General features: G+C 68.1%; 113 protein-coding genes and 3 pseudogenes (2 of these 116 running past the window's edge). 61 read left to right on the plus strand and 55 right to left on the minus strand.

The window, feature by feature from the left end; translation table 11 throughout:
• The 4 genes in view from ACGFI6_RS37495 to ACGFI6_RS37510 are tightly spaced (at most 46 nt apart) and all read left to right on the plus strand, a layout consistent with a single transcriptional unit that may run on beyond the window.
• Nucleotides 1-649, plus strand: partial view of an ABC transporter ATP-binding protein gene (locus ACGFI6_RS37495; protein WP_393127305.1) — the 3' portion only. The gene continues 143 nt to the left of window position 1, outside the view; only the last 649 of its 792 coding nucleotides appear in the window; its start codon lies beyond the left edge, outside the window; its stop codon occupies nucleotides 647-649.
• A complete protein-coding gene (locus ACGFI6_RS37500; protein ID WP_393127307.1) occupies nucleotides 649-1,503 on the plus strand; it encodes an ABC transporter permease in 855 nt (284 codons plus the stop codon). Before ACGFI6_RS37495 ends, ACGFI6_RS37500 begins: the two co-directional genes overlap by 1 nt.
• 46 nt (nucleotides 1,504-1,549) lie before the next feature.
• A complete protein-coding gene (locus ACGFI6_RS37505) occupies nucleotides 1,550-2,599 on the plus strand; it encodes an ABC transporter substrate-binding protein (protein ID WP_393127309.1) in 1,050 nt (349 codons plus the stop codon).
• On the plus strand, nucleotides 2,596-3,987 hold the full coding sequence (locus ACGFI6_RS37510; RefSeq protein WP_393127311.1) for a dihydroorotase family protein: 1,392 nt from the start codon (nucleotides 2,596-2,598) through the stop codon (nucleotides 3,985-3,987). Before ACGFI6_RS37505 ends, ACGFI6_RS37510 begins: the two co-directional genes overlap by 4 nt.
• 43 nt (nucleotides 3,988-4,030) lie before the next feature.
• Here ACGFI6_RS37510 and ACGFI6_RS37515 read toward each other — a convergent pair whose 3' ends face one another.
• The 3 genes from ACGFI6_RS37515 to ACGFI6_RS37525 all read right to left on the minus strand — a co-directional run bounded on the left by ACGFI6_RS37515 (nucleotide 4,031) and on the right by ACGFI6_RS37525 (nucleotide 7,547).
• On the minus strand, nucleotides 4,031-4,720 hold the full coding sequence (locus ACGFI6_RS37515) for a GntR family transcriptional regulator (protein WP_393127313.1): 690 nt from the start codon (nucleotides 4,718-4,720) through the stop codon (nucleotides 4,031-4,033).
• A gap of 224 nt (nucleotides 4,721-4,944) precedes the next feature.
• The gene (locus ACGFI6_RS37520) at nucleotides 4,945-6,723 is read right to left on the minus strand and encodes a glycerophosphodiester phosphodiesterase family protein (protein WP_393127314.1); all 1,779 of its coding nucleotides are present in this window, start codon (nucleotides 6,721-6,723) and stop codon (nucleotides 4,945-4,947) included.
• 101 nt (nucleotides 6,724-6,824) lie between these two features.
• Entirely contained in the window at nucleotides 6,825-7,547 is a 723-nt protein-coding gene (locus tag ACGFI6_RS37525) for a hypothetical protein (protein ID WP_393127316.1), read from the minus strand.
• Between the two features lie 71 nt (nucleotides 7,548-7,618).
• Between ACGFI6_RS37525 and ACGFI6_RS37530 the strand changes: the two genes are divergently transcribed.
• A complete protein-coding gene (locus tag ACGFI6_RS37530; protein WP_393127318.1) occupies nucleotides 7,619-8,056 on the plus strand; it encodes a VOC family protein in 438 nt (145 codons plus the stop codon).
• A gap of 491 nt (nucleotides 8,057-8,547) precedes the next feature.
• Here the strand turns inward: ACGFI6_RS37530 and ACGFI6_RS37535 are convergent, their stop codons facing one another.
• Nucleotides 8,548-9,153: a hypothetical protein gene (locus ACGFI6_RS37535; protein ID WP_393127320.1), complete on the minus strand. Its 606-nt coding sequence runs from the start codon at nucleotides 9,151-9,153 to the stop codon at nucleotides 8,548-8,550.
• Nucleotides 9,154-9,232: 79 nt separating this feature from the next.
• On the opposite strand from ACGFI6_RS37535, the gene ACGFI6_RS37540 reads away from it, so the two are divergent.
• The 9 genes from ACGFI6_RS37540 to ACGFI6_RS37580 all read left to right on the plus strand — a co-directional run bounded on the left by ACGFI6_RS37540 (nucleotide 9,233) and on the right by ACGFI6_RS37580 (nucleotide 17,879).
• Entirely contained in the window at nucleotides 9,233-10,036 is an 804-nt protein-coding gene (locus ACGFI6_RS37540) for a GNAT family N-acetyltransferase (RefSeq protein ID WP_393127322.1), read from the plus strand.
• Nucleotides 10,037-10,049: 13 nt separating this feature from the next.
• Nucleotides 10,050-10,439 (plus strand): hypothetical protein, encoded by a 390-nt coding sequence (locus tag ACGFI6_RS37545; protein WP_393127323.1) that lies wholly within the window; start codon nucleotides 10,050-10,052, stop codon nucleotides 10,437-10,439.
• An 81-nt stretch (nucleotides 10,440-10,520) separates the two neighbouring features.
• Nucleotides 10,521-11,630, plus strand: coding sequence for a GNAT family N-acetyltransferase (locus tag ACGFI6_RS37550; protein ID WP_393127325.1), 1,110 nt, complete (start codon nucleotides 10,521-10,523; stop codon nucleotides 11,628-11,630).
• Complete coding sequence (locus tag ACGFI6_RS37555) at nucleotides 11,602-12,552, plus strand: potassium channel family protein (protein ID WP_393127327.1); 951 nt, start codon at nucleotides 11,602-11,604, stop codon at nucleotides 12,550-12,552. Before ACGFI6_RS37550 ends, ACGFI6_RS37555 begins: the two co-directional genes overlap by 29 nt.
• A 105-nt stretch (nucleotides 12,553-12,657) precedes the next feature.
• A complete protein-coding gene (locus ACGFI6_RS37560; protein WP_393127329.1) occupies nucleotides 12,658-13,695 on the plus strand; it encodes a LacI family DNA-binding transcriptional regulator in 1,038 nt (345 codons plus the stop codon).
• The gene (locus ACGFI6_RS37565) at nucleotides 13,692-14,612 is read left to right on the plus strand and encodes a carbohydrate ABC transporter permease (protein WP_393127331.1); all 921 of its coding nucleotides are present in this window, start codon (nucleotides 13,692-13,694) and stop codon (nucleotides 14,610-14,612) included. The genes ACGFI6_RS37560 and ACGFI6_RS37565 overlap by 4 nt, the downstream gene beginning before the upstream one ends.
• Nucleotides 14,609-15,442, plus strand: a complete 834-nt coding sequence (locus ACGFI6_RS37570; protein WP_393127333.1) for a carbohydrate ABC transporter permease — start codon at nucleotides 14,609-14,611, stop codon at nucleotides 15,440-15,442. The genes ACGFI6_RS37565 and ACGFI6_RS37570 overlap by 4 nt, the downstream gene beginning before the upstream one ends.
• Before the next feature lie 11 nt (nucleotides 15,443-15,453).
• Nucleotides 15,454-16,731: an ABC transporter substrate-binding protein gene (locus ACGFI6_RS37575; protein WP_393127335.1), complete on the plus strand. Its 1,278-nt coding sequence runs from the start codon at nucleotides 15,454-15,456 to the stop codon at nucleotides 16,729-16,731.
• The gene (locus ACGFI6_RS37580) at nucleotides 16,731-17,879 is read left to right on the plus strand and encodes an ADP-ribosylglycohydrolase family protein (protein WP_393127337.1); all 1,149 of its coding nucleotides are present in this window, start codon (nucleotides 16,731-16,733) and stop codon (nucleotides 17,877-17,879) included. The genes ACGFI6_RS37575 and ACGFI6_RS37580 overlap by 1 nt, the downstream gene beginning before the upstream one ends.
• 3 nt (nucleotides 17,880-17,882) lie before the next feature.
• Here ACGFI6_RS37580 and ACGFI6_RS37585 read toward each other — a convergent pair whose 3' ends face one another.
• Together ACGFI6_RS37585 and ACGFI6_RS37590 are read right to left on the minus strand one after the other, a co-directional pair.
• Nucleotides 17,883-18,743, minus strand: a complete 861-nt coding sequence (locus tag ACGFI6_RS37585; RefSeq protein ID WP_393127339.1) for a hypothetical protein — start codon at nucleotides 18,741-18,743, stop codon at nucleotides 17,883-17,885.
• Between the two features lie 12 nt (nucleotides 18,744-18,755).
• Nucleotides 18,756-20,315 (minus strand): alkaline phosphatase D family protein, encoded by a 1,560-nt coding sequence (locus tag ACGFI6_RS37590; RefSeq protein WP_393127341.1) that lies wholly within the window; start codon nucleotides 20,313-20,315, stop codon nucleotides 18,756-18,758.
• Nucleotides 20,316-20,395: 80 nt separating this feature from the next.
• Between ACGFI6_RS37590 and ACGFI6_RS37595 the strand changes: the two genes are divergently transcribed.
• The 8 genes from ACGFI6_RS37595 (at nucleotide 20,396) to ACGFI6_RS37630 (ending at nucleotide 30,044) form a co-directional block, all read left to right on the plus strand.
• Nucleotides 20,396-21,694, plus strand: coding sequence for an ADP-ribosylglycohydrolase family protein (locus ACGFI6_RS37595; RefSeq protein ID WP_393127343.1), 1,299 nt, complete (start codon nucleotides 20,396-20,398; stop codon nucleotides 21,692-21,694).
• Entirely contained in the window at nucleotides 21,684-22,592 is a 909-nt protein-coding gene (locus ACGFI6_RS37600) for a ribokinase (RefSeq protein WP_393127345.1), read from the plus strand. The genes ACGFI6_RS37595 and ACGFI6_RS37600 overlap by 11 nt, the downstream gene beginning before the upstream one ends.
• Complete coding sequence (locus ACGFI6_RS37605) at nucleotides 22,589-24,577, plus strand: SUMF1/EgtB/PvdO family nonheme iron enzyme (protein WP_393127347.1); 1,989 nt, start codon at nucleotides 22,589-22,591, stop codon at nucleotides 24,575-24,577. Before ACGFI6_RS37600 ends, ACGFI6_RS37605 begins: the two co-directional genes overlap by 4 nt.
• Nucleotides 24,574-25,761, plus strand: coding sequence for a CaiB/BaiF CoA transferase family protein (locus ACGFI6_RS37610; protein ID WP_393127349.1), 1,188 nt, complete (start codon nucleotides 24,574-24,576; stop codon nucleotides 25,759-25,761). Before ACGFI6_RS37605 ends, ACGFI6_RS37610 begins: the two co-directional genes overlap by 4 nt.
• A 1-nt stretch (nucleotide 25,762) precedes the next feature.
• Nucleotides 25,763-26,587 (plus strand): HpcH/HpaI aldolase/citrate lyase family protein, encoded by an 825-nt coding sequence (locus ACGFI6_RS37615; protein WP_393127351.1) that lies wholly within the window; start codon nucleotides 25,763-25,765, stop codon nucleotides 26,585-26,587.
• A 132-nt stretch (nucleotides 26,588-26,719) separates the two neighbouring features.
• Nucleotides 26,720-28,312 carry a phytoene desaturase family protein gene (locus ACGFI6_RS37620; RefSeq protein ID WP_393127353.1) on the plus strand — a complete coding sequence of 531 codons (1,593 nt, stop codon included), beginning with the start codon at nucleotides 26,720-26,722 and terminating at the stop codon, nucleotides 28,310-28,312.
• Nucleotides 28,313-28,351: 39 nt separating this feature from the next.
• Nucleotides 28,352-28,741 carry a TIGR03668 family PPOX class F420-dependent oxidoreductase gene (locus ACGFI6_RS37625; RefSeq protein WP_393127553.1) on the plus strand — a complete coding sequence of 130 codons (390 nt, stop codon included), beginning with the start codon at nucleotides 28,352-28,354 and terminating at the stop codon, nucleotides 28,739-28,741.
• Between the two features lie 49 nt (nucleotides 28,742-28,790).
• Nucleotides 28,791-30,044 (plus strand): RNA polymerase sigma factor, encoded by a 1,254-nt coding sequence (locus ACGFI6_RS37630; protein ID WP_393127355.1) that lies wholly within the window; start codon nucleotides 28,791-28,793, stop codon nucleotides 30,042-30,044.
• 64 nt (nucleotides 30,045-30,108) lie between these two features.
• On the opposite strand, the gene ACGFI6_RS37635 is transcribed toward ACGFI6_RS37630, so the two are convergent.
• The 3 genes from ACGFI6_RS37635 to ACGFI6_RS37645 all read right to left on the minus strand — a co-directional run bounded on the left by ACGFI6_RS37635 (nucleotide 30,109) and on the right by ACGFI6_RS37645 (nucleotide 33,135).
• Nucleotides 30,109-31,086, minus strand: a complete 978-nt coding sequence (locus tag ACGFI6_RS37635; RefSeq protein WP_393127357.1) for a Gfo/Idh/MocA family protein — start codon at nucleotides 31,084-31,086, stop codon at nucleotides 30,109-30,111.
• Nucleotides 31,083-32,090, minus strand: coding sequence for an alcohol dehydrogenase catalytic domain-containing protein (locus ACGFI6_RS37640; RefSeq protein WP_393127359.1), 1,008 nt, complete (start codon nucleotides 32,088-32,090; stop codon nucleotides 31,083-31,085). Before ACGFI6_RS37640 ends, ACGFI6_RS37635 begins: the two co-directional genes overlap by 4 nt.
• A gap of 61 nt (nucleotides 32,091-32,151) precedes the next feature.
• Nucleotides 32,152-33,135 (minus strand): LacI family DNA-binding transcriptional regulator, encoded by a 984-nt coding sequence (locus tag ACGFI6_RS37645; protein WP_393127361.1) that lies wholly within the window; start codon nucleotides 33,133-33,135, stop codon nucleotides 32,152-32,154.
• A gap of 85 nt (nucleotides 33,136-33,220) precedes the next feature.
• Between ACGFI6_RS37645 and ACGFI6_RS37650 the strand changes: the two genes are divergently transcribed.
• The 4 genes from ACGFI6_RS37650 to ACGFI6_RS37665 all read left to right on the plus strand — a co-directional run bounded on the left by ACGFI6_RS37650 (nucleotide 33,221) and on the right by ACGFI6_RS37665 (nucleotide 37,431).
• On the plus strand, nucleotides 33,221-34,525 hold the full coding sequence (locus ACGFI6_RS37650; protein ID WP_393127363.1) for an acyl-CoA dehydrogenase family protein: 1,305 nt from the start codon (nucleotides 33,221-33,223) through the stop codon (nucleotides 34,523-34,525).
• Entirely contained in the window at nucleotides 34,525-35,727 is a 1,203-nt protein-coding gene (locus ACGFI6_RS37655) for an acyl-CoA dehydrogenase family protein (RefSeq protein ID WP_393127365.1), read from the plus strand. Before ACGFI6_RS37650 ends, ACGFI6_RS37655 begins: the two co-directional genes overlap by 1 nt.
• Nucleotides 35,728-35,852: 125 nt before the next feature.
• Entirely contained in the window at nucleotides 35,853-36,029 is a 177-nt protein-coding gene (locus tag ACGFI6_RS37660; protein ID WP_393127367.1) for a hypothetical protein, read from the plus strand.
• Between the two features lie 409 nt (nucleotides 36,030-36,438).
• Entirely contained in the window at nucleotides 36,439-37,431 is a 993-nt protein-coding gene (locus tag ACGFI6_RS37665) for an ATP-binding protein (RefSeq protein WP_393127369.1), read from the plus strand.
• Nucleotides 37,432-37,860: 429 nt separating this feature from the next.
• Here ACGFI6_RS37665 and ACGFI6_RS37670 read toward each other — a convergent pair whose 3' ends face one another.
• Nucleotides 37,861-38,088, minus strand: coding sequence for a hypothetical protein (locus tag ACGFI6_RS37670; protein ID WP_393127557.1), 228 nt, complete (start codon nucleotides 38,086-38,088; stop codon nucleotides 37,861-37,863).
• Between ACGFI6_RS37670 and ACGFI6_RS37675 the strand changes: the two are divergent.
• A pseudogene (locus ACGFI6_RS37675) lies at nucleotides 38,009-39,052 on the plus strand (type IV secretory system conjugative DNA transfer family protein); the annotation flags it as partial. The gene ACGFI6_RS37670 and the pseudogene ACGFI6_RS37675 sit on opposite strands and share 80 nt — an antisense overlap.
• 111 nt (nucleotides 39,053-39,163) lie before the next feature.
• On the opposite strand, the gene ACGFI6_RS37680 reads toward ACGFI6_RS37675, so the two are convergent.
• The 4 genes and pseudogenes from ACGFI6_RS37680 to ACGFI6_RS37695 all read right to left on the minus strand — a co-directional run bounded on the left by ACGFI6_RS37680 (nucleotide 39,164) and on the right by ACGFI6_RS37695 (nucleotide 40,393).
• Nucleotides 39,164-39,481 (minus strand): IS3 family transposase, encoded by a 318-nt coding sequence (locus ACGFI6_RS37680; protein ID WP_393127554.1) that lies wholly within the window; start codon nucleotides 39,479-39,481, stop codon nucleotides 39,164-39,166.
• Nucleotides 39,462-39,632: pseudogene (locus ACGFI6_RS37685) on the minus strand (IS30 family transposase); the annotation flags it as partial. The gene ACGFI6_RS37680 and the pseudogene ACGFI6_RS37685, both read right to left, overlap by 20 nt.
• A gap of 162 nt (nucleotides 39,633-39,794) precedes the next feature.
• Nucleotides 39,795-40,085 (minus strand): annotated as a pseudogene (locus ACGFI6_RS37690) (IS3 family transposase); the annotation flags it as partial.
• Nucleotides 40,082-40,393 (minus strand): transposase, encoded by a 312-nt coding sequence (locus ACGFI6_RS37695; RefSeq protein WP_393127371.1) that lies wholly within the window; start codon nucleotides 40,391-40,393, stop codon nucleotides 40,082-40,084. The gene ACGFI6_RS37695 and the pseudogene ACGFI6_RS37690, both read right to left, overlap by 4 nt.
• A gap of 774 nt (nucleotides 40,394-41,167) precedes the next feature.
• On the opposite strand from ACGFI6_RS37695, the gene ACGFI6_RS37700 reads away from it, so the two are divergent.
• Nucleotides 41,168-42,964, plus strand: coding sequence for a chloride channel protein (locus tag ACGFI6_RS37700; RefSeq protein WP_393127373.1), 1,797 nt, complete (start codon nucleotides 41,168-41,170; stop codon nucleotides 42,962-42,964).
• A gap of 74 nt (nucleotides 42,965-43,038) precedes the next feature.
• Here ACGFI6_RS37700 and ACGFI6_RS37705 read toward each other — a convergent pair whose 3' ends face one another.
• The 3 genes from ACGFI6_RS37705 to ACGFI6_RS37715 form a co-directional block, all read right to left on the minus strand.
• The gene (locus ACGFI6_RS37705) at nucleotides 43,039-44,019 is read right to left on the minus strand and encodes a calcium/sodium antiporter (protein WP_393127375.1); all 981 of its coding nucleotides are present in this window, start codon (nucleotides 44,017-44,019) and stop codon (nucleotides 43,039-43,041) included.
• Between the two features lie 242 nt (nucleotides 44,020-44,261).
• On the minus strand, nucleotides 44,262-44,756 hold the full coding sequence (locus tag ACGFI6_RS37710) for a hypothetical protein (RefSeq protein WP_393127377.1): 495 nt from the start codon (nucleotides 44,754-44,756) through the stop codon (nucleotides 44,262-44,264).
• 193 nt (nucleotides 44,757-44,949) lie between these two features.
• Nucleotides 44,950-45,420: a hypothetical protein gene (locus ACGFI6_RS37715; RefSeq protein WP_393127379.1), complete on the minus strand. Its 471-nt coding sequence runs from the start codon at nucleotides 45,418-45,420 to the stop codon at nucleotides 44,950-44,952.
• A gap of 229 nt (nucleotides 45,421-45,649) precedes the next feature.
• Between ACGFI6_RS37715 and ACGFI6_RS37720 the strand changes: the two genes are divergently transcribed.
• The 4 genes from ACGFI6_RS37720 to ACGFI6_RS37735 all read left to right on the plus strand — a co-directional run bounded on the left by ACGFI6_RS37720 (nucleotide 45,650) and on the right by ACGFI6_RS37735 (nucleotide 47,430).
• Nucleotides 45,650-46,204 carry a hypothetical protein gene (locus ACGFI6_RS37720; RefSeq protein ID WP_393127381.1) on the plus strand — a complete coding sequence of 185 codons (555 nt, stop codon included), beginning with the start codon at nucleotides 45,650-45,652 and terminating at the stop codon, nucleotides 46,202-46,204.
• Nucleotides 46,205-46,307: 103 nt separating this feature from the next.
• A complete protein-coding gene (locus tag ACGFI6_RS37725; protein ID WP_393127383.1) occupies nucleotides 46,308-46,667 on the plus strand; it encodes a CBS domain-containing protein in 360 nt (119 codons plus the stop codon).
• Nucleotides 46,664-47,134, plus strand: coding sequence for a nitroreductase family deazaflavin-dependent oxidoreductase (locus ACGFI6_RS37730; protein WP_393127385.1), 471 nt, complete (start codon nucleotides 46,664-46,666; stop codon nucleotides 47,132-47,134). Before ACGFI6_RS37725 ends, ACGFI6_RS37730 begins: the two co-directional genes overlap by 4 nt.
• 134 nt (nucleotides 47,135-47,268) lie before the next feature.
• Nucleotides 47,269-47,430, plus strand: a complete 162-nt coding sequence (locus tag ACGFI6_RS37735; protein ID WP_393127558.1) for a hypothetical protein — start codon at nucleotides 47,269-47,271, stop codon at nucleotides 47,428-47,430.
• An 81-nt stretch (nucleotides 47,431-47,511) separates the two neighbouring features.
• Here ACGFI6_RS37735 and ACGFI6_RS37740 read toward each other — a convergent pair whose 3' ends face one another.
• From ACGFI6_RS37740 to ACGFI6_RS37755, 4 genes are all read right to left on the minus strand, one after another.
• Nucleotides 47,512-47,976, minus strand: coding sequence for a GNAT family N-acetyltransferase (locus ACGFI6_RS37740; protein WP_393127387.1), 465 nt, complete (start codon nucleotides 47,974-47,976; stop codon nucleotides 47,512-47,514).
• Nucleotides 47,977-48,080: 104 nt separating this feature from the next.
• Nucleotides 48,081-48,434 carry a VOC family protein gene (locus ACGFI6_RS37745; protein ID WP_393127389.1) on the minus strand — a complete coding sequence of 118 codons (354 nt, stop codon included), beginning with the start codon at nucleotides 48,432-48,434 and terminating at the stop codon, nucleotides 48,081-48,083.
• Between the two features lie 200 nt (nucleotides 48,435-48,634).
• On the minus strand, nucleotides 48,635-49,096 hold the full coding sequence (locus ACGFI6_RS37750) for a hypothetical protein (protein ID WP_393127391.1): 462 nt from the start codon (nucleotides 49,094-49,096) through the stop codon (nucleotides 48,635-48,637).
• 210 nt (nucleotides 49,097-49,306) lie between these two features.
• A complete protein-coding gene (locus tag ACGFI6_RS37755; RefSeq protein ID WP_393127393.1) occupies nucleotides 49,307-49,684 on the minus strand; it encodes a VOC family protein in 378 nt (125 codons plus the stop codon).
• A 76-nt stretch (nucleotides 49,685-49,760) separates the two neighbouring features.
• Here ACGFI6_RS37755 and ACGFI6_RS37760 point away from each other — a divergent pair, with 76 nt between their 5' ends.
• The gene (locus ACGFI6_RS37760) at nucleotides 49,761-50,423 is read left to right on the plus strand and encodes a Pr6Pr family membrane protein (protein ID WP_393127395.1); all 663 of its coding nucleotides are present in this window, start codon (nucleotides 49,761-49,763) and stop codon (nucleotides 50,421-50,423) included.
• 22 nt (nucleotides 50,424-50,445) lie between these two features.
• Here the strand turns inward: ACGFI6_RS37760 and ACGFI6_RS37765 are convergent, their stop codons facing one another.
• The 3 genes from ACGFI6_RS37765 to ACGFI6_RS37775 are packed head-to-tail and all read right to left on the minus strand — an operon-like array spanning nucleotide 50,446 to nucleotide 53,371.
• Nucleotides 50,446-51,621 carry an FAD-dependent monooxygenase gene (locus tag ACGFI6_RS37765; protein ID WP_393127397.1) on the minus strand — a complete coding sequence of 392 codons (1,176 nt, stop codon included), beginning with the start codon at nucleotides 51,619-51,621 and terminating at the stop codon, nucleotides 50,446-50,448.
• 42 nt (nucleotides 51,622-51,663) lie between these two features.
• On the minus strand, nucleotides 51,664-52,092 hold the full coding sequence (locus ACGFI6_RS37770) for a hypothetical protein (RefSeq protein WP_393127399.1): 429 nt from the start codon (nucleotides 52,090-52,092) through the stop codon (nucleotides 51,664-51,666).
• Nucleotides 52,093-52,105: 13 nt separating this feature from the next.
• Nucleotides 52,106-53,371, minus strand: a complete 1,266-nt coding sequence (locus tag ACGFI6_RS37775; RefSeq protein WP_393127401.1) for an MFS transporter — start codon at nucleotides 53,369-53,371, stop codon at nucleotides 52,106-52,108.
• Between the two features lie 381 nt (nucleotides 53,372-53,752).
• Here ACGFI6_RS37775 and ACGFI6_RS37780 point away from each other — a divergent pair, with 381 nt between their 5' ends.
• The gene (locus ACGFI6_RS37780; protein WP_393127403.1) at nucleotides 53,753-54,379 is read left to right on the plus strand and encodes a UbiX family flavin prenyltransferase; all 627 of its coding nucleotides are present in this window, start codon (nucleotides 53,753-53,755) and stop codon (nucleotides 54,377-54,379) included.
• Nucleotides 54,376-55,869 carry a UbiD family decarboxylase gene (locus ACGFI6_RS37785; RefSeq protein ID WP_393127405.1) on the plus strand — a complete coding sequence of 498 codons (1,494 nt, stop codon included), beginning with the start codon at nucleotides 54,376-54,378 and terminating at the stop codon, nucleotides 55,867-55,869. Before ACGFI6_RS37780 ends, ACGFI6_RS37785 begins: the two co-directional genes overlap by 4 nt.
• A gap of 191 nt (nucleotides 55,870-56,060) precedes the next feature.
• On the opposite strand, the gene ACGFI6_RS37790 is transcribed toward ACGFI6_RS37785, so the two are convergent.
• Nucleotides 56,061-56,246 (minus strand): hypothetical protein, encoded by a 186-nt coding sequence (locus tag ACGFI6_RS37790; protein ID WP_393127407.1) that lies wholly within the window; start codon nucleotides 56,244-56,246, stop codon nucleotides 56,061-56,063.
• Nucleotides 56,247-56,335: 89 nt separating this feature from the next.
• Between ACGFI6_RS37790 and ACGFI6_RS37795 the strand changes: the two genes are divergently transcribed.
• From ACGFI6_RS37795 to ACGFI6_RS37825, 7 genes are read left to right on the plus strand one after another with little or no spacing between them, the layout of a single operon-like run.
• On the plus strand, nucleotides 56,336-56,704 hold the full coding sequence (locus ACGFI6_RS37795) for an ArsR/SmtB family transcription factor (RefSeq protein ID WP_393127409.1): 369 nt from the start codon (nucleotides 56,336-56,338) through the stop codon (nucleotides 56,702-56,704).
• Nucleotides 56,701-57,174 (plus strand): NADH-quinone oxidoreductase subunit B family protein, encoded by a 474-nt coding sequence (locus tag ACGFI6_RS37800; protein WP_393127411.1) that lies wholly within the window; start codon nucleotides 56,701-56,703, stop codon nucleotides 57,172-57,174. Before ACGFI6_RS37795 ends, ACGFI6_RS37800 begins: the two co-directional genes overlap by 4 nt.
• A complete protein-coding gene (locus ACGFI6_RS37805; RefSeq protein WP_393127413.1) occupies nucleotides 57,171-59,189 on the plus strand; it encodes a proton-conducting transporter membrane subunit in 2,019 nt (672 codons plus the stop codon). The genes ACGFI6_RS37800 and ACGFI6_RS37805 overlap by 4 nt, the downstream gene beginning before the upstream one ends.
• Nucleotides 59,186-60,124: a respiratory chain complex I subunit 1 family protein gene (locus ACGFI6_RS37810; protein ID WP_393127415.1), complete on the plus strand. Its 939-nt coding sequence runs from the start codon at nucleotides 59,186-59,188 to the stop codon at nucleotides 60,122-60,124. The genes ACGFI6_RS37805 and ACGFI6_RS37810 overlap by 4 nt, the downstream gene beginning before the upstream one ends.
• 2 nt (nucleotides 60,125-60,126) lie before the next feature.
• A complete protein-coding gene (locus ACGFI6_RS37815; protein WP_393127417.1) occupies nucleotides 60,127-60,774 on the plus strand; it encodes a hypothetical protein in 648 nt (215 codons plus the stop codon).
• A complete protein-coding gene (locus ACGFI6_RS37820) occupies nucleotides 60,774-62,288 on the plus strand; it encodes a proton-conducting transporter membrane subunit (RefSeq protein ID WP_393127419.1) in 1,515 nt (504 codons plus the stop codon). Before ACGFI6_RS37815 ends, ACGFI6_RS37820 begins: the two co-directional genes overlap by 1 nt.
• Nucleotides 62,285-63,793, plus strand: a complete 1,509-nt coding sequence (locus tag ACGFI6_RS37825) for an NADH-quinone oxidoreductase subunit C (RefSeq protein ID WP_393127421.1) — start codon at nucleotides 62,285-62,287, stop codon at nucleotides 63,791-63,793. The genes ACGFI6_RS37820 and ACGFI6_RS37825 overlap by 4 nt, the downstream gene beginning before the upstream one ends.
• A gap of 130 nt (nucleotides 63,794-63,923) precedes the next feature.
• Here the strand turns inward: ACGFI6_RS37825 and ACGFI6_RS37830 are convergent, their stop codons facing one another.
• From ACGFI6_RS37830 to ACGFI6_RS37840, 3 genes are all read right to left on the minus strand, one after another.
• Nucleotides 63,924-64,193, minus strand: a complete 270-nt coding sequence (locus ACGFI6_RS37830; RefSeq protein ID WP_393127423.1) for a hypothetical protein — start codon at nucleotides 64,191-64,193, stop codon at nucleotides 63,924-63,926.
• Nucleotides 64,194-64,954: 761 nt separating this feature from the next.
• Nucleotides 64,955-65,389, minus strand: coding sequence for an SRPBCC family protein (locus tag ACGFI6_RS37835; RefSeq protein ID WP_393127425.1), 435 nt, complete (start codon nucleotides 65,387-65,389; stop codon nucleotides 64,955-64,957).
• 44 nt (nucleotides 65,390-65,433) lie between these two features.
• The gene (locus ACGFI6_RS37840) at nucleotides 65,434-65,577 is read right to left on the minus strand and encodes a GPGG-motif small membrane protein (RefSeq protein WP_393127427.1); all 144 of its coding nucleotides are present in this window, start codon (nucleotides 65,575-65,577) and stop codon (nucleotides 65,434-65,436) included.
• A 202-nt stretch (nucleotides 65,578-65,779) separates the two neighbouring features.
• On the opposite strand from ACGFI6_RS37840, the gene ACGFI6_RS37845 reads away from it, so the two are divergent.
• Complete coding sequence (locus ACGFI6_RS37845) at nucleotides 65,780-66,337, plus strand: hemerythrin domain-containing protein (RefSeq protein ID WP_393127429.1); 558 nt, start codon at nucleotides 65,780-65,782, stop codon at nucleotides 66,335-66,337.
• Between the two features lie 81 nt (nucleotides 66,338-66,418).
• Nucleotides 66,419-66,592, plus strand: a complete 174-nt coding sequence (locus tag ACGFI6_RS37850) for a CsbD family protein (RefSeq protein ID WP_393127431.1) — start codon at nucleotides 66,419-66,421, stop codon at nucleotides 66,590-66,592.
• 288 nt (nucleotides 66,593-66,880) lie between these two features.
• Here the strand turns inward: ACGFI6_RS37850 and ACGFI6_RS37855 are convergent, their stop codons facing one another.
• Nucleotides 66,881-67,594 (minus strand): TetR/AcrR family transcriptional regulator, encoded by a 714-nt coding sequence (locus ACGFI6_RS37855; protein ID WP_393127433.1) that lies wholly within the window; start codon nucleotides 67,592-67,594, stop codon nucleotides 66,881-66,883.
• Here ACGFI6_RS37855 and ACGFI6_RS37860 point away from each other — a divergent pair.
• Nucleotides 67,572-68,648, plus strand: coding sequence for an ABC transporter permease (locus tag ACGFI6_RS37860; protein ID WP_393127435.1), 1,077 nt, complete (start codon nucleotides 67,572-67,574; stop codon nucleotides 68,646-68,648). The two genes, ACGFI6_RS37855 and ACGFI6_RS37860, sit on opposite strands and share 23 nt — an antisense overlap.
• On the opposite strand, the gene ACGFI6_RS37865 is transcribed toward ACGFI6_RS37860, so the two are convergent.
• The gene (locus tag ACGFI6_RS37865) at nucleotides 68,638-69,564 is read right to left on the minus strand and encodes a proline dehydrogenase family protein (protein WP_393127437.1); all 927 of its coding nucleotides are present in this window, start codon (nucleotides 69,562-69,564) and stop codon (nucleotides 68,638-68,640) included. The genes ACGFI6_RS37860 and ACGFI6_RS37865 overlap by 11 nt on opposite strands.
• 118 nt (nucleotides 69,565-69,682) lie before the next feature.
• Between ACGFI6_RS37865 and ACGFI6_RS37870 the strand changes: the two genes are divergently transcribed.
• Nucleotides 69,683-70,837: a PucR family transcriptional regulator gene (locus ACGFI6_RS37870; RefSeq protein ID WP_393127439.1), complete on the plus strand. Its 1,155-nt coding sequence runs from the start codon at nucleotides 69,683-69,685 to the stop codon at nucleotides 70,835-70,837.
• Between the two features lie 27 nt (nucleotides 70,838-70,864).
• Complete coding sequence (locus ACGFI6_RS37875) at nucleotides 70,865-71,776, plus strand: LysR family transcriptional regulator (protein WP_393127441.1); 912 nt, start codon at nucleotides 70,865-70,867, stop codon at nucleotides 71,774-71,776.
• Here the strand turns inward: ACGFI6_RS37875 and ACGFI6_RS37880 are convergent.
• Genes ACGFI6_RS37880 through phnA form a run of 4 tightly spaced genes read right to left on the minus strand, consistent with a single transcriptional unit; the run spans nucleotide 71,766 to nucleotide 77,089 of the window.
• Nucleotides 71,766-73,229, minus strand: a complete 1,464-nt coding sequence (locus tag ACGFI6_RS37880) for an aldehyde dehydrogenase family protein (protein ID WP_393127443.1) — start codon at nucleotides 73,227-73,229, stop codon at nucleotides 71,766-71,768. The two genes, ACGFI6_RS37875 and ACGFI6_RS37880, sit on opposite strands and share 11 nt — an antisense overlap.
• Before the next feature lie 28 nt (nucleotides 73,230-73,257).
• Nucleotides 73,258-74,355: a zinc-binding dehydrogenase gene (locus tag ACGFI6_RS37885; RefSeq protein WP_393127445.1), complete on the minus strand. Its 1,098-nt coding sequence runs from the start codon at nucleotides 74,353-74,355 to the stop codon at nucleotides 73,258-73,260.
• Between the two features lie 25 nt (nucleotides 74,356-74,380).
• Nucleotides 74,381-75,679 (minus strand): MFS transporter, encoded by a 1,299-nt coding sequence (locus tag ACGFI6_RS37890; protein WP_393127447.1) that lies wholly within the window; start codon nucleotides 75,677-75,679, stop codon nucleotides 74,381-74,383.
• Nucleotides 75,680-75,730: 51 nt separating this feature from the next.
• On the minus strand, nucleotides 75,731-77,089 hold the full coding sequence (phnA, locus tag ACGFI6_RS37895) for a phosphonoacetate hydrolase (RefSeq protein ID WP_393127449.1): 1,359 nt from the start codon (nucleotides 77,087-77,089) through the stop codon (nucleotides 75,731-75,733).
• A 168-nt stretch (nucleotides 77,090-77,257) separates the two neighbouring features.
• Here phnA and ACGFI6_RS37900 point away from each other — a divergent pair, with 168 nt between their 5' ends.
• The 3 genes from ACGFI6_RS37900 to ACGFI6_RS37910 all read left to right on the plus strand — a co-directional run bounded on the left by ACGFI6_RS37900 (nucleotide 77,258) and on the right by ACGFI6_RS37910 (nucleotide 82,166).
• Complete coding sequence (locus tag ACGFI6_RS37900) at nucleotides 77,258-78,739, plus strand: alkaline phosphatase family protein (RefSeq protein ID WP_393127451.1); 1,482 nt, start codon at nucleotides 77,258-77,260, stop codon at nucleotides 78,737-78,739.
• Between the two features lie 191 nt (nucleotides 78,740-78,930).
• Entirely contained in the window at nucleotides 78,931-79,677 is a 747-nt protein-coding gene (locus ACGFI6_RS37905; RefSeq protein ID WP_393127453.1) for an ABC transporter ATP-binding protein, read from the plus strand.
• Nucleotides 79,674-82,166, plus strand: a complete 2,493-nt coding sequence (locus ACGFI6_RS37910) for an FtsX-like permease family protein (RefSeq protein ID WP_393127455.1) — start codon at nucleotides 79,674-79,676, stop codon at nucleotides 82,164-82,166. Before ACGFI6_RS37905 ends, ACGFI6_RS37910 begins: the two co-directional genes overlap by 4 nt.
• Nucleotides 82,167-82,208: 42 nt before the next feature.
• On the opposite strand, the gene ACGFI6_RS37915 is transcribed toward ACGFI6_RS37910, so the two are convergent.
• The gene (locus ACGFI6_RS37915) at nucleotides 82,209-83,132 is read right to left on the minus strand and encodes a ketopantoate reductase family protein (protein WP_393127457.1); all 924 of its coding nucleotides are present in this window, start codon (nucleotides 83,130-83,132) and stop codon (nucleotides 82,209-82,211) included.
• A 106-nt stretch (nucleotides 83,133-83,238) separates the two neighbouring features.
• Here ACGFI6_RS37915 and ACGFI6_RS37920 point away from each other — a divergent pair, with 106 nt between their 5' ends.
• Complete coding sequence (locus ACGFI6_RS37920; protein ID WP_393127459.1) at nucleotides 83,239-83,826, plus strand: TetR/AcrR family transcriptional regulator; 588 nt, start codon at nucleotides 83,239-83,241, stop codon at nucleotides 83,824-83,826.
• Between the two features lie 84 nt (nucleotides 83,827-83,910).
• On the opposite strand, the gene ACGFI6_RS37925 is transcribed toward ACGFI6_RS37920, so the two are convergent.
• Nucleotides 83,911-84,393, minus strand: a complete 483-nt coding sequence (locus ACGFI6_RS37925; RefSeq protein WP_393127461.1) for a carboxymuconolactone decarboxylase family protein — start codon at nucleotides 84,391-84,393, stop codon at nucleotides 83,911-83,913.
• Between the two features lie 239 nt (nucleotides 84,394-84,632).
• Here ACGFI6_RS37925 and ACGFI6_RS37930 point away from each other — a divergent pair, with 239 nt between their 5' ends.
• Nucleotides 84,633-85,403 (plus strand): SDR family NAD(P)-dependent oxidoreductase, encoded by a 771-nt coding sequence (locus tag ACGFI6_RS37930; RefSeq protein ID WP_393127463.1) that lies wholly within the window; start codon nucleotides 84,633-84,635, stop codon nucleotides 85,401-85,403.
• Nucleotides 85,404-85,514: 111 nt separating this feature from the next.
• On the opposite strand, the gene ACGFI6_RS37935 is transcribed toward ACGFI6_RS37930, so the two are convergent.
• Nucleotides 85,515-85,733, minus strand: a complete 219-nt coding sequence (locus ACGFI6_RS37935) for a hypothetical protein (protein ID WP_393127465.1) — start codon at nucleotides 85,731-85,733, stop codon at nucleotides 85,515-85,517.
• Between the two features lie 10 nt (nucleotides 85,734-85,743).
• Here ACGFI6_RS37935 and ACGFI6_RS37940 point away from each other — a divergent pair, with 10 nt between their 5' ends.
• A complete protein-coding gene (locus ACGFI6_RS37940; protein WP_393127467.1) occupies nucleotides 85,744-86,370 on the plus strand; it encodes a helix-turn-helix domain-containing protein in 627 nt (208 codons plus the stop codon).
• 455 nt (nucleotides 86,371-86,825) lie between these two features.
• Here the strand turns inward: ACGFI6_RS37940 and ACGFI6_RS37945 are convergent, their stop codons facing one another.
• From ACGFI6_RS37945 to fdxA, 3 genes are read right to left on the minus strand one after another with little or no spacing between them, the layout of a single operon-like run.
• Entirely contained in the window at nucleotides 86,826-87,230 is a 405-nt protein-coding gene (locus tag ACGFI6_RS37945) for a DUF4383 domain-containing protein (protein WP_393127469.1), read from the minus strand.
• 32 nt (nucleotides 87,231-87,262) lie between these two features.
• The gene (locus ACGFI6_RS37950; RefSeq protein ID WP_393127471.1) at nucleotides 87,263-87,430 is read right to left on the minus strand and encodes a helix-turn-helix domain-containing protein; all 168 of its coding nucleotides are present in this window, start codon (nucleotides 87,428-87,430) and stop codon (nucleotides 87,263-87,265) included.
• Nucleotides 87,427-87,750: a ferredoxin gene (fdxA, locus tag ACGFI6_RS37955; RefSeq protein ID WP_393127473.1), complete on the minus strand. Its 324-nt coding sequence runs from the start codon at nucleotides 87,748-87,750 to the stop codon at nucleotides 87,427-87,429. Before fdxA ends, ACGFI6_RS37950 begins: the two co-directional genes overlap by 4 nt.
• A gap of 85 nt (nucleotides 87,751-87,835) precedes the next feature.
• On the opposite strand from fdxA, the gene ACGFI6_RS37960 reads away from it, so the two are divergent.
• The 3 genes from ACGFI6_RS37960 to ACGFI6_RS37970 all read left to right on the plus strand — a co-directional run bounded on the left by ACGFI6_RS37960 (nucleotide 87,836) and on the right by ACGFI6_RS37970 (nucleotide 90,592).
• Entirely contained in the window at nucleotides 87,836-88,516 is a 681-nt protein-coding gene (locus ACGFI6_RS37960) for a DUF2249 domain-containing protein (protein WP_393127475.1), read from the plus strand.
• The gene (locus tag ACGFI6_RS37965; protein ID WP_393127477.1) at nucleotides 88,509-89,714 is read left to right on the plus strand and encodes a PucR family transcriptional regulator; all 1,206 of its coding nucleotides are present in this window, start codon (nucleotides 88,509-88,511) and stop codon (nucleotides 89,712-89,714) included. The genes ACGFI6_RS37960 and ACGFI6_RS37965 overlap by 8 nt, the downstream gene beginning before the upstream one ends.
• A gap of 140 nt (nucleotides 89,715-89,854) precedes the next feature.
• Nucleotides 89,855-90,592, plus strand: coding sequence for a hypothetical protein (locus ACGFI6_RS37970; protein WP_393127479.1), 738 nt, complete (start codon nucleotides 89,855-89,857; stop codon nucleotides 90,590-90,592).
• Between the two features lie 37 nt (nucleotides 90,593-90,629).
• Here the strand turns inward: ACGFI6_RS37970 and ACGFI6_RS37975 are convergent, their stop codons facing one another.
• The 13 genes from ACGFI6_RS37975 to ACGFI6_RS38035 form a co-directional block, all read right to left on the minus strand.
• Entirely contained in the window at nucleotides 90,630-91,706 is a 1,077-nt protein-coding gene (locus ACGFI6_RS37975; protein WP_393127481.1) for a hypothetical protein, read from the minus strand.
• The gene (locus ACGFI6_RS37980) at nucleotides 91,706-92,785 is read right to left on the minus strand and encodes an Ig-like domain-containing protein (RefSeq protein ID WP_393127483.1); all 1,080 of its coding nucleotides are present in this window, start codon (nucleotides 92,783-92,785) and stop codon (nucleotides 91,706-91,708) included. The genes ACGFI6_RS37975 and ACGFI6_RS37980 overlap by 1 nt, the downstream gene beginning before the upstream one ends.
• 2 nt (nucleotides 92,786-92,787) lie before the next feature.
• Complete coding sequence (locus tag ACGFI6_RS37985; protein ID WP_393127485.1) at nucleotides 92,788-93,912, minus strand: hypothetical protein; 1,125 nt, start codon at nucleotides 93,910-93,912, stop codon at nucleotides 92,788-92,790.
• A gap of 81 nt (nucleotides 93,913-93,993) precedes the next feature.
• Complete coding sequence (locus tag ACGFI6_RS37990) at nucleotides 93,994-94,458, minus strand: hypothetical protein (RefSeq protein ID WP_393127487.1); 465 nt, start codon at nucleotides 94,456-94,458, stop codon at nucleotides 93,994-93,996.
• Between the two features lie 126 nt (nucleotides 94,459-94,584).
• Nucleotides 94,585-95,229 carry a methyltransferase family protein gene (locus ACGFI6_RS37995; RefSeq protein WP_393127489.1) on the minus strand — a complete coding sequence of 215 codons (645 nt, stop codon included), beginning with the start codon at nucleotides 95,227-95,229 and terminating at the stop codon, nucleotides 94,585-94,587.
• 5 nt (nucleotides 95,230-95,234) lie between these two features.
• Nucleotides 95,235-96,149, minus strand: coding sequence for a type II secretion system F family protein (locus tag ACGFI6_RS38000; RefSeq protein ID WP_393127491.1), 915 nt, complete (start codon nucleotides 96,147-96,149; stop codon nucleotides 95,235-95,237).
• 1 nt (nucleotide 96,150) lies between these two features.
• Entirely contained in the window at nucleotides 96,151-98,088 is a 1,938-nt protein-coding gene (locus ACGFI6_RS38005; protein WP_393127493.1) for a VWA domain-containing protein, read from the minus strand.
• Complete coding sequence (locus tag ACGFI6_RS38010) at nucleotides 98,085-99,494, minus strand: CpaF family protein (protein WP_393127495.1); 1,410 nt, start codon at nucleotides 99,492-99,494, stop codon at nucleotides 98,085-98,087. The genes ACGFI6_RS38005 and ACGFI6_RS38010 overlap by 4 nt, the downstream gene beginning before the upstream one ends.
• The gene (locus ACGFI6_RS38015; RefSeq protein ID WP_393127497.1) at nucleotides 99,491-100,669 is read right to left on the minus strand and encodes a CpaE family protein; all 1,179 of its coding nucleotides are present in this window, start codon (nucleotides 100,667-100,669) and stop codon (nucleotides 99,491-99,493) included. Before ACGFI6_RS38015 ends, ACGFI6_RS38010 begins: the two co-directional genes overlap by 4 nt.
• A gap of 9 nt (nucleotides 100,670-100,678) precedes the next feature.
• Nucleotides 100,679-101,491, minus strand: coding sequence for a Flp pilus assembly protein CpaB (locus ACGFI6_RS38020; protein ID WP_393127498.1), 813 nt, complete (start codon nucleotides 101,489-101,491; stop codon nucleotides 100,679-100,681).
• Nucleotides 101,492-101,516: 25 nt separating this feature from the next.
• Nucleotides 101,517-102,629, minus strand: coding sequence for a TadE/TadG family type IV pilus assembly protein (locus tag ACGFI6_RS38025; protein WP_393127499.1), 1,113 nt, complete (start codon nucleotides 102,627-102,629; stop codon nucleotides 101,517-101,519).
• Complete coding sequence (locus ACGFI6_RS38030) at nucleotides 102,617-102,985, minus strand: TadE/TadG family type IV pilus assembly protein (protein ID WP_393127500.1); 369 nt, start codon at nucleotides 102,983-102,985, stop codon at nucleotides 102,617-102,619. Before ACGFI6_RS38030 ends, ACGFI6_RS38025 begins: the two co-directional genes overlap by 13 nt.
• 167 nt (nucleotides 102,986-103,152) lie before the next feature.
• Entirely contained in the window at nucleotides 103,153-103,338 is a 186-nt protein-coding gene (locus tag ACGFI6_RS38035; RefSeq protein WP_393127501.1) for a Flp family type IVb pilin, read from the minus strand.
• Nucleotides 103,339-103,619: 281 nt separating this feature from the next.
• On the opposite strand from ACGFI6_RS38035, the gene ACGFI6_RS38040 reads away from it, so the two are divergent.
• The 3 genes from ACGFI6_RS38040 (at nucleotide 103,620) to ACGFI6_RS38050 (ending at nucleotide 105,938) form a co-directional block, all read left to right on the plus strand.
• On the plus strand, nucleotides 103,620-104,324 hold the full coding sequence (locus tag ACGFI6_RS38040) for a prepilin peptidase (RefSeq protein ID WP_393127502.1): 705 nt from the start codon (nucleotides 103,620-103,622) through the stop codon (nucleotides 104,322-104,324).
• 89 nt (nucleotides 104,325-104,413) lie between these two features.
• Nucleotides 104,414-105,097 (plus strand): response regulator transcription factor, encoded by a 684-nt coding sequence (locus tag ACGFI6_RS38045; protein WP_393127503.1) that lies wholly within the window; start codon nucleotides 104,414-104,416, stop codon nucleotides 105,095-105,097.
• Nucleotides 105,098-105,257: 160 nt separating this feature from the next.
• The gene (locus tag ACGFI6_RS38050; protein WP_393127504.1) at nucleotides 105,258-105,938 is read left to right on the plus strand and encodes a response regulator; all 681 of its coding nucleotides are present in this window, start codon (nucleotides 105,258-105,260) and stop codon (nucleotides 105,936-105,938) included.
• Between the two features lie 30 nt (nucleotides 105,939-105,968).
• Here the strand turns inward: ACGFI6_RS38050 and ACGFI6_RS38055 are convergent, their stop codons facing one another.
• Entirely contained in the window at nucleotides 105,969-106,100 is a 132-nt protein-coding gene (locus tag ACGFI6_RS38055; protein ID WP_393127505.1) for a hypothetical protein, read from the minus strand.
• 175 nt (nucleotides 106,101-106,275) lie between these two features.
• Between ACGFI6_RS38055 and ACGFI6_RS38060 the strand changes: the two genes are divergently transcribed.
• The gene (locus ACGFI6_RS38060; RefSeq protein WP_393127506.1) at nucleotides 106,276-107,271 is read left to right on the plus strand and encodes an Acg family FMN-binding oxidoreductase; all 996 of its coding nucleotides are present in this window, start codon (nucleotides 106,276-106,278) and stop codon (nucleotides 107,269-107,271) included.
• Here ACGFI6_RS38060 and ACGFI6_RS38065 read toward each other — a convergent pair.
• The gene (locus ACGFI6_RS38065; RefSeq protein ID WP_393127507.1) at nucleotides 107,256-108,056 is read right to left on the minus strand and encodes a sigma 54 modulation/S30EA ribosomal C-terminal domain-containing protein; all 801 of its coding nucleotides are present in this window, start codon (nucleotides 108,054-108,056) and stop codon (nucleotides 107,256-107,258) included. The two genes, ACGFI6_RS38060 and ACGFI6_RS38065, sit on opposite strands and share 16 nt — an antisense overlap.
• A 127-nt stretch (nucleotides 108,057-108,183) precedes the next feature.
• On the opposite strand from ACGFI6_RS38065, the gene ACGFI6_RS38070 reads away from it, so the two are divergent.
• A protein-coding gene (locus ACGFI6_RS38070; protein WP_393127508.1) for a DedA family protein crosses the window boundary here: on the plus strand, nucleotides 108,184-108,582 show its 5' portion. Its footprint extends 219 nt past the window's final position; the window shows 399 of its 618 coding nt (coding positions 1-399); it begins with the start codon at nucleotides 108,184-108,186; the stop codon falls past the right edge of the window.

Raw genomic sequence — 108,582 nt, forward strand, 5'->3', positions numbered from 1 at the left:
CACGCTGCTCAACATGCTCGCCGGGCTCACCCAGCCGACCTCCGGACGGATCGAGTACCGCGGCCGGCCGGTCAGCGGGCCGCACCACGACCTTGCGTACCTGACCCAGCACGACACCCTGATGCCGTGGCGGGACCTGCAGCGCAACATCGAGATGCCGCTCGAGGTTCGTGGGGTGCCGCGCGCCGAACGTGCCGAGGTCGCCCGCGAGCTGATCCAGCGGGTCGGCCTGGCCGGGTTCGAGCAGCACTATCCGCGCGAGCTGTCCGGCGGCATGCGCCGCCGGGCAGGGCTGGCCCGGATGCTGTCCGCGGAGCCGGACACCTTCCTGCTCGACGAACCGTTCGGCGCCCTGGACGCGCAGTTGCGCGCCGAGTTGCAGACCGAGCTGTTGCGGCTGTGGCACGGGTCGGGCAAGACCGTCGTGTTCATCACGCACGATCTGGAGGAGGCGCTCCTGCTCGGCGACCGGGTGATCGTGCTCGGCCCGCGCGGACGGGTGCTGCTCGACCAGGAGATCGGGCTGGCGCGTCCCCGCGACCTGGATCTGCTCCGGGTGGATCCGGAGTTCGTCGCTCTGCATCGCCGTACCGCGGACGCCCTGCGGGCCGGCTCGACCACCAATGACTCGAGGAAGGGGGCGGCGTGATGAATCGATCGACCGACCTCGTGAGCGCCGGCGATCGGGTCACCGACGGTCCGCTGGAGGTTCCCGCCAACCGCAGCTGGATGGACAAGCACCGGCGCACGCTGTGGATCTCGCTCGCACGGATCGCCGTCCTGGTGGCGGTGCTGGTGCTGTGGCAGATCGCCGCCGGACGCTGGGTGGACCCGTTGTTCATCAGCCGCCCCAGCGACATCTGGGCGCAGCTGCGCGATTGGATCGCCGACGGGTCGCTGGCCACGAACACCGTACTGACCGTCGAGGAGATCGCGCTGGGCTTCGCGCTCGGTGCCGCCGCGGGACTCGTCGGCGGCTTCCTGCTGGCGATCCTGAAGGTCCTGGGCGACATCCTCGATCCGTACATGATCGCCCTCTACAGCATCCCGAAGGTGGCCCTCGCGCCGCTGTTCATCATCTGGTTCGGGATCGACGTACAGATGAAGGTTCTGTTGTCGGCGGCAACTGTGTTCTTCCTGGTCTACCTGAACACGGCGGCCGGCGTCCGCTCGGTCGACCGCGGTCTGATCGACGCGGTCCGGCTGATGGGCGGCACCCGTCGCCAGGTGATCTTCAAGGTGCTGGTGCCCGGGGCGATGCCCGGCGTCATCACCGGGCTGCGGATCGGTGTGCCGTACGCGCTGATCGGTGCCGTGGTCGGTGAACTCGTTGCCTCGAACAAGGGCCTCGGTTACCTGATGCTCGACTCGGCCAGCCAGTTCAACACCGCCGGGGTCTTCGCCGCACTCGCCGTGATCACGGTGATCGCCGGGATCCTCAACCTCGGGGTCAATCTGCTGCAGCGTCGCTCGACGCGGTGGCAGGCCACCGCCGGTGACTGAAGCGGCCGGCCTCAACACGTCTCGTCAGGAATATGGGTGACTTCACATGAAGACAAAGTCGATCGGGGCCGGACTGGCTGTCATGGTCCTGGCCCTGACGGCCGCCTGCCAGAAGCCGGCGACCGAAACCAGCAATGCCGATGCAGCCTCCGGAGACATGACGCTGCGCGTCGTGCAGAGCAGTACGTCGGTAGCGTTCTTCCCGCTCTTCGTAGCCAGTGAAGAGGGGTACTACGCGAAGGAAGGACTTACCGTCGAAAAGCCGGTGGTCGTCGGTGGCGACTCCAAGGTCGCGGCCGCTTTGGCAGGCGGAGCAGCAGACATCGGCGGCGGCGTCGCGACGACCGCGTTCCTGCTCGCCGACGGCAAGCGCGATCCCCGGATCGTGGCGAACCTGGTGAACAGCTACTACGTCGACGTCATCGTCGGCAACCAGTTCCACCAGCCGCCCGCCGGTGCATCGCTGGAAGACAAGATCAAGGCGCTCAAGGGCGCGCGGATCGGCATCCCCGCACCGTCCGGTGGCGGTGTCGCGCTGTTGCAGTTCCTGTTCAGCAAGGTCGGCCTGGACGTCAAGAAGGACGTGACGCTGGTCAACCTCGGCGGTTCCAACGCCGGCGCGCTGGGTGCGCTGAAGACCGACCGGGTGAACGTGCTGGTGTTCTTCCAGCCGGTCAGCCAGGAGGTCGAGGCGCGCAAGGCGGGCTCGATCTACATCAGCCCTACCCGCGGTGACATTCCGGACATGAGTGCGCAGCCGCACGGTCTGGCCCTGTCCACGGCAGGGATCCTGAAGAAGAAGCCGGAAGCGATGGCCGCCTTCGTACGGGCGATCGGCCGCGCAGAGAAGCTGATCCACGACGACCCGGCCAAGACCCGCCAGCTGTTCCAGAAGTATCAGTCGTCGCTCGATCCCAAGACGGTCGAGGCGATGCTGCCGGTCCTGCAGAAGGAGATCCCGGAGACGCCGGTGATCACCGCCGACGGCTACGCGAAGGCGGTGAAGTTCCACCAGGTCGCCGGCCTGGCGAAGAACCCGCCCGACTTCGCGACGATCACCGAGCAGGACTTCATCACGAAGGCGCTGGCCAAATGACCGAACCTGATGCGCTCCGGGCGGAGCTGGTGGTCCGCAGTACGAGAGTGCACACCGGTGTCCGCGAACTGCCCGCTCAGCTGCTGATCACGGATGGCGTGGTCACCGGTCTGCACGGTCTCGACGCTGCCGTGGTCGCTGATCGCACGCTCGATGTCGGTGATCAGTTGGTCATTCCCGGGCTGGTCGACACCCACTGTCACTTCCGGGATCCAGGATTCACCCACAAGGAGGACCTGGCCAGCGGCACCAAGGCCGCGGCCTCCGGTGGGGTGACGACGGTCTTCGACATGCCGAACACGGAGCCACCGATCGTCGATCCGATCCGGCTGCGCGAACATCTCGACGACCTGGGCCGCAAGTCCGTGGTGGACTTCGGGCACAACGCGTCGGCCGTACATCCTGATCTGGTGGGGGAGTTGGCGGCCGCCGGAGCCAGCGCGTTCAAGCTCTGGATGTCGTACGACGTCGAGCGCACGTACCCGCATTCGCCGGCGACCGCGGTGACGGATCGTGCCGTGTTGTACCGGGCGTTCGAGGCGGTGGCCGAGACCGGCCTGCCGTTGTACGTCCACCCGACCGATCACGAGCTCTACAACCTGATGAGCTCGCGCGCCAAGGAGATGTGGGGCGTGGACCCGGCGTCGTACGCGCGATCGTTCCGGCTGGGAGACAGCGTCGCCTTCAACGCCGCGGTCGCCACGTTGCTCGAGTTCCAGCGGTCGGTGGGCACCCGGTTGCACGTACTGCACCTGTCGTCGGTCGAAGGAATCCGGATGGTGCGTGCGGCGAAGGCGGCCGGGCGAGCCGTCACCGCCGAGGCGAACCCGTTCGCCATGTTCGTCACCAACGACTGGGAGCGGATCGAGAAGCGTGGCCCGTTCGTTCTGGGCCAGTGGGTTCCGCCCGCGGACAATGTGGCGATGTGGGAGGCGATCGTCGACGGCACCGTGGACGTGATCGGCAGCGACCACGCGCCGCACACCGAGGAGGAGAAGCTGCCGGGCTGGAAGGACATGTTCGCGGCACCGAGCGGCAGCCCGATGATCGCGGATTACCTGCGGTTGCTTCTGACCGCGGTGCACGACGGCCGTCTCACCCTGGACCGCGTGCTCGAGCTGTGCTGCGTGAATCCGGCACGGCTTGTCGGTCTGAGTGGGCGCAAGGGCACCCTCGAGCCGGGGGCCGATGCCGACTTCGTGGTGCTCGACCTGGATCACGTCGCGCCGATCGACGGCAGCACGAGTCTGTACAAGTGCGGCTGGAGCCCCGCGGACGGGATCGTCACCCGGGGCCGGGTCGAACGGACCTTCCTGCGGGGCACCGAGATCTACCGCGACGGCCGGGTCCTGGTCGACGAAGGCTTCGGCCGGCCGGTGACCGCCTGATCGCCGCCGGCGGCCGCAGTTTTGGCGGCTCCGGCGGCTGCGGTCAGATTCGGCCGAACAGGCCTGCGCCGCCGGGGCGGTTGTTCTTGGTCCGGTCCAGGTTGTCGGTGACGTGCAGCAGGTGGGTGCGCATCGCGGCCTCGGCGGCGTCGCCGTCGTGGGCCGCGATGGCCTCCACCAGTTTGGTGTGCTCGGCGAAGGATTCCTTGCCGCGGCCCGGCACCAGGATGGTCCGGTACTGGAACCGGACCATCTGGGCGCGCAGGTTCGCGACCAGCCGCTGCACGGTCTGGTGACCGGAGATCTCGATGACCTTCGCGTGCAGCCGGCTGTTGCCTTCGGAGTACCCGAGCAGGTCCTGCTCGGCGAGCATGCCCTTCATCTCGGCGAGGATGGACCGCAGCGCCTCGACGTCTGCGTCGGTCGCCCGCTCCGCGGCCTGCCGGGAGGCCAGCGCCTCCAGGACGGACCGGACCTGGGTGATCTCGACGGCCTCTTCCTCGCTCACGGTGCGCACCCGCGCGCCGCGGTTGAGCTCCTTCTCGACGAGGCCGGCGTGGGCGAGCCGGGTGAGCGTCGTCCGGACGACGGCCCGGCTGACCCCCAGTGCCTCGACCAGGTCGGCCTCGACCAGGCGCTGCCCGGGCGACACGTCGCCGCGCATGATGCCCGAACGGAGCCGCTCGTACGCCTCGTCGCTCGGATCGGACGATCGGGACCGGCTCGTCATCATCAGCCTCCGGCCAGGTGGTCGACAGGGAACGATCGGCGCCACCCCGCGTTCACCATTTTGGTGGTGCACGGGAGCCGCCGAAGTGGTAACGATTTTAGTGACAATGTTGTTGTCAGTCAATCGCCTCATGACTCTCCGCACGGGATGCGAGCCCTCCGTCAGCGGCTCGCGCAGCCTCCCGTGCGTCAGCGGTTCGCCCGGCCTCCCGTCCGTCAGCAGGTCGCTCAGTCGCGGAGGAAGTCCTCCAGGCCGTGCAGGTCGTCGGTGTTGAGGTAGTCGACGTGGGCGGCGACCAGTTCGCGCCAGAGGGCTTCGCGGGCCGCGCCGGGCACGTCGGGGGTCTCCCAGAACCGGACCTTGTAGCCGGCGTGGTGGGCGTCGACGACGATGTCGTGCAGCTTGGTCTTCTCGGTCTCGGGCATCGGACCGACGCCGCGCCAGGTGAAGTTGTTCGACCAGTTGTCGCTGACGAGCGGCATCAGGGACGCCGGCATCCCCGACTCCAGGTCGCTGAGCCGGCCGTCGTACCCGGCGTACCGGACCTTCTGCGCCTTCATGATGTCCAGCGGTCGGTTGCCGCTGATCACCGAGGTGACGGCGCCCTGCCGTACGTGGCCGTTGACGAAGATCGTGCTGATCCCGCGGTACTTGGCCAGTGCCTCGTCCACGGCGGCGTACGTCGACGGGCCGTCGCTCTTGATGTCGATGAGCAGCTGGAAGTCGTTGCCGTGCTTGTACACCTCGCCGTGGTTCTCGCGGACGCGGTCGGCGAGTGGTTTCAGGTACAGGCTCTCCAGCGTGCGGCCGGGCTTGGCGTCGCCGAGATCGTGCGCGACCCGCAGTTCGCCGTCGACCAGCCAGACATCGGCCTCGACGCTGTTGAATCCGCGGTCCAGCGCGTCCAGCAACGGCCGCCGGTGGTCGTAGTCGTTGTGTGCGTGCGCCGACGGCAGCGCGCGGATCGCCGGAGCGTCGTACGCCTTGGGCAGCTTGAAACCGTTCTGCCGTACGACATCACGCACCCGGTCCGGGTAGTCGCTGATGATGCCGTCGACACCCTGGTCGATGAACCACTGGATCGTCGCCGGGTCGTCGACCGTCCACGGGATGACCTTCAGGCCGGCTTGGTGTGCGGCGTTGACCGTGTCCTTGGTGAAGTACGGCTTGAAGGCCGGGTCGGTGATCTTGCCGCCCTGCGGAAAGCCGTCGACCGGCGAGATCGCGGACGCGCCGAACGACCTGACCGCCTTGATCGGGTCGCCGCCGAAGTCGTCGATGTCGAGGCCACCGAGCCACGGCGACTTCCCCGGCTTGCCGACCTGCAGGAAGTCGTAGTTGTCCAGCGCGACCAGCGGCAGCTCCGGCATCACCTGGTGCATCCGGATCAGCGAACCCCAGTCGAAACTCTGGATCGTCACCTGGCGAGCGATCCGCCATTTGCGGATCTCCGCGGCGACCACCTGGACGAACTGCTCGCGCGGAGCGGTCTCGGTCGGCGCGCCCGCCTCGACCTTGGTCTCGACGTTCAGCTTCACGCCGTACGCGCGATAGCGGTGCACGAGCGCGAAGATGTCCTGCAGTTCGGGCATCCGGGCGCCCGGATCCGGCTGCTGGTCCGGGAAGTTCGCCTGCGGCAGCGAACCGCAGTCGAGTTGCTTGACCTGCTTGAGCGTCAGCGTGTTGATGAACTTGCCGACGTACGGATACTCCGGGTCGCCCGCAGTGTACGGCGCGGTGTCGCGGCACTTCTTGCCATCGACCTTGCGATCGTGCGTGACCACGGCGTGCCCGTCCTGGGTGATCTGGACGTCGAGCTCGAGCGTACTGACACCCAGCTCGAGCCCATGCGAGAACGAGGCGATCGTGCTCTCCACGGTGAGACCGAGCCCACCGCGATGGGCCTGGATATCGAACTCACCACGGGCAGCGGCAGCCGGGGCGACCGGGAGCAGCAGCCCGGCGATCAGCGCGCACGGCAGCAACGCGCGGGGAAGGCGGCGCATGAGGGGTTTCCTTCCGGAGGGGTTGGGCGGTTTGGTCCTGAGGCTCTCTGCCCCAGAAGTACCCACGTCCTCGCGAAGGTAGCCGACCAGTGACCAGTCGACTACGGCCCGGAGGTGACCCGTCGTACGGACTGGCTCTCCGCTGTGATGCTGCCGTCCTTGAATGCGCCGTCCAGCGTGCCCTCGGTCCGTCGCGTCAGCGTGATCTCGACCGGGCAGGTGGTCGCCGGCTTCACGCCGGGTGTCGTCGTAGCACTCACCGGGCGGATCGAGCCGGTCGGGATGCTGACCGACGTACGGCCGGGCTCCAGTGGCAGGCTGCCGGTCTGGACACAGCTGCCGGCCCAGCTGACCAACGCCGGTAGGTCGGACGGCGCGGTGTCGAAACGAACCGCGAGCGGTGCTCGCCGCGAGTACGTCGTGCCGGTCTGGGGCGCGGTGAGCTTCACGCGCTCCGGGAGTTTGACGGTGGACCTGGGCGCGGAATCATCGCTCTTGCCGCGGGTCAGGTCGAACGTGATCTCCGTACCGGCGGCGACCACACCGTCGAGCCGGCCGTCGTAGTCGGTGACGCCCGCGGACTTGTGGTGTTTGAGCTTCACGTCCTTGCCGCCGCCCGACGACGTCACCGACTCGCCGTCGCCGAGCTCGACGAACGTGAGCGTGCCGACCCGATACGACGCACTCACCTGGGCAACGTCGGTCGTCTCGGGCAGCGTGACGACGTACGTGGCGCTGATCCCACTCGTCCGGATGTCCTTCGACTGAACCGTCGAACAACCCGCCACCAGCAGCACGAGCCCAAGCCCCACGATCCGCTTCACAACCAGCGAAACTAACAGCCCAAAGGTCAAGCCGCCCGCGTAGAACTACTCGGCTCGCTAGCATGCGGCACATGGCTGTCCAACTTCAGAACGTCGGCATCGCCGTCCGCGATCTCGAGGCAACGATCGCCTTCTTCACCGATCTGGGGCTGACGGTGGTCGGTCGTGACACGGTCAGTGGTGGGTGGACCGACACCGCCGTCGGCCTGGACGGCAACCACGCCAAGATCGCGATGCTCCAGACGCCGGACGGCCACGGTCGCCTCGAGCTGTTCGAGTACATCCACCCGCAGGCGATCGAGACGGAGCCCACTCGTCCCAACGAGATCGGCATGCACCGCGTCGCCTTCTCCGTCGACGATCTCGACCAGGCTCTTGAGATCGCGGCGCGGCATGGCTGCCATCCCCTGCGAGGTGTCGCGACGTACGAGGACATCTACAAACTCACCTACGTACGCGGCCCCAGCGGCATCATCGTCATGCTCGCCGAAGAACTAAACCACAACTGACAGCTGACATGGCGCCGAGTCGTGGCGTTTGGCTCGACCCCGGATGGGTGTGGGCGGCGGACATCTGGACAGTTAGTGCACCCCGAGACACCGTACGCGCACCGCACTTCCACGCTCAGGTGCACTACTCACCGACCACGCACCGACCGACACGTCCTGTCGAATTGTCCGCCCGGCCACCCCAGACCACACGCAGCCAGCATCCACGGCTCGGAATCGGAGCGGTCGCGTTTGAGGACGGGCGCGACGGGCGCGACGGGCAGGTGGTTGCCTGGTGCTGGGGAGAGGACGCGCGGCGGGAGGGTCTGCACGCCGGGGGAGATTTGGTGGTGTCGGGCCGGGAAGCGCCTCACGGCGCGTGGCCGCTCGTAGCGGCTTAATTTGGGACCCGGGGCTTGCACCGGCCCGACACCTCGAACAGTGTAGCGGGTGCCCAAACCCCTTGTCCTGTTGGGTTTTTCGCCTATAACACCGCAGGCCGCGCGGCGCAACTACCAGAGGTGTCCGGCGCGTTCGGCGCGTGCGGCGGTCTGCAGCTGGTCAGCGGTCTCGACCAGTTTGGAGGCGGAGAGTACGCGGTCGTGGCCGTCGTCGGCGAGGTGCGCGCGGCCGGTTGCGACGATCCGCGCGAACGCGGCCGCCCGGTCGAGGGTGGTGGCGAAATCACCGGTCGCGACACCGCGCAGTACGGCGTCCACCATGTCTCGTACTTCGGTCGGCCCGGGTGGCTCTGCGACGCCGGCGACGACGGCATGCACCTCGGCGTACTCGCGGCCGGTGGCGAACTCCCGCGACACCTCCTCGGCGTTCGAGTGCACCCACGAACGCAGGACGTAAAGCCGCCAGAGCGCGCCGGGCAACGAGTCGGCGGGGGAGTCCGACCACAGCTCGGCGAGCTCGTCGAGACCGTACTCGTCGGCGAGTTTGACGACCCGCGCGTGCACCTCGGCGTCCTCGGACTTCCGCACCCCGCGGACCAGCAGTTCGGCCGTCCGGTGCGCGGCCTCGGTCACGGTCGCCGGGTCGGAGGCGCCGGGCAGCGACTCGAACAGCTTGTTGCCGGGCAGGATCGGCCGACGCGGATTGGGGGTCGTCACGGCCTCCATGGTGCCTGAACCCACCGGCACCCGCATGCCGACCCGCGAAATGGGTTGCAGTCCCTGGTCTACTGATTCCGTGATTCCTCTCGACGACTCGCCGGCGGCGCTCGCCCTCCGGACCGCGTACGACCAGCAGATCCGGACGCGCTCCGGCGCCGCGAACGGCGGCACCATCGAGCACCTCGGCGCGCTGATCCGCAAGACCGGATCCGAGGGCGACGGCTTCCTCCAGTACCTCGGCGGCGTCGACGGTCCGGAGCTCGACCAGCTGATCGCCGACCAGGTCGCGTACTTCACGAAGCTCGGCGCCAAGGTCGAGTGGAAGTACTACACCCACGACCTGCCGACCGACCTTCCAGAGCGACTGACGTCGGCCGGCTTCACACCCGACGAGGAGGAGTGCCTCCTGATCGGCGACATCGCCGAGCTGTCCGCGGAGGTCGTACTGCCCGCAGGGATCCGGCTGCGCGAGATCACCTCGCGCGACGACCTGGAGCGGATGCAGGCGATGGAGGAAGAGGTGTGGGGTTTCTCGCACGACTGGCTGCCGGACGCGCTGAGCAGGGACATCGCGAACGTGGACGAGCCCGGCGTCGTAGTTGTCGCCGAGACCGAGGACGACGACCCGAAGCTGGTGTGCGGGTCCTGGATCCGGTTCCACGCCGGCACCGATTTCGCGTCGCTCTGGGGCGGCTCGACGCTGCCCGAGTGGCGCGGCAAGGGCATCTACCGTGCGCTCGTCGCGTACCGGCGGAACCTGGCGGCCGAGCGTGGGTACAAGTACCTGCAGGTCGACGCGTCGCCGGACAGTCGCGGCATCCTGGCCCGCCTCGGGCTGCGGCCGGTGTCGGTGACCGTCCCGTACATCTGGAAACCCTGAGTACGCTCGTCTCATGCCGGGCGGAACGGGGAAGAACAGTCAACTGGCCAAGAACCTGGTCAAGTACAGCGTGCGCTACGGCCCGCTGGTGGTCGAAGCGGTCCGCCACGGGCGCGAGCCGGCGCAGCAGGCGGTCCAGGCCGCCTGGGCGAAGCGGGTCGCGCGCCGGAAGGCGGTCGAGCACGCTCTGACGGTCCGCGAGGGATCCTTGCTGAAGGTGATCAAGGACGGCCAGGCGATCTTCTTCGTGTTCTCCGGCGACGCGATCGTGACGACGTACCCGGCTGTACCGCAGAGCGCGTATCCCGAGCTGCTGCGGCACGCGGACCTGGACAAGCGCGTGCCCTCGGTCGTACTGGCCGCGCGCAAGCCGCGGCTGCCGAAGATGCATCGGAAACGTTGACGCGGGCGTAACATTCCGGACCCGGCCGGGCAACAGGCCGGACGCAGAGTGGAAGGACGTTCCACGAGGGAAGGCGTCCGCATGCTCTGGAAGATCAGGACCGAACTCGCCGACCGGCCCGGCGCGCTGGCCGAACTCGCTGCACGGTGTGGTGCGGACGACATCAACATCCTGCACCTCGAGGTCTTCGCCGCAGAGGCCGGCGCGATCGACGAGCTCGTCGTGTCCACGGGCGTCGGCTGGACCGCCGAGGCTCTGAGCGCTCTGGTCGCCGAGGCCGGTTGCGGCCGTACGACAGTCCGCCCGTGCCAGGCCGACGTACTCCATGACGCGCCGACGCGGTACCTGCGTGCCGTACTGCGGCTGATCGACGACCCGGTGTCCGTCGACGACGAGCTCGGGGCCCTGCAGGGGTTCGACGAGTACACGCCGGCCGAGTGGGCGCGGGCCGACGTACTGGTGGAGCTCGCCGGGCGGCTGGCCGAGCGGTTCGAGCCGCAGGACGGGCCGCGGCCCGGCAGCGGCGTACCTGAGTTGCGGACCGCGACCGTTGACGATGCCGAGGCAGTCGTCGCGATGCACGAGCGGTGCTCGTACGAGAGCCGTACGCGCCGCTATCACGTACCGATGCCGAAGCTCACCGCCCGTACGGCCCGGCACCTGTCCGCGCCGGCAGGCGGCGTGTCGATCGTGGCGTGTGTTGACGACGCGGTGATCGGGATGGCGACCGCCGCGCCGTGGGAGGAGCTTGGCAGTACGACGATGGAGCTCGCCGTACTGGTCGAGGACGGCTGGCAGGGACAAGGCCTCGGGCTGCGACTGTTGCGCGAGGTGGTGGCAGAGGCGCGGGCGCTGGGCGCCGATCGGGTCGTGTGCATGGTGCAGCCGGAGAACCACGCAATGCTGCGGACCTTGGAGCGGTTGCGGATGCGCTCGCGGGTGGTTCGGGACGGCGACAGCCTGATGGTGAGTGTCGCACTGTCCGACCGGAGCCTGTCGCATGCGGTGGATCACCCGCCGGTGCCATATCGTCTGAGGCGTGCCACCCCTTCCCACCGGCCGGAACCCACACGGTCTGCTGGTCAACCTGCCCGCGAGTACCCGCTCGCCGCTGTTTCAGCTCTTCAGCCGAATCCTGGTCGCGCTGGGGCTGCTGACCGTGATGGTGCTGATCGTGGTGGTCGACCGTGACGGGTACCGCGACAGCTACGACGGCAAAGTCGGGTTGATCGACAGCATCTACTACGCCACCGTCACGCTCACCACGACCGGGTACGGCGACATCACGCCGGTGTCGCCCGGCGCCCGGCTGGTGAACGCGTTCCTCGTGACGCCGCTGCGGATCGCGTTCCTGGTCGTTCTGGTCGGTACCACACTGGAAGTACTGGCCAACGAGGGTCGCCGGATCATGCGCGACACGCGCTGGAGGAAACGGATGAAGGACCACACCATCGTCGTCGGCTACGGCACCAAGGGCCGGGCGGCGGTGCAGACCCTGCTCAGCAACGGCGTGAAGCGCGCCGACATCGTCGTCATCGACCCGCGCGCGCAGGCGATCGGGGACGCGGGCAACGACCAGATGGCGGCGTTCCACGGCGATGCCACCAACCGGACCGTGTTGCGGCGCGCCGAGGTGGCGACCGCGCGCGAGGTGATCGTCACCACCGACCGCGACGACTCGGCCGTCCTGGTGACGCTCGCTGTCCGGCAACTGAACCCGAACGCGCACGTCGTGGTCGCTGTCCGCGAGGAGGACAACGTTCCGCTGCTGCGGCAGAGCGGCGCCGACGCCGTCGTCACCTCCTCGGAAGCGGTCGGCCGGCTGCTCGGCCTGTCCGCCGTCAGCCCGAACCTCGGCGAGGTGATGGAGGACCTGCTGACGTACGGCGAGGGTCTCGAGGTCGCCGAACGTCCCGTCCTCGGCCGCGAGGTCGGCAAGCCGCCGTCCGCCGTCCCCGACCGCGTCGTCTCGGTGGTCCGTGACGGCAAGGTGCACCGCTACTACGACTCGAACGTCTCGGTGCTCGCCGCCGGCGACAAGCTCATCGTCGTCCGCCCGGCCAAGGAGACCCCCTGGGCCGAACGCCCCGGCACCGAAGAAGACGACGAGTAGCAGGTAACAGGTTGGGCATCCGGCCGTCCTGAGGTTGACCGGGCGGCGGGGGCGACTTAGTGTCGGGCTTGTAAACGATTACAAGAACGATTACAGGAGGTCGGCGTGAGTCGTCCGACGATCGCTGGGGTGGCCCGTACGGCCGGGGTCTCGGTGGCGTCGGTGTCGCGCGTGCTGAACGGCCTGCCGGCCACCGAGGAGATGGTGGAGCGGGTCCAGCGGGCCGTCGCCGAGCTCGGGTACGTACCGGATGCGCGGGCGCGGTCGCTGAAGGTGGGACGTACGTTCCAGCTGACGCTCGCGGTCGCCGACGTGGGCAACCCGGTGTACGTGACGATGATGCGCGCGGTCGAGGAGGTCGTGTCGGCCGCGGGTTACCGGCTCGTGGTCACGACGACCGGGCCGGACGTCGTGGACGAGGTCGCGCTGGTACGGGGGATGGCGCGCGGGTACGCCGACGGCCTGCTGATCAGCCCGATCCGGGTCGACGAGGATCTGGTGAAGTCGATCCGCGAGTGCGAGGTGCCGGTGGTCGTCGCGGGTAGCGTCCCGGCGAAGGCGGGCGTCGACACGGTGCGCGCCAACTCGCCGAAGGGGATGCGGCTGGCCGTCGATCACCTGGTGGAACGGGGGCGCAACAACATCGCGTTCCTGAACGGGCCGGCCGACACCGTCCCCGGAACCGCCCGGGCGAAGGGTTTCGCCGAGGCGCTCAAGGCGCACGGTCTGCAACCCGCCGCGATGGCCGAAGCCGCCGACTTCACCTTCGCGGCCGGCCGTCGGGCAGCCCCTGCACTCCTCGCCCTTGCGTCCGAAGGAACGCGGGCCGGAGGCCACACTTCTTCGGACGTTGCGAATGGTGCCGACGCGGTGATCTGTGCGAACGACCTGCTGGCCGTCGGCCTGATGCACGAGCTTGCCGCGGCAGGACTGGACGTACCGAAGGACGTCGCGGTCGTCGGGATGGACGACAGCGAGCTCGCCGAGCAGAGTTTCCCGCCGCTGACCAGCGTGAACCTGGGGTCCGCGGATCGCGGTCGCCGAGCGGCCGAGTTGCTGCTGGCAAGGATCGAGGACAACGACCGTACCCCCCGGCGCATCGTCGTCCAGCCGTCCCTGAGCATCAGGAGGTCCACCCCGTGACGGCAACGTTGACGGCGCCGGCGCCGGTGAAGAAGAACGGCGGGAAGCCGAAGCAGAACCGGGAGGCGATCCTGCTGTTCCTGCCGGCGCTGCTTCCGGTGCTGATCCTGAGCGTCTACCCGCTGATCCGCGGGATCGCGCTCGGCTTCACGAATGCGCGGGCCGGCCTGCACGTCGAGACGAACTTCGTCGGCTTCGACAACTTCACCAAACTCCTGCACAACAACCTGTTCTGGGACTCGTTCCGGATCGGTGTGATCTGGACGCTCTCGGTCACGATCCTGCAGTTCGTCGCCGCGCTCGGCCTCGCGCTGCTGCTGAACACCGACCTGAAGTTCCGCGGCGTCGCCCGGACGCTCGCGCTGATCCCGTGGGCGATGCCGCCGGTGGTCGTCGCGATCATGTGGCGCCTGCTGCTGCACCCGACCAACGGCCCGGTCAACGAGATCCTGCAGAAGCTGAACCTCACCGACCATCCGATCAACTTCCTCGGCGATTTCAGTACGGCGCTGCCGGCCGTGATCGTGGTGGGGATCTGGGTCGGCATGCCGATGACCACGGTCACGCTGCTCGCCGGACTGCAAGGCATCGACCGCACCCTGTACGAAGCGGCCGCCGTCGACGGCGCCGGCGCCTGGAGCCAGTTCTGGAACATCACGCTCCCGCAGCTGCGCACCGTGATCGTCGCGATCACCAGCCTGGACATGATCTGGAACTTCAACTCGTTCGGCCTGGTGTACGTCCTGACAGCCGGCGGACCGGGCGGCAAGACGATGCTGCCGATGCTGTTCGCGTACAACGAAGCGTTCCGCTACGGCAACTTCGGGATGGCGGCCGCGATGGGTGACGTGATGGTGGTCATCATCATCTTGTTCCTGTTCTTCTACCTGCGGAACCGGCTGCGGAGCGAGGCATGAGAACCCGGCCCGGCACCCGCGCGCTCCAGTACATCGCGGTCATCGCGTACCTGGTGTTCCTCGGCTTCCCGCTGCTCTGGCTGATCTCCAGCTCGCTCAAGTCACCGCAGGAGTTCGCCAGCATCACGCCGTCGATCCTGCCCAAGCACGTCGACTTCTCCAACTACTCCGACGCGCTCAGCGAGCAGGGTCTGGTTCGTGGTCTCAGCAACAGCCTGCAGATCTCCATCTACAGCACGATCCTGGTACTGATCGTCGCGCTCCCGGTGTCGTACGCGCTGGCTCGTTTCCGCAGCCGCCTGCGGCCGTTGACGAACGGCTGGATCCTGGTCAGCCAGGTGTTCCCGGTGATCCTGATCGTGATCCCGCTGTTCATGATCCTGCGGCCGTTGCACCTGACGAACACGATTCCCGGCGTGGTGATCGTGTACATGGTCTGGTCGCTCCCGTTCGCGTTGTGGATGCTGCAGGGGTACGTCGCTGCCGTACCACGCGAACTGGAGGAGGCCGCGTCGGTCGACGGCGCGAGCAGGCTGAGGACGATCGTGTCGATCGTGATGCCGCTGCTCCGGCCCGGCCTGATCGCGACCGCGATGTTCACCTTCATCTCGGCGTGGAACGAGTTCTTCTTCGCCCTGGTCCTGCTGCAGGACCCGCAACTCAAGACACTTCCGCTGGTGCTCGCACGCTTCGTCGGCGCCGAGGGCCAGGTGCAGTTCGGCCCGCTCGCCGCCGCCTCCGTGCTGGCCACCGTACCCAGTCTCGTGTTCTTCGCCTTCCTCCAGCGCCGGCTGACGTCCGGCCTGCTGAGCGGCGCAGTCAAAGGTTAGGAGAGAGGTAAATGAAGAAGGTACTGACCGCGTTGCTGGCGGCGGGGGCGCTGGTGTCGCTCGCGGCGTGCGGGGGCAACAGCGACGACAAGAGCTCAAGCAACCCGGATGAAAAGGTGACGCTCAAGTTCCAGAGCCTCGCCTTCCAGAAGACCACCGTCGCCGCGACGAAGAAGATCGTCGCCGACTGGAACGCCGCGAACCCGAACATCCAGGTCGAGTACGTCCAGGGCAGCTGGGACTCCGTGCACGACCAGCTGGTGACCCAGTTCCAGGGCGGGACCGCGCCGGACATCATCCACGACGAGTCCGCCGACATCACCGGGTTCATCAATCAGGGGTACCTCGCGGACCTCTCGCCGTACCTGAGCCAGGACACCAAGGACGCCGTCTCGCAGGGCGTCTGGGACACGGTCTCCAAGGACGGCAAGGTGTACGGCGCGCCGACCCTGCTGCAGTCGTACGTCGTGTTCGGCAACTCGGCTCTGCTCAAGCAGGCCGGGATCTCCGCGACCGGTGACTCGCTCAGCTGGGACGACCTGGCCGCCGACGCGAAGAAGCTGACCGCGGCCGGCAAGTACGGTCTCGGCTGGGGCCTGAAGAGCCCGACCGCGACGATGCTGAACCTCGGCCTGAACTTCGACGCCAAGTACTTCGACGGCAGCGGACCGGATGCGAAGGCGGTCGTCGGCGACCCGGAGCTCGAGGTGCCGAAGCGGATCCACGCGATGGCGTACGACGACAAGTCGATCGACCCGACCTCGCTGACGCAGGGCGGCACCGACGTACTGCCCGGGTTCTACGCCGGCAAGTACGGAATGATTGTGGCCGGCAACTATGTCGCGCAGCAGATCACCGAAGAGGCGCCGAAGACCTTCCAGTGGGAGGTGCTGCCGCCGCTGAAGGGCACCAGCAGCAAGCAGGCGGCGAACCCGCAGACCCTGTCGGTGCCGGCCGAGGGCAAGCACATCGAGCAGTCCGCCAAGTTCATCGACTTCTTCATGAAGGCCGAGAACCTGGCCGCGGTCGGCCAGGGCGACTGGCTGATCCCGACCACGCAGCCGGCCCGGGACGCGATCCAGAAGGCGACCGGCGGCAAGGACGGCTGGCAGCAGACGCTTGCCAGCGGCACCGAACTCACCAAGGCGCCGTTCCAGAGCGTGGACAACTACCCGAAGTGGAAGGACCAGATCGCGACGCCGGCGTTCCAGGAGTACCTGGCGAACAAGACCGACCTCGCGGGGCTGGGCAAGAAACTCAGCGACGGATGGGGCCAGGTCAACAACTGATGCCGGAACGGGGCAACACAGTGCTGGAAGACAAGGCGGTCGGTGTCCTCGCCGGCTCCGCGGTCGGTGACGCGATCGGTGGGGCCGTCGAGGGCTGGACCCCGGAGGCGATCCGGGAGCGGCACGGCGGCTGGGTGACCGGCATCGTCGGCCCCTGGTACGAGGACTGGCGGACGGCCCGCCCGATCGCCCCGTACCACAAGGGCGACGGGCACATCACCGACGACACCTTGATGACGCACGCGTTGGTCGAGGTGTACGACGAACGCCGGACGCACCTGGACGCGTACGCGGTCGCCGAGTCGCTGGTCCCGAAGATGCTGAACGGGACCCGCTGGGTCCCGGAGCTCGAGGCGGAGGCGCTGCTGCTGCAGCGGGTGTTCCTGGCCGAGAAGTGGCTGGTCGCACGCCTGCACTACGGGCACGTCGACCCGCGCGAGGCCGGCGTCGGCAACATCGTGAACTGCGGTGCGGCGATGTACATGGCGCCGGTCGGGATCGCCAACGCGGGCGATCCCGAGGGCGCGTACGCCGAGGCGCTCGACGTCGCGGGTGCGCATCAGTCGAGCTACGGACGGGAGGCGGCCGGCGTGTTCGCGGCCGCCGTCGCCGCGGCAATGGTGCCGGGGGCAACGGCCTCCTCGGCGGTCGAAGCGGCGCTCGGCCTGGCCAAGGACGGCACGCGGAGCGCCGTCGAGGCGGTCGCCGAAGCAGCCAACGGCATCACTGACTGGGAGCAGGCGATTCCGGTACTGCGGAAGGCGATCGAGCCCTACGACACGGTCGGCCCGAACTATCGCGAGCTGTCCATGGACGCCCGCCGCCCGAGCCGTACCAAGGCGATCGAGGAGCTGCCGATCGCGCTCGGTTTCGTGCTCGTGTCCGAGGGAGATGTCCGCCGGGCGGTGCTGGGCGGCACGAACTACGGCCGCGACGCGGACTCGATCGCCTCGATGGCCGGCGCGATCACCGGGGCGCTGCAGGGCCGCGACGGCGTACCGGACGATTGGGCGACGGAGATCGCGACGGCGAGCAAGACCGATCTGGACCAGCCCGGCCGGGTGATGGCGTCGGTCGTGCAGGACATCCGTACGGCCGACGCCGCGCGGTGGGCCCGACGTACGGCCGCCTTGGATGCGCTGGTCTGAATGTCAGTGGTTGTACGCCTCGAGTTCAATGATCCGGGAGTACCCGTGGTCGTTGGAGTCGTGAACGACCAGCTGGACGGCGTCGACGGCCCGGGGCTCGAAGGTGACGGGCAGCTGACCCTCGACGTTCGCGCGGAACTCGCCGACGGTCGTCCACTCGGCGCCGGTACGGGTCCGGACGTCGAAGTCCCGGATGCCCATCACCGCGGCCGGGTACTTCGCGGAGTCGAGGGTTTGGACGACGACTCGGCCGATCGTCGTGGGCTGCACGAAGTCGACGCCGTACGTGTCCGGGAAGACGCCCTTGGTGGCGTCGTGCCAGCCGCTGGCGCCCCACTGGGCGGAGTCGGTGTTGCCGTCGACGCCGCCGCACAGCCGCATGTCGCCGTTCGTGGACGACGCGACGGCCTGCTCGCCGAGGAGCAGGTTGTCGCGCGCCGGAACGGGCTTGACGACGACCGGCACCTGCAGCTGGTCCTTGCCGACGCTCAGGGCGACGGTGTGCGTGGCCGGAGCCGTCCCGCGCGGAACGGTGATCTCGAGCGGCGCCTTCACCAACTGACCGACGGGCAGGTAGCTGGAGAACTGGTGCCGGGAGAGCGTGAGCGCCGGGTCCCCGGACACGTGCATGTCGCCGATCGTCGGCTTGCGGCCGGTGTTGGTCATCCCGAGCGTGAGCTTGCCGGACGGGAAGCATGGCAGCGGGACGACCTCGACAGGCTGCGGCGTCGCGCTGACGGCAATGTGGTTGTTGCTACCAGCAACAGCAATCGCAGGTACGAGGAGAGCGAGCGGGGCGGCGAGCAGAGCGACTGTGCGCGGCCGGAAGCGACCGGCGAGGTTGGCAACGGAGCGAGAGTTCATAACAGGATCCGTTCAGGCGGAGTGGGTTCCGGGCTGGCCGTCTTCGACGACCAGGGTGGCGCGGGTGGACGCCGTACCGCCGGGCGAGGTGACGCGGTCGACGATGCGGAACTCCGACGTCCACTGTGTCCGGTCGAGCCGGCAGCTGAGGTAGCCGCGCTGCACGTTCTGGAACTTGACGTGCGAGTTCTCGGCGAGCAGTGCGCGACCGGTCGCGTCCGCGTCGACGCCGTCCTTGCCGGACGAGATCGACGTCGTCACGAACTCGGTCCCGACCGCGGGCGTGGACGGATCCGCGAAGTTCACCCGCAGGTCCGAGGCGACGCTGCGGTGCAGGTCCCCGGTGAGGACGACGAAGTTCCGTACGTCCTGGTCGCGAACGCCGGAGAGTACGCGGTCGCGGGATGCGGTGTACCCGTTCCAGGTGTCCATCGGGAGCTCGAGTTCCGGACCGGTCTTGCGGTCGAGTTGCGCCATCGCGACCTGTTGCGCGACGACGTTCCACCGGCTCGACGACCGGCCGAGCGTGTCGAGCAGCCAGCGTTCCTGCGCGTCGCCGGTGATGGTGCGGGCCGGGTCGGTCGACACCGCGTCCGGCGGCAGCCAGCCACCGGTGGAGGTCTGGTCGTCGCGGAACTGCCGCGTGTCCAGGACGCTCAGATCGGCGGTACGTCCGTAGCGGAGATGCCGGTGCAAGCGGATCGACGGGCCGTCGGGGGACTGGTCGAGACGCAGCGGCATGTGTTCCCAGTACGCGCGGAAGCCGTTGGCGCGCCGGACCAGGAAGTCGTCGTGCGGGATGCCGTCCTCGGAGACGTACCCGGCCCAGTTGCCCTCGACCTCGTGGTCGTCGAGCGTCACGATCCACGGCGCCGCCGCGTGCGCGGCCTGCAGATCAGGGTCGGTCTTGTGCAGGGCGTACCGCGCCCGGTACTCGTCGAGCGTGAAGATCTCGCCGGCGAAGTCCACCGGTACGGGCTGGTTCCGGACGCCTGCTGTCGGGCCGACGCCGACCTCGTAGATGTAGTCGCCGAGGAACAGCACGACGTCGTGGTCCCGGCGGACGACGTCCTGGTACGCGGTGTAGAAGCCGTCGTAGAACGCCTGGCAGGAGGCGACCGCCATCGTCACCGCGGGCTCGTCGGACGGCGCCGGAGCGGTTCGGGTCCGGCCGGTCGCGCTGATCTGGCCGGCGGCGCGGAACCGGTAGAAGTAGTGCCGCCACGGGCGCAGGCCGCGGACGTCGACGTGCACGCTGTGGGCGTACTCGGGACGGGCATGCGCTGTACCGCGGCGTACCACCCGGCGGAACGTCGCGTCCTCGGCGACCTCCCACTCGACGTCCACGGCGCGATCGTCCAGGCCGCCGAACGGTTCGAGCGGGCCCGGCGCGAGCCGCGTCCAGATCACCACGGCGTCCGGCAGTGGATCGCCGGAGGCGACGCCGAGGGTGAACAACGGTCTTTTGTCGGTGCGATGCGATATCCCTACTGCATCGACGAGATCCGGGAGGCTGCCGGTCAGCGCAAGGGCGGCGGCAGTTCCGGTCAGAAAGCTGCGACGGGTGACCATGGGCTGGAGTATCGGCCCGTGGCGAACGAACGATCCAGGTGTGCGTTTCGCCTGGCGCAACAAGGGAAGGAAGAGCCTCGATGAGATTGACCTGGGTGCAGCCGGAGGACCTCCTCCCGCACCAGTTGGTCCAGGCGCGGTCGGAGGGTGTCGACGTCACCGACGTCCAGGCCCGCTGGCTGGCCGCCGGTGGCACGACGGACGCGCCGGTCTCCGGCGCCTCGGACGAGCCCGCCGCTCCGGCGCTGCGGGCGCTGGCCCGCGAGTTGCTCGACGTCCTGGACGCCAGGACCGCGGAGTGGCACGAGCCGGTGATCCCCGACCTGCCGTCGCTCGGTGCGCCGGTCGACCTCGAGGCGCGCACGCTGAACGCCTGGCTCGGCCGGTGCGCCGGCAACCTGCTGGGGAAGCCGGTGGAGAAGATTCCGCGCGAGGGCATCCGGGAGATCCTCGCGAGCTCCGGGCAGTGGCCGCTGACGCAGTACATCACCGCCGTCGGCGTACCGGACGACGTCCAGCGGCGCTGGCCGTGGAACCGGCGGTCGAAGGTGACCAGCCTCCGCGAGGTCATCGACGGGATGCCCGAGGACGACGACATCAATTTCGCGATCCTGGCGCTGCTGATGATGGAGCGGTTCGGGCGCGACCTGAGCACCGAGGACGTGGCGCAGAGCTGGCTCGGCGACCTGCCGGCCGGCCGCGTGTTCACCGCCGAACGTGTTGCCTACCGCAACCTTCTCGAGGGCGTCGAGCCGTCTCGTGCGGCCGTCGTCGGGAACCCGTTCCGGGAGTGGATCGGTGCCCAGATCCGCACCGACGCGTACGGCTGGGCGCATCCCGGTGACCGTACGTCCGCAGCACGGCTCGCGCTCGTCGACGCACGGCTGAGCCACACCGGCGCCGGCGTTGACGGTGCGCTCTGGGTGGCCGCGATGTCGGCTGCGGCGCTCGTCCTGGACGACCCCGTCAAGGCCGCGGTCGCGGGCCTGGAGGTGGTGGACGGCCGGGGCGCGATCGCCCGAGCGGTCCGCTTCGGACTGACGCTCGCGGACGCCGAGCTGGACGAGGCGCTCGACGCGCTGCATGCCGAGTACGGCGACCTGCACTGGGTGCACGCGGTGAACAACACGGCCCTCACTGCCTATGCGCTGACCGCGCCGGACTTCACCGGTGCGATCGGCCGCGCGGTGATGGGCGGGTGGGACACCGACTCGGCCGGTGCCACCGTGGGCGCGGTTTTTGGCGCGACACGCGGAGTTCCGGCAGAGTGGTCTGCACCACTGGACAATCGGGTGACCACCAGTCTCCCGGGGATGAACCAGATCGCGATCGACGAGCTGGCGCGGAGGACTGTGGAGGTGGGCCGGGGTGGAGCCTGAGGTGGTTGTCGTCGGCAGTGCGAACGTTGACCTGGTGCTTCCGGTCCACCGCATGCCGCGACCTGGTGAGACGGTGCTGGCCGGGACGATGACCCGTGGCCCTGGCGGCAAGGGTGCGAACCAGGCGGTCGCGTCGGCACGCGCCGGCGTCCGGACCGCGATGGTCGTCGCACTCGGCAACGACGACGGTGGCGCGTTGCTCCGGGACGCGCTCGACGGGGTCGACCTGTCGCTGGCGACCACCAGCGCGGCCCCGACCGGTACGGCGATCATCACCGTCGACGACAGCGGTGAGAACTCGATCGTCGTCGCGCCGGGTGCCAACGGCGAGCTGACCTTGTCGGCCGACGCGCTCCACGCGATCGGCCGGGCGAAGGTCGTACTGTCCCAATTGGAGATCCCGTTCGGCACCGTCCAGGCGGCGGCCGCTGCCTCGACGTACTTCATCCTGAACGCGGCCCCGGCCGCCGAGCTGTCCGACGAGCTGCTCGCGGAGGTCGACCTCCTGGTGGTGAACGAGACCGAGGCCGAGGCGATCGCCGGGCCGGACCGGTCCTCCCTGCTGAAGAAGGTACCGGCCGCCGTGGTCACCCTCGGCGGCGCCGGCGCGGTCATCCTGACCCGCGAGCTCGACAGCGAGATCGCCGTTCCCGGCGTACCGGTCGAGGTCGTGGACACGACTGCTGCGGGCGACACGTTCTGCGGAGTACTGGCCGCAACCTTGGCCAGAACTTTGGCTGCCGCGTCAGCTAACGACTCCGTCACCGGAAGCGACCTGACGAACGCGGTCCGACGCGCTAACGTTGCTGCTTCATTGAGTGTTCAGGGCGCGGGGGCGATTCCCTCGGTGCCTCACGGGGATGCAATCGACGCGCGTTATGCGGAGGTATACCTGTGAACCCGCACGAACCGCGGCCCATCGACCTTCCGGCGACGGTCGATCTCGGGCTCGGCTCCGACCTGTCCTTCCTGGACGACGCCAAGATCCTCGGCGCCCCGGAGGACCCGGCCGACCTGCCGCGCTGGCGGGCCAAGCTGGCCGAGTGGCGCTTCGGCGCCTTCGAGCGGACCCGGTACGACGGGTCGCACTACGACGAACCCGATCGGCAGTGGACGCAGACCGCGTACTCGGTGGTGCTGGTCTGGCTCTGGGACGACCTGCTGTACGACGTCGCGACCGGGCGCTTCACGCCGGAGAAGTTCGTCGAGCACGGGATCGCGGAGTTCGGTGGGCACGATGCGATCGTGCTCTGGCACGCGTACCCGGTGATCGGGATCGACGACCGGAACCAGTTCGACTTCTACCGCGACGTCCCGGGGCTGCGGGAGCTGATCGACGACCTGCACCGGCTCGGGCTGAAGGTGTTCTTCGACTACAACCCGTGGGACGTCGGCACCCGCCGCGCGGCCCGCTCGGACGCCGACGAGTTCGCCGCGCTGGTCGGCGACTACGACGTCGACGGCGTCTTCCTGGACACCCTGAAGGAGGGCGACCCGGCCTTCACCCGGGCGATCCGCAAGGCCAATCCGGCGATCGCTCTCGAGGGTGAATCACGGTTGCCGATGGCAAGGATCGGCGACCACGCACTGTCCTGGGCGCAGTGGTTCGCCGACACGAACGTCCCCGGCGTGCTGCGGGCGCACCTGTTCGAGCGCCGGCACATGATGCACCACACCCGCCGCTGGAACCGGGACCACAGCGACGAACTGCAGTCCGCCTGGGTGAACGGCGTCGGCATGCTCGTCTGGGAGTCGGTGTTCTCGGCGTGGGTCGGCTGGAACGCCCGCGACCGCGCGACGCTGCGCCGGATGGTCGCCGCCCAGCGCGCGTTCGCACCGGTGCTGATCGGCGGCGACTGGATCCAGCTGACACCGGAGATCCCGGAGAAGGCCCGCGACCACGGGGTCTACGGGTCCCGGTTCGACCTCGCCGATATCACGTTCTGGACGCTGATCAACCGCGCCGAGGAGGACTTCGACGGCATCGTGCTGCGGTCGGAGGATCAGGTCGGCGACTGGTACGACGTGACGTCGGGCGTCCCGATCACCGCGGACGACGACGGCGTGCACCTCGTCGTACCGGCTCGTGGTGTGGCCGGCATCGTCCGGGTCGGCGCGACGGCCGGTTCGTCGTGCCGGGCGACGGCGCGCAAGTTGGGCACGATGCCGCGTCCGCAGGTCGACGAGTCCGCCTTCCCGATGCGGCCGGCTGCCTTGGTCGCCGTGCCGTCGGTGTCCGGCGACGCGTCGATCGGTGCGACGGTCGAGGTCCCGGCCGGTTCTCGTACGTTGACGGTGAAGCATCGGCGGCGCGAGACCGGGCTGTACGACACGGCCCCGTACGTCGAGGAGTGGAAGCCGCTGCCGCCACGCCTGCACGACCTTCAGACCGTCACGCGTGAGGTGTCGCTGCCGGGTATTGCGGTGGCCGTTGCCGAGGTCACCAACGCCGAGTACCACGCTTTCGTACGGGACACCGGCTACCGCCCGGTGGTTGCGAACCGGTTCCTCGCGCATTGGGTCGACGGCGCGCCTGTCGCCGGAACCGAGGACCAGCCGGTGACGTACGTCGACCTGCCGGATGCCCGCGCGTACGCCGCGTGGCGTGGGGGTCGGCTGCCGACCGAGGACGAGTGGCAGGTTGCGGCGGCCGTCGAGGGTTTTGTGCGGCGAGAGCCCCTGGTGTGGAACCTGACCGAGAGCGAGCACCGCGACGGCCGCAGCCGGTTCTGCATCCTGAAGGGCGGGTCGCACTACCGTGCGGAGGGCTCGGACTGGTACGCCGACGGCGGGCCGCAGGAGCCGGAGGTCAGCTTCAAGCTCGTGCTCACCGGCGGCGGGCTGGACCGCTCGCCGACCATCGGCTTCCGGTGTGCGGGATGAGGCCTGCGGCCCTTGACGGTGTGAAGGTGCTGGAGGCGGCGACGCTGTTCGCGGGACCGCTGGCGGCGACCTTCCTCGGCGACTTCGGCGCCGACGTCACGAAGATCGAGCACCCGGCCCGTCCGGACGCGGCGCGCACGCACGGCGCGTCCAAGGACGGCGTCGGCCTGTGGTTCAAGACTCTGGGCCGGAACAAGCGGCTCGCGACGCTGGACCTGTCACGCGGGCGGGACGTGTTCCTCTCGCTGGTCAGGTCTCACGATGTTCTCGTCGAGAACTTCCGGCCGGGCACGTTGGAGCGCTGGGGTCTGGGTCCCGACGTGCTGCTGGAGGCGAACCCGCGGCTCGTGATCGCGCGGGTGACGGCGTTCGGGCAGGTCGGGCCGTGGTCGCGGCGTCCTGGGTTCGGGTCGCTCGCGGAGGCGATGAGCGGGTTCGCGGCGGTCACCGGTGAGCCGGACGGGCCGCCGACGCTGCCGCCGTTCGGGCTGGCCGACGGGATCACCGCGCTCGCCACGGCGTACGCGGTGCTGGTCGCGCTGCGCGAACGGGATCGCTCCGGCGCCGGACAGGTGATCGACATGGCGATCATCGAGCCGATCCTGATGATGCTCGGCGGCGGCATCAGCGCCTACCAGCAGACCGGGTACGTGCAGCCGCGGCTCGGGAACCGCTCGTCGAACAACGCCCCGCGGAACGTGTACAAGACCGCGGACGGTCGATGGGTCGCCGTGTCGACAAGCTCGCAAAGCATCGCCGAGCGCGTCGTGACGCTGGTCGGCCGTGCGGATCTGGTTGCGGAGCCGTGGTTCGCGACCGGGCGCGAGCGGGCGCAGCACGCCGACGTACTGGACGACGCGGTCGGCTCGTGGATCGCCGCGCGTCCGCTGGAGCTCGTGATGGACGAGTTCGAGAAGGCCGAGGCCGCGGTCGGGCCGGTGCACGACATCCGCGGGATCGTCAGCGATCCGCAGTACGCCGCGCTCGGGACGATCACCCAGGTGGACGACGACGAGCTCGGCGGCCCGGTCGAGATGCAGAACGTACTGTTCCGGCTGTCCGAATCGCCCGGGGAGATCAAGTGGGCCGGACGGCCGCACGGCGCGAACACCGACGAGGTGCTCGCCGAGATCGGCGTCACCCCAGACCAGCTCGCCGCGCTGCGAGCAGCAGGAGTTGTTTGAGGTGCTGACCGCGCTGTATGTGCCGGCCAACCGGCCGGACCGGTTTGCGAAGGCTGTTGCCGCCGGGCCTGATCTGGTGGTGTTCGATCTGGAGGACGCGGTTCCGGTCGCGGACAAGGCGGACGCCCGCGGCTGGGCGGTGGCCTGGATCGCGGCGAACGCACAAGGTCCGGTCGAGATCCGGGTGAACGCGTTGCACTCGCCGTGGATCACGGACGACCTCGCCGCGGTCTCCGCCGTACCGTCGGTCCGGTTGCGGGTGCCGAAGGTGGAGAGCGCCGCCGACATCCACGCCGTACTGGATAAGGTGCCGTCGGCAAGGATCACGGCGCTGATCGAGTCCCCGCTGGGCGTCGAGCGGGCGTTCGAGATCGCCACCGCGGATCGGCGAGTGGTCTCGGTCGCACTCGGCGAGGCGGACCTTTCGAGCGCGTTGGGTGTCGACAGTACGGAGGGACTCGCCTGGTCGCGGGGCCGGCTTGTGTCGGCTTCGCGGGCGGCCGGTCTGGGGGCGCCGATGATGTCGGTGTACCCGCGCGTCGACGATCTGCCCGGGTTGAGGCGTACCTCACTGGAGGGGCGGCAGCTCGGATTCGTCGGGCGGACCGCGATCCATCCGCGGCAGTTGTCGACGATCGTGGAAGCGTTCACACCGAGCGCGGACGACGTCGAGGCCGCGAAGGCGTTGCTGGACGCGGTCGACAAGGCGGGCACGGCCGACGGCGGCGTACTCGTCCTGCCCGACGGCCGGATGGTCGACCCCGCCATGATCGGTCGCGCCCGCGAGGTGTGCGACCTGATACGGGAGATCGAAGCGCGGCGATGACGCGGACCTCCACCACTCAGCAACCGTCAGCCGGCCCGCCGGTGCACGCTCAGCCTGCGCCCGGGCAGGATCCTCGGCGTGTGTTGGTGAGTGGCACAGATCCTGGGAAGCCGGTCGGCTAAGGTCGTAGACATGCTGCCGCGCAGTGTTGATGCCGTGGTGATCGGTTCGGGGCCGAACGGGCTGGTGAGCGCGATCACGCTTGCCGACGCGGGCTGGGACGTCCTGGTACTGGAGGCCGCCGGCACGTTCGGTGGTGCCGTCCAGTCGACCGAGGACGGCGGCTGGATCAGCGATCGTTTCAGTTCGAACTACCCGCTCGGAATCGGCTCGCCGGTGATGCGTGCGCTCGACCTGGAGAAGTACGGGCTGAAATGGGCGCACGCGCCGTTGCCGCTCGTGCACCTGCTCGACGAGGACGGTGCCGCCGCCGCGATCCACCCTGATCCCGAGGGCACCGCGAAGTCGCTCGGTGCGGAACACCCCGGCGACGGCGATGCGTGGCTGCGCCTTTACCAACAGTACGTTTCTGTGCGCGAGCCGTTGCTGAACGCGCTGCTCACCACCTGGCCGCCGGTCGGCCCGGGGCTGAAGCTGGTCCGGAAGCTCGGGTCGGCGGGGGAGCTGCTGCGGTTCGCGCGGTTCATGGCGATGCCGATGCACCGGATGGGCCAGGAGCTGTTCGCTGGGCGGCACGGTCCGGCGATCCTCGCGGGCAACGCGATGCACGCGGACGCGTCGCTGTCCGGGAGCGTCAGCGGCACGATGGGCTGGCTGCTCGCGATGATGGCGCAGGACGTCGGCTATCCGGTCGCGGCCGGCGGATCCTCGGCGTTCTCGGGAGCGTTGGTCCGGCGGGCCGAGCGAGCCGGGGTGTTGTTCGTGGCGGACATGCCGGTCACGGGGGTCGATGTTGCGGACGGTCGCGCCACCGGCGTACGGACGGCGTCCGGTGAGACCGTTGCGGTCCAGCGGGCCGTGATCGCGGACACGTCAGCGCCGGCGCTGTACGGCAAGTTGTTGCCGGAGGCCCTCATCCCGTCCGGTCTGCGGCGGGATCTGGACGAGCGGTTCGAGTGGGACTATCCGACCGTCAAGCTGAACTTCCGGCTGAGCGGCCCGATCCCGTGGAAGGCGGTCGAGGCGCGGTCGGCCGGCGTCGTCCATCTCGGTGGTACGGCGGACGACCTGGTGCATCTGTCCGCGGATCTGGACACCGGGCGCGTACCGTCGCAGCCGTTCATGCTGATCGGGCAGACCACGAAGGCGGATCCGTCGCGCTCACCGGCCGGAAGCGAGGCGGTCTGGGCGTACGCACACCTGCCGCGCGGGATCGCCGACGACGCCTCGGCGGAGAAGCTGGCCGGCCGGATGGAGCGCGCGATCGAGCGGTTCGCGCCCGGTTTCGGCGACCTCGTCATCGCGCGGGACCTGCAGCGCCCGTCGGCGCTCGAGTCCGGGAACGCCGCGCTGGGTTTCGGAGCGCTCGGCGGCGGGACGATGCAACTCCATCAGCAGCTGATCTTCCGGCCGACCATCGGTCTGGGCAGCGCCCGCACCTTCGTCGAAGGCCTCTACCTCGGCAGCTCCGCCATCCACCCCGGCGGCGGAGTCCACGGAGCCTGCGGCCACCTGGCCGCCCGCACCGCCCTCCGCGACGCCTCCCTCCTAGGGCCCCTGACCCGCAAACTCCCCACCAAAGCCCTCCAGCACCTCCAACGCTGACCCGGGGGTTAGGGTCGTGGGGTGCGGCTGGATGAAGCGGTGTGTCGGGGGCGGGTTGCGGCCGGGCGGGTTGCGCGGTTGGCGACTGTTGGTGCTGATCTACGCCCGCACCTCGTGCCCGTGACGTACGCGGTCCATGGAGACGAGCTGTTCGTCGCCATCGACCAGAAGCCCAAATCGACGACCGCGCTGAAGCGCCTGCGGAACATCGCGGAGCACGATGAGGTCGCCGTCCTGGTGGACGAGTACGACGAGAACTGGACACACCTGTGGTGGGTCCGCATCGACGGCACTGCGCAGGTCGTCCCCGAACACGCAACAGCGGTGGAGCTCCTCACCGCGAAGTACCCCCAGTACGACGCCGACCCACCACGCGGTCCAGTGATCGTGATCCAGGCGAACGCGTGGTCAGGCTGGTCGTTCAGCTGATTGGGCGTAGCGGGCGTATAGGTCCTGTCGAGCTTGTCTGCCGCGTAGGGTGGGGGAGGTGGATGTGGAGGGGGTGCTGAGGGAGCTGGCGCCGCAGGTGCTGGGGTTCTTGGCACGGCGGCACGGGCAGTTCGACCTGTGTGAGGACGCCGTCCAGGAGGCTCTGCTCGCGGCGGCGACGCAGTGGCCGGTGGATGGGGTGCCGGCGAATCCGCGGGGCTGGCTGATCACGGTCGCGACCCGACGGCTGACCGATGCGTTCCGTAGCGAGAGCGCCCGACGGCGCCGCGAGGACAGTGTCGCGGCGATGGCCGGGCCGGAGGAATTGGTTGCCCCGGGCGCCGATGTCGACGAGACGCCCGGCGCCGACGACACGTTGACGCTGCTGTTCCTGTGCTGCCATCCGGCCGTCACGCCGGCCTCGCAGGTCGCGCTCACACTGCGCGCCGTCGGCGGTCTGACCAGGGCGGAGATCGCCCGCGCGTTCATGGTGCCGGAGGCAACGATGGCGCCGCGGATCAGCCGTGCGAAGAAGAGCATCAAGGCGGCCGGCAGCCGGTTCGAGATGCCGCCCGAGGCGGAGCAGGCCGAACGGCTGCGCGTCGTACTGCAGGTGCTGTACCTGATCTTCAACGAGGGCTACACGGCCAGCTCCGGCGAGGAGTTGCAGCGCGTCGAACTGACCGCGGAGGCGATCCGGCTGACGCGCATGCTGCGTACGGCACTCCCAGACGTCGCCGAGGTTGCGGGCCTGCTGGCGTTGATGTTGCTGACGGATTCGCGCCGGGCCGCCCGTACGACGGCCGATGGCGGGCTGGTGCCGATCGACGAGCAGGACCGCTCGCTGTGGGACCGTACGCAGATCACCGAAGGTGCCGACCTGACCCTGCAAACACTGCAGCAGGGCGAGGTCGGTCCGTACCAACTGCAGGCGGCGATCGCTGCGGTGCACGCGGAGGCGCCGAGCGCGGACGAGACCGACTGGCGGCAGATCCACGCGCTGTACCTGGTGCTGGAGAAGCTCGCCCCGAACCCGATGGTCACGCTCAACCGCGCGATCGCGCTCGCCCAGCTGGACGGTCCGCAGGCGGGCCTCGACCTGCTCACCACGATCGAGGACGACAGGCTGATCACCGAGACCCATCGCCTCGACGCCGTCCGCGCACACTTCTACGAACGCGCAGGCGAACCGGCCAAGGCCCGCGCCCACTACCTGGCCGCAGCCAGCCGCACCACCAGCCTCCCCGAACAGCGCTATCTGCAGGCGAAGGCCGAGGCACTCGGCGTACCGAAGAACGGGTAGTGGTCGGCTCCAGGTGCTCCGGCCACGCTCAACTCCACCCGCCGAGGCGCCCATAGGCGGAGTACTACCCGTCCTTCGGTTCGCAGACCACCCGACGACCCCGCTCGTGGGAGGTGATGGCGGCGTGGGCCAGTTGGAGGGCTCTGCGGCCGGCTCGGGCGTGGACGGGGGGTTCGGCGCCGGTGCGGAGGGCGTCGAGTAGAGCGTCGACGTGGCGGTCGAAGGTGCCGGCGAAGTTGCGGGACTCGTCGTCGAAGTACGTCGAGTGCCAGCGCTGCTCGATCGGGTCGCCGGCCTTGGAGAACGTCAGCGCGCGGACCGTGTCGTGGATGACGAGACGGCCTTCGGTGCCGTTGATCTCGATGTGCTGCGTGTCCTGGTACGCGTAGGACGAGTCGTAGCTGCCGAGCATCGTGCCGACCGCGCGGTTCTCGAAGTCGAGCGCCAACGCGACCGTACTGAAGGCGCCGTACGTCTTGTCGGTCATGTGCGCGGAGACGGCGGAGATCGGGCCGACCAGGTGCTCGAGCATGTCGAACCCGTGGCACTGCGTCTCGATCAGGTTGGCATGCGCGGAGTTGCCGCGGTTCGCCTCGCCGCCGAAGCGCCAGGTCGCGAAGACGAGGTCGCCGAGTTCGCCGGCGTCGATCAGGGCCTTGGCGCGCTGCACGGGTTCGGCGAACCGGTGGTTGAAGTTGATCGCGAAGAAGTTGTCGCCGGCCTCACTGAGGAGCGTGTCGGCCTCGGCCAGGTCGAAGACCAGCGGCTTCTCCACCAGCAGCGGTAGGCCCGTACGCACGAGCTTCAGCGTGAGGTCGTAGTGGTCCTCGTTCGGCAGGCAGACCGTGATCAGCTCGGGGCGCTCGCGCTCCAGCATCAGGTCCAGATCGGTGTACGCCGTGGTGCCGTACCGCTCCGCCCGTGCCTGTGTGCGTTCCGGCGTACGGCCGAGGATCGCAACCAGTTCGGTGTCCGGGCGACGCGCGAAGATGCGGGCGTGGTGCTCGCCCCAGCCGCCGGCGCCGACCACTGCGACCCTCATGCGGCGCCCTCCTGGGTGACGACGACCTTGCCGGTCTCACCGGTCATGAACAGCCGGAACGCATCGGCGATCTCCGCGACCGGGAAGCGGTGGCTGATCACGCGGCCGATCAGTTCCTGGTGATCCTGCAGCAGGGCAAGGTTTCCGGCCATCTCGTCGTACCGGAAGTACTCGCTGCCGAGGACGGCGTGCTCGGGCGCGATCAGGTCGCTGGACACGTCGAGGGTGACCGTCTCGCCGTGGCCGACGCAGATCAGTACGCCGCGCTGGCTCAGGATGTCGAGTGCGCCCCGCCGGGCGGCTTCCTTGCCGGAGGCATCGAACGCGACGTCCGGCTGCCCGGCGGCCTTGAGGTCGTCGGCGGCGAGCGGGATCGCACCGAAGGACTCCGCGAAGTCCAGCCGCCAGCGGGACAGATCGGAGATGTAGACCGGTACGTCCGCGCCGTACTTGAGCTTGCTCATCACGGTCAGCCCGAGGCCGATCGGGCCGGCGCCGGCGATGTACACGCTCTCGACGTCCTGCCGCACGAGCGCGGCGCGGCCGAGCGCGTGGCTGCTCGTACCCATCACGTCGAGCAGCATCGTGGCGTTGCCGATCTCGATGTCGTCGGTGATCGGGAAGAAGTTGGACTCGTGGACGAGCTCGTACGGACCGTAGCCGCCGTCGTGGGTGAAGCCCATGTCGGCACGCTTCGCGAAGCACTGGTTGGTGGCGCCGTACCGGCAGCTGCGGCACTCGCCGCAGAAGTCCATCAGGAACACGGCGCCGCGGGTTCCGGCGGGGGTGTTGGTGCCTTCGCCGGCCGCGAGAACGGTTCCGGCGGCCTCGTGGCCGGGGACGACGGACGAGCCATCGAAGTACTGGTTGCGGTCGGTGCCGCAGAGGGCGTTGGCCTGGACGGAGAGCAGGAGTTGGCCGGGGCCGGGGTCCGCGTACTCGTGGTCCGCGAACTCGATGCTGCCGGCGCCGGTGAACCTGGGGGCGAGAGCGGTGCGCGTCATGGTGCTGGAATTTACTACGTAGCAAATCAACGCCACAAGAGGTTGCGGCGAGTTCGCTCGGTCAGCGGGTGCTGCTCTCCCGGAGCCGGAGCTCGTAGCCGGCCATTCGATGCTGCGGTACGTGGTCCTCGTCGAGCTGTTCCTCGAGCAGCGCGAGCGCGCTCGCCGCGATGTCGTCGATGAGCGGTGCGACGGTGCTCAGTGCGGGGGTGGCGAGCGCCGACTCGACGATGTCGTCGAACCCGATCACGGAGACGGCGTCCGGTACGTCGACGTGGGCCCGGCGCAGTGCGCGGAGGGCGCCGAGCGCGGCGGAGTCGTTCATCGCGAAGATGCCGTCGGGGCGCAGCTCGGCGAGGACCCGGGTGAGCGCATCGGTGGCGTCGGCGATCGTCCAGTCGCAGTCGACGATCAGATCGGGGTCGAGAGTGATGCCGTACTTCGTGAGGGCGGCCTGATAACCCTGGCGGCGGAGCTGGTACGACCGCTTCGGGCCGTGGTTCGCGCCGAGCAGGAGGATCCGCCGGCGGCCGGTGTCGAGCAGGTGGGTGACGGCGGCCTGGGCGGCCTCGCGGTTCTTGATGCCGACGTGGTCGATCGCGCTGCCGGGCTCGCGGTCGCCGATCAGGACCACCGGGTGGGTGCTGCGCTGGTCGGTGCGGCCGAGGGCGACCGCGCTCATGATCAGCCCGTCGGTGAGGATCTTGCCGCCGCCGCGGAGCAACTCCACCTCGGTCTCGTGCCGGCCGCCGGTGGTCTCGACGAGAACCGTCGTACCGCGATCTCGCGCGGCCGTGACGATCGCCTCGGCGAGGTCGGCGAAGTACCGCTCGCGGAAGGTCGGGACGGCCAGGGTGATGGTGCCCGTACGGCCGGTACGCAGGCGGCGGGCGGCGGTGTTCGGGCGGTAGCCGAGGGCGTCGAGACTGGCCTGGACGCGGGCGCGGGTCGCGGGGGAGACGTGGACGTAGTCGTTCACCACGTTCGAGACGGTGCGTTGCGAGACGCCCGCGTGCCGGGCCACGTCGGACATGCTGACCGCCACCGCTGCACTCCTTTTGCGCCGAGTTTCGTCAGATTATCAACGACCGGGCGTGACCTGGGTTGTAACTTCGGTTTACAGTGGCGCCATGAGTGTTCAGGAACGGGCACGAGGACGACGGGACGCGATCGGCGTCGGGGTCGCGCTGCTGAACCGGCTGGCCCAGTGGCGGGCGATCGACCGGCTCGGGTTGCGCAAGCCGGCCGAGCGGGCGGTCTTCGAGGCGACCAAGACCGGATTCCGGACGGCCGGGGCGCTGTCGCGACGGTTCACCGCGGCGTCCAAGCTGGCCTCCCCGTCGCGGCTGCCCGCAGCGCGCGGCACCGGGCGGTTCGACCTCACGCCGACCGATGACCAGCAGATGATGGTCGAGGTGGTCCGCGAGTTCGCCGCTGACGTACTGCGCCCCGCTGCCGCCGCGGCCGACACCGCGTGTACGACGGACGCCAAGGTCCTGGACTCGTCCGCCGAGTTCGGGCTCAGCCTGATCGAGGTCCCGGAGGAGCTCGGTGGCATCGTCACGGAGCGCTCCACGATGACCGGCGTACTCGTGGCCGAAGCCCTTGCGCACGGCGACATGGGCCAGGCGGTCGCGTGCCTGGCGCCGTCCGCGGTCAGTACCGCGATCTCGCTGTGGGGCGACGAGACGCAGCAGGCGACGTACTTGCCGTCGTTCACCGGCGCGTCGGTGCCGCCCGCCGCGCTAGCACTGCTAGAGCCGCGAGCGCTGCTCGATCCCTTCGCGCTGCGTACCCGCTACACCGGCGGCCTGCTGAACGGCGTGAAGTCGCTCGTACCGCGGGCCGCCGAAGCGGAGCTGTTCGTGATCGGCGCGCAGACCGACGCCGGACCGCGGCTGTTCGTGGTCGAGCCGGACCATCCAGGCGTGACGATCGAGGCCGAGCCGTCCATGGGGCTGCGGGCGGCGGCGATGAGCAGGGTGATCCTGACCGACGTACCGGCGGTTCCGCTCGGATCCGTTGCCGACTACACCGAATGCGTGCGGCTGTCGCGGCTCGGGTGGTGCGCGCTGGCGCTCGGCACGGCGCGGGCGGTGCTCGACTACGTGACGCCGTACGTGAATTCGCGCGAGGCGTTCGGTGAGCCGATCAGCCATCGGCAGTCGGTCGCGTTCATGGTGGCGAACATCGGGATCGAGCTCGAGGGCATGAAGCTGGTCACGTACCGGGCCGGATCGCGTGCCACCCAAGGGCTTCCGTACGCGCGTGAGGTGGCGCTGGCGCGGCGGCTGTGCGCGGAGAAGGGCATGCAGATCGGTACGGACGGCGTACAACTGCTCGGCGGGCACGGCTTCGTGAAGGAACATCCGGTGGAACGGTGGTACCGCGACCTGCGGGCGATCGGTGTGATGGAAGGCGCGGTGCTGGTCTGATGATCAACCTTGAGACGCCCAAGAAGTTCCGGGCCTTCGTCAACCAGGCGCACCAGGTCGCCGCCGAGATGCTCCGGCCGAACTCGCGGCGCTACGACCTCGCCGAGCACGAGTACCCGGTCGAGCTCGACATGCTGGCTGCGATGGTCGACGGATTAGGTGCCTCAGGCACCAGTTCCGGTGCGGGGGCCTCGGGCGTACGGCGCAGCGCTGCCGCCGAGGACGGTGTGGTGAACGGGTCGAACCTGTCGTCGGTGCTCTCGATCATGGAGATGTGCTGGGGCGACGTCGGGCTGCTGCTCTCGATGCCGCGGCAGGGTCTCGGGAACTCGGCGATCGCGTCCGTGGCCTCCGACGAGCAACTGAAGCGCTTCGAGGGCGTGTGGGCCGCGATGGCGATCACCGAGCCCGAGTGCGGATCGGACTCGGCGAACATCCGCACCACCGCGCGGCTCGACGGCGACGCGTACGTGCTGAACGGCGAGAAGATCTTCGTCACGGCCGGCGGGCGCTGCGACGCGGTTGTGGTGTGGGCGACGCTCGACAAGGCGCTCGGCCGGGCCGCGATCAAGTCGTTCGTGGTCATGAAGGACACGCCCGGCATGTCCGTGGAGCGGCTCGAGCACAAACTCGGCATTCGCGCCTCCGACACCGCGACGATCCGGTTCGAGGACTGCCGTGTACCGGTCGAGAACCTGCTCGGTACCGCAGACATCGACAAGGGCTTCGCGGGAGTCATGCAGACGTTCGACAACACCCGCCCGCTGGTTGCCGCGATGGCCGTCGGCTGTGCGCGGGCGTCGCTGGAGGTCACGCGCGAGCTGCTGGCCGAGGCCGGGGTCCAGGTCGACTACGACCGCCCTGTCCATCAACAGCCCGCCGCTGCCGCGACGTACCTGACGATGGAAGCCGACTGGGAAGCCGCCTACCTCCTCACCCTCCAGGCCGCTTGGATGGCCGACAACGGCCAACCCAACTCCCTCCAAGCCTCCATGGCCAAAGCCAAAGCCGGCCGCACCGCCAACGACATCACCCTCCGCTGCGTAGAACTGACCAGCACCCTCGGCTACTCAGAACACCACCTCCTCGAAAAGTGGTCCCGAGACTCCAAAATCCTCGACATCTTCGAGGGAACCCAACAGATCCAGCAACTGATCGTCGCCCGCAGACTGCTGGGTAAGACGTCGGCAGAGCTCAAATAGCCCTATTTGCAAGGCATCCCGGCACGCCTAGGTTGCTGTTCAGACGAGGTTCGGTCCGTCGTCGTCGGCTGAGTAGCTCGGGTCCAAATCTCGCCTGCTCCGATCTCGCGGCCGGCCATGGCGACGTGCGATGGCTCGGTCTGCTGGTCGTGTCCGCGGACGACGAAGACGCGCTCGGCGACGCCTGCATGGAGATCGAGATCGCCGCCACCCAGGCACTGCTCGACCTGCGGCGACTGGTCGGCCAGCAGCTGGAAGGGTTCATTGCCGCCGCGTTGCCGTTCGGGGTGGGGCTCGGATGACCACACGACACTCGGCGTACTTCGAACAACAGGGCACCGACCGCGCCACCCGGCGCAAGAACCGCCGCACTGCATCGGACGTACCCCGCAAGCCAAAGGCCGAGGCTCTCGACGGCGAATCAGGCACGGGCCGAGGTCGACGATTGCGTGTCGACGCTCATCGGGCGACGACCAGAATCCTGCGAGTGGCGTACCCGTTCCTGGCCGAGGGCGGGCTGGGAGCCGACGGCACCTACATCGGCTCGGACGTGTTCAGCGGCGGATCATTCGTCTACGACCCCTGGGTCCTCTACCAAGGACGCGTCATCACGAACCCGAACGTTCTGCTGGCCGGTGTGATCGGCAGCGGCAAGTCGTCCACAGCGAAAGCGCTCATCACGCGCTCGGTTGCTTGGGCCACAAAGCGTACGTGCCCTGCGATCCCAAGGGGGAGTGGACCTCCGTCGCTGAAGCGATCGGCGGCGCCGCCATCAAGCTCGGGCCTGGGCTGCCGACCCGGCTCAACCCACTGGACGCCGGGCGCCAGCCGGCAACGGTCGACGACGATGAGTGGCACAGAATCGTCTGGTCCCGTCGTCGCGCGCTGCTCGGAACGCTGGCCGAGTCCACCCTCGGACGGCCCATGGTCGCTGTCGAACACACGGCACTCGATCTGGCGCTGGAGACCGTGACCAGTCAGGTCCCGTCGCCGACGATCCCCGATGTCGTGGTCGGGCTCTTCACACCCGACTCCGAGTTCGCGCGACGGGCCGGCCTGCAGACCACGAGCCTGACCGGTGACGGCCGCGAGGTCGCCCACGCGATCCGTCGGCTCGTGCACGGTGACCTGTCGGGGATGTTCGACGGACCGTCGACCACGGAGTTCGACCCGACCCTGCCGATGGTCACCTTGGACTCGTCGTGGCTCGGGAGCGGCGGCAACGACGAGGCGCTCCGGCTCACGCTCGCCTGCGCATCGTCCTGGCTCGAAGCTGCCGTCGCTGACCCGGCAGGCGACAACCGCTACATCGTGTACGACGAAGGCTGGCGCGTCATGCGCGACCCAGCGCTGCTGCGGCGGATGCAGGAGCAGTGGAAGCTCTCACGTGCATGGGGCGTCTCGAACATCCTGATCGTCCACCGCCTGTCCGATCTCGCCGCTGTCGGCGACCTGGGCTCCGAAGCACGCGCCCTCGCCGAAGGGCTGCTGGCCGACTGCTCGACACGGATCATGCTGCGCCAAGAACCCGACCAGCTCGCCCGTACGGCAAGCCTGCTCGGCCTCACCGACGTCGAGATCGCCACCATCGCCAAGCTCCCGAAAGGCCGCGCACTGTGGCGGCTGCCGAACCGGTCGTTCGTCGTACAACTCGTCCGCCACGCCCGCGAAGTCGAACTCTTCGACACCGACGCCCGGATGTAGCGCCATGGACCAACGACCACCACGAGACCCCACAGAGATCCTCGCCCTCGGCGCCGTGATCCTGTTCTGCAGCAGCGGAATCCTGTACATGGCGGGCGGCCTCGCAAGCCTCGTCACGACAGGGCGCTGGCCGAAATCCGCATGGATCGACTCAGCACGGGTCGTACTCCACCCAGGTGACCCAGCGATCGCGTTCGGAATGACCGACACGCAGTTCGGGCCAGTGACCTACTGGACCGTCTTGGCGTTCGTCGTTGCCGTGCCGATCGCCGCCGCGCTGGTCGGTGCCCGCCTGTGGCAGGGACGCCGATCAAGCCAGGCGAGCCGGCGCCGCGCGCTCGCCGCACGTCCAGGCCTCGCGACCGCTGCCGAGGTCGAGTCCTCGGTCGGGCGACGGCAGGTCGTACGCCGAGGACGGGCAGCGCGACCTCAGGCGCCGACGAGAGCTCCCACGGAGGTTGGGACGCTGCTCGGGCGCTCCCGCGGCAGGGACTGCTGGGCCTCTGTCGAGGACTCGAGCATCCTCGTCGGGCCACCACGCTCCGGGAAGGGGCTGCACCAGATCATCAGCGCGATCATCGACGCACCAGGAGCCGTCGTCACCACCTCGACCCGGCCGGACAACCTCGCCGCGACGCTCGAACTTCGACGAAGCATCGGTCCTGTTGCCGTGTTCGATCCACAGGGCCTCGGCAAGTTCGAAGGCATCCGCTGGTCACCGGTCCGCGGGTGCGAGAACCCCACGACCGCGATGATCCGCGCCACCGGCCTCGCCGCGGGCGCAGGCTTTACCAAAGGCGGAGTTACCGACGGAGCGTTCTGGCACGGCCAAACTGAGATGGCGCTGCGCGGCCTCCTCCACGCCGCCGCGATCGATGACGCCGGGATCGCCCAGCTCTACCGCTGGGGCCTCGAACCCGCCTCCGCCACCGAAGCCGTCACCATCCTCAACCGCTCCGACCTCGCCGCCGAGGGCTGGGGCGATACGCTCGACGGCATCGTACGGATGGACGGCCGAACCCGCGACGCCATTTGGGCCGGCGTCCGATCCGCACTGTCCGCGCTCGCCGATCCCGCCGTACGCAGATCCTTCGACCCACCACCGGGCGAAGGCCTCGAACCCGAACAGTTCATCCGCGAACGCGGCACGATCTACCTTCTCGGGACCGGAGCCGGCGCCAGCGCGACCTCCGCGTTCATCGCCGCGCTGCGCGAAGACATCACCGAATCAGCCCGCCAACTCGCCGCGCACAACCTCGGAGGTCGTCTCGAGCCACCCCTCGCCCTCGTCCTCGACGAGATCGCCAACCTCTGCGCCGTACCGTCGCTACCCGGCCTCATGGCCGACGGCGGGGGATCCGGCATCTCCACCCTCGTCGTCATCCAATCCCTCGCCCAAGCCCGCGAACGCTGGGGTGAGCAAGCCGCAGCCGCCATGTGGGACGCCGCCACCCTCCGCCTCATCCTCGGCGGCTCCGCCCAGCCCCGCGACCTCCAAGACCTCGCCGCCGTCTGCGGCGAACGCGACGAAGAGATCCGCAACTGGAGCCGCGGCCCCGACGGCGGCCGCACAACATCCACCAGCACGCGCCGGATCCCGATCCTCCCACCCGACGTCATCCGCACCCTGCCCTTCGGCACCGGCATCCTGCTCGCCCGCACTGCCCCACCGATCCTGCTCACCATGACTGGGCTTGACCCGTCTCGACGGACAGGGTTGATGTGGGGGTGGTCAGGCTATCTGCTCGCCCGTGACCGTGATGGTGGATTCGTACTGTGCGGGGCTGAGGTAGCCCAGCATGGAGTGGCGTCGGCGGGTGTTGTACCAGCCCTCGATGTAGTCGAAGAGCGCGCTGGTCGCGGCTTTGCGGGTCGGCCAGGTGTGGCGGTGGATGAGCTCGATCTTGACAGTGGAGAAGAAGGACTCGGCCACGGCGTTGTCCCAGCACTGGCCTTTGCGTCCGACGGACAAGGTGACGCCCAGATCTCTTGCCAGGTTGGCGTACTGGGTCGAGGTGTATTGGGCGGGTTCAATCTGTCGTTGCAACACTGGGTTGTTGGATTGAGCGTAGTTGCTCGGCGAAAGCCTCGGCTGGGGTCTTCCATCCGAGGACTTTACGGGGGCGGTCGTTGATCGCCAGGGCGACGGCTTCGAGGTCCTCGGCGGACCACCTGGCCAGGTCGATCACGGTGGCCAGGTAGAGCCAGCCTTGCCAGGTGTGGATGTAGGTGATGTCGCCGCACCAGCGGGCGTCCAGTGCTGCGGCCTGGCCGGGGTCGATGGCGAAGTCGCGGCCGATCAGGTCGGGTCTCGTGGGTGCGGTCGGGTCGGCGATGGTGGTCATGTTCCACCGCCGGGGTGTCCGCCCGTATCGGTCGGCGGCACGCATCAGCCGAGCGACCCGCTTGCGGGAACACCGCTCGCCCAGGGTGCGCAGCTCATGGTGGACCCTCGGCGAGCCGTAGGTGCGGCGGGAGCCGTCGTGGATCTCGGCGATCTTGCCGGCCAGGACGGCGTCACGCTGCTCGCGTGGTGACGGGCCGCTGGAGCGGTCGGCGTAGTAGGCGGAACGAGAGACCTGCAGCAACTCACACGCTCGCTTCACGCCGTGGTCGCCCGCCTTCTCCGCCTCGATGAACGAGTAACAGTTCACCGGGTCTCCTTCGCGAAGAAAGCCGTGGCCCGCTTGAGGATCTCGACATCCTCACGCAGCCGCCGAGCCTCCCGACGTAACTGGTTGAGCTCTTCACGCTCGCTGGTGGTCAACCCGCCATCACCGGTACCGGCATCGCGCTCGGCCTGCTTCAACCACTCCCGCACCGCGGTCTCGGTCAGATCGAAGTCCTTCGCGACCTGCCCGACCGACCGGTCGCCGCGCTGACACAGCTCGACAATCTCGGCCTTGAACTCAGCAGTGAACGAACGACGAGACCGCGGCTTCTTCTTGCCCATGGACTCCATGATGAACATCCTTCCGGAGCACAAGCTCCTGATCTCGGATGTCCGTCAAAACGGGGCATGCCCAGGCACCATGGCAATCGCTCGGGGATGAGAGGCCGTCGTGACAAGTGAGAAGCCACCCAGCAGCACCGACAACGCTGCGCTCGTCGCCGCGTTTCTGGCGTTTCTGTTGCTGCTCCCAGCGGCCGTGGTCGCAATCTCGGTCTGGGCCATGTCTGCGTCGTAACTCTGTTGCGTGGACGAGCGGCTACCTCGGCTACGCAAGTTGCCGGACAGTCACGGTGGGTGGTCACTTCACCAAAGGAGATCCGGCCGCCATCGAGCGCGGTGTCTGTGCGGGCGAGCTCACTCCGGACCTCGAACCAGACATCGCGTTACACCACTCGGTGCGCCGTTAGCTGCAGCATGAATCCGGGACACCTCGCCCCAGCGGGGTGCTGCCGAGGCCACTTTGTGCACCAGATCCGTACCGTGCCGCCCGGCCGCTGCGGACCTGGTGCACAACGTATCTCAGTGCGAGGGATGCAGTTTGACGTTGCGTTCGATCGCTTCACCGCTGGAATCGGATCGTTCTGTTCGCCGAGCCGTGGCCTTCCGTTTGGTGTCTCGGGTCGCAGGAAGAGGGGCGGTTCGCTGGACATGATGGTGTCGGATGTGAGCCAAGCGGCAGTTTCGGTCGGGTAGCGTCGTTCGATCTCGGTCCTCAGTCTGGCTGTCAATCGCGCGTTTGAGACGAATGTGATTGCCTAGGCTAAATATTGCATAATGCAACTCATGCCCGCCGATGCCCTCACCAGCGCCCGTGGCGCGTTGTACCGTGTCGGACGGCCTGAGGTGCTTCGAGCATCGAACACCGGCCTTCTCGTGCTGGCACTCGTGGTCGGAGCCGGCTCGGCGGGCTTCGCGATTCTCTTCCGGTGGCTGATCAAGACCTTCACCCACCTGGCGACCGGGCATGCCGACTACGCGGCGACGCCGGGCGCGTCCCATCCGGGTCTGCCGATGCTGGGACGGTGGTTCTTGCTCGGCGTGCCGGTTCTGGCCGGCCTGCTGTACGGCCCGCTCGTGCATTTCTTCGCCCGTGAGGCGCGCGGCCATGGCGTGCCTGAGGTGATGTATGCCGTCAGTCGGCGCGGGGCCCGGATTCCGCCGCAGGTTGCCGCGGTGAAGGCGCTGGCCTCGGCCTTGTGCATCGGCGGCGGCGGATCGGTGGGCCGCGAGGGGCCGATCGTGCAGATCGGGTCCGCTCTGGGATCGACGGTGGGCAGGCTGGTTCGTGCTCCGGAACCCAGGATGCGTGTCCTGGTCGCGTGCGGTGCGGCGGGCGGGATCGCGGCCACGTTCAACGCTCCGTTGGCCGGAGTGTTCTTCGCGATGGAGCTGATCCTGGCCGACTTCACTGCTCAGGCGTTCGGCATGGTGGTGATCGCCGCGGTCACATCTGCTGCCATCGGACGAGCTGTGCTCGGCGACGTACCGTTCCTGTCATTGCCGCAGTTCTCCGTCGAACATGTCGGTCAGTACGGTCTCTTCGCTCTGCTGGGCCTGATCGCGGGCGCGGCCGGCGTCCTGTTCACCCGCGTCCTGTACCTGATAGAGGACGTCTGCGACGCAGTGTGGCGTGGCCCTGAGTGGTTGCGGCCTGCAGTCGGCGGCATACTGCTCGGGCTGCTGCTGATCGCGCTCCCACAGATGTACGGCGTGGGGTACCCGGTGCTGGGCAACGCGATCCTCGGGGCCTACGGAATCGCGTTCCTCCTGCTGCTGGCCGGTGCCAAGATGGTGGCCACCAGCCTGACGATCGGGATCGGTGGGTCGGGAGGAGTGTTCGCACCGAGCCTCTTCGTCGGTGCCGTGATCGGATCCGCCTTCGGCCAGGTCGCCCATCTCGTGCTGCCGGGGACCGCGGGACCGGCAGGTGCTTACGGGCTGATCGGGATGGGGGCGGTCTTCGCCGGCGCTGCGCGGGCGCCGATCACGGCCGTGGTAATCATGTTCGAGCTGACCGGTGAGTACTCGATCATCCTGCCGATGATGACGGCGATCGTCCTCGCGACAGGGCTGAGCCACCTCTTGTCCGGTGACACGATCTACACACTCAAGCTCCGGCGCCGGGGAGTCGACCTGGCCCGGCCCGAGATCATCAGCGCCGCGGCCCGAACCACGGTGGCCGATGTGATGACCGACGTACCTGACGGTGTGCTCGGCGAACTGCCCTTGCGGGACGTGGCGATGGCCTTGGCCCGTTCGGCGTCGGGAGTGCTTCCAGTGCTGGACGACGCAGGGGAGTACGTCGGAATCGTGACTGCACGCGTGGTCGCCGAGGCGCTCGCCGACGGCCGGCACGATGCGGATCCGGCTTCTCTTGTGCTGGAACTGCCGGTCCTGGTTCGCGCCGACGATCACCTGGACCAGGCACTCGAGGCGCTCGACCGCAGTGGGTGCGCCGCAGTACCTGTCTTCGAGACAAGCCGCCTCGTTGGCTGGATCAGCTACGCCGCAGCTCTCAAGGCCATGCCCACGCGCCATCCTGGAAACCCTTCGGTCGCGACACCCGGTGGATCGCAGTGATCTACCGCTGAACTCGCGGGCGGCAACGGTTGTCACCTCGGCACCTGCTGTAGTGCCTTGAGTTGGAGGCTGAGTCATGACGACAACAGCAGCGGCATGGTCAGTGCGTACGCGCCGAGGAGGACGAGGGCTTCGACTCGGGTCAGGGACAGGCCTCGGCGGAGCAGCATCCAGGCCAGCCCGGCAGTCAGGATCATTGTGACGCTGAGTGCGACACCGGCCCGTTCAGTTGCACCCGATCTGGATGCGAGACCAACGACCGCTCCGCCTACGAGGCTGTTGAACAGGTTGCTGCCGAACAGGTTTCCGACGACGAGCTCGGATTCGCCGCGGCGCTGGGCCTGGACCGTGGTCATCAGCTCGGGGAGCGAAGTGCCGAGCGCGACCAAGGTGAAGCCGATGATGACCTGTGGTACGCCGAGATCCGTCGCGATCGCTGACGCGTTGGAGACCAATAGCTGAGCTCCGGCCAGTACACCTGCCAGACCGAGGATCGCACGCACCGGCTCGAACCACGCCGGCAGTTTCGACGGCCGCACGGGCATATCCACAGCCGCGTCCGCCTGGGTGAACTCCTCAGCTTCGGTAGCGACCTCCTCGTTGCCACGTCCCTGGTGGGCCCAGCGGAGAAGGACGAATATCGCGCAGACACCTGCGACGGCCAGTACAACTCCAGTGACCCGGTTCAGCCCGACCCACGCCAGAAACGAGAACAAGACCACAGCGCCGACGGCGACCGGCACTTCGCGGCGGATCACGCGCGAGGACACCGCGATCGGCCCGGCCAGCGCTGCGATGCCGAGGACAAGAGTCAGGTTCAGGACGTTGGAGCCGGCGATGTTGCCGACCGCCAGCCCGGTGTCCCCGCGCGCCGCGGCAACACCCGATACCAGGAACTCCGGCGCGGACGTACCCAGCCCGATGACGATCACGCCTACCACGACCGGACTGATACGTAACCGCTGCGCCAACCGGGACGAACCAAGCACCAGATGATCCGCCGCGAAGGTCAACACGACCAAACCCGCAACGGCAAGCAAGATCCGAACAACCACGATGCCTCCTCGGTCGACAAGCCGCACCCGAACGCCGACCAGACTTCCCGGCACACCAACGTGCAACTTACAGCACCGGTCGTTCACCCCGCTCTTTCAACGAGTGGTAAGCCCGTTACGAGGCCTGCTGCTCGATCTGGACGCGCCGAAGAAGCAGCGCATACCGCCGCCCGGCTCCTCCACAGCCGCTCCTCAACGGCCGCCGCCCAGCATCCACTACGCCGAGTCTCAAGCCTGGTCACTCAGTCGGTGTGTTCGATTGCTCGCACTCGCGGGACCCTGAGGTACTCGGACGCCTTCTGCCTCCACTCGGGCATCGCGAACTGTGGGTGGTCCCTGGGATCGGCGACGATGACAACTTCCTGGCTACCGGTAGCCTCCACCAGGGCGCGTGCGCCCCTCAGTAGGTCGCCATGAGTGATCGCGACCGTGACGCTGCCGTCGCCCGCCGATCGCAGGTTCTTGGCGCTCCGCGCCATGATCTTCCCGAGATCGGAGGAGGCGAACTTGTGGTCCTCGGGGAGTTGCGCGTGCATGCGCCGCGCGAGCGCGGGGGAGCCGAAGGTGTCTCCAGGCCGAAGGCCCAGCATGGCGAGGCCGTCGGTGTCGTGGCTCGCATCCCCTCTGACGATCAGCAGGTGATAGTCCACCGGCCCGTCGGGCGACTCGTGTACGGTGGCGGCCGCATCGTGATCGGACAGTTCGCCCTCGATCGCAACAACAACCTGATGAGCCATGGTCGTTCTCCGATTCGTGTCCTCACTGGACAGGACGGTGTTGGTGTACCCACACCACGCTTCTGGTAACACCCTCAGGCGCCCTCGGCAACGGATCGAAGACCGGTGGCTCACATCTGGCGGAGCGCTACCGGCGCGAAGATCGTCGCATCGCGATCATCGAGATCGGCAGGACGGTGCGGTCCATCCCCGATCAACGCTCGACGAGGTGCACAAGCGGCAGGTTCACGAGCGAGCGTATCTGCGACGCCAGGTCTCGATGGAGCAGAGTCGCCAGCTGATGGCGGCCGGTCACAACCACGATTTCCTGGCTGCCTGTCGAGGCGACGACGTCGAGCAACGCGCCGATCGGTTCGTGGTCGGAGACGTCCCCGGTCACTGGCGCCTGTAGAGCCTCCAGGCGTTCGACGCTTCGCTGCATCAAGCGCTCGGCCTCCTGACGGAACCCGACAGACCTGGCCGAACTGTCGCCGAGGGGTCTTACCAGGTGATAGCGAAGCGGCGTGCTCTTCATCTGGTAGAGCTCGGTCATCCGCCGCGCTGCCGTGCCGCTCAGCTCGTTCTCGACCAGGACCGCGACGTCGAACCAGCCGTCTGTCCGCTCCGGCGCCCCAGAGTTCTTTGCGAGCGATATTCCTGAAGTCTCATTGAGCCGCGTCATCATCGGTGTCCTCTCGCCGTCTTGACCTGACTCAACACGTACCCGCCGTCCCGTGGTTATCGAAGCGTCCGGCTCCAGTTGTCAAGAGAACTCAAAGTGGGCTTCAACCGCACCGGGCCGAGCTTGCCGGGTCGGCCGCGGAGACCTCGTCATCAGATCGTAAAGCGCATGGTCGCACGGTCTCAAAATTGGGTCGTGAGGGTGGAGAAGGAGCTGAATCGGAAGGGACTTGATGGCTGAGAGCATCCACAGCGTGTCGACCTGCAAGATTCCGATCTCCGCACTCGCGCTCTACTACCGTCGTAGTCTCGAGGGCGGACCCCCGTTCGGGCGGTACCGCTCGAGTGTCATCCAACGACGTCACGACCTGCGTCTCGTTGTCGGCGACGTACCACGCGAATCTGTGGTCACGGTGGCCGAGTTCGCCGCGCACGTTGCCTATCTGGAGCCGGAGACGGGGACAGGGCTGCTGGTGGTGCCGTGCCCCGACACTGACGTCCTGGTTGCGGATGTCCGCGGTCGCGACGTGGGCCGGCCGGAGGATTCCGGCGCGCTCTCGTTACAGGCGGCGGATCGTGCGTACGCGCTCGAGCAACTGGACGACGACGGCTGGCGATTGCTCGACGACCAGAAGGGTCTGACCGAGCCGGCAGGCTGGACGGCGGATGCGCGCCTGGCTGTCTGCCTCTCCGGCGCGCGGAGCTCGGAACGTCGACTGGTACTCGAAGATCTCCAATATGCGATCACCGCGCTTCACATCGCGGCCGATCTCCGCCACGACTGGTGAACCTACAGTGCGCGCACCGGTGACTCAGAAGCTTGCCATGTCCGGTGCGCTGTCGGCGAGACGACAAGAATTGCCTGGGCCAACTATTGCATAATGCAAATTCATGTCCGTCGATGTCCTGACCGTCGCCCGGGGTCCGTGGCACCGGTCTGATCCACGCCAGTTCTTCAGAGGCACGCATTCCGGGCTGCTCGTCCTGGCCGCGGTCGTCGGTGCCGGCGCTTTAGCCGACGGGCGTCATGGTGCCGAACCCGCCTCGCTCGTGCTGGAGTTCCCGGTGGTGGTTCGCCCCGACGATCACGTCGCCCAGGGGATCGAGGCGCTCGATCGCAGCGGCTGCGTCGCGGTTCCCGTGCTCGACGAGCGACGGCTCGTCGGCTGGATCAGTTCCCGCACGGCGCTCCGAGCGTTGCGGCGGAGTGTGAGCCATTCGAATGCTGAGAAAGAAGAGGTGGAGTCATGACCAAGCGCATTCCCCGGTCGCTGGCGAGGTTGCCGATTCCGTTGTTCCGGGCCGGGTTGGGCTTCGTGTTCGGGCGACGGCTGGTGATGCTGGAACATGTCGGACGGCGCAGCGGGCTGGCCAGGTATGTCGTACTGGAGGTGCTGGAGCACGACGTCGGCGGACTGGTGATCGTGTCCGGCTACGGCCGGGCGTCGCAGTGGTATCGCAACGTATCGGCGCACCCCGGCCTGCGCGTGTGGACCGGGACCCGCCGCGCCGTGCCGGCGGTTGCTGAGCCGGTTCCGGCTGCAGACGTACCGGCGCGGCTGGAGCAGTACCGCCGCCGTCACCCGCGGGCCGCGAAGGCGCTGGGCCGGACGCTCGAGCTCTCCGACCTCGCCGGCGACGGGCCGCTGCCGTCCGATGTGGGTGAGCGGCTGCCACTGGTACGGATCGAGTTCGGGGCCGGGCGAACGGTCGACTAGCCTCCGCAGAGAATCGAGCTGAACAGGACCCAGTTGAGGGGACCTGATGTGTCGGCTGACGACGTTGCAGCGTGATCTCTGCTCCGTCCCTGCTCCGTGGGACATCGCCAAGTGTCGACAATTGATGAGCGACGATGAGAAGCAAACGCCCAGGTCAGAGGCCAGATTCGCTGGATCGTGGGTTGACGCCGGTCAGCACCGCAGAGATCCTCGACTTCTTCGAAGGCACCCAACAAATCCAGCAACTGATCGTCGCCCGCAGACTCCTCGGCAAGACCTCCGCCGAGCTCAAATAGCCTTATTTGTGAGGCATCCCGGCATGCCTAGGTTGCTGTTCAGACGAGGTTCGGTCCGTCGGCCGGCAACCCCACGCGGAATCATTGTGCGGCGGCGAGAGTGAATCTCAGGATGGGAAGGACCCGGCCTGGGGCGACCGTTCGGTCGCCGATTCGTTCGGCGCCCATGTGGAGGTAGAAACCCTCCGCGTGAGGGTCGGAGTCGAGGGTCAGAGTGCGGAAGCCCGCGCTGTGGGCCGAAGCTACGGCGTGGTTCCAGAGCATCCGGCCAAGGCCGGTGCCGATCGCGGCCGGTTCGATGAAGAGATCCGAGAGTCCGCCGTTCGGCGGTTCGCCGGTGAGGTTGTAGTAGCCCGCTGGTACGCCGTCTTGCTCCGCGACCACGACCTTCCCGTCGCGGATGGTGGCGACGCTGACTACCAGGATGTCCTTCCACTGGTCGAGCATCGCTTGTGGATAGCCCCAGTGGGCCTTGGACCGTTGTGTCAGGGCAGTCAGCATGCTCGAGTCCGCGGGTTCAGCGTTGCGCAGGATGGTCCTGTTCATGACGAGTGAGGATAGCCGGGCCTCAAGGTCCGGGTGGGTCGAACTCCGGAGCGTCCGCTGGTCTTCCGATGAACTAGCAGCGCCCTGTGGGCCAGTTCATTGGCTCAGGCCCAGGTCGGCTTTGGAATCAGGCAGAACGGATGACCCGCCGGGTCTTCGTAGACGTGATCGGCGAGTTTGCGGGCTCCTAGTGCGAGTAGTTCCGGCTCGGCTTTCGCCGGGTCGTCGACCATGATGTCGAGGTGCATCTGCTGTGGGCGGGTGGGATCCGGCCATTGTGGGCGCTGATGGTCCGGCGCCAACTGGAACGCCAGGCCGGAGCTGTGGTCGTTGTCTGCGACAACGACCCAGTCGTCGCTCTGGTAGGTGATCGGCTTGCCCAGCACAGCGGAGTAGAACCGCGCCAGTACGGCAGGGTCTGGGCAATCGATCGCGAGATGGTGGAGACGTCCGATCATCCCCACATCATCCTGCGTGGACGACCCGACCGCCACGGGATCGCCTCGGCAGCTCAGTAGTCGGCTTTGCCGAAGTCCTTGGCCGGTTGCCAGGCAGGGAAGGCCCAGTCGGCTCGCGATACCTTGGCGCCGCGCTTGCGCGCGACGCCGATCGCTTCGTCGAGCGCCGCTCCGGTTCGCCCCCTGACTGCACGAAGCAATCAGTTCGGCTGGTGGTCGTGTGTGGCGATCCTGGTTTCGATGAGGTGGATGAACTCGGTCCAGTCTGGGTCCGACAGGGTCAAGGACGAACTTGCCTTGGCGACTTCTGCGGCCGCTGCGTCGACAAGCCAGGCGGAGGTGCGGATCATGTTCGCGGCTGCCGCGCGATCGCGACGTACGCCGGTGGGGGTGAAGTCTTGGTTGGCGAGCGCCTGGGTCGCGGTGCTCAGCAGACTCGCTACCAGGGCGTACGCGTTTCCGGCCGATGGCGTGCGGGTGAGCGCCGCGAATCGCGCTCGCGCGGAGTCGACCAAGTCGGGAGTCAGCAGCGTCGCCAGGCGCGGCCACTCTGCACTCATGTGCTCGGCCAGCCACTGTGACACCTTGCGGTACTGCGAGGCTGCGGCGTTCCATCGGGCTCGCATCGCGGTCAGTTCGGCCGGCTCTCCCGCGCCATCCATGAACAGGATCCCCGTCGCGGCGACGACTGCCGCGGCGTTCAGGTCGGCGCATCCGACTGCGCCGTGGCTTGGGTCTGCTCGCGGCTGGTCGAGTTCACCTGTACCGGACCAGTGGTCGGCCAGCACCTTCAGGGCGTTCGCGTCTCGTCGCCAGGCGACCGCTTCCTCCAGCTTGAACAGCGAGTGATACCGCTCGTGCTCGTAACAGCCTCAGGAGTAGTTGCTGAGTTCGATCAGGTTCTGGTCGGGGTCGCGGACGTAGACGCTGAAGATCGGGCCGGTCGCGCCCGTACGCTCGACCGGGCCTTCCTCGATCTCGATGCCATGCGCAACGAGTTCTGCCTGTACGTCGGCGAGCGGCTCGTCGACGATGAAGCAGAGGTCTGCGGTGCCGGGGCCGGGATGTGCGGCCTTGGGCTCGAACTCGTGCCCGGCCTCGTGCAGATTGATCTTGCTGGTTCCGAACGTCAGCGCCCGCCGCCCGCCCTTGAACGTGATCGCAGTCATCCCCAGTACCCGGTAGAAGTCCACCGTCCGGTCGAGATCCGCCACGGTGAGCACCAGATGATCGAGTCGGTTCACCCTCATACGCCGGAGAATACGCTCACGCGGAGCCGGCTTGTCTGGTGTCGGGCAGCCGAGGTGAACGGGGATAATGTCATGGTTGCTCGGCTGGCACGCTGCGACATTCGTCGTTGCCGCGGGGGCGGTGCTCCTGCAGCTCATCCTGGTGCTGCAGGGGCATCAGCATCTGGGCGAGACTGAGCCGGCGATTCAGGCGGCGTCGCGACCCGGCTTGGGTGTCCGGGTGCTGCGATTCGCCAGCTACCTGACGATATGGAGCAACGTGCTGGCCGCGGTGGTTGCGGCGACGCTCGCTCTTCGCCCGGATCGAGACGGACGTTGGTGGCGTGCATTGCGCCTCGATGCTGTAGTGATCTTGTTCGGCGGTGGCATTGTGCATTGGTTCTTCCTGCGACCGCTGCTGGACCTGCACGGCGCGGATCGGGTGGCGGACAAGTTGCTGCATGTTGTTGTCCCGCTGGTGGTAGTCGTCGGCTGGATCGTTGTCGGTCCGCGAGGCCGAATCGGGACGTCGGACCTGGGACGGTTCCTGGTGCTGCCGGTCATCTGGCTGGTCTACACGCTCGTGCGGGGCGCGATCGTCGGTTGGTATCCCTACCCGTTCGTCGACGTCGACCAGCACGGGTATCCGTACGTGACCATCGCCGCCCTGGCCATCGGGGCCCTTCTCGTCGGCCTGGCGCTTGTCGCGAAGCGCCTCGACCGCCACCTACCCGGTGTAGCAGCCAAACGTTCTGCTTGAGGTTGTTGGTACTCCCTCTGTTTCAGGTGATCGATGTTGTGGGCAGGATGCTGCTGGTGTCGCCGAAACCGTGGCGCAGCAGCGGGACCAGGCTGTCCCGCAACAGCAGCCGGGTGATCAGGCGCTGGGCAGCATGGCCGGCTCGGGTGGCCGGGACCAGGCTGCGCGCGAACGATCGCGTACGACGTTGCCGGGCGACGACCACTGGCCGCAGGCGTGCTTCGTAGTCGGTGAATGCGGCCGCACAGTCGTTGGGATGGGCAGTGAGCGCATCGGCGAGCAGGTAGCCGCCGGCCATGGCGAGCGAAGCGCCCTGCGCGGAGGCGAGGGTCAGCGCACCGCAGGCGTCGCCGATCAGCGCCACCCGGCCGGCGGACCAGTGGGGCAGTTCGATCTGGGTGAGTGTGTCCATGAACAACTCGCCGGTGGGAGCCTGGGCGAGGAGCTCGGGCGTGTGCCAGCCGGAGCCTGCGTAAACCGTCCGCAACCGGGCTGCCCGCTGCGAGCGCGGGATGCGATCGGTCGACCGGTCCCGGTAGAGGAACAGCACGATCGAGGTGCCGACGACATCGGTTGGATACAGAACGGTCTGACGGCCGGGCTCGGCGAAGTGGGTCCGTACGTCCGCGAGGCCGGCGATGTCCGGCACCGGGTAGCAGGCCATGGTGAATCCGAGGTGCCGGGCCCAGCGTGACTCGGCACCGAAGGCGAGCTCCCGGGTGCGCGAGTGCACGCCGTCGGCGCCCACCAGTACGTCGAATTCCTCGCTGGTGCTGTCGGCGAACGTCACCCCGACGCCACCCTCACCCTGGTGCACCTCGGCGATGCTCTGACGATGGCGGACCTCCACGCGGTCCCGTACCGCGTCGGCGAGGACGGCCTCGAGCGTGGTGTGCATCAGGGCGAGATAGGGGCCGCGCAGGACTTTCTCCGTCAGCGGCCGGTCCAGGCGCCCGGTGACCCGGCCGGACGCGTCCACGTACGCGATCGAGTCCGAGCGCAGGGGACGATCCGCGAGCCGTTCGAGGATGCCCATCCGGCGGGCGATCTCGTATCCCGTACCGGAAAAGTCGATCCCGTAGCCGCCCAACGGCCCGGCTGGAGCGCGTTCGGCAACGACAGGCGTATGTCCGGCCCGATCGAGCCAGTACGCGCAGGTGAGGCCGGCCACCCCACCACCAGAGATGAGCACCCTCATGCGCGTTCTCCGAACAGATCGCCAAGAGTGTCGACGGGCCGCCTAGGCATAAACGGGCACGATCGCAGTTGCTCGTGCGCTGCAGTCGTAGGCAAGGACTATGCCGCCCTGCTCGGGGCACGCGTAAATCCTGATCTCTGTACCCGGCGGCATGTTTAGGTACAGGTAGGTCGTCGTATTGTTGCCTTCGCGATTCCACGCATGGTAGGGGCCCGGGTTGCTCAGGTCGTAGCGATAATAGATGATCGCGACGCCGTAGCCGTCCTTGTGTGAATCGTGAATTGCCAAGATCTGAGGGTCTGCGTTGAAATAGCCGTAACCAGCCCAAGTTGTTGCCAGGGCAGTGGTGGAATAGGCGAACGACTGGCCGGTGGTCGCTACCGCGAGTGTCGCGACCGCAGCAACCATGGCGGCTGTCCGAGTTGCGGTGCGCTTGACGAGCGAGATGGTCGGCAGGTGTTTGTTCAGCATGAATTTTGCCTCCTCAGGCAGAGTGAACGTGCTGGTTGTGTGTCAGGTGCAGGACGCCGAGGATGGTGACTGATCCCAGTAGTCCGGCTGTGCAGATGACGAGGTACGGGGGTATCAAGGTGGCGACCGCGCCGCCGACTGTCATGCCGACGCCTTGAAGGGTCATCATCCCGGCGCCCAGCAGAGACATGGCCTGGCCGCGTGCGCCTTCGGGTACGGCTTGAACGAACCAACGGTCGATACCGAGTGTGTAGCCGGCGCACAATCCGGTCAGCAGCATCAAGGCAGCCGCGATCGGTAGCGACGGGTGGGTTCCGAAGGCGATCATCGGAAAGAGTGAAAGTGTCATCAGCGGCGATACGAGGCGGTCGCGCGCGGCGGGGGCGACCAGTGTGGCCGTCAGCGTCTCGCTGACCACGGTGCCCGCCGGCATTGCAGCCAAGAACAGCCCGAATCCGGCCGTACCCGCTCCCGAAGCGTCGGCAAACGGCGCGGCTACTCCTTCGGCGACGACGAAGAACATCGGAGGGACCCACCACATCAGAAGCAAGACGCGGATTTGACGGTCGCTGAGCAAGGCCAGAGCGGACCTGGTTGACGCGCGCGTCAGCGCGCCGGCCTGGGTGACTCGCGCCGGCCGGTCCCGGGTGCCCAGACGAAGCAGCAGGCTCGAACTCACGAAGGTGACGGTCGTGACGCAGAGCGCAGTACGGGGCGACAGCCATACCAGTGCGAGCCCTCCGAGCCCATACCCGACGACCTGCGCGCTTTGTGAGACGATCCGGATCAGTGACCGACCGAGGACATACAGATCCTCGGACAGGATGTCGGCAAGGCTCGCCGCCCGGGTGCCCGTGAACAGCGGTGAAATCATCGCGACCGCGAATCGGGGAATGAACAACACCGGAACTGGGAGCGCGGGGACGGCCATCACGGCCACACAGGCGGCCGACAACAGGTCGCAAGTGACCAGCACGCGGCGGGGTGGGCGTCGATCGGCGATACCCGACAAGGTGACTCCGCTCAACGCATAGGGCAGGAAGCCGAAGGCGAATACCAGAGCGGTCAGAAGCGCTGAGTGCGTCCGGCGGAAAACCAGGACAGCCAACGACACCTCGGCGAGGACACCGCCCAGGACGGACAGAACATGAGCGACGAAGATGGCTCGGAACTCCCTGACCGCAAGCACTTCCCGATAGCCCGATCGCGGGGGACGGCCCGGCTCCGGGTAGACGGGTGGCTGGGTCGGATCCGCGGACGAGGTGGAATCCTCCGCCATGGGGACTTCGCTCGCTTTCCTTGTGCTGTTGGCCAGTTGCGGTATCGATCGCCATGGTCGGTCGACCTGTCCTGAGAGGCAGTTGATCTCCGTGCACTGAGATCAACTGCCGGAGTGTGACGGCTTGATCAGCGGGGCAGCCAGTTCTTCGGCAGCCAGTTGCCAGGTGTGTCCATCGCGTCTCACCTCCTCCGTTCCCTCTCGGTGGCGTCACCATAACCCATTCGCGTACCGTGCGGTACACGAATAACTGACTTGATGCGGCATCGCGGTCGGCAACGCCGACGAAGTTCTCGCCATGGTGGTAACCTGACCGTTCGTGGACCACCTGGTCTACGAACGGAGGAATACTGTGCATGAACTTGTGATAGCTGGTGGCCGATGAAGCGCCGGCTGGTCGTCGGGATCAGCGGTGCGACCGGGATCGCGTACGGCGTTCAGGTGCTCCGCTTCGCACGCGCCGCGGGCATCGAGACCCATCTCGTGGTCACGCCGGCGGCGCAGCAGACACGGTCGTACGAGACCGCGCTGTCAGCACGCGAACTGCAGACACTCGCGGACGTCACCAACAAGCCGGCCGAGGTCGGCGCTGCAATCGCCTCGGGCTCGTTCCGTACGACCGGCATGATCGTCGCGCCGTGCTCGGTGCGCACTCTCGGTGCGATCGCGCACGGGCTCGGCGACAACGCCCTGACCCGGGCCGCGGACGTCACGCTCAAGGAACGGCGACGGCTGGTGCTGCTCGTCCGCGAGACTCCGCTGACTCTGGCGCATCTGCGGGCCATGACTGCGGTGACCGAGATGGGCGGCATCGTGATGCCTCCGGTGCCGGCGTTCTACCCGCGACCGGACAGCATCGACGAGATCGTCCACCACACCGTCGCCCGCGCCCTCGATCTGTTCGACATCGACGTACCTGGCACCCCGCGCTGGGGCGGCGACAGCGCCGTGCCCGAGCCCAGCCCGCTGGTCTCCCGGAACAACTCACTGCGAAAGGCGAGCCGTTGAAGCACCTCAAGAGCCTGCGCGAGTTCGTCGACGAACTGAACGCCGCCGGCGAGCTCCAGCAGATCGACACCGAGATCGATTGGAACCTCGAGATCGGCGCGATCATCCGCCGCTCGTACGACCTGCGCGCTCCCGCCCCGCTGTTCACCAACATCACCGGCTACCAGGACACCGGTTTCCGGGTGCTGGGCGCGCCCGGCTCGCTGAGCGGGCCGCAGCATCGATTCGCGCGGCTCGCCCTCGCGGTGGGTCTGCCGGCGGACGCGACCGGTCAGCAGATCGTCCAGGCGCTGGCCGCGGCACGTTCCCGCCCCGAGGTCCCGCCGGTCGAGGTCCCGGCCGCCGGCGCGCCCTGCAAGCAGAACGTCGCGACCGGCGACGACATCGACCTCTGGGCGTTCCCCACGCCGTTCCTGCACGGCAACGACGGCGGCCGCTACATCCAGACGTACGGTATGAACATCGTGCGTACCCCGGACGGCTCCTGGACCAACTGGTCCATCAACCGGATGATGATCGCCGGGAAGAACACGCTCGCCTGCCTGATCCCCGCGCCCCAGCATCTCGGCATCATCCGGTCGAAGTGGACCGAGATCGGCGAACCGATGCCGATCGCGCTCGCGATCGGAGTCGAACCCGGACTGCCACTGGTCGGCGGGATGCCGCTGCCCGAGGGCGCCGACGAGAGCCACTACCTTGGCGCACTGTTCGGCGAAGGCATCGAGGTCGTCCGTGCCGAGACCGTTGATCTGCTGGTCCCGGCCACGGCGGAGATCGTGATCGAAGGGCACATCAGCATCGACCGGACCGTGATGGAGGGGCCGTTCAACGAGTTCCCCGGTTACAACGCCACCGAGTCCTCGCTCAAGCAGCTCTTCACGGTGTCGGCCATCACCTACCGCGACCGTGCGATCATGCCCGCGGTGGCGGCCGGACCTCCGGTGGAGGAAGACCACACCATCATCGGCACCACCAGCGCAGCCGAGATCTTGCACCTGCTCCAGCAGGCCGAGCTGCCGGTCGCCTCGGCCTGGTACAACTTCGAGGCCGCCGTCCACTGGCTTGTCGTTGCCCTGCACAACGACTGGCACGAAGCCACCGGAGTCGGCGCCCACGAGCTGGCCGACCGGGTCGCCGAGGTGGTCTTCGCGGGGAAACCGGGCGTCAACGCACCCAAGATCATGCTGGTCGAGGACGACATCGACATCACCGACCTCGAACAAGTCATGTGGGCCTTCGCCACCCGATGCCACCCCGACGTGGATCGCGGTACGTTCCACTACCCCGACAAGGTCAGCGACCAACTCGCCGTCTACCTGTCCACCGAGGAACAGCACACCTTCCGCGCCGGCAAGGTCATCTACAACTGCCTGCTCGGCGACCTCTACCCCGACCACGAGCGCCCCCTCAAGGGCAGCTTCGAAAACGGATGGCCGGCCGACGTCCAGCAGAAGGTCCTCGCCAACTGGCACACCTATGGCTTCCGGTGACCCGCCCCGAGCTTTCGTGAACGGAGAAGGCAATGGACCTGAGACGTAGCCTCACTGCGAGTGTTACCGCGATTCTGGGTGCGGCGCTGCTGCAGTTCAACTGTGTGAGAGGGTTCGGCCTGGTTGTGCGCTGTGCAGATCACTTCGTAGAGAGTGGCGGTCTCCGAATCGCCCCCAGTGGTGTCGGTCGTTCAGGTGGGTTCTTCGGTGTTCTCCGGTGGAATGGTGATGCCGTTGTCTAGGGCGAGACGGAGGAGGCTGTCGAGTTCGCCGGAGTAGACGCGTTCGGCGTCGAGGTCTCCGGTCTCCTCGGCGGCGCGGAGCTGTTCCCGTGCGGAGGTGATCCGGCGGCGCAGTTCGGCGGTGAACGTGTCCATGGTGGGCACACTCTATCCACGAGTTGCAGAATTCTTCAATTCGTGATCGCATACTTTTTGCACATCGTGGAGCACCGGAAGGCGGAGGTATGACGACACCGCTGCACCAGTTGAAGGCTGAGTTCTTCAAGACGCTGGGGCATCCCGCGCGTATTCGGGTCCTGGAGCTGCTGAGCGAACGCGACATGGCGGTCAGCGAGCTCCTGCCGGAGCTCGGTCTCGAGGCGTCCAACCTCTCTCAGCAGCTGGCGGTTCTGCGCCGGGCCGGGCTTGTCACAACTCGTCGCGAGGGTTCGCAGGTGTACTACTCGCTGACCAGTCCGCGGGTGGCCGAGTTGCTGGCGGTCGCTCGGGGGATCCTGACGACCGTGCTGTCCGACCAGGTCGAGCTGCTGGACGGTCTGCGCGCGGACACCCCGGCGACAGCTCGGTCCGGTGCGAGGCGAGCGGCCCGATGAGGGCGCTGTTCCGGAAGATCCGCTCGACCGGCAGGATCGCGGAGCCTCGACCGGAGCGGCGTCCGGCGAGCGATGACGTACTGCGAGGATCCGTTCAGGTGCGGCACGTCGACGCCGGTTCGTGCAACGGGTGCGAGGTCGAGATCGGCTCCGCGTTCGGTCCGGTGTACGACGCGGAGCGGTACGGCGCGCGCCTGGTCGCATCGCCCCGGCATGCCGACGTGTTGCTGGTGACCGGTCCGGTGACGCGGAACATGGCCGATCCGCTGCGGAAGGCGTACGAGGCGACGCCGGCGCCGAAGCGGGTCGTCGCGGTGGGGGACTGTGCGCACAACTGTGGCGTGTTCGCGGGTGGTTACGGAGTGCAGGGCGCGGTCTCCGACGTGATCCCCGTCGACGTCGTCGTCCGCGGCTGTCCGCCCGAACCGCCGCAGATCATCGAAGCGCTCCGGGACCTGACCGGCCGATGACGATTGGTTGGGCGCTGCTCGGCGTGGTCGTGGTTGCCGGGCTCGGTGCGCTGGGCGCATTCGTCGCCGCTCCTCGCCGTCGCGCGCTCATTGCCGGCCTGTCGACGGCTGCCGCGGGTTCTCTCGGCGGGCTCGCGGGAGTCGCGGCGCTGAGCGGACGGACGTTCTCGACTACGATCCCGGCCCTGCTTCCGCTCAGCGAAGCATCGGTCGCAGTGGACGCGTTGTCGGGGCTGTTCTGCCTGTTGATCGGCGGCGTCTCGGTCGTGGTGGGGATTTACACCATCGGCTACTTCGGCGGCGGGCATGCCGGATCGCGGTCCGCGCAGGGCCTGCTGCCGCTGTTCGTTGCCGCGATGATCCTGGTCCCGGCGGCGGGGAACGTGACCACGTTCCTGGTGCTGTGGGAACTGATGGCTCTGGCGTCGCTGGCCCTGGTTCTCGCCGAGCACCGGCTTCGGCCGGCGGTTCGCGACGCCGGAGTCTGGTACGGCGCGATGACGCACGCCGGCCTGCTCGCGATCCTCCTCGGACTCGTGCTGTTCGCCTCGAAGGCCGGTGGCGAATCGTTCGCCGTGTTGCGCCAGGCGGGCCTGTCCCCGACCGTACGTTCCCTGGTGTTCGTCCTGGTCTTCGTGGGATTCGGATCAAAGGCCGGCCTGGTGCCGCTGCACGTGTGGTTGCCTCGGTCCCATCCGGAGGCTCCGAGTCCGGTGTCGGCGTTGATGTCCGCGGCGATGGTCAAGCTCGGTCTGTACGGCGTGCTGCGCGTGGGACTCGATCTGCTCGGCGGCGGGCCGCGCTGGTGGTGGTTGCTGGTACTGATCGTGGGCGGCGCGTCTGCGCTGTACGGGGTGCTCCAGGCCACTGTCGCGGTCGACCTGAAGCGTCTCCTGGCCTACTCGACGACCGAGAACCTGGGGTTGAGCTTCATCGGTGTCGGCGCGGGGGGCATGTTCGCAGCGGGTCCTGCGCAGGGCGGCAATCGAACGCTGGCGAGCCTTCTGATCGCGGCAGCGGTGCTGCATGCGCTGAACCATGCGGGATTCAAGACACTGCTGTTCCTGGGCGCCGGATCAGTACTGCGATCCACGGGCCTACGTGACCTCGACAGCCTGGGCGGACTGATCGCGCGGATGCCGGCGACCGCGGCGTTGTTCGGAGTCGGGGCGCTCGCGGCCGCGGCGCTGCCGCCCGGCAACGGTTTCGTGTCCGAGTGGCTGCTCGTGCAGGGCCTGATCCATGGGCTGCCGGGCGCCGATGCTGTGGTCGCGGTGGCGATGCCGTTGGCGGTCGGGGTCGTCGCGCTGACCGCGGGTCTGGGGGTGGCGACTTTCGTGAAGGCGTTCGGTGTCGGCTTCCTGGCTCGTCCGCGGTCGAAGGCCGCCGCTGCGGCGAAGGAATCGCCGATGAGTATGCGTGGCGCGATGCTGATCGCTGCCGTGGTGTGTGTCGGCCTTGCGGTGGTTCCGGCCGCGCTGGCGCCGGCGCTGACCCGGGTGCTGGGTTCGTTACCGACGGTCCGGGACGGCTCGCCGTTACGTGGCGGTGTGACGTTGCGGCTGGAAGGTATCCAGGGGTCGATGTCGCCCCTGCTCATTCTGGCGGCCTTGCTGGTGGCGGCGCTGCTCGTGGTCGCGTTGGTGCGGCGTGGGTTGCCTCGTCGCGAGTCGCTGGTCTGGGGCTGCGGTGGTACGCGGCTCGATCCACGGATGGAGTACACCGCCACGTCGTTCGCCGAACCGCTGACCCGCGTGTTCGACGACGTACTGCAGCCGGAGAAGGACGTCGACGTCACCCATCACGCCGAATCCCAGTACCTGATCGAGAGCGTTCAGTACCGGCAACGCGTCGACGATCGCCTGGAGAACGCGCTGTATCCGCCCGTACTTGCTGCTGGCAACAAAGTTGGCGCGGTGCTGAGCCGCCTGCAGAACGGAAGCGTGCACCGGTATCTCGCGCTGGGCCTGACCGGACTGATCGTAGTCCTCGTCGTCGTGGGGCTGACGGCGTGAGCATCGTCGGGATTGTCGTCCAGGTCGCACTGCTGGCGGTGCTGGCACCGTATCTGGTGGGCCTGATGCGGCAGGTACGTGCGCGGATGGAGGGTCGTGCCGGGGCCGGTGTCGGGCAACCGTGGCGTGACCTGCGCAAGTTGTTCCGCAAGGAGCCGATCACCGCTCCCGGGTCGAGCTGGGCGTTCGCCGCCGCGCCAGCCGTCTTGGTCGCGACGACCGTCGTGATCGCAGCGGTCGCGCCGTTCGTCGCCACGGTGTCACCGCTGGACGGCGTCGTGGATCTGTTCGCGGTGGTCGGACTGCTGCTGCTCGGTACGGTGGCGCTCGCGCTGGCCGGGTTAGACACAGGCACGGCGTTCGGCGGTATGGGTGCGAGCCGGGAGATCACGATCGCTGCCCTGGCCGAGCCAACCATCCTGCTGGCTGGGTTCGCGTTGTCGGCTCGGGTCGGCTCGACAAATCTGGCCGCGATCGTCGAACGCGGCCAGCAGGTTCCGGGCGATGTGCTGTCGCCGGCTTCGCTGCTCGCGGCTGTCGCCTTGGCGGTCGTGGTGATCGCAGAGGCGGGGCGGTTGCCGGTCGACAACCCGTCGACCCATCTCGAACTCACGATGATCCACGAGGCGATGGTGCTGGAGTACTCCGGTCGCGACCTCGCGCTGGTCGAGTTCGCCTCCGCACTGCGACTGACGGTCCTGCTCGGCCTCTGGTCGAGTCTGTTCCTGCCCTGGGGCGTAGCGACCTCGGCGTCGCCGCTCGCCCTGCTGATCGGCGTCGTGGCGTTCGCGGTGAAGGTCGGCGTACTCGGAGCGTTGCTGACGGCCGGTGAGTTGTTCATGGCCAAGCTGCGGCTGTTCCGGGTGCCGGAGTTGCTGGCCGGGTCGTTCCTGTTCGGTCTGCTGGCCGTCTCGTCCTCCTTCTTCCTGGCGTGATCATGACGACTCAATGGCTCTATCTGATCTGCGGTGGCCTGCTGCTCTCGTCGGTGATGGTGCTGTGGCGGCGCGAGTTGTCCGCGATCGTCCGGCTCCTTGTCCTGCAGGGAGTTCTGCTGGCTGGGCTCGCCGGGGTGCTCGCCGTACGGCTGGACAGCGTCGAGCTCGGCGTCGTCGCGGCCGGCGTACTCGCCCTGAAAGCGTTCGTCGTCCCGACGATCCTCCGGCGGGTACTGCGAGACAGTGGTGAGGCCCGCGAGACCGAACCCTTGACCAACGTCACAGCGTCGATCGTCGCGGCCGCGCTGCTGACCCTGCTGGCGTACGCCGCGAGCCGTCCCATCGTGCGGTTGTCGCCGACCGCGGAGACGCACGCGGTGCCGGTCGGGCTGGCGATGGTGCTGATCGGGTTCTTCGTTCTGGTGACCCGGCGGCGGGCGTTGTCGCAGATCGTCGGATTCCTGCTGCTCGACAACGGGATCGCGACGACCGCGTTCCTGATCACCGGCGGCGTTCCGGGCGTCGTCGAGCTGGCCGTCTCCCTCGACGTACTGCTGATCGTGCTCGTGCTGCAGGTGCTGACGGCTCGGCTCCGCACGACCTTCGGCGGGACGGACATCGACGAGCTGCGGGAGTTGCACGACTGATGAGTCTCACCGGTGTGCCGGCGGCGCTCCTTGTCGCTACGCCGATCGTCGCCCCGCTCGCAGTGGCTGCGGTGGCGGTCAAGCTGGGGTGGCGGCGTTCCGTTGCCATCGGAACGGTTGCGGCGGCCCTTGCCGTCCTTGCTGTCGGTGTGAGTACGGCGGTCTGGACTGCGGACGGGGGAGTCGTCGAGGCCGGGAACTGGTTGCGGATCGACGCCCTGTCCAGCGTGATGCTGATCGTCATCGGGGCCGTTGGCGGAGTCGCGACGTGCGCCGGGATCGGGTACCTGGACGAGGAGCTGGCGTCCGGACACACCAGTCCGACCCGCGCACGGTGGTACGGGATCCTCGTGCCGCTGTTCCTGGCGACCATGGTCGTCGCCGTACTGGCGAACAACCTGGGACTGTTGTGGGCCGCGATCGAAGGCACCACGATCGTGACGGCATTCCTCGTCGGCCACGGCCGGTCGCGGAAGTCCTTGGAAGCCACCTGGAAGTACGTGATCATCTGCTCGGTCGGGATCGCGCTCGCGTACCTGGGGACCGTCCTGGTGAACTACGCGGCCAAGCAGGCCGGTGTGGTCGAGAACGGAACGCTCGACTGGACGCAACTGGTCGCGCACGCGGGTGAGCTCGACCCGGGGGTGATGCGTCTTGCCTTCGGGCTGCTGGTCCTGGGATTCGGTACGAAGGCCGGTCTGGTGCCTCTGCACAGCTGGTTGCCGGACGCGCACAGCCAGGCCCCGGCTCCGGTGTCGGCCTTGATGTCGGGTGTCCTTCTGCCGGTCGCGGTCTACGCTCTGGCCCGCTACCGGGTAATCGCGGTCGCCAGCGTCGATCCGGGGTTCGTCCGCGGGCTGTTGCTGACTGTGGCGTTGTTGTCGTTGCTCCTGGCCGCGGGACTTCTTCTCGCACAGCGCGACTACAAGCGGCTGCTCGCGTATTCCAGTATCGAGCACATGGCGCTGGCGGTCGTTGCAGTAGCCATCGGTACGCCGCTGGCAATCGCTGCTGTGCTGCTCCATATCGTCGGGCACGGGCTGAGCAAGGCGGTCTTGTTCTGCAGCGCCGGTCAGATCCTCGCCCGCGAAGGCAGTACGCGGATCGAGGCTGTCCGGGGATTGTTCGCCCGTGCGCCGATCCTTGCGGCACTGTTCGCGACCGGTTTGCTCGCGTTGCTGGGGCTGCCGCCGTTCAGCCTGTTCGCCAGCGAGCTCGGCCTGATCCGTGCGGGGATCGATGCACGGCTCGGTTGGGTCATGGCCGTCGTGCTGGTACTGCTGCTGGTGGTCTTCGTTGCCATCAGCACCAAAGTGTCCGGCATTCTCCTGGGCGCCGCCGCCAGTCCGGAGCCGACAGGACCCAACACGACAATTACGTCGGTCAAGACCTTGCGACTGTCGACCTTCGTTCCGCTGGTAACGGGCCTGGCCGCGGTCGCCGTGCTCGGGATCGTCGACTGGCCACTCGGTTCGCTGTTGCGGACCGCCGCACAGATCGTGGGGACCAGATGAGCCCGGACGTCCGGACGTACCCGAACCGCCGCCAGTCCACCGTCACGGCCGAGACCCTCCTCGACCGCGTCGCCGCCTTGCTGGACGACGGCTTCCGGCTCGTGCTGATCGCGGGGCACGACGACCCGGACGCGTTCCGCGTGGTGTATCTCTTCGCCGCCGGTCAGCCGGATCGCCGGGCCGAGTTGGTGCTGACCACGAGCCGTTCCGAGCCGTGGATTCCCAGCCTGGCCGCGCTGTCTTTCCCGGCGGGGCGGTTCGAACGCGAGCTGCGCGACCTGTTCGGTATCGAGACCCGGGCCCACCCGTTGCCACGCCGGCTGGTGCTGCACCAGCACTGGCCCGAGGGCTGGTTCCCGATGCGTCGCGACGCAGGTCAGCCGCCTGCGTTCGGAGACGTCGATGAGCCGTACCCGTTCCTGACCGTCGACGGCACCGGGGTGTACGAGATCCCGGTCGGCCCGATCCACGCCGGCATGATCGAGCCCGGGCACTTCCGGTTCTCGGTGGTCGGCGAGACGATCCTGAAGCTCAAGGCGCGGCTGTGGTTCGTCCACAAAGGTATCGAGAAGCTTGCTGAAGGCAAGCTGATCGCGGAGGTGCTGCAGCTTGCGGAGCGGGTGTCGGGCGACACCTCGGTCGGGCACGCGCTGGCCTTCTGCCTCGCCGTCGAGGAGGCGCGCGACTGGGCCGTGCCGTCGCAGGCGCAGGTGCTGCGGGCGATCCTGCTCGAGCTGGAGCGGCTGTACAACCACGTCACGGATATCGGTGCCCTCTGCAAGGACGTCGGGTACGGCATCGCGAACGCCCACGCACAACGAATTCGTGAGCAGTTGCTCCGGCTCAACAAGGACGTCACCGGCCACCGTCTGCTCCGTGGTGCAATCACGCCCGGAGCTACCCACCTTCGCGCATTGCCCGACCCGGCGCTTCTTGGCGAGATCGCGTCCGATATCCAGGAGATCGTCGACATCGCGCTCGCCAACAGCGTCGTACTGGACCGAATGACGGGCACCGCAGTACTCCGTCCTGACCAGGCGCGCGGTATCGGCACCCTCGGGTACGTCGCCCGCGCCAGCGGCCTCGACCACGACGCCCGCCGCGATCATCCCTTCACGCCGCTGACCACTGGCGTCACAGCCCCGGCACACACCGGCGGGGACGTCCTGGCGCGGTTGCGGACCAGACTCGACGAGATCCACGCTTCCGTTGCCTTGATCACCGAATTGCTGGCCGACCGGCCGCCCCTGGCCGCTGAGACGGTCAAGCCCAGTTGGCTGGCGGCCGGCCGCTCATCCGGTGTCGGCCTCGTCGAAGGATGGCGCGGGACGATCGCTCACCGCGTCGAGTGCGCGCCGGACGGCACCGTGTCCCGCCTGAAGATCGTCGACCCGTCGTTCTTCAACTGGCCGGCGCTCCCGGTCGCCCTGGCGGACACGATCGTTCCCGACTTCCCCCTCACCAACAAGAGCTTCAACCTCTCCTACGCCGGGAACGACCTGTGAAGCGACGCCAGCCACGCCCGATGAACATCGTCACCGTCCAGCGCTGGGTGGCCTCGGTCATCCTCATCGGCCTCCTCCCTACCGCCGCAACCGCCTTCTACATCTTCTGACACCACAGCGCCGACTCCGCTCAGCGGAGGAGGGCGCGGCAGTCCCAGTCGTCGAAGGCTGCGGTGAGGCATTGGAGTTTCGGCCACCAGTAGTCGATCGGTGAGCCGTCGTACGCGTCCTGGATCGGCATCAGGATCCAGTACACGAGGCCTATCCGGTAGTCGTTCTCGAGGCGCTCGAGGCTGTAGCCGGTGACGCCGTATTCCGTGAGTCGGCGGTGGAACTGCTCGAGCAGACGCCGTTCGCGACCCTGGGTGTTGCGTTGGTCCGAGGTCCAGAACGTCGCCATCAGGTTCACCAGATCGCCGGCGCCGATGTCGATGCACGCGCTCTGCCACCTGTCCGCAGAGGTCGACGACGTGCGCCGGCAACCAGGCGTCGTTGTCCGCGAGCACCTTCTGCCACGATGCCCCGCGACGAGCCGCGTAGTGCTCGAACCCTTCGACGTCCTCAGACCAGTAACCCCAACCAAGTTGCTCCTGGAGCGGATGCTCCCACCAGTACGCCTTCAGCCGCGCCAACGTGTCGACCACGGAGACCTGATCAGCCTCCGACGCCAGCACGTGCCCGATACCTTCGGCGCGCGTGAGCGGCGGACGATGCGTCGCGGACAGATCCTCCAGCAGTACGAACGGGTCGTCCGCGGGCCCGATCGCGAAGCACCTCGGGACGATCTCAGGATGTCCCGTCGCCGCGGCAACCGTACGGTAGAAGCGGCCCTCCTCCGCGGCCGCCGCCACACTCCAGGCAGAGTCAGCCGGCCGCTTGAGCACGTACGCCGCAGCCTCTACCGCCCCGCGGAACTCGACCCGAACCCGCACTGTCGCGGAGTTGAACGCGCCGGTATCCAGGACGTCGACCCTGGCGACCTCCCGCCCGCCCAACACTCCGGCCCGGCGAAGGACCTCGGCCACACCGTCTGCTCCCACACCGTCAGCTTCCTCGCAGCAGGCGTCCGGCAGCAATCGAATTGGCGGCACGTCGAACGGCTGAACGCGCCTGCGAGGGCGGTTTGTTGCGTTGTTGAGTCTCGCTGAGAGATCTGCGCGCTCAGGTGTGCTTCTCGGCCAGGAGTTTCAGGCGTTGAAGGGCCTCGTTGTTTCGCAGGTGCAGCAAGGGGTCGGCGATGGCCGACGGCAGCAGGCTTACCGGGCCGCTGACGGCGGTCTCGGTCATCACGAGGCTGCAGCCGTCCGCAGTGGGCGTCGCCCGGAACTCCACCTCGCCGTGGCCCACCGGCCAGACCCGGATGCGCAGCCGCAGGCGTTTCAACGGCTCGTACTCCAGGGACGACGTGGTGTCGTCGATCAGGATCGGCCAGGCGCCGACCGAGTGGTGGATCCGGCCGCCGGGCTCCGGCCAGGGCGGGTCGACGTCCCGGATCCGGGACGCGCCCACGACCCACGCGGCGTACGACCAGCCGTCGGTGAGGATCGCGAACACCTCCTCGACGCTCGCTGCGATCAGGCACTCGTTCTCACTCATGCGTCACCTCATCCGGGAGCAGGAACCGGGTTGGGCGTCCGGGATCAGGTGAAGATGCTGACGCCGCCCGGGCCGACCAGCAGGCCGATGACGATCAGCGCGATGCCCCACAGCTTCGCGCCGCGGAACAGCGAAACGATTCCGGAGATCACCAGAATCACGGCGATGATCCAGAGAATGAATTCCATGGTCTCCCTCTCACTGGGCAGATGTAACCGGACGGATTGGCGGACCCCGAATTTGTGACCCGACCCCAGCAGGTCACGTCCACGTTCCGGCATTTCCAGTGCCCGGCCGGCTCTCCGGTAAACCCGGTGGAGGCAATCTCCCGCACAGCCGCATGATTCGGGGTACCGACGGGTCAGGCAAATCCATGCGAAAGGACACAAAATGGCTGCGGATGTCGTCGACCTGATCATGCAGGACCACCGTGAGGTTGAGCGCCTGTTCCACGAGTTGCAGGACAAGCCGGAGAAGCGGCCGAACCTGTTGCCCGTACTGACCACTCTGCTCACTGCTCACAGCCGGGCCGAGGAGGCGGAGGTGTATCCGGTCGCCGCTCAGGAGGCCGGCGAGAAGGACGAGGTCTCGCACAGCCAGCAGGAGCACATCGAGGCCGACCAACTCCTGGCCAAGCTCGCCGAGACCGACCCGACCTCGCCCGCGTTCGAGAAGGCGCTGCAGAACCTTGTCGACGCCGTGACTCATCACGTCGAGGAGGAGGAGACCAAGGTGCTTCCAGGGATGCGGTCGAACCTGTCCGACGAACGGCGCGCTCAACTCGGCGATGCGTTCGCCGCGAGTCGTAAGCAGCACCTGGGGGAGCAGCCCGGCGACATGACCCGTGACCAGCTCGCTCAGCAGGCCGACAACGCGGACATCTCCGGTACCTCGGGCCTGAGCAAGGACGAACTCAAGAAGAAGGTCGAGAGCGAAGGCGAACTCTGACCTGGTAAAGCCGCGGGGCGGCGGTTGGTCAGGTGGTCTGCGGGCACCGGTGGGTATTGCAGTTCGAGAGAGGAGATTCTGATGGGCGTGGGAGACAAGATGAAGAACGCTGCCGAGGCGGCCAAGGCCAAGGTCAAGGAGAAGACCGGCGAGGCGACCGATGATCGCGATCTGCAGGCCGAGGGGCAGGCGGAGAAGACGAAGGCCGACCTCAAGCAGGCCGGTGAGAAGGCGAAGGACGCGTTCAAGGACTGATCAATGCCCACTGGATCCCCGTCTCCGCTGCGGAGACGGGGATCTGCTGTGCTCGGTCAGCCGTCTCGGACTTGCCGCACCGGATCGACGAGCGGTTGAAGGGCAGGGCGCCGGGAGGACGAATCCGGAGTCTGACTCCCGACGCCCTGCGTCAAGGGAGCGTGCGGCCGTTGGGTGCACGCTCATGTCGGTACTTCGGAGCAGCGAGGGGAGTGGATGGGGCGATCCGGCGACGCGAGGTTCAGTCCTCGCGGCGGGGCAGCTGCTCGTCCGGGTCTTCGTCCGTGCTCAGCGGACCGGGGGCCACAGAGTCTTGAGGGTCTGCGGGAAGTCGGCCACCGCGTCGCTGCCCAACAGGGCCAGCTGGAGGATGAAACCGGTGATGTTTGCGATCATCACGTTGGCCAAGGCCTCCGCCGAGGGCTCGGCCGGTAGTCCTCCTGCCTCCTGATGTCGTGCGACGGCCTCGGCGATCTCGGCTCGCAGGGTGGCGAGCATCTCCCCGAAGGCGATGCCGATCTTGGGGTTCCTGAGTGCCTCGGCCCAGGCCTGTACCCCGATCCCTGCCAGCCCGGATTCGCTGTCCTTGGCCTGGAGGAGTTCCACCGCGGCCGCGAGTGCGGCTCCGATCGATTCGTCCGTACGTTCCTGGGTGACCGCTCTGATCGTGGCCCCGACCTGCCTGATGTTGTCCTCGGCGATGGCCAGCACAACCTCGTCCTTGCCGGCGAAGTACCGGTACACCGCCCCTGACGACAGCCCGGCCTCGGCGAAGAGGTCGTGCATCGAGGTGGCGTGGAAGCCGTTGCGCAGGAAGGCGCGGCGGGCGGCGTTCAGGATGTGTTCGCGACGAGCGTCACGGTATCTCTCGGAGGTCTTGGGCACAGAAAGAGTATAGTGCGAAAACGAACGTTCGTTGCTGTTTGGCGTGCCCGGTGAGGCGGTACGCCCGGAAACTCGATCTGAGAGGCGCACAGAAGTGCCGAAGAATCCGCTCGTCAAGCACCCACCATGGCGGCAGTTGCTCATCTTGTCGGTGATGGTTCCGCTGGTCGTCAGTCTTGCGGTCCTGGCCTTCACCTGGCCCGCATCTCGGACCGAGGCGCGAAACCTGCCGGTCGGGATCGTCGGCACCGGCCTGGCGACACAGCAGACTGTGCAGAAGCTCACCAGCGCCGCGCCAGGTGCCTTCGAGTTGCACCTGTACTCCGACGACGCGGAGGTCCGATCGGCCATCGCTCATCGAGAGGTGTATGGCGCTTTCGAGATCTCGTCGAGGCGTTTCACGGTACTGACCGCCAGCGCGGCCGGTCCCGCTGTCGCCCAACTGCTGTCTTCGACCGCCCAGCGTGTGACCGGCCAAGCCGATCCCGCACACTTGGCCGCTGCGAACCCGGTCGTCCACGACGTCGTGGCGACGTCGGGCGACGACCCGCGGGGCGCGATCTTCACAGCCGCGGTCACGCCGTTGGTCCTTGGCGGGGTGATCGTCGCCGTGATGGTGGCCGTCCTGGTCGGCTTCCGGCCGGCCTGGAGAGAGATCGTCGCTCTTGCCCTGGTCTCCGGTATCACCGGCGTCGGCGTGCACCTGGTCGCTCAGGACTACGTCGGCGCCCTGCCTGGCGATCGGATCCAGACCTGGGCGTCGTTGTCGTTGATGTTGTTCGCCATCAGTACCACCGTCGCCGGTTTGTCAGCTCTGCTCGGGACCGCCGGGACCGCCGTCGGTGCCATTGCGATGGTCTTCGTCGGCAACCCGTTCTCGGCGGTCAGTTCGGCGCCGGAGCTGTTGCCCGACGCGATCGCCGAGATCGGCCAACTGATGCCGCCGGGTGCCGGTGCGAACCTGCTGCGCAGCGCGGCGTACTTCGACGGGCATGGGGGCGCGCAGCATCTCGTCGTCCTCGCTGCCTGGTGCGTACTGGGCAGTGCGGCGATGCTGGAGGGTCACCGCCGATCAGCACGCACAGCAAACGCGCGCCACAGTACGGACGTTCTCGCGGACAGCCCGCTTCCCGAGACGCCGTTGCGCGCCCGCGATGCGGTTACCTGGTGATGAGGGAGCGGAGGAGGAAGGTTACGTTGGCGGGGCGTTCGGCCAGGCGGCGCATGAAGTAGCCGTACCAGTCGTCGCCGTAGGGGACGTAGATGCGCATCCGCGAGCCTTGTGCGCGCAGTTGTTCCTGGGTGCTGGGCCGGATGCCGTAGAGCATCTGGAACTCGAAGTCGTCCGGGCCCTTGGCGTGCTTCTCAGCCAGTCGTTGGGCGATGGCGATCATCCGCGGGTCGTGGGTTGCGACCATGGGGTAGCCGAGTCCGGCCATCAGGATGCTCAGGCAGCGTACGTACGCGAGGTCGACGTCGCTCTTCGCCGGGTGCGCGACCGACTTCGGCTCGGCGTACGCGCCCTTGACCAGCCGGATGCGTGAGCCGGTGGTGGCGAGATCGCGGCAGTCTGCTTCGGTGCGATAGAGCATTGCCTGCAATGCGACGCCGACCGAGGGCTGGTCCTTACGCAGTTCGGCGAGGATGCCAAGGGTGGAGTCGACGGTGGTGTGGTCCTCCATGTCGAGCGTGATGGTCATGCCGGCGTCGGCGGCGGCCGCGCAGATCGCGTGGGCGTTCGCGGCGGCCAGTGTTTCGCCGTCGCCGGGCAGGGCCTGTCCCATCGCGGAGAGCTTGAGTGATGCTTCGGAGGCGTTCGCGAGTCCCTGGTCCGCGAGTCGGCTGATCAGGGTGAGGTACGCGTCGCGGGTCGCCTCGGCCTGGGCCCGGTCGAGGGTGTCCTCGCCGAGGTGGTCGAGGGTCACGGCGAAGCCACCGGACCTGAGCCGGCGGGTGGTGTTGACGGCCGCGCTCACCTCGTCCCCGGCGATGAAGCGCCGGACGACCCGGCGGGTGACGGGGGAGTGCGTGACGGCCGCCCGGACGCGGCGGTTGCGGGAGGCGGCGAGCAGCGCGGTACCGAGCACGGACGGCTCCTTCGTGAGGGATGTGAGTGCACGGTAAGGAGTCGAGCGACTCTCCGGCCTCATCCGGATGGCAGAGCCTCGGATGATTTCGGTCATACAGATGTCTAGTCTGAGCGGTATGGATCTCGATGAACTGATCGGTGCGGTCTCGGACGTGTTCGGCACCCCGGCCGTGCTCGAGGACCGGGACTTCAACCTGGTCGCGTTCAACACGCAGCCCGACGAGATCGACGCGGTGCGGGCCGGGTCGATCCTGCGGCGCCGGTCGACGGCCGAGGTCCGGAGCTGGTTCGAGCAGTTCGGCATCGTGACTGCGCCCGGTCCGGTCCGGACGCCGGCCGAGGTGGCCTTGGGGATCCTGCCGCGGCTGTGCTTGCCGGTGCGGTGGAACGGCGTGACGTACGGCTACTTCTGGCTGCTCGACCCGGATGGCTTGCTGGGTACGCCGCAGCAGCTGGACGCGGCTGCGGTCATCGCCAGGGACGCCGGCGCTCTGCTCGCGCAGCGTGCCCGGGGGAGCCGCGACGCCGCGCTCCTGCTCACCGACCTCCTGGCACCTGACGACGCGGCGTCGGCGCGAGCTGTCGACGAGCTCGACAGCCGCAGGCTCGTGCAGCGGACGGCGTACGTCGTGGCAGTGCACGCCGAACAACCGCCGGGGCACGAGCGTGAGATCGTCCCGCTCAGCCTGTGGTCGTTGCCGCGCCACGTCCTTGCCACCTCCGGGGAGGGGTTCACGACGCTGCTGGTCGACCTCGCAAGCAGTCAGGCCTCCCGGATCGCCCAGGCGATCGAGCGGCTCCGGCAGCTGTACGCACAACGGCTCGGCGACCAGGCAGCGGCGCGACTGCTCATCGGGGTCGGCGATCCGCAGCGCGGTGTCGCCCACGCGCGAACCAGCCACGAGCAGGCGCGTCGAACCACGCAGGTGCTGGCCGCAGTACCGCGGCTAGGTGTGGAGGCGCACTGGTCGGAGCTCGGCGTGCACCGGCTGATCGCGTGCGGTCCACGTACTGCCTTGACGGACGCCGTCCTCGATCCGCGGGCCCAGCGTCTGCTCGACGAAGGCGGCGATCTCGTGCGGACGGCCCAGGTCTTCCTGGATCGGGCCGGGAACGTCCAGGAACTGTCGGCCGAGCTCGCGATCCACCGCCAGACCGCGTACTACCGGCTCCGCCGCATCGAGACCATCACCGGCTTCGACCTGCACAACGGCGAGCACCGACTGATCCTCCACCTGGCCCTGACCATGGCTCCCCTCGTCGCCCCTTGACCTCAGCTTGTGCGCAAAGATGGGGGTGTGCAGCTGAACCTTCATCGTTTGTGGATCTTTCTGCAGGTTGTCGAGCACGGTGGGTTCTCGGCGGCCGCGCAGAAGCTCTACATGAGCCAGCCGTCGGTCTCGAACCAGGTGCGGCAGCTCGAGTCGTCGCTGAAGACGACGCTCGTCGATCGGTCGGGCAGCCGGATCCGGGCGACGGCCGAGGGGGAGGTGCTGGTCGAGTACGCGAAGCGCATCTTCCGGCTCGCCGACGACGCGACGAATGCGATCGCTGCCGTCCAGGGCGTCCAGTCCGGCCGGCTGGTGGTGGGTGGCACGACCACGGTGGGGACCTATCTGCTGCCGCCGACGCTGGCGCGTTTCCGGCAGCGGTTCCCGGACGTGGTGTGCGACCTGTACGTCGGGAACGCGACCCAGATGGAGCGGTGGGTGCTCGACGGCGAGGTGGGGCTGGGGGTGTTCGTCGGTACGCCGGCCGCGTCGCAACTCGTGACGGTCGACGTCCTGACCGATGACAGTGTGCTGATCGTTGCCCCCGGCCACGAGCTGGCCAGGACGAACGTCGCGCCGGAGCGGCTGCGAGGAGAACGGTTCCTGCTTCGCGAGCGCGGGTCGTCGACCCGTGAGCTGCAGGAGAAGGTGCTGTCCGACTGGCGGCTGGACGAGGTCAGCACGGCGGAGATGGGGATGCCGGAGACGTTGAAGCAGGCGGTTCGTGCCGACCTCGGCGTGGCGGTCGTGTCGAAGCACACGGTGGCCGAGGAACTCCGCGACGGCCGCCTTGCCGAGGTCCTGGTCGAGCCCGCACCGCAGGGCCGGCCAGTTGTCGTCGCGCACCGCCGGGACCGTCTGCTCTCCCCGGCCGAGCAGGCCTTCGTCACCGTGATCCGGACTCTGGCTACCTGGCCCGACGAGGGCACTAGTACCTGATACAGGCCGACCGCAGATCGGTGTAGAAGTTCCACACGTCCGGAGAGCATTCCGGCGCGCCGAGCTGTGAGGCCTTGGCGCCCATGTGCGGCAGGTGTGAATAGGCGCCGACGCCGGGACGATTCACGTGCAGCATCCCGGCCTGGAAGTCCTGCAGGGCCTGGAACATCAGCGACGGGTTCTGGGTGAAGATCGTTCCGGACATGCCGTACTTCACCGAGTTGCTGATCCGCATGGCGTCGGCGTACCCATCACAGACGATCACCGACAGGACCGGACCGAAGACCTCCTCCTGCGCCAGGTCCGAGTCCCAGGCCACGTTGTCGAGCAACGTCGGCCTGATGAAGTAGCCAGGGCTTTCGAGCTGTGCCGCTTCGCCGCCGGCAACGACTTCGGCGCCGTCGGCAACTGCCCGCTCGATGGCGGTCAGGCAGGCCTGGTGGCGTTCGTCGTTGACGACCGGGCCGATGTCGGCGTCCGGCTCGTCGCCGGGCCCGATCTTCATTGCGCGGACGCGGGGTGCGAGGCGGGAGATCAGACCGGCATGGACCGAGCGGTCGACGATGACGCGGCTGGTGGCGGAGCATCGTTGTCCCGACTGCCCGTACGCGCCGTGGATGATGGCGTCGCAGGCCGCGTCGAGGTCGGTGTCGTCGAGCACGATCAGGGCGTTCTTGCCGCCCAGCTCCAGTTGGGCCCTCATCAGCCGACCGGCTCCGGCGCGGTTGATGGCCTGACCAACAGGCAGCGAGCCGGTGAACGAGATGCCGGCGACCCGGTCGTCGTCGACGAGTGCCTCGCCGGCGTCCCGGTCGCCCTGTACGAGGTTCAGCACCCCGCGCGGGACACCGGCGTCGTGGAACGCCTGAACGAGCAGGGCGCTGGTCAAAGGCGTCAGCGGAGAGGGTTTGAGAACGGCTGTGCATCCCGAAAGCAGTGCGGGCGCAACCTTCCAGATCGGGATGGTGAGCGGGAAGTTCCACGGGGTGATCAGGCCGACGACCCCGATCGGGCGGCGAAACGTCATCACCACGGTACGCGGTTCCTCGGCGGCCGTGGTCTGGCCGTTCATCCGGCGGGCCTCGCCGATGTGGAAGTCCAGGATCGCCAGGCCGCGGGTCACCTCGCCGCGGGCCTCCGTGAGCCGCTTTCCCTGCTCGCGGGTGATCGCCTCGGCGAACTCCTCGAGGCGCTCCTCGACAAGCCGTGCCGCCCGGGACAGGAACTTGGCCCGCTCGATCGGGCCGATCGCATCCCAGTCGGCCTGGGCGGCCGCCGCGGCGTCGATCGCCGGGGTGACGTCGGCGGCGACGGACTCGGTGAACTCGCCGATCACGTCGTCGGTGTTCGCGGGGTTGAGATTCGGCCGGGTCCGGCCGCCGGTACCGGGCGTCCAGGTCCCGCCGACGTAATTGAGCAGGTGTTCCGGCCGGACCTTGAAGTCGAGGCTCACGAGACAGGCTCCTTGCGGGGAGTGGTGGTCAGGGGAAGGAGATGGCGATCCGTGGAGCGTCGGCTGCGTTGGCCAGGGCAACGGCCTCGACCACCTGATCCAGTGGGTACGGCGCCGGGATGAGGTCGGCGAACAGCTGTTGGGCCCTGGTGCGCTGAAGGAAGTCGACCGCCTCGGCGAGGTCGTCCAGCCGGTAGTTGTGGCTGCCGACCACCGTCGTGAGGTTCTTGACGAAGGCACTCGGTTCGAAGCTGATCTCGGGCGCGGGGGAGACCGAGCCGACCAGCGCGATCCGTCCGGCCAGGTCCGCGACCTCGAATGCTGACTGGACGGCACGGCTGTTGCCGGACAGTTCGAAGACGACGTCGGCGCCGTGCTGTTTCGTGGCCTCGGCCAGGCCGGCCGGCTCGACAACGACCGTTGCGCCGAATCGTTCGGCCAGGGCTCGACGTGCCGGATCGACGTCGCACGCGATGACCGTGGTGCAGCCGCGGTCGCGCGCGTACGCAACAGCGCTGAGCCCGAGCATGCCGCAGCCGATCACCACGACAGCGTCGTCGCTGTCCAGGTCGACGCGGCGGGCGGCGCAGACCACGGTCGCGGTGGCGCAGTTCGCCGGCACGGCGACCGCGGCCGGCAGCCCGGGCGCGAGCTTGACCACACCCGTTCCGGCCAGGAGATGTACGTGGGTGCCGAATCCACCGTTGAGCTTCCAGTGTCCGTCGATCGCCTCGTGGCCGTATTTGCGTACGGTGAGGCACTTCTGGGGCGTACCACGCCGGCAGCGTCGGCAGGCTCCGCACGACGTACCAATGGTCCAGGTGACGCGGTCTCCCGCAACGAGCAGTTCGCCGTCGGAGCCGGTCACGTCGCCCGCGGTGCTGACGACATGACCGATGGCCTCGTGCCCGAGCACGGTCGGCAGGGGAGTCGGACGGTCGCCGTTGATGGTGTGCAGGTCGCTACCGCAGATCGTCGCGAGCTCGGTCCTGACCAGAAGCTCGCCCGGTCGCAGCTCGGGAAGGGGGAGGGCCTCGACCGAGAAGCCCTTGTCGACGCCGGACCAGACCGCGGCCGTGGCGGGTGCCGGCGGCCTGCTGCTCGTGTCGTTCGCTGTCGTGGTCATCGGACTGTCCTGTCGAGTCGGTGGATCAGCGGCGGATGGTCGAAGCGACGAGTGCGCTGGCCGTGCAGGAGACCGCGACGATCGGGAAGATCAGGCCGGCGTCGCCGCCGTTGCTCTCCATGATGTGCCCGATGATCGGTTCCGCCGCGCCGGCGAAGAGGTAGGCGAAGAAGTTCACGACACCGGTCGCCGTACCGGCCATCAGCTTGCCGGCCAGGTCCGGACAGAGCGCCCAGAACGACGACTGTGGACCGTAGACGAAGAACCCGCACAGGAACAACAAGACGATGCCGAGGCCGATGCCGGGTTGCAGCACCCACATGAGCAGCGAGCTCGCCGCGCCGAGCAGCGTGAAGACCATGATCGGGCGGTCGCGCCGTGAGCCGAAGAGCCGGTCCGAGACCTGACCGTTGGCCAGGGCCCCGACCGCCATGCCGACGGGGAGCGCGACGGTGATCCAGATCGCGTTGTCGGTGTCCTTCCACTTGTCGCCGAGGAAATAGACCGGTACCCAGACCAGCAGGCCGTACCGGGCGGCGTTCTGGAAGCCGATCGAGACGCCGGTCAGCCAGATCCTGGGGATGCCGAGAACCGTTCGGTAACGCTGCATCGACGTGGATCCGGTCGCCGCCTGGTACGCAACCTCCTCCTTGTCGTGGGTGAACGACCGCGGCGGCGTGATGCCCGCATCGCGCGGAGTGTCCCGGGCGAGCACGAAGAACACCACACCGCCGAGCAGCATCAGCAGCACCGGAAGGCGGAAGAGCCATTGCCAGCCGTCCTTCCCGAACGCATTGACGGTCAGGGTCGAGGTCACGTAGACGAGAACCGACGAGCAGCCCGCGGCGAGGGTGTAGAAGCCGAAGCTCTTGCCGCGTTCGCGGTGACTCCACCAGTTGGAGATCACCCGGCCGCCGGCCGCCCAGCCCATCGCCTGGACGAAACCGTTGGCGCCGAGGGCGAGCGCCATCCCGAGGAAGGAGTGCATGAAGCTGGCCAGGATGCAGAACGTCGTCGACAGGATCGCGCCGAGGGCCATCAGCCGACGACCGCCGAACTTGTCGGCCAGGTTGCCGTTCACCATCTGACCGATCGCGTACGACCACAACGCGATACCGCTGATCGTGCCGGTGGTGGTCTTGGTCCAGCCGAACTCCGCCTGAATTCCGGGGATCGCGAAGCCGAACGCCTGACGTCCGGTGTAGAAGAACAGGTAGCAGAACATGGCGGCGAGCAGCATCCGCCAGGCAAGGCGCCGGAACGGCGCATCACCGACGGGCTCGTCCTGGGCGGGTCCGGTGCTGGAGTCGAGGCTGCTGGACATCGTCGCGGGCCTTTCTCGAGAGGGCGGCGGGGCCGGGCCCACGCCGGCGGTTCAACTCGGCGACGTGGTCGCGAGGGTTTGGCCGGTCACGAGCGTCGTGGCGGCCCAGAACGCGTCGTAGTTGTGGATGTACGCGGGCCGGCCCCAGGGCTCGTCGAGCTGCTCGGGCTGCGGCAAGGCCCGGTTGACGAGGAAGGGGATCTGTAGTTCGCCGAGGGCTCCGTGGGACCGGAGTGGAGCGTCGGCGAGGCCGGTGAGATCGTGCCAGGCGGCGTACCGGCCTACGGCGGTTCCGGCTTCGCCGAGTACGACGATGTCGCCGATCCGGTCCGGTGGCAGGGAGAACGTCGACGCGGCTTCTGCACGGCCGTACGCCGCCTGTACGCCGTCGAGTGCTCGCAGGGCCTCGATCGTCGTGTCGAGGTTCGCGCCGTCCGGCAGGTAGACGCTGGCGAAGGAGCCCAGCGCCCCGTGGTGGACGGTGTACGGGTCGGTGATCGGAAGGATGACCCGCAGACCGTCGCTGCCGGGTTCGGCCGCGGTGCTGCCCAGGATCGCGCGGACCTCGTCCTCGACGAACAGGACGTTCGCTGTGCCGTCGGGACCGGTCTTGGCACTCATGCCGTGATCGGCGGTGAGAACCACGACCGCACCGAGCGCGTCGAGCTGGGCGGCGTAGTGGTCGATCTGGGCGTACAGGTCGTTGGCCGCCTCGGTGCCGGGCGCGTGTTTGTGCTGGATGTAGTCGCTCAGCGACAGGTACATCAGGTCGGCGCCGCGGGTCCTGAGAATCTCGACACCCGCGGCCAGTGCGAAGACGGACAGGTCGGCGGAGTAGACACTCGGCCGTGGCTTGCCGACAAGGGCGAGGACCTCGTCGATCCCGTTCTCCTCGATGGTTGCCTCGTCGGCCTTCTCGGCGGACAGGCAGATGCCGCGGCGGCTGGGAGCGACGAACTCACCGGAGCCGTCCAGTGCCGGGCCGTCCTCGACCAGTCCGGCGCCGAGGAGGCGGCGCAGCTTGTCCTTGGCGGTCACCACGACGACATCGAGCCCGGCCTCGTTGGCGGCGGCGAACAGAGTAGGGGCGCGGAGGAACAACTTGTCGTTCATGAGCACCTCGTCGCCGGTGTCGGTGTCGAGGATGTAGTTGCCGCTGATGCCGTGGACGGCCGGTGGCCGGCCGGTCGCGATCGACACGTTGTTCGGGTTGGTGAGGGCGGGCATGGCGCAGTGCGCCTCCCACGACGTGCCGCGGCCGCTCTCGAGCACCCCGGCGAGCCAGGGCATCCGGCCCGCCTTGATCGCCTCGAGGTGATACTCGGGTTCGCTGCCGTCGATGCAGATCACGACAACCGGCACGCCGGGAGTCGTGTACGTCCGGCTGTTGACGCTGAAGGTGGTGGTCAAGGAGTGCTCCCCGTGCTGGATTCATCGGTTGCGACGAAGCGTCCACCGAGGACCCGCGCGCCGGAACCCCGCGATGAGCTATCGAGGCCATAGCCAGATCCGGCCTTCCGGGCAGGCCGTTTCGGTGGCAGGGTTTGTGAACCGCCCGCCGGCCGAAGGAGTCTGCCGATGCCATCACGTCTCACCGCCTTGGACGATCTGCCGGACGGGACAAGCCGCGCCAAGGTGCTGTTCGTCGACATGGACGGCATGCGGTGGGACAAGATGCAGCAGGCCGGCACACCCAACCTGTCCGCCGTCGGTGCGACCGGGCAGTTCGGGCCGGCGTACATCCAGGACAACGCGATCGCCGGCACCAACTCCGGGCCGGGGCACAGCAACCTGTTCACCGGCGTGTGGCCGGACAAGCACAACGTGCTCGACAACTCGTTCGAGGGCTATCGCAAGAGTCAGTACCCGGACTTCATCACCCGCGCGGAGGGTCTCCGTCCCGAGTTGTCGACGTTCACGACCCTCGACTGGACTCCGCTGAACACGTACTTGATCGACCGCCCGGACGTGAAACTGCAGCAGAACGGCGACGACGAGCAGCTCACCGACCGGCAGAGTACCGATGCTGCGCTCGCGGTGCTGAAGAATCACAATCCGGATCTGATGATGGTGTATCTGCACGACGTCGACGCGACCGGCCACAGTCTGGGGTCGGACAGCGCGGACTACATCGACGCCATCCGCCGGGTGGACGCCAAGTTCGGCGAGCTCGTGGCAGCAGTGAAAGCGCGCGCTACCTACCATGACGAACGCTGGCTCATCGTCGCGGCCACCGACCACGGGCAGACCGGCTTCGGCCACGGCGGTGACGAGCACACCTCACGGCAGGGGTGGATCCTCGTCACCGGACCAGGGATCCCGAAGTCGTCGGCCTTGCAGCGAGAGTGGCGGCAGGTGGACATCATGCCCACGGTCTACAAACATCTCGGTCTGCCGATCGACCCGGACTGGGGTCTTGACGGTGTAGCCATCGGCACCGAGAGCACTGACCCGTTCGACACCGTCCAGGCGACCTCGGGGGTGGTGGACGAGCCTGCCAAGCCGTCGGGCGTCGGGGGCTGGACCACCGATCTGCCGCACGAGTGGTCCCGCATCGACAAGACCCCTGCGGGCAGCGGTGTGACCGAGTACCGCGGATGGCGGCTGATGAGCGGTGAGTTCTGGGCGACCTCCGCAGAGGGACCAGGGCGCGGTTCCTTCGTACGGGGGCGGGACGTGATCGCGGTGGCGGACCCGGACGAATGGAACGACAAGGGCGACCCCGCCTCGGCCGGTGCCGTGTTCGACAGCACGCTCACTACGCCATGGCTCTCGGTGGACGGCAGGTCCGGTGTCCAAGTCGACTACCTGAGTCACTACAAGCAGGTCGCGGCCGGTCAGCCACAGAAGGCCGAGGTCATCGCCGAGTTCGACAACGGCGTCAGGCGAGTGCTGTGGTGCGCCGACGCCGCGAACGGAGCAGCCTTTGACGTCAGCAAGGCGATGCAGCTGGTCACCGAGGTCCCGGACGGAGCCAGGAAGGTCCGCGTCAGCTGGCATCTGATCGGTGGCAACAACGGCTATTGGGCCATCGACGGGACCAGGCTCAGCACTCCCTGACCGTCCGCAGTGGTAGTGCCTGCTGTACCTCCCGGACGGTAGTGAGCGGGATGTCCGCGGCGGGCTGATGTTCGTAGCGTTTCGGGTGATTGGTCGGAGCGCGAGGAACGGAAGTCATGCAGATGCCGGTATCTATGCAAGTGAGTCCGGACGCAGCGCGAGCTGGGTCCTCGGCGGGTGTTGCGGTTCGGGTGGAACAGCTCACCCGTACCTACGACGTCGGTGGGCAGCAGGTGACCGCCCTGGCCGGCGTCGACGCCGCGTTCACGCGTGGGACGTTCACCGCCGTGATGGGTCCCTCTGGGTCGGGGAAGAGCACGCTGCTGCAGACCGCGGCCGGTCTCGATCGGCCGACCGCCGGTCGCGTGTGGATCGGTCAGACCGAGCTGTCGGGTCTGTCGGAGACGCAGCTCACTCGGTTGCGTCGGTCGAAGGTCGGGTTCGTGTTCCAGCTGTTCAACCTTGTCGACGCGTTGAACGTCGAGGAGAACATCACGCTGCCGCTGCGGTTGTCCGGCGTACGGCCGGATCGTCGCCGGCTGATGGAGCTCGTCGACCGGGTCGGAATCGGGCAGCGTCTGGGGCATCGCCCCGCGCAGTTGTCCGGTGGGCAGCAGCAGCGGGTCGCGATCGCCCGTGCGCTGGCGATGCGCCCGGAGGTCGTCTTCGCCGATGAGCCGACCGGGGCATTGGACGGTACGTCCGCAGCCGAGGTCCTCGCGCTGCTGAGATCGGTCGTGGACGATCAGGGGCAGACGATCATCATGGTGACTCACGATCCGGTCGCCGCGTCGTACGCCGATCGGGTGCTGGTCCTTGCCGACGGCCACATTGTGTCCGAGCTGCCGCGATCGGGGGCCGCCCGGATCGCCGCAGAGCTGGCCTCCCTGGGCCGGTCCGGAAGCCTGTCGGGAAGCCGCTCGGGGGCGGGAGCGTGACCGGCCTAGCTCTTCGTCTGCTTCGGCACCGGCCGGGAAGCGTCGTCGCTACCCTGATCGCGCTCGCGGTCGGTGTCATGATCCTCACGAGTACGGGCTCGCTCGTGGAGTCCGGCCTGCGCTACCGCCCTGAGTCGCGCCGGTACGCCGGCGCGGACATCATCGTCGCGCAACGCGACATCACCTTTACCTACAAGGAATTGGGCGACACGTCGCGAGCCACGGTACGTCTGCCCGAGGGTGGCACCGTTCCGCTCACGCTGGTCGACCGCATTCGGCAGGTGCCGGGCGTCGACCACGTTGTCGCCGACCAGTCGATTCCCGCAGCGGTGGTGGTCGCCGGTGGATCGCGGCCGGTGGTCGGGCACAGTTGGACTGCGGCCGCGCTCGCGCCGTACCAGATCGTTGCCGGTAGCAACCCGCGAGGCCGCGACCAGGTCGTGGTATCAACTGGTGAAGGGTTCAAGCCCGGGCATCAGATTGTTCTCGTGGTCGCCGGCGTGACACATCGGTACACAGTCAGCGGCGTCGCCGAGACGACGAGCGACCAAGACGATCCGGTGTTGTTCTTCACCGAGCAGGAAGCGGCGGTCCTGGCGCCTCACCCCGGCCGCGCCGACGTTCTCGCGGTCAGCGAGGCTCCGGACGCGGATCGTGCGGCCGTCCTGCGGGCGGTCGAGAAGCTGGCGACGGTCGAGTCGGCCAAGGCGTACACCGGTACCGGGCGCGGACTCGTCGAGCGTTCCGATCTCGCGGCCGCTCGAAGTCTGCTGCTCGAGGTTGGTGCGGCGTTCGGTGGGTACGTCGTTCTGCTGATCATCTTTGTGGTGGCCGGCACCGTGGGACTGTCGATCCGGAACCGGCGGCGCGTTCTCGCGCTACTGCGGGCCACTGGCGCGACTCCGCGGCAGCTGCGCCGGATGCTGATGGTGGAGGCCGCCGCTCTCGCAGCTGTCGGTTCGCTGGTCGGTGTGCCGGCTGGGCTGTTGGCGAGTCGATGGGTCGGCGGCCAGCTGGTTGCGCGGGGCTTCTTGCCCGTCGACTATCCGTTGGCGATCGGAACACTGGCCGCAGCAGGTGCCGTACTGATCATCGTCCTGCTGGCGACTGTTGCGGCCTTGTTGGCCGCGCGGCGGATCTCGGCGATCCGTCCGGTCGAGGCGCTGTCCGAGACGGCCGTCGAGAGATCGCAGCCCGGCAAGGTTCGCCTCGGCTTCGGCCTGGCCACGTTGGTCGGCGCGGCTTCTTCCAGTGCGGTCTCCGTCGGCGCGGGTGGGCAGGCTGCACTCGCCGGTGCGTCCAGCATGCTGTACCTGTTCGTGATTGCGGTTGCATTGCTGGCTCCGTGGATCAACACCGCCGCGGCGCGGGCGCTCGCTCCGATGCTCCGCCTGGCGTGGGGGAACAGCGGCTTCCTTGCGGCGCGGAACCTGGCGGCCAACGCGCGTGGGATGGCGACCGTTCTCACCGCATTGGTGCTGGCGGTCGGTCTTGGCGGCTCGGTGTGGTTCCTCCAGGACAACCTGGAGCATGAGACCGTCCAGCAAGTCGGCTCAGGAACGTCGGCGCAGTACGCGTTGATCGCTCCGGCCGGCATCTCCGGCGACGCGATCAAGGAACTGCGTACGACACCCGGCGTCGAAGGGGTCACGGGAATGCGCCGTACGTCGGTCGTCGTGAAGTCCTTCGACGGCGCCGAGGCGGTGCCTGCGCTGGCGATCGATCCAGCCGAAGCCGGCGCCACGATCGACCTGGACGTCAAGAGCGGGGACTTGCAGGCACTGGGCCGCGACTCGGTCGCTGTTTCGGCGACGCGTGCCGCCTCGCAGGGCTGGAAGATCGGGAAGACAGTCGCGCTGTGGCTGGGTGACGGGACGCCCAAGCAGTTCCGGGTCGTCGCGATCTACGGACGGGGGCTCGGCTTCGGTGATGTGGTTGTGTCGACGGAGACCGCAGGCTTGCCGGCCGGGGAGGTTCTCGTTCGGGCTGCGCCGGGTAGCGAGGCTGCTCTGAGCGCGACAGCGGCCAGGATCCCTGGTACGACTTTGGTGCCGGTCAGCGAACTGGGCAGCAGCGTCGCCGAGGATCTCGCGATCAGCGCCTGGCTCAACAAGCTGCTGATCGGGGTGATGATCGGGTACGCCGCGTTGTCCGCGGGCAACACGATGATCATGGCTGCCTTGGCTCGCCGCCGGGAGGTGGCCGTCCTGCGACTGACGGGTGTGACCGGTCGGCAGGTGCGGCGCATGGTCAACGCCGAACAGGCCGGCCTGCTCAGCGTCTCGCTCGTGCTCGGTGGATCCATCGCGCTGGTCGCGTTGACAGCTGTCATGCGGGCGGTGACGGGCACCGTCGCGCTCCACATCCCAGTGGCCGGGTGGCTCGCAGTCATCGGGGGAGCAGGACTGCTGGCCATGACGATGACCGTCGTCCCCATCGCCTGGCTGGTGCGAAAGTCGCCGCCCGCCCAGGCCGCCAACAGAGGATGATCGACCTCGGGGCCTGGCCCAGCCGGATCGTCGAGGTTGGCGTCAGGCGGGGTGGCCGTTGGCGTGGGGCGACAAGAGGTCTGCGATGGCTCGGTTGCAGGGCGTGGGAATGTCGAGGCCCTTGCCTCGCGCAACTACGTCGCCGCTGAGCCACTCGACCTCGAGACGGTTGCCCCGGTCGAGGTCGTGGTGCATGGACGAGGTCATCTCGGCCGGGACCGTGTCGACGAACGCGAGCCGGTCGGCGGCGAAGTCGGCCGGCAACGGTATGTCCTGAGCGCGCGCGACCTGGACGACCTCGTCCATCACGTCGTAGAGGAAGCTTCGGGCCCGCGGATCGCTGCGGATCGGGCCGATCGGTGACCGTACGGTCGTGGTCGTCCCGGACAGACCGACCAGGAAGACGAACTTCTCCCAGATCGTCAGTGCGATCTGTGGGCTGATCTCGGCGTCGATCCCGCTCTGTACGCAGGCGTCGTGGAACTGCTGGACCCGCGCCGAAGTGCTGCCGTCGTACTCACCGAAGACCAGCTTCTGAAGTGCGCCCGAATGCCTGATGACGCCTGGCTCGGCGATCGTCGCGGCGATGTACGAGACACCGCCGAGGACGTGCTCCGGGCCGAGCACAGTACGGAGGATGTCGTCCTTCACCACACCGTTCTGGAACGAGACGACCGCGGTCCGCTCGGCGATCAACGGCGCGATCAGTTTGGCGGCCGCCTCGGTGTCCCAGAGCTTGACGCCGAACAGCACCAGGTCGACCGGCTCCAGCTGCGAGGGGTCGTCGGTCGCCTCGACGGTCGGCAGGTGCGCGTCACCGAGCGGGCTCTCGATGCGCAGCCCGTTCGACCGCAGCGCCTCGAGTTGCCGTCCTCTGGCGATGAACGCGACGTCATGGCCGGCCAACGCCAGCCGACCGCCGAAGTACCCACCGATCCCGCCGGTCCCCATCACCGCGATGCGCATCCGGATCTCCTTTTTTGAACGCCCATACAAGTTGCTATCCTCCGTTTTATCACGTCTCTGTAGAGAGCGTCGACTCGTTGCTGAACGTGTGTTCTAGAATGCTGCCATGGGACGGACTCGCGGCTTCGACGTCGACGAAGCATTGTCACTGGCGATGGACGTGTTCTGGCGGCAGGGCTACGAGGCGACCTCGATGCAGATGCTGTGCCAGGCGATGGACCTGCAGCCGGGCAGTGTGTACGCCGCCTTCGGCAGCAAGTGGGACCTGTTCGTCGCCGCGGTGCGGACCTACATGGAATCGGTCTCCGCCGAGTCGGTCGAGCGGATCAACACCGCGGCCAGCGGCGTGCAGGGCTTGCGGGACTACTTCGGCGCCTTGGTCGATGCGATGGTGGACGGCCGTCGCCGTTGGGGCTGTCTGGTCACGAACTCGCTGGTCGAGCTGACAGAGCGGCACCCCGAGTTGGCGGGCGTGTTCGACCAGCACCTGAGCAACCTGCGGACCAGTTTCGCGGGCGCGCTGACCCGGGCGCGGGCCGCGGGCGAGCTCCGTCCGGGCGCCGGTCCCGAGTCGGCGGCCTTCCTGGTCGCGGTCGTCCAGGGCATGAACGTGATGGCCAAGACACATCCCGGTCGCGACGTACTTCAGGCAGTGGCCGACCAGGCTGTCGCCGGCCTCGTCCGCACACGATGAGCCGGCCCGGACGCCGAGGGTCGTCCGCAGTGGCAACGTGACCATGTCCGGCAGCGCCGATGTGGTGGGAACAGGCTCAGGATGTCAGCTGCTCGGCGAACTCGGGACAGCACCTTCCGCCAGCTTGAGCCGGGTCCAGATGTTCATGTTGATGACGATCCCGATGATTTCGAGAATCTCCTCTGGTGAGAAGTGCTCCGCGAGTGCGTCGTGCCGGGCACCGAAACTGTCGGCGACGGTCGCATCCGCGACGCGGGTGAGCGCCTCGGTGTATGCGAGGGCAGCACGGGTCCCGACGTCATGGAACTCGGTCTCCCACCAGGCGGTCAAGGTATCGATCACCGGTCCGGGGACGCCGACATCGCGGGCTGCCTCGTAGTGAAGGTTGAGGCAGTAGACGCAGTTGTTGATCTGAGCCACCCGCAGGCGCAGGAGTTGGGCGAGTCGGTGGTCGATGCGTACGTCGGCCCGATAGCCGAAGGCGTCCGCGCCGTGGCGCGCGAGCTTGGCGAGGTTCTCGTTGGCCGAGCTGTCGGCGCGCCGGTTGGTGAAGGTGACATCGGTCATCTCGTTGCTCCTGTCGGGATCGGCAATCAGTCTCCGCACTCTTCCGCCCTCCCCGTGGGTTACCCCCAGTAGAGAACTATTTCGTCCTTGTCTGGACTGAAGAGGCGTTTAGAACTGGATGCTATCGATCAGAAAGTGGACTTTATCGGCCAGTTGTACGAGTCTAGGTCCACGAGTGCTGCCGGAGAACCAGGTTCCACCAGCAGGAGTCGTGATCCGACCGGGAAGGGACAATCGTCATGAGCAAGGTTTTCGAGGATCGCAAGATCGTTGTGGTTGGCGGCACCAGCGGTATCGGCCTCCAGGCCGCGGCGGACGTGGTCGCGGCGGGCGGTAGCGCGGTCATCGTCGGTCGCTCGGGCGCGAAGCTCGACGACGCCGTGGCGAGCCTGTCGCGGACCGGCAGTGTGTGGTCGGTCGCGGCTGACCTGACCGACTGGGAGCAAGTCGTCGAGGCCCAGAAGCAACTGGCTGAGAACCATGCGGATGCCACCCTTCTCGTCAACTCGGCGGGCCTGGTGCGACTCAAGCCCTTCCTCGATCACGAGGTCGCGGACTACGACTCGTACCACGACCTCAACAGGGCGACGTACTTCCTGACTCAGACGGTGGTGCGGGGCATGGTCGCCGGCGGGCAGGGCGGAGCCATCGTGAATGTCGGCGCCATGTGGGCGCACCAGGCCCTTGCCGTGACGCCGTCGTCGGCCTTCTCGATGGCCAAGGCGGGCCTGCATGCGTTCACGCACAACCTGGCGATCGAGCTTGCCGGCTCGGGCATCCGGGTGAATGCTGTCGCTCCGGCTGTCACGGCGACGCCGCATTTCGACTGGATTCCCGCCGACCAGCGGGAGGCGACGCTGCAGCAGATGGCCGGCCTGCACCCGCTCGGCAGGGTCGGCACTGCTCAGGACGTGGCGTCGGCCATTACCTTCCTGCTCTCGCCGGCCTCGGGCTGGACCACCGGCGCCATCCTCAACGTCGACGGTGGCGTGATGGCCGGCCGCAACTGACTGCTTGGCCAAAGCGGCCATCGTTTTCGAAGGGTTCAGGCCTGAACCGAAGACCGGATGACCGCACGAGCTGAGTCGGCGACCGGTTCGTGGTGTCGCGGTGGTGTTGGGTCAGTTGTCGTGGTGGTCGAAGCCGTCCGGTGCGCGGTCGAGATAGCCGGTGACGTCGGCGATCCGGCCTTGCTCGTCGAACTCGAGGAAGTCGGTGCCGGTCGCGAACGACGTTCCGTCGCCGGCCAGCTCCTGAACACCGTGCAGCACCCCGATCGGTGCGCGGTAGGCGACCTGTTCTGCGAAGCGTCCGTCCGCGGTCGCGTTCCAGAACCCCACGTACTGCTCGATGGCCTCGAGGCCGGACGGACAGGTCGGAATGCTCGTGAAGCGCTGGCGCGAGCGGAGGCGTCGCTCCCAGCTGGACGTGTCGCTGGCGGCTGACCTGTCGGCCAAGCACCTCAGCTACATCGAGACGGGGCGGTCGAATCCGAGCCGGCAGATGATCGAACGGATCTGCGACGAGCTGGATGTACCGCTGCGGGAACGCAACCGGTTCTACCTGGCCGCCGGACTCGCGCCCGCTCACAGCGAGCGACCCTTCGCCGATCTCGGTGCTGCGGAGGCTGCGGTACGCGCCGTGCTGGCCGGCATGGAGCCGAACCCGGCCGTCGCCGTGAACGTCCGTTGGGACCTGTGGGCCACGAACCGGGCCATGCAGCCGTTCCTCGGCGATCTGCCCGCCGAGCTGGCCGGTCCACCGGTCAACATGCTGCGCGTGACGCTGCATCCGGACGGTCTGGCGCCCAGGATCCGCAACCTCCAGCAGTGGCGGGCTCATGCGCTCCGGCGCGTACGGCGTCAGCTCGAGTCACCGCGGGACGTGACGCTCGACGAGATCGCCATCGAGACTTTCTTCCCCGCCGACGCCACGACGGCAAGGATCCTGCGCTCACTGACGACCCCGCCGGCCTGATTCCCCCGGCGTGTTGTCCCAGCGCCGAGGTTGGTGGACGCCGGCGACGGTCGCCCCTCAACGGCCGCCGCCCAGCATCCACTGCGCCCGAGTCTCGATGCTGTTCACTGTCGGGCTTGCCCTGACGCTAAACGACACCGGCGCCCCGGCTCCAGCCGCAGAAGCCCATCGCCGAGAACGTCAAGAACTCTCAACACACGCTCAACGGCGACGCAATCCATCGAGCGATCGGAGGCGTCATCTGATCGTAAAGAAGCCGTCCGGGCACTCGCAAAGGGGATTGGTGAAGGTGGGTGCGATGTCCGGCGGCGAACGGAACTTGAGTACGCCACCTGCCTCGAGCGTCCTTGAACGACGCTACTCGGGTTCTGGAGGATCTGCAGCGTGCGATCACGGCCCTGCACAGGGCAACCGACCTTCGGCACGACTGATTGTTCGGCGCGGCGCCAGTCGGGTCAGACGGAGTTCGATGCGGTACGACGGTGGATGTGGCCGGCTGCGGTTGCGGCGAGCATGGTGCTGCCGAGCGCGATGTGCAGCCAGGCGTCCGCGGTGCCGGTCGGCACGAGTTGTGGGAGAGGCGGCGAGCTGTCCAGTTGCCCGTAGACGGCGATTGCGATCATCGCCACGCCGCAGATCGAGAGCAACGTCCGGCAGCCACGAAGCGACCCGGCGGTCAGTAAGACGCCGACAGCGAGCAGCAGGTGCGCGATGCTGTGCGCCAGCCGCCGGGCGGGCCATGCTGTTGTCCATTGCGGCTCCTCGCTGGCGGCAGGTCCGGCGATCAGTCTCGCCAGGCCTGTGTCAGCACCGTAAGCCGCCGCGCCACCGACGGTCTCGGGTTCAAGACCGACCGTCACAAACTCTCAAAGAACGCTCAAACCACGACCACCTACCCGTGCGTCACGTGCTCCTGCTGTGGCGTGGGCGGGGGTTGGTGGTAGGGGCGACCGGTGGGTTGTTCGAGGTGGCGGTCGACGAGGCCTTGGGCGACGAGGGCGTCGAGGTGGAACCGGACGGTGCTGGCGTGGATGCCGAGTTGTTCGGCGAGTCCTGTCACACCTGATCCTGTGGCGGCAGGGCCGCGATGAGGGGGTGGTCGTGGTCGACGACCCCCAGCTTCGCGGCGCCGCCGGGGGAGCCGAGGTCGTCGAAGAATCCGGCGTTCGCTTCCTGGTAGTCCTTCCACTGCGCGGGCAGGTCGTCCTCGTAGTAGATCGCCTCGACCGGGCACACCGGCTCGCACGCACCGCAGTCGACGCATTCGTCGGGCTGGATGTACAGCGAGCGCCCGCCCTCGTAGATGCAGTCCACCGGGCATTCGTCGACGCAGGCGCGGTCCTTCAGGTCGACGCAGGGCAGCGCGATCACGTACGTCATGGGGGACTCCTCAGCGGGCTTCGGTATTTACTACAAATAGTACATGTGGTAATTATTGGAAATCTTGCGTGAGGAGTGTGGCGGCATGGCGGCTGCGGAGATCTACATCCAGGCGACCGAGACCGATCCGGTGGTCATTGCTCGTACGGCACTGGGAAAGAAGCACCAGCGATTGCGTTCCCGGCTGGTCGAGCTGACCTTGGTCGAGCCGTCGGACGGCGCGGATCAGGCGCCGATCGCGGACCTGGCCGCCTTCTGCCGGCACGAGTTGCGTGAGTACCTGGCCGCGGCCGATCGCGATCTGGAGACCGCGGCGTCCGGACCGGTTGCGGAGCGGCTGCTCGTTGATGCGCTTCGGATCGCGAGTGCGGCGCTCGATCAGCAGATCAACGATCTGGCGGTCGCGAGCGCGAGTGAGTCGATCCGGATCGCCACGATGATCGCGGGTGCTTTGGAGGTGTACCTGCGGGTCGAGGAGTTCGTACGCCCCGCTCTGGCCGAACTGTCCGCCGAAGGCGAGACCGGCGATGCGCCGGCGGTCATCGACGTACGGCAGATCGCGCGCGGCGGACGGCACCCGCGGGTCTTCGCCCGGTATGCGCGGCTGGCACCCGGCGAGACCTTCGTCCTGGTCAACAGCCACGACCCCAAACCGCTGCGCCGCGAGTTCGAAGCCATGCACCCGGGCGCGTTCAGTTGGGACTATCTGCAGACCGGGCCCGAGGAATGGCGGGTACGCATCGGCCGGGCCGCCGTCGATGCGTGACCAACTCGTCAGCAACAACGCGGACGAGACCTGGCTGACCGCGATCGCGCAGGCGGCCGCGGGTGACGCGCAGGCACCGCTCGAGCTGTTGGTCGAGTACCTGAGCCTGCTCGCCGACGCCGCCATCTCCGGACGGCGGCCACGCGACCACGAGCTGGCGATCGTGCGTGAACTCGGCCGGCGCGCCGCCGAGCAGGGCATCCCGGCCGGGCGGGTCGTCGACCTGTACCTGTCGGCCGCCTGGCGGATGTGGCGGGACCTGCCCGACGTCGTGCCGTTCCGCGATCGCGACACGGTGCGGGCCTCGGCCCAGACCGTACTGCGTGTCGTCGGCGAAGCGATTGCCGTACTCGTCGACAGCTACCAGGTCGCGACCCAGCAACTGGTCCGGCAGGAGGAGGCGCTGCGCCGGGAACTGGTCGACGACCTGCTCCGTGGCGACGCCGACGTCTCCCGGATGGTCGAGCGTGCCGAGCCGTTCGGGCTGGATCTCGGCCGGCCCCACCGGGTGGTCCTGGCGGTCCCCGCGGACGGCTTGGACGAGGGCGACACAGCGACACCCGCGCTCGAGCGGTTCGTCCTCGACCGCTTCGGTGATCGCGAGGTGCTCGTCGCCACCAAGGAGGGGCTCCTGGTGGTGCTGATCCCCGCGACCGCGCCGGCGACGGTCCCGCGGGCCACGACCAAGGGCGTCGGGGACCTGATCCACGACGCGCTGGTTCGGCACCGGACCGGGCGGGTCTGGCGTGTCGCGACCGGTCGGGCCTATCCAGGTTCGTACGGCATCGCCCGCTCGTACGAGGAGGCCCGTGAGGCGCTGACGCTGGGCGAACGGCTCCAACTCGACACTGCGGTCGTCGATGCGCAGGACATGCTCGTGTATCGGGTCCTGGTCCGCGATCAGGCCGCGATCGTCGATCTCATCCAGGCCGTGCTCGTCGGTTTGACGCAGGCTCGCGGAGGGGCCGAGCCGCTGCTGCAGACCCTCGAGGGGTATTTCGCGACCGGGGAGGTCGCGACCGAGGCGGCCCGGCGGCTGAATCTGTCGGTACGGACCGTCACCTACCGGCTGGCCAAGGTCAAGGAGCTCACCGGGCACGATCCGGGCGATCCCGCGCAGCGGTTCATCCTGCACATCGCTGTCCTCGGCGCCCGGCTGCTCGACTGGCCCGCCAGCGACCTTTCGGCACATCCGTGACCGCGGACGCGGCGCTCATTGCCGGGCGTCGGCCATCTGGATGGTGGCAGGTTCGCCGGTCGCGGCCGTACCCGAATCGGCCGAACGGTGGCAAAGTCCGATCTGTACGAAGAAGCACACCGGACCGGGAGGGGGCTGCGATGAGGATCTACCGCGCGAGCTGGTTGGCGTTCTGCGTCGTCCTCGGCGTCCCCGGCCTGCTCGTGGCGTTCACGTGGTCGCCGACGCCGATCATCCTGGTCTTCGTCTGCGCGGCCTTCAGCGGCTGGGGGATCGCGATGATCGTGCTCAGCCCGGAGGACACCATCCGGATCCCTCCGCACCGGCGCGGGACGATTGCCTGGACCGCGGCCCTCACCGGTGCCGCAACGGTCGCCTTCATCGGTCTGGGTACCTTGCTCGGAGCCATGGCTGCGGTCCTGCTGCTGGTGATCACGGCGGGCGGATCGCCGTACGCGACCAGTCGGTGTGTCCGTTGGCTGCGCGAACACGGTCACCTGCCGGAGCCTGCGGCGCGGCCCGCCGCACCGGCACATTCCGCGCCCGAGTCCAAGCCGCTGCGGATCGTACGGGTCGAGGCTGATCGCCGGCCCGAGCCGCCTGCCGCCCTGTCGTCATTGAGCGACGACGCCCTGTGCCTGGCATGGCGAACCAGCTTCTCCGCACTGCAACGAGCACAGTCGGCAGCGCAACGACTGACCGTCATCGAAGAGCGACGCGCGTATCTCGACGAGATCGAGCGCCGCAACGCCCACGGCCTGGCCGCCTGGCTGGCGTCAGGACCAAGAGCGGCAGGCAACCCCAGCAGGTTCGTCCACGACGACGGCGCCCACGCGAGCATCGACTGGAACGAGCTCCTCCACGACACAGACCAATAACCAAGGCGAGCGCGTTCCTCCGCAGCCGGCGTCTTTCTCAGTTGGTGATTGTGACCGGGGTGGAGTTGCCGGGTTGGCTTGCGTTGCTCACGTTGTCGGTGCTGATGGCAACGACCTGGTAGGCGCCGTTGGCGGGCTGGGACGTCCAGTTCACCTGGTAGTTGGTGGCGGGGTTGGTTGATGAGGCGATGGCGGTCCAGTTCGCACTGGTACAAGCGCCGGCGTAGGTGGCGCAGTAGAAGTACCCGACCGACTTCACACCGGATCCTGAACCGTCGGAGCTGGTGTTGGTCAGCGTCGCGCCGTTGCTGACCGCGACGGTGATGTTGAAGGTTGCGGACGGCCCGGTGGGGGCGAGGCTTTGCGCGGTGGCGGTCAGGGTGAGGCCCAGTACGGTGGAATTGATCGTGACGCCGTTGAAGGTGGCCCGTCCGGTGCTGTCGGTGGCGATGGACGCGCCGGCGTTGATCACTCCCGCCGAGGCTGTGAGCGTGACAGCCGTCCCGGCGGTGCTCGCGGGGTTGCCGAGTTGGTCCTGTACCTGCACGGTGATCGGCGGTAGCGCCGTACCGGCGAAGCCGCTGGCCGGGCCCTGGATGAAGGCCAACTTGGTTGCGGCGCCTGCGCTCATGACGATCGGTCCCGGCGCGGGCGTCGCGTTCGTGTCGCTGGAGGTCGACACGGTGAAGCTGTTCGCCGGATAGCTACCGACCGGAGCGTTGGTGATCGCCGCGATCGTGAGCGACCCGGCGGTGTTCTTCTGGAGTGTGCAGGTGGGGCCTGCCAGCGTGACGGTGACGGTGGAAGCGCTGGTGGTAGCCGTGGGCGTACATCCGGAGAACCCGGCGCTGAGCGTGACTACTGGATTCTGCGGCACGGTGAAGCTGGTGTTGAAGGTGACCAGGATTGTGCTGCCGCCGGCCAGCGCGCCGCCGCTACCGTTGCTTGTCTTGAAGGCGACCGTCCAGTCTGCCGTCGCTCGGGCGGTCGATGACGTGCTGGTGAAGGCGACACCGCTGACGCTGGAAGCCGCGGTAGCCGTCGGGCCGGTGAAGATGCCGATGACGACGAGCAGCGCGAGGACTCCCGCCAGCCGGAAGCGTTTGAGACTCATCAGGAGCGTCCGTTCACTGTTGGCGGGCCTATGGTCGGTGGGGTGGTGTCCACGGTGACGGCGGTCACCGGGCTCGGTCCGCTGAGGTTGCCTGCGGCATCGGTCGCGACCGCGACGACCCGGTACGCACCGTCTGCGGCGAAAGGTGCGTTCTTGGTGAGGGAGAAGTCCGTCGCGGTGGATGAGCCGAGAGCGGTCCAGTTCGCCGCGGTGCAGCTGCCGGTGGAGCCGTCGCAGCGGTAGTAGGCGACAGAGGCCACACCGGTGAAATCGTCGGCCGCCGCGTCGGTGAGCGTGACTGGTGCGTTGCCGACGAAGTTCCCGAAGGCCCGAGTCGCTGCGACCGAAGGAGCCGGTGCCGTTGGCGCAGTCGAGTCGTAGACGACCGTGTTGTCCGTACTCGTCGACGCAGTGTTGCCTGCACCGCCCGAGTCGCGCACGGTGTCGGCCGCGATCGAGACGCTGACCGAGCCGCTGGTGGTGAGTCCGCTCACGGCGAGGTGGTACGTCGTACCGCTGCCGCTGACCACGACGGTCGCGGTCGCCGGAACCACGGTGACGTCCGCACTGGTGAAGTCGGTCACCGCCTCGCTGAAGACCGCGGTGAAGCTGATCGGGGACGTGGCACTCGGGTCCGCCTGGCCTGCGGTTTGGTTGACCGTGACTGTTGGGCGTGCGTTGTGCACGGTCAGGTCCGCGCTCGAGCCAGTTGCCGTCCAGCTCGCAGAGATCGCTGTGACGAGGTAGTGGTACGTCCCGTCGGGGACGTTCGGATCGGTGCAGGTGGTCGCCGTCGTCGGCGTGGATTGCGTCGTCCCGCACGCCGGCGCGGCCGAACCATCGACCGTACTGACCCGGTTCACGACGTACCCCGTGGCGCGCGCCGACGCCGTCCAGGCGACGCTGGCGATTTCACTGCCGGATGGCGCCGTTGCTGTCACGGGCGTCGGTGGGGTCAGCGAGCCGGTGGATGCGAATCCGGTGCCGCTGCCGGCGCCGGTCCAGAATCCCCAGGCGACCTCGCCGCCGGTCATCACGAGGACGACGAAGGCGAGTACGAGGAGAACGCGTCGAGTCATGATCAGTTCCCCTGTCCCGCGCCGGAGTACGCGAACGTGACTGTGGCGCCCTTGCAGCCGTCCTGGTTCGATGCCGTGTCGGTCATCGTCACCTGCGGCCAGGCCGACTGCGGGACGTGCAAGCCGGACAGCGCCGCACTGGCGTTGCCAGGGACAGTCAGCGGATAACTTCCTGCGTACTGCGTGATGCGGTAATCCGCCGGTCCGCACGGGCGGCCCTGGGCCACCGCAGCCGGCGTCCGCGTGACCGAGGCCAGCGCGACGGTCAGATTCGTCACTGAAATCGGCTTCTTGTTCGGGTTGGTCAGCGTGAGGTCGAGCGGCCGCGAGGCGCCCGGTGACAGCAGACCGGTCAGGCTGCCGCTGATCGCGAAGTCCTTTCCGTTGCTCTGCACAACGACCGAGACGGTCAGGTACGCGAAGCGCAGCACACCGTCCGGGTCCTTGCCGCTAGCAACCAGTGAAACCGTGTAGTTGCCATCGGCGACCGTGGCCGGCGTGGTGATCTGCAGGCTCGAGGAGTTGCCGGTGACCGGATTGGGCGTGTACGCGGCGCTCGCGCCAGATGGCAGGCCGCCGAGAACGGCGAGGGCGACAGGTCCTGGAAGGTTCGTACGGGCGAGCTGCACGGCGAACACCGCGATCGATCCGGGCGCCTGGGTGATGGACGCGGGCGTGGCACTCAGCGACAGCGAGCTCGACAGCGGAGCGCTCACGACCAATCCGATGGTGATCGTGGCACTCACCTTCGTGCCGCTCGCCTGAACTGTGATCGGCGCCGATCCGGTCGGCGTGGTGGCGGAGGTCCGCACGGTCAGCGTCGTACTCGCCGTACTGCCGGAGCTGAGTGTGGCCGACGACGGGCTGAACGACGCTGACGCGCCTCCCGGTACGCCGGTGGCGCTGAACGCGACCGCGCCGTTGAACCCTCCGACGGACGTCACGCTGATGGTGTACGTCGCGGTCTGACCGCGTGTCACCGACTGACTGGCCGGCGAGGTGCCCAGCGTGAGGCCGGGCTTGGCCGGCTGGGCTGCGTACGACAGACCCGCCAGGGCAAGCAGGAGGCACAGTCCGGCGACCAGGGACCTGGCCACCCGGAACGGGCCGCTGCGCGTGCCTCGCATGGTTCTCCTCCCAGGATGTTGCGGTCCCGGTCCGGGCGAGGCAGACGACCTCGCCCAGACCTGGGAAACCGCGGCGACGAGCTAGTTGCTGGCGTACGACAGGTTGACCGTCGCGCCCTTGCAGCCGTCCTGGCTGGTGGCCTTGTTGTTGAACTTCAGCGTCGCGCCGGTGAAGGGCGCGGTGGCGCCCGCATCGATGTCCGTGCCGACTGGCATCAACGGGTCGGCCAGCGTGTAGTCCGTGGCGTCGCAGGTACCGGTCGCTCCGGCCGCCTTCGTCACAGAGGCGATGCTCACGGTCACGCTGTTCACGTACGCCGTGTTGGTGGCGTTGTTCTTCACGGTTCCGCTGATCGTCTGCGCAGTGTCACCGGGGAACATGTTCGCGATCGTGCTGGTCTGCGTGATCGTCAGGTTGCTCGCGCCGGCGGAGGTGGCGCCGGTGCCGCTGCCCGAGCCGTTGGTGCTCCAGTACGCGAACGCCGAACCGGCGCCGATGACGAGGGTGGCTGCGGCGGCGATGATGATCTTCTTCTTGCGGTGCATGGCGGTTTCCTCTCCCCGCGACCCCGGCGGGGCCGTCTGTCAGGAAGGTTGTCAGGAGCGGGACCCGGGCGCTGTCGGCTGAACGGCCAGACTTTGTCGGCCGATCGGTGAAATCCGGCGCGGCTGTCAGATGACGCCGGGGAGCAGCGCGGCAGTACGAGTGCGGTAGTCGGCGTACGCAGGGAGTGTCCCGAGGAGTACGTGTTCCTCGCGGAGGGCGCGGTACACCTGGAGCGCGACGAGCAGGATCCAGACGCCCACGGCAGCCGGACTGCCCGCGGCGACGAGGACACCGAGCGAAGAGACGATTTCCCCGCTGTACAAGGGATGCCGAACCCATCGGTACGGGCCGTGCTCGACAACGTCGCGAGCCTGGGCGATCACCGACAAGTTCTTGCCCAGGCTGCGTAACGACCAGATCGACCACACGGAGCCGACGACCAGGAGCGCGTCGGCGACCAGCTCCTGCCCGGCGCCGGGCGGCCCACCAGCCAGCAAGGGCAGGGTGAACGGAAGCAGCGTCGCGGTGACCGCAGCCGTGTGCGCGGCGTACGACGTGCTGGTCGCCTTCGCGGGCTCACGCCGTAGGTAGGCCCAGATGATCAGTGCGTAGAACGTCATGACCATGACGTCCCCGACCCAGCGCAGGGCGCCGGTGCCGGACGACTGCGCCAGTACCAACGCGTCGGCGCACAGCATGAGCGTCGCGCACGGGACCATGACCAGCCGGCCGACATCCACCCGGGTCTTCACCGGATCGAGGAGCGCCATCATCGCTACTTTCCGAAGAAGACGTGCACGATGCTGATCACGCCCGGGCCGATGATGACGACGAACATCGAGGGGAACAGGCAGAACACCAGCGGGAAGAGGATCTTCACCGGGACCTTCTGCGCCTTCTCCTCGGCGCGTTGCCGGCGCCGCATGCGCATCTCCTTCGCCTGTTCGCGCAGTACGTCGGCGATCGTGATGCCGAGCTCGCCGGCCTGCACGAGCGCGGACACGAAGGACCGCAGCTCGGGCACCGTGGTCCGGCCGGTGAGCGCCCGCAGTGCCTGCGCACGGGACTTGCCGATCTGCATCTCCTGCAGCACGCGGGCGAGCTCCGCGGCGAGCGCGCCGCGGGTGTTCCGCGCGACCTGCGCCAGCGCCGCGTCGAACCCGAGACCGGCCTCGACGCAGACCGTCAGCATGTCGAGCGCGTCGGGCAACGCCTTCTGGATCTTCTCCTGACGTTTGAGGCCGGCGTTGTACAGCAGGACGTCGGGCAGGAAGAACCCGATGGCTGCCGCCACCGCTGTCCCCACGACGAGGAGACCGATGGTCCGCAGCCCGTACAGGCCGCCGAGCCCACCGAGCAGGAACAACCCGAGACCTTTCGCCGCCAGCACCCGGTCGGGCGTCCACCCGGACAGATTACCTGCGAGATCGAGCCGGCGCTGCAGCGTTGCCGTGATCCCGGAGGGCGACAGACGTACGGCGAGCGCCCGGATCCAGCTCGGCAACACAGCGAACGGGTCTCGTTCAGCCTTGACTGCGGTCGGAGCGCTCTGCGAGTAGCGGGTGTCGATCGCCGCGAGTGCCCGGGCCACCCCGGTGTCCGCAGGACGCGCGCTCAGCCCGATGACAGCGAGGGCGATGCCGGTGCCGAGCGCGGCAACGCCGACGATCAGGAGCACGATCGGAGTCATTTCAGGCCTCCACCTTGATCAGTGCGCGGATCCAGAATCCGCCCAGGACGATGAGACCGACCGCGCCCGCGACCATCACCAGGCCAAGCGGGGTGGTGAACAGCGGGCTCATGTACTGCGGTTTGCTCACCGTCAGCCAGACGCCGAGCACGATCGGCAGGCCGACGATGATGTAGCCGGAGAGCCGGCCTTCGGCGCTCAGCGCCCGTACCTGGCGGTGCGTCTGCGCGCGTTCGCGCATGGTGTCGACGGTGTTGGTGAGTACCTCGGCCAGGTTGCCGCCGACCTCCCGCTGGATCCGGGTGGCCATCACCACCCAGCGCAGGTCGTCGCAGCGCATCCGGTCCGCGACGTGGTTGAGGCCGTCCTCGAGATCGACACCGATCCTGGTCTCGGCCAGGGCGCGCGAGAACTCACCGGCGGCCGGTTGCGTGCCGTCGCGGACCACGGCGTCGACAGCCTGGGGGAGTGAGAACCCGGAGCGCAGCGACCCGACCACAAGTTGCAGTACGTCTGGAAGCTGCTCGCCGAAGGTTGCCCGGCGGCGACTGATCCGGACGCTGACCAGAACGTGCTGCGCAATCCAGGCGGCGATGAGTCCGATCGGCAGGCTGAGCAGCCGGTTGACCGACAGGAGCATCAGCATGACGCCCAGCGCTGCGCCCGCGCACAACACCAACGACACCCATTCGGCAGGCCCGCGTTTCAGATCGGCCAGGTCGAGCCGCTTGGCGAGTCCCTGTTCGGCGCCGCTGGAGCGCAGGACCTGGCCGACCAGTCCGACAGCGCCGGTCTGCTCGACGGCGCCCGCGTCCTCGCCCGGCGGGTGCTCACCGTGACGAGCTCCGTACCGGCCGAGCTGCCGGATCAACCGCTGCGTGGCGTCTTCACGCGCTCCTTGCCAACGAAGCAGGACGACGCCGAGCACCAGCATCAGGAAGACCCCGGCCAGCAACGTGATGAGTTGCCAGGTCCAGATGGATCGGTGCGGAAGGACCGGCGGCGGTGCGACCGGGGGCGCCGGCCGCGCAACCGTGGCGAAGGTCAGCGGAGCCTTGGCGGTGACCGAGCCGATCGAGACGAGCAACGTGACGGTCCGGCCGGCGAGTGCGTCCGGCACGGTGACCTCGACCTTGGCGCGGGCAGAGAAATTGCGGGCCGCAGCCGCGAAGGCCGCGGTCAGGCTCGCCGCGCTCTGCGCGCTCAGGGTCCGGCCGCCGGAGGCCGCAGCGATCTGCTGTACTGCTGCCGCGTCGCCCGCCCCGTACCGGAACGCGACGACGTCGGTCGGGACATGCTCCGCTGCCAGTTGTCGGGTAACCCCAACGAGGCTTGCCTTGCTGGACGTGTCGACGCCGTCCGACAGTACGACCAGCCGGCGCTGCGCCGAAGGCCCGAGCCGGGCAGCGTCGAGGGTCGCGACGGCGGCCTGCACCGCGTCGTACAAGGCGGTCGCTCCGGCGGGCTGCGTCTGCGCCAACGCGGTGCGAACAACTACGCGGTTCGTCGTTGGCCGGACCAGCAACCGCGGCCGGTCGGAGAACGTGAGTAGGCCGGCCTGAACGTCATCAGGCAGGCTGGCCAGGTAGTTGAGCGCGGCTTGGCGTGCCGCGGCAATCCCCGAGGCAGCCATCGAGCCGCTGGTGTCCAGCACAATGATCACCGCGCGCGGTGGAGCAGCTGTCGCTGCCGAGCTGCTCACCGGCGTCACCTGAGCCGGCAGTTGCGTCTGGTCGGCCAGTACGCGCACCGTCTTCGCGTCCAACCTGCCGGACACGTTGGCGGTCGTCAGGACGAAGTCGGCGTGACCCGCACGGACCTGGACCGAATCGATGCGGGCCGTCGGAGTTCCGTCCGCGGACGCGATCCCCGGAAACATGGCAAGCGTCGCGGCCGCGGCAGCCAGTACGGCGCCCACGAGCTGCCGCCGGCTCCTCATCGGTGGGCCTCTTCCAGGCCGAACAGGCGCTGCGGGAGCCGGATCCCGCGGTCGGAGAGACGGTCGAGGAAGGCCGGACGCAGACCGGTCGATCGCAGCGTGCCTCGGAACCAGCCCCGCTCGTCGACGCCCGCGTGGAAGTCGAACTGGAACAGATCCTGGAGCGTGACGACGTCGCCCTCCATACCGGCCACCTCGGTGATATGGGTGATCCGCCGGGTCCCGTCCTTGAGCCGGCTCTGGTGCACGATCAGGTCGATCGCCGAAGCCATCTGCTCGCGGATCGCGCGCTGCGGCAGCTCGACGCCGCCCATCAGCACCATCGTCTCCAGCCGCGCGAGCGAGTCGCGCGGCGCGTTCGAGTGCACGGTCGTGATCGAGCCGTCGTGACCGGTGTTCATTGCCTGCAACATGTCCAGCGCGGCGCCATCGCGGACCTCGCCGATGATGATCCGGTCGGGCCGCATCCGCAGGGTGTTGCGGACCAGGTCCCGGATCGCGATCTCGCCGCGCTTCTCGACGTTCGCGGGGCGGGCCTCCAGCCGCAGCACGTGCTCCTGCCGCAGTTGCAGTTCGGCCGCGTCCTCGATGGTGACGATGCGCTCGTCGTCGGGCAGGAACGACGACAGGACGTTCAAGGTCGTGGTCTTGCCGGAGCCGGTGCCGCCGCCGATCAGGATGTTCAGCCGGCCGCGGACGCACGCCCGGAGCAGCTCCGCGACCGGTTGGGTCAGCGTGCCGAACGAGATCAGGTCCTCGACCGTGAACGGGTCGGCGGCGAACTTCCGGATCGTGAGCAGCGACCCGTCCAGCGCGATCGGCGGTACGACGGCGTTCACCCGGCTGCCGTCGGGCAGCCGGGCGTCCACCATCGGGCTGGCGTCGTCGACGCGGCGGCCGATTCGGGACACGATCTTGTCGATCGTGCGCCGTAGGTGGCTCTCGTCGGTGAACGCCGCGTCGACCGGTTGCAGTCGTCCTTCGCGTTCGACGTAGATCTGGTCGTGGCCGTTGACCATGATCTCGGAGACGCCGGCATCGCGCAGGTATGGTTCGAGCGGGCCGTGGCCGAGGATCTCGTCGGCCACCTCCTGCGCGACGCGCGCCCGGTCGGACACCGTCATCGGGGTGTCGTCACGTTGCAGTACGGCCTGCAGCGTCCGCGTGACCTGCTGCTCCAGTACGCGCTGATCGAGATGAGCGTCGTACAACTTGGGGCCGAGGCTTTCGAGCAGCCCCTGGTGCACGCTGCGTTTCACGCCGGCGAACGGATCAGCATTCCGCGCGGCACGCCGCGGTACGTCGGTGCTCGCGTGCGCCCCGGAGGGGTTCGTGGATGCTGCCTGCCCTGTCTGCGCTGCGTCGCCCGAATGTGCCTTCTGGGCGAGACGTTCCGAGAGATTCATGACCGCCTCCCTGCGCCACGGCGGGCGAACGCCCGGGTCCTGACAGCGACCGGGCGGCTCAGCAGCCGGTCGTTGGCGAAGCGAGTGATGGCCTGGCTGACCGGATGGGTCGGGGTGCCGATCACGATCGGAACGCCCTTGTTGATGGAGATCGGGACGTTCCGGCTGGACGGCACCTGACCGTTGAGCGGGCTCCGCACCACGCGTTCGACGTCGGCGGTCGACAGACCGACCTTCGAGTCCGAGCGGTTGACCAGCACCGACCGGATGTCGCGCGAGTACGACAGCAGGTCCAGCATGTCGATCGTCAGCCGCAGGTTCTTCAGCGCCGGCGTGTCCGGCGTGGTCAGCAGGACGTGGTGATCGGAGACGTCCATGGCGGTCAGTACGTGCTCGCTGAACTGTGCCGGCGTGTCGACGACGACGAAGTCGTACATCCCGCGCAGCACTGTCAGTAGCTCGCCGACCAGTGCGGCGGGAATCTTCTCCGCGTCACCCGGCGCGATCGGGGCGAGCAACATGTCCAGCCCCGGCCGGTACGGCGTCAGCAACGAGGCTGCACCGGTCGTGTCGAGGTGACCGGCCATCGGCAACGCGTCGCTGATCGTCCGTACCGGATCCAGTTGCACGCTGATCGCGACGTCCCCGAAGGCGAGATCGAGGTCCACGAGGCAGACTCGTTCGCCATGAGCAGCAGCCAGCGCGGCGGCCAGGTTGATGGCGAGGGTCGTCTTGCCGCAACCGCCCTTGGCGGAGAACACAGTGACGACCTTGCCCTGCCGGGTAGGTTCGGGCTCGTCGTGGGACCGCAGGTCGGCCCGCGCCCGGTCCGACAACACCCGCGAACGTTCACATGCGGCGAGCAGCGCGACGGTGTCGCCCGCGGCGACCACCTCGCGTACGCCGGCCCGGAGCGCCTCCGTGAGCAGCGTGACGTCCACGACGTCGCGGACCAGGATCACGCCGGCGACCGGCCGGTCGAACCGCAATTGTGCAGCGAAGCGCAGCGCGGTGTCCGTGTCGACGCTGGGGCCGACCACCACCAGGTCCTCGGCGGGGTCGTCGTTCAGGGCCCGGAGTGCAGCATTGAGGTCATCGACCGACTTGACGCTTCCGCCGAGGTCCGGGACCAGGTCGTCGTCCGGCGCGGTGGCCGGTTGGCAGAGGATGGTCATCGCAGTGCCTCACTTCTTCTTGGATGTCGGGGCCACCGGGAACAGCGGCTCGTCGTGGTCCTGGACCTTGACCTGGGTGGACGGGCCGAGCAGCGTCAGGTACGGCAGCGAGGTCTGGGACAGCTGGATCAGCCGCTGGGCGTCGAGCTGGCTTGCGGCGAACGTCACGAGCGTCATGTCGTTCTGTGCCGACCCGGCGCCTTGCGACAACGCGCCGTTGCCGGCCTTGGAGTCGTTCTGGGACGCCGCCGGGCCGACCGTGAGGACCCGGACCTTCGGGATCACCACCGCGGTCTTGTTGATGCCCTTGCCCTGCTGCTTGTGCTGGCCGGTGCAGTTCGGCTGGCCGCTGGCATCACTGTTGCTGGTGGCAACGACCGTACCGAAGACGGCGACATCCGATCCGGCCTTCACATTGCCGGCCACCATCTCCGCGCTGCAGAACGTGATGCTGACAGCGACCTGGCCCTCGGGGATCATCAGTCCGCTCGTGGCCTGTGCCGTGGTCACGAGCATCGACTTGAGCAGCAACTGACCGGGGCTGAGATCGGACGCGGTGACGAGCGCCTCTTGGGCCGGCGTGATCTCCGTGAGCGCGTCGGCCGACACCGAGGAGGCAGGCAGCGTCTCCTGGTGCAGTGAGGCCTTGGCGTCGCGGGCTGCAGTGCCCGACGGAATCGCCTTACCGACGACGAGGACGGTCACCGCCTGCTGCCCGGCCACCGCGCGGGCATCCGCGCGATCGACGTAGACGAGCACAGCTGCGGTCCCGAGGACGGCCAGCGCGACCGCCAGCACAATGGTCAGAACTCGACGTTTCATGGTTCTCTCTCCTCTGCTGGCGGTATCAGCCGGCGAGTTTGACGATCGCGGCACCGAAGTACGTGCCGGAGCCGACGGTGGTGGAAGCAGGCACCAAGGCCTGCGTGAAATGACCGAAGATGCAGGACGGCGTGGTCTGGCCGTTCGGGCAATCAGCCTTGGTGTACGGCGCCGGAATGACGTCCTTGAGCGGATTCATGTTCGCGTAGCCGGTCAGCACGAACGCCGCGAGACCGACCATGTGGTACGTCGCGCCGCTGCCGGTTCCTGTGGTGGTGTCGAAGATCGGGATGAAGATCGGTTGCCCGCTGGCGACGTACGACGTCAAGATGTCCTGGCATGCCTTGGAGATGTTCTTGCCGGGGTCGGTGCCGGCGACCGGACCGCTCTGCGTGACGTCGATCGCGGCGCTGCATCCGCCACTGTCGGCCAGCCAGCCGAACTCCCCGGGGGCGCTCAGACCGGCGCACGTAGGCGCGTTGGGGGCGTCGCGCACGAAGATGACGACCTCGTTGCCGAAGGTGGGCGGTGAGCTGCCGCCGGTCGCTCGATTCCAGGCGCACAACGACAGGGTCATCGCGATCGACTGGGAGACCTTGACGGCTGGGCCCCAGACGGCGCGGGCGCAGGCGAGGACCGTCGAGCCTTGGTAGCCGGCGTTTCCGGTCAACGTACGGGCGAACACCGGCGGCAACAGCGACGAGCCGCCGGCCGTCCGGGTCGCGGTGTGAACGTCGACGTAGTTCGTCGCGGACGTGGGCGCGCTCGGGCAGTCGACCGATGTTCCGCTCGATCCCGGGCATCCGGACAGGCCGCTGTTGGGGCCGGAGCCGCAGACCAGAGTCACGGCGGACGCGCCGTCCTTGGCGTTGAGGTTCGCGTAGTTGGCCGCCCTGTCGGGTACGCAGGCCTGGCCTGTGACGCAGCTTTTCGCGACGGCGACTGCGCCGGAGTCGGCGCCGTTCTGCAGCTCGGCGCGTTCCTGGTACAGCTGTCCGACGTCGACGGTCAGGGCCGCCATGCCGAGCAGTACGCCGGTGCCGAGCAGGGTGCCGACCAGAATGCCGAAGGCACCGCGGTCGTCGGCGCCGAGCCGGCGCATCACCACGCGCAGGAACGATGGGATCAGGTTTCGCATGGCATGACTCCTACGGCGGCCAGCGTGGTCTGGCCGCTGAGGCCGTTACCACCGAAAATGCCGACGAGATAACCCAGTCCCGGCGAGAACTGGAAGGTGTAACTGGTTTGCACGCTGCCGTTGGCGATCGGTCCGGCATTGACCGGACAGGACGACTGGATCGACACGTTGACCGGGCTCAGCCCGGTCGCGGCCGCCTGCGTCCGGCCGACCACATCCGGCTGGCCGAAGGCGACCAGCCGCGAACCTTCGCGTGCTGCGTTCGTCAAGGTCTGTTGGGCGTTCAGCATCCGTCCGAAGTCGACGATGCCCAGCACGATCAGCAGCATCAGGGGGAGCAGCAGCGCGAACTCCACAGCGGCTGCGCCGCGGTCCGCGCCGCTGCGCCCATGGAGCGAGCGCGGCAGCAGGCGGCGTACCCGTGCCGCGCGCCGGTGGTGCGATCCCCGGCCGTGGTGAGTTTCCCCGCCGCGGCTGCCTTGTCTCGGATCCATGAGTTCTCCCCGGTTGGTGATCCGACCTGTCAGAGGTGGGCCGCGACGTCGGTGAACAACTTGGCGACGGCCGGGCCGAGGATCAGCAGGGCGGGGACCACGACGACGGCGATCAGCGCGGCCAGCAGGCCGTACTCGATCATGGTGGCGCCACGCTCGTCGCGGCGCGTCCGCTCGATGGCGGTCTGTACGTAGCTGAGCAGCTGGATGAGCATCTGGAGCTCCTTCTTCTGGGGCAGGTCCGAAAGACCCGTCCGATCGATCGACCGGCGATCTGCCGATCGGTACCGCTACGGTGTGGTTTCGCAGGCCCGGTCCGGTAGCGGCCGATCGGCCAGCAACACCGCACCGCTCGGTGGACACGACAGCGATCGGCCGACACCGTGTCGGTCGAGCGACCGACAGGTCGGGCGATCGGTCAGCATCCGTTCGCGTTCGGCCAGTTGTCCGTCGCGGTCGTTCCGGTGCGTGCCGGCCGCGCCGTACCTTGACCGGCATGCATCTCACCTGGATGGTTGCCGGAGGCATCATCGGCTTCGTCGCCGGACTCCTGCTCCGCGGCACGGTCTTCCGGCTGTCGCTGCCGTCGGGAACACGCACGAGCTGCGCACGCTGCGCGGCGCCGTTGCCGGGTCAGCTCATGGTCCGTTGTCGGCAGTGCCGTGGCTGGTACGGCGTCCCGCTCGTCCTCGAACTGGTGACCGCGGCCGTGGTCGCACTCCTGCTGGGGCGGTTCGCCGGCCTGCCTGAAGCGGCCCCGTACGCCTTCATCGGCGTGCTCGGTGTCGCCCTGGCTGCCGTCGACCTCTCGGTCCAACGGCTGCCGAACCGGTTGACCATGCCGCTGTACCCGGGGCTGATCGGGTTGTTCGGGCTCGCCGCGTTGCTCGACAGTCATCCGGACAGGTGGCTTCGCGCCGTACTGGGCGGCCTCGTTCTCGGTGGGTGCTACTTGGTGCTGGCAATCGCCGGGCGTGGGCAGCTCGGCGGGGGGGACGTCAAACTTGCCGGCGGGCTCGGGATCGCGCTCGGCTGGCTGGGCTGGCCGACTCTGCTCGCCGGAGCGGCGCTCGGCTTCGTGATCATGGGCCTGGTCGGTGCGGCGCTGCTGATCACCCGCCGGGTCACGCTCCAGCAGGCGATCAGCTTCGGCCCCTTCATGCTCGGCGGAGCGCTGCTGGCCGTCCTCGCCACCGCGTGAGGCCTCCGTCCCGCCGTACTAGGGCCGAAAGTCCCTGTTCCCCCGGTGTCGCTGTTACCTAATGTAACGGCGACACCGGGGGAGCAACTATGAGTAATCAGATCAGGATCGTCGTCGTCGACGGTCACACGCTTACGCGTTTCGGGCTGCTCGGCCTGGTGGCCGGACAGCCGGACCTGGAGGTCGTCGGGGAGGCGGCCCTGGCCGCCGAGGCGCTCGCCACGGTCGCCGAGGCCGGCGCCGACGTGATCGTGCTCGACACAGCGCTGCCGGACGGCGACGGTCTCCGCGTCGCGCGGGACCTGCTCGATCGGCACCCGGGCCTCGGGGTTGTCCTGCTGACCTCGGACGGGCAGGACGACGTCCTGTTCCGTGCACTGGACGCCGGTGTGTCGGCGTTCGTTCCGAAGATCGCGCCCGCGGCCGAGGTCCTGGCGGCGATCCGGCACGCGGCAGTCGCAGCCGGTTCGTTCATCGCCAGCGGTCTGGGACCTGCCATCGCCCGCCGGCGTGCATCCGCCGCGATGCCGGGCGAGGACCGGCCGACGGCCGGCCCCACAGTGTCGTTGAGTCCGCGCGAGACCGAGGTACTGCAGATGCTCGCCCGGGGCTTGCCGGTCGCCGCGATCGGTGCTGCCTTGTACGTCAGCCACTCCACCGCCAAGACCTACGTCGCCCGGCTGTACGAGAAACTCGGCGCGACGAACCGGGCCCAGGCGCTGATGCTCGGACTGTGCTACGGCCTGATCCGGTCGCACCAGCCGACTGCGTGACCGGCGGCAACTGGGTAACCAAGTGCTCAACTATTTCGGCGAAAAGCACCTGATCGAAATCCGTAACGGACTGTAGGTGAGCGCCGATTGTCGCTACAGAAGGTGACATTGGATCCATCTCCAGCCGCAGTCGCAGGAGAGTGTCACGGGGGGAACCATCATGCAGAACTCGATCACCGTGGTCGTCGTCGACGGCCACACCCTAACCAGATACGGACTGACGAGGCTGGTCAGCGCCGATGCCGAGATCACGGTCGTCGGCGAGTGCGGTCTCGCGGCCGAGGCGCCGGCGCTGGTCGCGTCCGTCCGGCCGAACGTCGTGATCCTGGACGTTGCACTGCCCGACGCCGACGGCCTCGACTTGGCCCGCGAGCTCAGGGACCGGTACTCCGACCTCGGCATCGTCGTACTCACCGGCCAGTCCGGGGACGGCGTGCTGTTCCGGGCGCTGGAGACGGGCGTGTCCGCGTTCGTAGGCAAGACCGCCCCGAATCCCGAGGTCCTCGGGGCGATCCGGCACGCGGCGGTGGCGGCAGCGTCCTTCACGGCGACCGGCCTCGGACCGGCACTCGCACGCCGCGGACAGCCTGTCCTCACCAGGCAGGTAGCTGACGGGCCGTCGTGCGCGACGCTCAGCCCGCGTGAACTCGAGGTCCTCTCGCTGCTCGCCACCGGCATGTCGGTACCGGCGATCGCCGCCACGATGTTCGTCAGCCTGTCGACCGCAAAGACCTACGTGTCCCGCCTGTACGAGAAGCTGGGCGCCACGAACCGCGCCAACGCCATCATGACCGCGATGCGACTGGGCCTGCTCCAGCCGGAGCTCAGCGTCTCGGCCTGAACCCTCAGCGGGCGGCCGTGGGCCGGTGGATCACCGCAGCAGTAGCGTGACGGTCAGGACCGCGAAGACGCTGATCACCGCGATCGCGATCACGCGGATCACGATCCGCAACAGCAGGCCCCACCAGGGGACCTTCTCGGTGTCCGTACCGGACCTTGTCATGGCTGGCTCCCTTCGCATACAGCTCCAGCACACGCCTGACCGCGCCGGCCCGGCAGGGCAGAAGGCCCTGCATCGGGTGGACCGGACGGCCCTATGGGTGAACGGCCGGCAGGAGTTCGCTCGAAGGGCAAGGACCCGTCGAGTCGAACGTGCAGGGGCTGTGATGGTGATGATGATGACGGACGCTGATCGGGAGGCGTTGCTGCAGGCGGCGGTGGTTGCCCCGTCGATGCACAACACGCAGCCGTGGCGGTTCCGGTTCGTGGGTTGGACGGTGGAGGTCTACCGCGATCGGGATCGCGAGTTGCCGGCTGAGGACCCGTCGCGGCGGATGTTGTTCGTGTCGCTGGGCGCGGCGATCTTCAACCTGCGGGTCGCAGCCGCAGCCCGGGGGATGGGGTCGCAGGTGCGGTATCTGGTCGATCAGCGACGGCCCGACCTGGTCGCGGTCGTGGAGTTCGACGGACCGGCGGTCGCATCGATGGCCGCGCTCGCGCCGTACCTGACGCAGCGCCGGACGAATCGGGAGCCGTTCAGCGACGAGCAGTTGCCGCCGCAGCTCCGGGTCGAGCTCGACCTGTGCGCGCGGGTCGAAGGCGCCGTACTGCAGTGGATCGACAAGCCGACCCGACGCTGGTGGTTGCGGATAGCAACGAATGAGGCGATGACGGCGGACGACGAGGACGCGGCCCGGACGGCCGAGCGGCGGCACTGGGTCGGCGGCGATCGGGCGGTCGACGGCATCCCGTCGAGCGCGCTGGGCTCCCGGGTTGCCGGTGGCGACCCGGTCGTGCGGGAGATGGCTGCGACCGAGGCCGACGCGGGCAGGCCCGTCGCCGATTTCGAGCGGGATCCGCAGTTCGCGGTACTGGCCACTCGCTACGACGGACCGATCGAGTGGTTGCGGGCCGGGCAGGCGCTGGAGCACGTGTTGCTGGAGGCAACGGCGCGTGGTGTGGCGACCTCACTCCTGAACCAGGCGATCGAGCACGAGGAGCTGCGGGGTGAGATCAACGATCCGCTCGGCCCGTGGCAGCGGCCACAGGTGGTGATCCGGTTCGGGTACGGCGGGCAGGTCCCACCGACACCGCGCCGGCCGGCCGCCGACGTACTGCTGCAGGAGCCGACACCCGGCGCGGGCGACGACGTGTTCGATCACGATGTTCCGTGAGCGCTCCGGACCGTGACGGTCGAGGCGAGCAGGCCGTAGTGGCCGTCGTATCTTGCGTACAGGGCTTGTAAACGACCTGTCTGCTGGTCCGTGAAGACGTCGAACGCCGCGCCGGTGAGGTCGAGGCGCGCCTTCGCGTTCACGAGGCTGCTACGCCGCAGCGCTGCGAGCGCGATCGGTGGTGCGGTGATCTCGAGGCCGATCGGGTTCGGTCGTGCCTGGAGGATCCGGTACCGGCCGGCGCCGGCCCGGATCACGATGCTCTCCTCGTGGCTGTACTTCTCCCGGAAGAGATGGAATCGGTAGTCCATGGCCTCGAGGATCGCGATCGCCTCGGTGACCGGGAGCGTTGCCGGCTGGCCGACCTTGCGCCGGACGACGCGGCGCACCGTGGGCGGATGCAGCTCTGGAGGCGTGGGAGGCGGTAATGCGCCGGCTCGTTGCCTGAGGCACTCGGCGAGCGCGTCGGGGTACAGAGTCAGCTGTCCGATGAGTCGTCCCGCGAGCAGGCCGACGACCTCCGACATGGTTGCGGCGGAGACCTGAGCGCGTACCCGGCGGCCCGCGCTGAGCTGTACGTCGACCTGCGCGAGCAATGGCCGGAGCAGGCCGGGCTCCGGCAGCCGGGTGAGCCGTACCCTGCTGCTCGTTGCCCAGGGCCCCAGGATCGGCGCCAGATGGTCCCGGATCACCGCCACGGCATCGGTTGGCAGAATCCCTGCCGTACTGACCGGAATCGCGGCCGGCACTCGCAGTGGCACGGCAGCGTTGTTCTCTCCACTCATCTTCCCCCCCGGAAGTTCGCCTCTTCAGAGTCGCACATGAACGCCGATTCCGGGGCAGGTCTCCTGGACCCCGCAACAGGGCCGATGGTCCCTGGTCAGAGCTGACTGATCGGAGGAGAGTCAGGATATGAACGCGGTCTTCGACTGGCTGGCGAATCTGCCCACCTGGCTCGTTCTCGCGGCCGTCTGCCTGCTCCCGGCCCTCGAGGCCTCGACCTTCCTGGGCCTGGTCGTGCCCGGTGAGACGGCGGTCATCATCGGCGGCGTGATCGCACATGCCGGCGCGCTGCAACTGTGGGTCGTCATGGTGGCGGCCGCGATCGGTGCAGTGGCGGGTGACCAGGTGGGGTTCGTCGTCGGGCGACGGTACGGTCCAGCCCTCCTCGGACGGCTGCCGGGCAGACTGCGCCACCCGGAGCGGATCGAACGCACCCTCGCACTGATCCGGCGGCGCGGCGCTGTCGCTGTCGTCCTCGGCCGCTGGACCGCGGCCTTCCGGGCACTGGTGCCGGGCATCGCGGGCATG

This window comes from Kribbella sp. NPDC048928 (genome assembly GCF_043197975.1).
Classification (GTDB): domain Bacteria; phylum Actinomycetota; class Actinomycetes; order Propionibacteriales; family Kribbellaceae; genus Kribbella.

What these genes read in the sequence shown, in the direction of transcription:
- ACGFI6_RS37915 (WP_393127457.1), bottom strand. Translation starts at nt 83,132, where the DNA reads ATGCGCATCGCGGTGATGGGGACCGGCGGGATCGGTGGGTACTTCGGC.
- ACGFI6_RS37795 (WP_393127409.1), top strand. Translation starts at nt 56,336, where the DNA reads ATGACGACACCGCTGCACCAGTTGAAGGCTGAGTTCTTCAAGACGCTG.
- ACGFI6_RS37610 (WP_393127349.1), top strand. Translation starts at nt 24,574, where the DNA reads ATGAGGCCTGCGGCCCTTGACGGTGTGAAGGTGCTGGAGGCGGCGACG.
- ACGFI6_RS37585 (WP_393127339.1), bottom strand. Translation starts at nt 18,743, where the DNA reads ATGAACTCTCGCTCCGTTGCCAACCTCGCCGGTCGCTTCCGGCCGCGC.
- ACGFI6_RS37650 (WP_393127363.1), top strand. Translation starts at nt 33,221, where the DNA reads ATGAGTGTTCAGGAACGGGCACGAGGACGACGGGACGCGATCGGCGTC.
- ACGFI6_RS37655 (WP_393127365.1), top strand. Translation starts at nt 34,525, where the DNA reads ATGATCAACCTTGAGACGCCCAAGAAGTTCCGGGCCTTCGTCAACCAG.
- ACGFI6_RS37995 (WP_393127489.1), bottom strand. Translation starts at nt 95,229, where the DNA reads ATGGCGCTCCTCGATCCGGTGAAGACCCGGGTGGATGTCGGCCGGCTG.
- ACGFI6_RS38065 (WP_393127507.1), bottom strand. Translation starts at nt 108,056, where the DNA reads ATGAGTGGAGAGAACAACGCTGCCGTGCCACTGCGAGTGCCGGCCGCG.
- ACGFI6_RS37765 (WP_393127397.1), bottom strand. Translation starts at nt 51,621, where the DNA reads ATGAGGGTGCTCATCTCTGGTGGTGGGGTGGCCGGCCTCACCTGCGCG.
- ACGFI6_RS38000 (WP_393127491.1), bottom strand. Translation starts at nt 96,149, where the DNA reads ATGACTCCGATCGTGCTCCTGATCGTCGGCGTTGCCGCGCTCGGCACC.
- ACGFI6_RS37595 (WP_393127343.1), top strand. Translation starts at nt 20,396, where the DNA reads ATGAGATTGACCTGGGTGCAGCCGGAGGACCTCCTCCCGCACCAGTTG.
- ACGFI6_RS37800 (WP_393127411.1), top strand. Translation starts at nt 56,701, where the DNA reads ATGAGGGCGCTGTTCCGGAAGATCCGCTCGACCGGCAGGATCGCGGAG.
- ACGFI6_RS38015 (WP_393127497.1), bottom strand. Translation starts at nt 100,669, where the DNA reads ATGACCATCCTCTGCCAACCGGCCACCGCGCCGGACGACGACCTGGTC.
- ACGFI6_RS37725 (WP_393127383.1), top strand. Translation starts at nt 46,308, where the DNA reads ATGTCCGTCGATGTCCTGACCGTCGCCCGGGGTCCGTGGCACCGGTCT.
- ACGFI6_RS38040 (WP_393127502.1), top strand. Translation starts at nt 103,620, where the DNA reads ATGCATCTCACCTGGATGGTTGCCGGAGGCATCATCGGCTTCGTCGCC.
- ACGFI6_RS37635 (WP_393127357.1), bottom strand. Translation starts at nt 31,086, where the DNA reads ATGAGGGTCGCAGTGGTCGGCGCCGGCGGCTGGGGCGAGCACCACGCC.
- ACGFI6_RS38020 (WP_393127498.1), bottom strand. Translation starts at nt 101,491, where the DNA reads ATGAAACGTCGAGTTCTGACCATTGTGCTGGCGGTCGCGCTGGCCGTC.
- ACGFI6_RS37990 (WP_393127487.1), bottom strand. Translation starts at nt 94,458, where the DNA reads ATGCACCGCAAGAAGAAGATCATCATCGCCGCCGCAGCCACCCTCGTC.
- ACGFI6_RS37620 (WP_393127353.1), top strand. Translation starts at nt 26,720, where the DNA reads ATGCTGCCGCGCAGTGTTGATGCCGTGGTGATCGGTTCGGGGCCGAAC.
- ACGFI6_RS37845 (WP_393127429.1), top strand. Translation starts at nt 65,780, where the DNA reads ATGGCTGCGGATGTCGTCGACCTGATCATGCAGGACCACCGTGAGGTT.
- ACGFI6_RS37735 (WP_393127558.1), top strand. Translation starts at nt 47,269, where the DNA reads ATGAGAAGCAAACGCCCAGGTCAGAGGCCAGATTCGCTGGATCGTGGG.
- ACGFI6_RS37520 (WP_393127314.1), bottom strand. Translation starts at nt 6,723, where the DNA reads ATGCGCCGCCTTCCCCGCGCGTTGCTGCCGTGCGCGCTGATCGCCGGG.
- ACGFI6_RS37580 (WP_393127337.1), top strand. Translation starts at nt 16,731, where the DNA reads ATGCCGGAACGGGGCAACACAGTGCTGGAAGACAAGGCGGTCGGTGTC.
- ACGFI6_RS37975 (WP_393127481.1), bottom strand. Translation starts at nt 91,706, where the DNA reads ATGAGTCTCAAACGCTTCCGGCTGGCGGGAGTCCTCGCGCTGCTCGTC.
- ACGFI6_RS37730 (WP_393127385.1), top strand. Translation starts at nt 46,664, where the DNA reads ATGACCAAGCGCATTCCCCGGTCGCTGGCGAGGTTGCCGATTCCGTTG.
- ACGFI6_RS37835 (WP_393127425.1), bottom strand. Translation starts at nt 65,389, where the DNA reads ATGAGTGAGAACGAGTGCCTGATCGCAGCGAGCGTCGAGGAGGTGTTC.
- ACGFI6_RS37820 (WP_393127419.1), top strand. Translation starts at nt 60,774, where the DNA reads ATGAGTCTCACCGGTGTGCCGGCGGCGCTCCTTGTCGCTACGCCGATC.
- ACGFI6_RS37510 (WP_393127311.1), top strand. Translation starts at nt 2,596, where the DNA reads ATGACCGAACCTGATGCGCTCCGGGCGGAGCTGGTGGTCCGCAGTACG.
- ACGFI6_RS37590 (WP_393127341.1), bottom strand. Translation starts at nt 20,315, where the DNA reads ATGGTCACCCGTCGCAGCTTTCTGACCGGAACTGCCGCCGCCCTTGCG.
- ACGFI6_RS37930 (WP_393127463.1), top strand. Translation starts at nt 84,633, where the DNA reads ATGAGCAAGGTTTTCGAGGATCGCAAGATCGTTGTGGTTGGCGGCACC.
- ACGFI6_RS37965 (WP_393127477.1), top strand. Translation starts at nt 88,509, where the DNA reads ATGCGTGACCAACTCGTCAGCAACAACGCGGACGAGACCTGGCTGACC.
- ACGFI6_RS37720 (WP_393127381.1), top strand. Translation starts at nt 45,650, where the DNA reads ATGGCTGAGAGCATCCACAGCGTGTCGACCTGCAAGATTCCGATCTCC.
- ACGFI6_RS37920 (WP_393127459.1), top strand. Translation starts at nt 83,239, where the DNA reads ATGGGACGGACTCGCGGCTTCGACGTCGACGAAGCATTGTCACTGGCG.
- ACGFI6_RS37745 (WP_393127389.1), bottom strand. Translation starts at nt 48,434, where the DNA reads ATGATCGGACGTCTCCACCATCTCGCGATCGATTGCCCAGACCCTGCC.
- ACGFI6_RS37740 (WP_393127387.1), bottom strand. Translation starts at nt 47,976, where the DNA reads ATGAACAGGACCATCCTGCGCAACGCTGAACCCGCGGACTCGAGCATG.
- fdxA (WP_393127473.1), bottom strand. Translation starts at nt 87,750, where the DNA reads ATGACGTACGTGATCGCGCTGCCCTGCGTCGACCTGAAGGACCGCGCC.
- ACGFI6_RS37940 (WP_393127467.1), top strand. Translation starts at nt 85,744, where the DNA reads ATGGCCTCGAGGCCGGACGGACAGGTCGGAATGCTCGTGAAGCGCTGG.
- ACGFI6_RS37530 (WP_393127318.1), top strand. Translation starts at nt 7,619, where the DNA reads ATGGCTGTCCAACTTCAGAACGTCGGCATCGCCGTCCGCGATCTCGAG.
- ACGFI6_RS37840 (WP_393127427.1), bottom strand. Translation starts at nt 65,577, where the DNA reads ATGGAATTCATTCTCTGGATCATCGCCGTGATTCTGGTGATCTCCGGA.
- ACGFI6_RS38010 (WP_393127495.1), bottom strand. Translation starts at nt 99,494, where the DNA reads ATGAATCTCTCGGAACGTCTCGCCCAGAAGGCACATTCGGGCGACGCA.
- ACGFI6_RS38025 (WP_393127499.1), bottom strand. Translation starts at nt 102,629, where the DNA reads ATGCGAAACCTGATCCCATCGTTCCTGCGCGTGGTGATGCGCCGGCTC.
- ACGFI6_RS37750 (WP_393127391.1), bottom strand. Translation starts at nt 49,096, where the DNA reads ATGGATGGCGCGGGAGAGCCGGCCGAACTGACCGCGATGCGAGCCCGA.
- ACGFI6_RS37505 (WP_393127309.1), top strand. Translation starts at nt 1,550, where the DNA reads ATGAAGACAAAGTCGATCGGGGCCGGACTGGCTGTCATGGTCCTGGCC.
- ACGFI6_RS37570 (WP_393127333.1), top strand. Translation starts at nt 14,609, where the DNA reads ATGAGAACCCGGCCCGGCACCCGCGCGCTCCAGTACATCGCGGTCATC.
- ACGFI6_RS38060 (WP_393127506.1), top strand. Translation starts at nt 106,276, where the DNA reads ATGACGGACGCTGATCGGGAGGCGTTGCTGCAGGCGGCGGTGGTTGCC.
- ACGFI6_RS38055 (WP_393127505.1), bottom strand. Translation starts at nt 106,100, where the DNA reads ATGACAAGGTCCGGTACGGACACCGAGAAGGTCCCCTGGTGGGGCCTG.
- ACGFI6_RS37900 (WP_393127451.1), top strand. Translation starts at nt 77,258, where the DNA reads ATGCCATCACGTCTCACCGCCTTGGACGATCTGCCGGACGGGACAAGC.
- ACGFI6_RS37985 (WP_393127485.1), bottom strand. Translation starts at nt 93,912, where the DNA reads ATGCGAGGCACGCGCAGCGGCCCGTTCCGGGTGGCCAGGTCCCTGGTC.
- ACGFI6_RS37885 (WP_393127445.1), bottom strand. Translation starts at nt 74,355, where the DNA reads ATGACCACGACAGCGAACGACACGAGCAGCAGGCCGCCGGCACCCGCC.
- ACGFI6_RS37575 (WP_393127335.1), top strand. Translation starts at nt 15,454, where the DNA reads ATGAAGAAGGTACTGACCGCGTTGCTGGCGGCGGGGGCGCTGGTGTCG.
- ACGFI6_RS37925 (WP_393127461.1), bottom strand. Translation starts at nt 84,393, where the DNA reads ATGACCGATGTCACCTTCACCAACCGGCGCGCCGACAGCTCGGCCAAC.
- ACGFI6_RS37790 (WP_393127407.1), bottom strand. Translation starts at nt 56,246, where the DNA reads ATGGACACGTTCACCGCCGAACTGCGCCGCCGGATCACCTCCGCACGG.
- ACGFI6_RS37555 (WP_393127327.1), top strand. Translation starts at nt 11,602, where the DNA reads ATGGTGCTGATCGTGGTGGTCGACCGTGACGGGTACCGCGACAGCTAC.
- ACGFI6_RS37710 (WP_393127377.1), bottom strand. Translation starts at nt 44,756, where the DNA reads ATGGCTCATCAGGTTGTTGTTGCGATCGAGGGCGAACTGTCCGATCAC.
- ACGFI6_RS37980 (WP_393127483.1), bottom strand. Translation starts at nt 92,785, where the DNA reads ATGACTCGACGCGTTCTCCTCGTACTCGCCTTCGTCGTCCTCGTGATG.
- ACGFI6_RS37700 (WP_393127373.1), top strand. Translation starts at nt 41,168, where the DNA reads ATGCCCGCCGATGCCCTCACCAGCGCCCGTGGCGCGTTGTACCGTGTC.
- ACGFI6_RS37515 (WP_393127313.1), bottom strand. Translation starts at nt 4,720, where the DNA reads ATGATGACGAGCCGGTCCCGATCGTCCGATCCGAGCGACGAGGCGTAC.
- ACGFI6_RS37970 (WP_393127479.1), top strand. Translation starts at nt 89,855, where the DNA reads ATGAGGATCTACCGCGCGAGCTGGTTGGCGTTCTGCGTCGTCCTCGGC.
- ACGFI6_RS37805 (WP_393127413.1), top strand. Translation starts at nt 57,171, where the DNA reads ATGACGATTGGTTGGGCGCTGCTCGGCGTGGTCGTGGTTGCCGGGCTC.
- ACGFI6_RS38050 (WP_393127504.1), top strand. Translation starts at nt 105,258, where the DNA reads ATGCAGAACTCGATCACCGTGGTCGTCGTCGACGGCCACACCCTAACC.
- ACGFI6_RS37715 (WP_393127379.1), bottom strand. Translation starts at nt 45,420, where the DNA reads ATGATGACGCGGCTCAATGAGACTTCAGGAATATCGCTCGCAAAGAAC.
- ACGFI6_RS37695 (WP_393127371.1), bottom strand. Translation starts at nt 40,393, where the DNA reads ATGGAGTCCATGGGCAAGAAGAAGCCGCGGTCTCGTCGTTCGTTCACT.
- ACGFI6_RS38035 (WP_393127501.1), bottom strand. Translation starts at nt 103,338, where the DNA reads ATGCTCATCCAGCTGCTCAGCTACGTACAGACCGCCATCGAGCGGACG.
- ACGFI6_RS37500 (WP_393127307.1), top strand. Translation starts at nt 649, where the DNA reads ATGAATCGATCGACCGACCTCGTGAGCGCCGGCGATCGGGTCACCGAC.
- ACGFI6_RS38005 (WP_393127493.1), bottom strand. Translation starts at nt 98,088, where the DNA reads ATGAGGAGCCGGCGGCAGCTCGTGGGCGCCGTACTGGCTGCCGCGGCC.
- ACGFI6_RS37870 (WP_393127439.1), top strand. Translation starts at nt 69,683, where the DNA reads ATGGATCTCGATGAACTGATCGGTGCGGTCTCGGACGTGTTCGGCACC.
- ACGFI6_RS37545 (WP_393127323.1), top strand. Translation starts at nt 10,050, where the DNA reads ATGCCGGGCGGAACGGGGAAGAACAGTCAACTGGCCAAGAACCTGGTC.
- ACGFI6_RS37825 (WP_393127421.1), top strand. Translation starts at nt 62,285, where the DNA reads ATGAGCCCGGACGTCCGGACGTACCCGAACCGCCGCCAGTCCACCGTC.
- ACGFI6_RS38045 (WP_393127503.1), top strand. Translation starts at nt 104,414, where the DNA reads ATGAGTAATCAGATCAGGATCGTCGTCGTCGACGGTCACACGCTTACG.
- ACGFI6_RS37550 (WP_393127325.1), top strand. Translation starts at nt 10,521, where the DNA reads ATGCTCTGGAAGATCAGGACCGAACTCGCCGACCGGCCCGGCGCGCTG.
- ACGFI6_RS37960 (WP_393127475.1), top strand. Translation starts at nt 87,836, where the DNA reads ATGGCGGCTGCGGAGATCTACATCCAGGCGACCGAGACCGATCCGGTG.
- ACGFI6_RS37890 (WP_393127447.1), bottom strand. Translation starts at nt 75,679, where the DNA reads ATGTCCAGCAGCCTCGACTCCAGCACCGGACCCGCCCAGGACGAGCCC.
- ACGFI6_RS37850 (WP_393127431.1), top strand. Translation starts at nt 66,419, where the DNA reads ATGGGCGTGGGAGACAAGATGAAGAACGCTGCCGAGGCGGCCAAGGCC.
- ACGFI6_RS37775 (WP_393127401.1), bottom strand. Translation starts at nt 53,371, where the DNA reads ATGGCGGAGGATTCCACCTCGTCCGCGGATCCGACCCAGCCACCCGTC.
- ACGFI6_RS37670 (WP_393127557.1), bottom strand. Translation starts at nt 38,088, where the DNA reads ATGCTTCGTCGAAGTTCGAGCGTCGCGGCGAGGTTGTCCGGCCGGGTC.
- ACGFI6_RS37830 (WP_393127423.1), bottom strand. Translation starts at nt 64,193, where the DNA reads ATGGCGACGTTCTGGACCTCGGACCAACGCAACACCCAGGGTCGCGAA.
- ACGFI6_RS37755 (WP_393127393.1), bottom strand. Translation starts at nt 49,684, where the DNA reads ATGAGGGTGAACCGACTCGATCATCTGGTGCTCACCGTGGCGGATCTC.
- ACGFI6_RS37815 (WP_393127417.1), top strand. Translation starts at nt 60,127, where the DNA reads ATGACGACTCAATGGCTCTATCTGATCTGCGGTGGCCTGCTGCTCTCG.
- ACGFI6_RS37780 (WP_393127403.1), top strand. Translation starts at nt 53,753, where the DNA reads ATGAAGCGCCGGCTGGTCGTCGGGATCAGCGGTGCGACCGGGATCGCG.
- ACGFI6_RS37770 (WP_393127399.1), bottom strand. Translation starts at nt 52,092, where the DNA reads ATGCTGAACAAACACCTGCCGACCATCTCGCTCGTCAAGCGCACCGCA.
- ACGFI6_RS37640 (WP_393127359.1), bottom strand. Translation starts at nt 32,090, where the DNA reads ATGACGCGCACCGCTCTCGCCCCCAGGTTCACCGGCGCCGGCAGCATC.